The 91601-nt window shown below is 63.1% G+C and carries 83 protein-coding genes, 1 tRNA gene and 2 pseudogenes (1 of these 86 only partly in view); 21 read left to right on the top strand and 65 right to left on the bottom strand.

The features are described from left to right. Positions 1-344: 344 nt before the first annotated feature. From ACIPO9_RS11900 to tam, 7 genes are all read right to left on the bottom strand, one after another. Positions 345-1046, bottom strand: a complete 702-nt coding sequence (locus ACIPO9_RS11900) for a TerC family protein (RefSeq protein ID WP_274130794.1) — start codon at positions 1044-1046, stop codon at positions 345-347. Positions 1047-1055: 9 nt separating this feature from the next. Continuing rightward, positions 1056-2342: a CitMHS family transporter gene (locus ACIPO9_RS11895; RefSeq protein ID WP_400781055.1), complete on the bottom strand. Its 1287-nt coding sequence runs from the start codon at positions 2340-2342 to the stop codon at positions 1056-1058. 80 nt (positions 2343-2422) lie between these two features. Further along, positions 2423-3121, bottom strand: coding sequence for an RraA family protein (locus ACIPO9_RS11890; protein WP_400781052.1), 699 nt, complete (start codon positions 3119-3121; stop codon positions 2423-2425). Between the two features lie 13 nt (positions 3122-3134). After that, positions 3135-4124, bottom strand: coding sequence for a hydroxyacid dehydrogenase (locus ACIPO9_RS11885; protein WP_400781050.1), 990 nt, complete (start codon positions 4122-4124; stop codon positions 3135-3137). A gap of 123 nt (positions 4125-4247) precedes the next feature. Next, positions 4248-5150 carry a LysR family transcriptional regulator gene (locus tag ACIPO9_RS11880; protein WP_400781047.1) on the bottom strand — a complete coding sequence of 301 codons (903 nt, stop codon included), beginning with the start codon at positions 5148-5150 and terminating at the stop codon, positions 4248-4250. Next, a complete protein-coding gene (locus tag ACIPO9_RS11875; RefSeq protein WP_400781045.1) occupies positions 5147-5650 on the bottom strand; it encodes a cupin domain-containing protein in 504 nt (167 codons plus the stop codon). The genes ACIPO9_RS11880 and ACIPO9_RS11875 overlap by 4 nt, the downstream gene beginning before the upstream one ends. Before the next feature lie 13 nt (positions 5651-5663). After that, the gene (gene tam / locus ACIPO9_RS11870; RefSeq protein WP_400781044.1) at positions 5664-6428 is read right to left on the bottom strand and encodes a trans-aconitate 2-methyltransferase; all 765 of its coding nucleotides are present in this window, start codon (positions 6426-6428) and stop codon (positions 5664-5666) included. Between the two features lie 206 nt (positions 6429-6634). On the opposite strand from tam, the gene ACIPO9_RS11865 reads away from it, so the two are divergent. Genes ACIPO9_RS11865 through ACIPO9_RS11850 form a run of 4 tightly spaced genes read left to right on the top strand, consistent with a single transcriptional unit; the run spans position 6635 to position 11455 of the window. Then, positions 6635-7177, top strand: a complete 543-nt coding sequence (locus tag ACIPO9_RS11865) for a helix-turn-helix domain-containing protein (RefSeq protein ID WP_274130784.1) — start codon at positions 6635-6637, stop codon at positions 7175-7177. A 6-nt stretch (positions 7178-7183) separates the two neighbouring features. Then, a complete protein-coding gene (locus tag ACIPO9_RS11860; RefSeq protein ID WP_400781041.1) occupies positions 7184-8320 on the top strand; it encodes an HlyD family secretion protein in 1137 nt (378 codons plus the stop codon). After that, complete coding sequence (locus tag ACIPO9_RS11855) at positions 8317-9924, top strand: DHA2 family efflux MFS transporter permease subunit (protein ID WP_400781039.1); 1608 nt, start codon at positions 8317-8319, stop codon at positions 9922-9924. The genes ACIPO9_RS11860 and ACIPO9_RS11855 overlap by 4 nt, the downstream gene beginning before the upstream one ends. A gap of 7 nt (positions 9925-9931) precedes the next feature. Next, the gene (locus tag ACIPO9_RS11850) at positions 9932-11455 is read left to right on the top strand and encodes an efflux transporter outer membrane subunit (protein WP_400781037.1); all 1524 of its coding nucleotides are present in this window, start codon (positions 9932-9934) and stop codon (positions 11453-11455) included. Positions 11456-11596: 141 nt separating this feature from the next. Here ACIPO9_RS11850 and ACIPO9_RS11845 read toward each other — a convergent pair whose 3' ends face one another. The 21 genes from ACIPO9_RS11845 to ACIPO9_RS11745 form a co-directional block, all read right to left on the bottom strand. Beyond that, positions 11597-12418 (bottom strand): alpha/beta fold hydrolase, encoded by an 822-nt coding sequence (locus ACIPO9_RS11845; RefSeq protein ID WP_274130776.1) that lies wholly within the window; start codon positions 12416-12418, stop codon positions 11597-11599. A 264-nt stretch (positions 12419-12682) separates the two neighbouring features. After that, positions 12683-13432 (bottom strand): phosphonate metabolism protein PhnP, encoded by a 750-nt coding sequence (gene phnP, locus ACIPO9_RS11840; RefSeq protein ID WP_400781036.1) that lies wholly within the window; start codon positions 13430-13432, stop codon positions 12683-12685. Beyond that, the gene (gene phnN, locus ACIPO9_RS11835; RefSeq protein WP_400781033.1) at positions 13423-14001 is read right to left on the bottom strand and encodes a phosphonate metabolism protein/1,5-bisphosphokinase (PRPP-forming) PhnN; all 579 of its coding nucleotides are present in this window, start codon (positions 13999-14001) and stop codon (positions 13423-13425) included. Before phnN ends, phnP begins: the two co-directional genes overlap by 10 nt. Next, positions 14001-15185, bottom strand: a complete 1185-nt coding sequence (locus ACIPO9_RS11830; protein WP_400781030.1) for an alpha-D-ribose 1-methylphosphonate 5-triphosphate diphosphatase — start codon at positions 15183-15185, stop codon at positions 14001-14003. Before ACIPO9_RS11830 ends, phnN begins: the two co-directional genes overlap by 1 nt. Beyond that, positions 15179-15910 carry a phosphonate C-P lyase system protein PhnL gene (phnL, locus tag ACIPO9_RS11825; protein ID WP_400781028.1) on the bottom strand — a complete coding sequence of 244 codons (732 nt, stop codon included), beginning with the start codon at positions 15908-15910 and terminating at the stop codon, positions 15179-15181. Before phnL ends, ACIPO9_RS11830 begins: the two co-directional genes overlap by 7 nt. A gap of 22 nt (positions 15911-15932) precedes the next feature. Continuing rightward, complete coding sequence (gene phnK / locus ACIPO9_RS11820) at positions 15933-16748, bottom strand: phosphonate C-P lyase system protein PhnK (RefSeq protein WP_400781026.1); 816 nt, start codon at positions 16746-16748, stop codon at positions 15933-15935. Further along, positions 16745-17632, bottom strand: a complete 888-nt coding sequence (locus tag ACIPO9_RS11815; protein WP_400607233.1) for an alpha-D-ribose 1-methylphosphonate 5-phosphate C-P-lyase PhnJ — start codon at positions 17630-17632, stop codon at positions 16745-16747. The genes phnK and ACIPO9_RS11815 overlap by 4 nt, the downstream gene beginning before the upstream one ends. Next, positions 17629-18702: a carbon-phosphorus lyase complex subunit PhnI gene (locus tag ACIPO9_RS11810; protein ID WP_400781023.1), complete on the bottom strand. Its 1074-nt coding sequence runs from the start codon at positions 18700-18702 to the stop codon at positions 17629-17631. Before ACIPO9_RS11810 ends, ACIPO9_RS11815 begins: the two co-directional genes overlap by 4 nt. Further along, positions 18702-19319, bottom strand: coding sequence for a phosphonate C-P lyase system protein PhnH (gene phnH / locus ACIPO9_RS11805; protein WP_274130765.1), 618 nt, complete (start codon positions 19317-19319; stop codon positions 18702-18704). Before phnH ends, ACIPO9_RS11810 begins: the two co-directional genes overlap by 1 nt. Then, positions 19319-19786, bottom strand: a complete 468-nt coding sequence (gene phnG / locus ACIPO9_RS11800) for a phosphonate C-P lyase system protein PhnG (protein ID WP_400781021.1) — start codon at positions 19784-19786, stop codon at positions 19319-19321. Before phnG ends, phnH begins: the two co-directional genes overlap by 1 nt. A 14-nt stretch (positions 19787-19800) precedes the next feature. Further along, the gene (gene phnF / locus ACIPO9_RS11795; RefSeq protein ID WP_400781018.1) at positions 19801-20520 is read right to left on the bottom strand and encodes a phosphonate metabolism transcriptional regulator PhnF; all 720 of its coding nucleotides are present in this window, start codon (positions 20518-20520) and stop codon (positions 19801-19803) included. A 39-nt stretch (positions 20521-20559) separates the two neighbouring features. Continuing rightward, complete coding sequence (gene phnE, locus ACIPO9_RS11790; protein ID WP_400781015.1) at positions 20560-21348, bottom strand: phosphonate ABC transporter, permease protein PhnE; 789 nt, start codon at positions 21346-21348, stop codon at positions 20560-20562. 64 nt (positions 21349-21412) lie between these two features. Beyond that, complete coding sequence (phnD, locus tag ACIPO9_RS11785) at positions 21413-22417, bottom strand: phosphonate ABC transporter substrate-binding protein (protein ID WP_400607241.1); 1005 nt, start codon at positions 22415-22417, stop codon at positions 21413-21415. Positions 22418-22471: 54 nt separating this feature from the next. Beyond that, positions 22472-23299 (bottom strand): phosphonate ABC transporter ATP-binding protein, encoded by an 828-nt coding sequence (gene phnC / locus ACIPO9_RS11780; protein ID WP_274130760.1) that lies wholly within the window; start codon positions 23297-23299, stop codon positions 22472-22474. 419 nt (positions 23300-23718) lie between these two features. Continuing rightward, on the bottom strand, positions 23719-23883 hold the full coding sequence (locus ACIPO9_RS11775) for a hypothetical protein (RefSeq protein ID WP_400781012.1): 165 nt from the start codon (positions 23881-23883) through the stop codon (positions 23719-23721). A gap of 370 nt (positions 23884-24253) precedes the next feature. Continuing rightward, a complete protein-coding gene (locus ACIPO9_RS11770) occupies positions 24254-25534 on the bottom strand; it encodes an NAD(P)/FAD-dependent oxidoreductase (protein ID WP_400781081.1) in 1281 nt (426 codons plus the stop codon). Positions 25535-25546: 12 nt separating this feature from the next. Further along, a complete protein-coding gene (locus ACIPO9_RS11765) occupies positions 25547-27121 on the bottom strand; it encodes an aldehyde dehydrogenase (NADP(+)) (RefSeq protein WP_400781009.1) in 1575 nt (524 codons plus the stop codon). A gap of 106 nt (positions 27122-27227) precedes the next feature. Continuing rightward, positions 27228-28175 carry a dihydrodipicolinate synthase family protein gene (locus tag ACIPO9_RS11760; protein WP_400607245.1) on the bottom strand — a complete coding sequence of 316 codons (948 nt, stop codon included), beginning with the start codon at positions 28173-28175 and terminating at the stop codon, positions 27228-27230. An 82-nt stretch (positions 28176-28257) separates the two neighbouring features. Then, on the bottom strand, positions 28258-29184 hold the full coding sequence (locus ACIPO9_RS11755; protein ID WP_400781008.1) for a 4-hydroxyproline epimerase: 927 nt from the start codon (positions 29182-29184) through the stop codon (positions 28258-28260). A 49-nt stretch (positions 29185-29233) separates the two neighbouring features. Then, on the bottom strand, positions 29234-30247 hold the full coding sequence (locus ACIPO9_RS11750) for an Ldh family oxidoreductase (RefSeq protein WP_400781005.1): 1014 nt from the start codon (positions 30245-30247) through the stop codon (positions 29234-29236). A 25-nt stretch (positions 30248-30272) separates the two neighbouring features. Further along, a complete protein-coding gene (locus ACIPO9_RS11745) occupies positions 30273-31907 on the bottom strand; it encodes an APC family permease (RefSeq protein ID WP_400781003.1) in 1635 nt (544 codons plus the stop codon). Positions 31908-32214: 307 nt separating this feature from the next. Between ACIPO9_RS11745 and ACIPO9_RS11740 the strand changes: the two genes are divergently transcribed. From ACIPO9_RS11740 to ACIPO9_RS11725, 4 genes are all read left to right on the top strand, one after another. Further along, the gene (locus tag ACIPO9_RS11740; protein WP_400607254.1) at positions 32215-32991 is read left to right on the top strand and encodes a helix-turn-helix domain-containing protein; all 777 of its coding nucleotides are present in this window, start codon (positions 32215-32217) and stop codon (positions 32989-32991) included. 210 nt (positions 32992-33201) lie between these two features. After that, on the top strand, positions 33202-33399 hold the full coding sequence (locus ACIPO9_RS11735) for a hypothetical protein (protein WP_274130753.1): 198 nt from the start codon (positions 33202-33204) through the stop codon (positions 33397-33399). 2 nt (positions 33400-33401) lie between these two features. Then, positions 33402-34208 carry a hypothetical protein gene (locus ACIPO9_RS11730; RefSeq protein ID WP_400781001.1) on the top strand — a complete coding sequence of 269 codons (807 nt, stop codon included), beginning with the start codon at positions 33402-33404 and terminating at the stop codon, positions 34206-34208. Between the two features lie 72 nt (positions 34209-34280). Continuing rightward, a tRNA-Asn gene (locus ACIPO9_RS11725) sits at positions 34281-34356 on the top strand. A gap of 76 nt (positions 34357-34432) precedes the next feature. Here ACIPO9_RS11725 and ACIPO9_RS11720 read toward each other — a convergent pair. The 9 genes from ACIPO9_RS11720 to ACIPO9_RS11680 all read right to left on the bottom strand — a co-directional run bounded on the left by ACIPO9_RS11720 (position 34433) and on the right by ACIPO9_RS11680 (position 45554). Continuing rightward, the gene (locus tag ACIPO9_RS11720) at positions 34433-36304 is read right to left on the bottom strand and encodes a hypothetical protein (protein ID WP_400780998.1); all 1872 of its coding nucleotides are present in this window, start codon (positions 36302-36304) and stop codon (positions 34433-34435) included. Continuing rightward, the gene (locus ACIPO9_RS11715; RefSeq protein WP_400780995.1) at positions 36288-37400 is read right to left on the bottom strand and encodes a caspase family protein; all 1113 of its coding nucleotides are present in this window, start codon (positions 37398-37400) and stop codon (positions 36288-36290) included. The genes ACIPO9_RS11720 and ACIPO9_RS11715 overlap by 17 nt, the downstream gene beginning before the upstream one ends. 7 nt (positions 37401-37407) lie before the next feature. Beyond that, on the bottom strand, positions 37408-38988 hold the full coding sequence (locus ACIPO9_RS11710; protein WP_274130749.1) for an alpha/beta hydrolase: 1581 nt from the start codon (positions 38986-38988) through the stop codon (positions 37408-37410). Between the two features lie 271 nt (positions 38989-39259). Beyond that, entirely contained in the window at positions 39260-40363 is a 1104-nt protein-coding gene (locus ACIPO9_RS11705; RefSeq protein WP_400780992.1) for a hypothetical protein, read from the bottom strand. Between the two features lie 10 nt (positions 40364-40373). Continuing rightward, entirely contained in the window at positions 40374-41525 is a 1152-nt protein-coding gene (locus tag ACIPO9_RS11700; RefSeq protein WP_400780989.1) for a M24 family metallopeptidase, read from the bottom strand. A gap of 70 nt (positions 41526-41595) precedes the next feature. Further along, complete coding sequence (locus ACIPO9_RS11695; RefSeq protein ID WP_400780987.1) at positions 41596-42447, bottom strand: ABC transporter permease; 852 nt, start codon at positions 42445-42447, stop codon at positions 41596-41598. Beyond that, positions 42444-43292 carry an ABC transporter permease gene (locus tag ACIPO9_RS11690; RefSeq protein ID WP_400780985.1) on the bottom strand — a complete coding sequence of 283 codons (849 nt, stop codon included), beginning with the start codon at positions 43290-43292 and terminating at the stop codon, positions 42444-42446. The genes ACIPO9_RS11695 and ACIPO9_RS11690 overlap by 4 nt, the downstream gene beginning before the upstream one ends. Before the next feature lies 1 nt (position 43293). Next, complete coding sequence (locus ACIPO9_RS11685; protein ID WP_274130744.1) at positions 43294-44406, bottom strand: ABC transporter substrate-binding protein; 1113 nt, start codon at positions 44404-44406, stop codon at positions 43294-43296. A 44-nt stretch (positions 44407-44450) separates the two neighbouring features. Then, a complete protein-coding gene (locus ACIPO9_RS11680; protein ID WP_274130743.1) occupies positions 44451-45554 on the bottom strand; it encodes an ABC transporter ATP-binding protein in 1104 nt (367 codons plus the stop codon). 128 nt (positions 45555-45682) lie between these two features. Here ACIPO9_RS11680 and ACIPO9_RS11675 point away from each other — a divergent pair, with 128 nt between their 5' ends. Beyond that, positions 45683-46576, top strand: a complete 894-nt coding sequence (locus ACIPO9_RS11675) for a LysR substrate-binding domain-containing protein (RefSeq protein ID WP_400780982.1) — start codon at positions 45683-45685, stop codon at positions 46574-46576. Between the two features lie 597 nt (positions 46577-47173). Here ACIPO9_RS11675 and ACIPO9_RS11670 read toward each other — a convergent pair. Continuing rightward, a complete protein-coding gene (locus ACIPO9_RS11670) occupies positions 47174-48487 on the bottom strand; it encodes an LLM class flavin-dependent oxidoreductase (protein WP_400780980.1) in 1314 nt (437 codons plus the stop codon). Positions 48488-48507: 20 nt separating this feature from the next. Continuing rightward, positions 48508-49464, bottom strand: coding sequence for an ABC transporter substrate-binding protein (locus tag ACIPO9_RS11665; protein WP_400780978.1), 957 nt, complete (start codon positions 49462-49464; stop codon positions 48508-48510). A 311-nt stretch (positions 49465-49775) separates the two neighbouring features. Between ACIPO9_RS11665 and ACIPO9_RS11660 the strand changes: the two genes are divergently transcribed. Beyond that, positions 49776-51152, top strand: coding sequence for a pyridoxal-phosphate dependent enzyme (locus ACIPO9_RS11660; protein WP_400780977.1), 1377 nt, complete (start codon positions 49776-49778; stop codon positions 51150-51152). Next, the gene (locus ACIPO9_RS11655; RefSeq protein WP_400607283.1) at positions 51149-52327 is read left to right on the top strand and encodes a cystathionine gamma-synthase; all 1179 of its coding nucleotides are present in this window, start codon (positions 51149-51151) and stop codon (positions 52325-52327) included. Before ACIPO9_RS11660 ends, ACIPO9_RS11655 begins: the two co-directional genes overlap by 4 nt. 431 nt (positions 52328-52758) lie before the next feature. Here ACIPO9_RS11655 and ACIPO9_RS11650 read toward each other — a convergent pair whose 3' ends face one another. The 4 genes from ACIPO9_RS11650 to ACIPO9_RS11635 are packed head-to-tail and all read right to left on the bottom strand — an operon-like array spanning position 52759 to position 55649. Further along, positions 52759-53583 carry a transporter substrate-binding domain-containing protein gene (locus ACIPO9_RS11650; RefSeq protein ID WP_400781078.1) on the bottom strand — a complete coding sequence of 275 codons (825 nt, stop codon included), beginning with the start codon at positions 53581-53583 and terminating at the stop codon, positions 52759-52761. A gap of 2 nt (positions 53584-53585) precedes the next feature. After that, positions 53586-54347: an amino acid ABC transporter ATP-binding protein gene (locus tag ACIPO9_RS11645; RefSeq protein ID WP_274130736.1), complete on the bottom strand. Its 762-nt coding sequence runs from the start codon at positions 54345-54347 to the stop codon at positions 53586-53588. Continuing rightward, entirely contained in the window at positions 54344-55003 is a 660-nt protein-coding gene (locus ACIPO9_RS11640) for an amino acid ABC transporter permease (protein WP_400780975.1), read from the bottom strand. Before ACIPO9_RS11640 ends, ACIPO9_RS11645 begins: the two co-directional genes overlap by 4 nt. Then, the gene (locus tag ACIPO9_RS11635) at positions 54984-55649 is read right to left on the bottom strand and encodes an amino acid ABC transporter permease (RefSeq protein ID WP_400780973.1); all 666 of its coding nucleotides are present in this window, start codon (positions 55647-55649) and stop codon (positions 54984-54986) included. The genes ACIPO9_RS11640 and ACIPO9_RS11635 overlap by 20 nt, the downstream gene beginning before the upstream one ends. 390 nt (positions 55650-56039) lie before the next feature. On the opposite strand from ACIPO9_RS11635, the gene ACIPO9_RS11630 reads away from it, so the two are divergent. Further along, entirely contained in the window at positions 56040-58130 is a 2091-nt protein-coding gene (locus ACIPO9_RS11630; protein ID WP_274130733.1) for an EAL domain-containing protein, read from the top strand. A gap of 154 nt (positions 58131-58284) precedes the next feature. Here ACIPO9_RS11630 and ACIPO9_RS11625 read toward each other — a convergent pair whose 3' ends face one another. Then, complete coding sequence (locus ACIPO9_RS11625) at positions 58285-59559, bottom strand: MFS transporter (protein ID WP_274130732.1); 1275 nt, start codon at positions 59557-59559, stop codon at positions 58285-58287. 10 nt (positions 59560-59569) lie between these two features. Here ACIPO9_RS11625 and ACIPO9_RS11620 point away from each other — a divergent pair, with 10 nt between their 5' ends. Then, positions 59570-59740, top strand: coding sequence for a hypothetical protein (locus ACIPO9_RS11620; RefSeq protein WP_274130731.1), 171 nt, complete (start codon positions 59570-59572; stop codon positions 59738-59740). Positions 59741-59825: 85 nt separating this feature from the next. On the opposite strand, the gene ACIPO9_RS11615 is transcribed toward ACIPO9_RS11620, so the two are convergent. Continuing rightward, complete coding sequence (locus ACIPO9_RS11615; protein ID WP_274130730.1) at positions 59826-61217, bottom strand: aldehyde dehydrogenase family protein; 1392 nt, start codon at positions 61215-61217, stop codon at positions 59826-59828. 152 nt (positions 61218-61369) lie between these two features. Between ACIPO9_RS11615 and ACIPO9_RS11610 the strand changes: the two genes are divergently transcribed. Beyond that, positions 61370-62260 (top strand): LysR family transcriptional regulator, encoded by an 891-nt coding sequence (locus ACIPO9_RS11610; RefSeq protein WP_400780969.1) that lies wholly within the window; start codon positions 61370-61372, stop codon positions 62258-62260. Positions 62261-62297: 37 nt separating this feature from the next. On the opposite strand, the gene ACIPO9_RS11605 is transcribed toward ACIPO9_RS11610, so the two are convergent. The 4 genes and pseudogenes from ACIPO9_RS11605 to ACIPO9_RS11590 all read right to left on the bottom strand — a co-directional run bounded on the left by ACIPO9_RS11605 (position 62298) and on the right by ACIPO9_RS11590 (position 66155). Then, complete coding sequence (locus ACIPO9_RS11605; protein WP_274130728.1) at positions 62298-62846, bottom strand: hypothetical protein; 549 nt, start codon at positions 62844-62846, stop codon at positions 62298-62300. A gap of 66 nt (positions 62847-62912) precedes the next feature. Further along, entirely contained in the window at positions 62913-63266 is a 354-nt protein-coding gene (locus ACIPO9_RS11600; RefSeq protein ID WP_400780967.1) for a hypothetical protein, read from the bottom strand. Positions 63267-63732: 466 nt separating this feature from the next. Next, positions 63733-64086 (bottom strand): annotated as a pseudogene (locus tag ACIPO9_RS11595) (phage infection protein); the annotation flags it as partial. Between the two features lie 1148 nt (positions 64087-65234). Continuing rightward, entirely contained in the window at positions 65235-66155 is a 921-nt protein-coding gene (locus tag ACIPO9_RS11590; RefSeq protein WP_274130726.1) for a LysR family transcriptional regulator, read from the bottom strand. Between the two features lie 277 nt (positions 66156-66432). Here ACIPO9_RS11590 and ACIPO9_RS11585 point away from each other — a divergent pair, with 277 nt between their 5' ends. Then, positions 66433-67752, top strand: coding sequence for an OprD family porin (locus ACIPO9_RS11585; protein ID WP_400780964.1), 1320 nt, complete (start codon positions 66433-66435; stop codon positions 67750-67752). 6 nt (positions 67753-67758) lie between these two features. Here the strand turns inward: ACIPO9_RS11585 and ACIPO9_RS11580 are convergent, their stop codons facing one another. Next, a complete protein-coding gene (locus ACIPO9_RS11580) occupies positions 67759-68262 on the bottom strand; it encodes a helix-turn-helix domain-containing protein (RefSeq protein ID WP_400780962.1) in 504 nt (167 codons plus the stop codon). A gap of 156 nt (positions 68263-68418) precedes the next feature. Here ACIPO9_RS11580 and ACIPO9_RS11575 point away from each other — a divergent pair, with 156 nt between their 5' ends. Beyond that, positions 68419-69135 carry a phosphohydrolase gene (locus ACIPO9_RS11575; RefSeq protein WP_400780959.1) on the top strand — a complete coding sequence of 239 codons (717 nt, stop codon included), beginning with the start codon at positions 68419-68421 and terminating at the stop codon, positions 69133-69135. A gap of 287 nt (positions 69136-69422) precedes the next feature. Here ACIPO9_RS11575 and ACIPO9_RS11570 read toward each other — a convergent pair whose 3' ends face one another. Genes ACIPO9_RS11570 through ACIPO9_RS11560 form a run of 3 tightly spaced genes read right to left on the bottom strand, consistent with a single transcriptional unit; the run spans position 69423 to position 73640 of the window. Further along, entirely contained in the window at positions 69423-71477 is a 2055-nt protein-coding gene (locus ACIPO9_RS11570) for an ATP-binding protein (RefSeq protein WP_400780957.1), read from the bottom strand. After that, positions 71474-72088, bottom strand: a complete 615-nt coding sequence (locus tag ACIPO9_RS11565) for a response regulator transcription factor (RefSeq protein WP_400607307.1) — start codon at positions 72086-72088, stop codon at positions 71474-71476. Before ACIPO9_RS11565 ends, ACIPO9_RS11570 begins: the two co-directional genes overlap by 4 nt. A 16-nt stretch (positions 72089-72104) precedes the next feature. Continuing rightward, positions 72105-73640, bottom strand: a complete 1536-nt coding sequence (locus ACIPO9_RS11560; protein WP_274130718.1) for a winged helix-turn-helix domain-containing protein — start codon at positions 73638-73640, stop codon at positions 72105-72107. A gap of 285 nt (positions 73641-73925) precedes the next feature. Between ACIPO9_RS11560 and ACIPO9_RS11555 the strand changes: the two genes are divergently transcribed. Beyond that, on the top strand, positions 73926-75356 hold the full coding sequence (locus ACIPO9_RS11555) for a mechanosensitive ion channel family protein (RefSeq protein ID WP_274130717.1): 1431 nt from the start codon (positions 73926-73928) through the stop codon (positions 75354-75356). A 258-nt stretch (positions 75357-75614) separates the two neighbouring features. Here ACIPO9_RS11555 and ACIPO9_RS11550 read toward each other — a convergent pair whose 3' ends face one another. The 3 genes from ACIPO9_RS11550 to ACIPO9_RS11540 all read right to left on the bottom strand — a co-directional run bounded on the left by ACIPO9_RS11550 (position 75615) and on the right by ACIPO9_RS11540 (position 79104). Continuing rightward, positions 75615-76091, bottom strand: coding sequence for a Dps family protein (locus tag ACIPO9_RS11550; RefSeq protein WP_400607311.1), 477 nt, complete (start codon positions 76089-76091; stop codon positions 75615-75617). 102 nt (positions 76092-76193) lie between these two features. Next, positions 76194-77660, bottom strand: coding sequence for a sigma-54-dependent transcriptional regulator (locus ACIPO9_RS11545; protein ID WP_400780954.1), 1467 nt, complete (start codon positions 77658-77660; stop codon positions 76194-76196). Beyond that, a complete protein-coding gene (locus tag ACIPO9_RS11540) occupies positions 77635-79104 on the bottom strand; it encodes a sensor histidine kinase (RefSeq protein WP_274130890.1) in 1470 nt (489 codons plus the stop codon). Before ACIPO9_RS11540 ends, ACIPO9_RS11545 begins: the two co-directional genes overlap by 26 nt. Positions 79105-79583: 479 nt before the next feature. Here ACIPO9_RS11540 and ACIPO9_RS11535 point away from each other — a divergent pair, with 479 nt between their 5' ends. The 4 genes from ACIPO9_RS11535 (at position 79584) to ACIPO9_RS11520 (ending at position 85361) form a co-directional block, all read left to right on the top strand. Then, positions 79584-80981: a hypothetical protein gene (locus ACIPO9_RS11535; protein WP_274130711.1), complete on the top strand. Its 1398-nt coding sequence runs from the start codon at positions 79584-79586 to the stop codon at positions 80979-80981. Between the two features lie 36 nt (positions 80982-81017). Continuing rightward, positions 81018-83279, top strand: a complete 2262-nt coding sequence (locus ACIPO9_RS11530; protein ID WP_400780952.1) for an Ig-like domain-containing protein — start codon at positions 81018-81020, stop codon at positions 83277-83279. Positions 83280-83362: 83 nt separating this feature from the next. Next, a complete protein-coding gene (locus tag ACIPO9_RS11525) occupies positions 83363-83875 on the top strand; it encodes a curlin (RefSeq protein ID WP_400607319.1) in 513 nt (170 codons plus the stop codon). A gap of 43 nt (positions 83876-83918) precedes the next feature. Continuing rightward, positions 83919-85361: a curlin gene (locus ACIPO9_RS11520; RefSeq protein ID WP_400607322.1), complete on the top strand. Its 1443-nt coding sequence runs from the start codon at positions 83919-83921 to the stop codon at positions 85359-85361. Positions 85362-85951: 590 nt separating this feature from the next. Here ACIPO9_RS11520 and ACIPO9_RS11515 read toward each other — a convergent pair. The 9 genes and pseudogenes from ACIPO9_RS11515 to ACIPO9_RS11475 all read right to left on the bottom strand — a co-directional run. Next, a complete protein-coding gene (locus ACIPO9_RS11515) occupies positions 85952-86833 on the bottom strand; it encodes a CsgG/HfaB family protein (RefSeq protein WP_274130706.1) in 882 nt (293 codons plus the stop codon). 32 nt (positions 86834-86865) lie between these two features. Continuing rightward, positions 86866-87279 carry a curli assembly protein CsgF gene (locus ACIPO9_RS11510; protein WP_274130705.1) on the bottom strand — a complete coding sequence of 138 codons (414 nt, stop codon included), beginning with the start codon at positions 87277-87279 and terminating at the stop codon, positions 86866-86868. Continuing rightward, positions 87276-87647 carry a curli production assembly/transport protein CsgE gene (gene csgE / locus ACIPO9_RS11505; RefSeq protein ID WP_274130889.1) on the bottom strand — a complete coding sequence of 124 codons (372 nt, stop codon included), beginning with the start codon at positions 87645-87647 and terminating at the stop codon, positions 87276-87278. The genes ACIPO9_RS11510 and csgE overlap by 4 nt, the downstream gene beginning before the upstream one ends. 146 nt (positions 87648-87793) lie before the next feature. Continuing rightward, positions 87794-88312 (bottom strand): annotated as a pseudogene (locus ACIPO9_RS11500) (type II secretion system protein); the annotation flags it as partial. Continuing rightward, positions 88287-88661: a type II secretion system protein gene (locus ACIPO9_RS11495; RefSeq protein ID WP_274130703.1), complete on the bottom strand. Its 375-nt coding sequence runs from the start codon at positions 88659-88661 to the stop codon at positions 88287-88289. The gene ACIPO9_RS11495 and the pseudogene ACIPO9_RS11500, both read right to left, overlap by 26 nt. A gap of 4 nt (positions 88662-88665) precedes the next feature. Beyond that, positions 88666-89169, bottom strand: coding sequence for a type II secretion system protein (locus ACIPO9_RS11490; protein WP_274130702.1), 504 nt, complete (start codon positions 89167-89169; stop codon positions 88666-88668). A gap of 1 nt (position 89170) precedes the next feature. Next, positions 89171-91000, bottom strand: coding sequence for a secretin N-terminal domain-containing protein (locus ACIPO9_RS11485; RefSeq protein WP_400607759.1), 1830 nt, complete (start codon positions 90998-91000; stop codon positions 89171-89173). Between the two features lie 11 nt (positions 91001-91011). Continuing rightward, positions 91012-91536 (bottom strand): hypothetical protein, encoded by a 525-nt coding sequence (locus ACIPO9_RS11480; protein WP_274130700.1) that lies wholly within the window; start codon positions 91534-91536, stop codon positions 91012-91014. Continuing rightward, on the bottom strand, positions 91536-91601 hold the 3' end of the coding sequence (locus tag ACIPO9_RS11475) for a GspMb/PilO family protein (RefSeq protein WP_400780950.1). It continues 483 nt past the right edge of the window; only the last 66 of its 549 coding nucleotides appear in the window; its start codon lies beyond the right edge, outside the window; the stop codon is at positions 91536-91538. Before ACIPO9_RS11475 ends, ACIPO9_RS11480 begins: the two co-directional genes overlap by 1 nt.

The following is a 91601-nucleotide window of genomic DNA, read 5'->3' as shown; positions in this document are numbered from 1 at the left end:
ATTCTGGCTCGCAAGCTCGCCCGCGTCGCATTTTCCCTGATGCAGAACAAGGACGCATACCAGGCAGGAAAGAGGGCTAAAAAACTTTGCCCTCAGCCATAGAATCTCCCACAGGGATCGGGGCGGGCTTGGGATTGAGGCTCAGACAAAAACCCCGTAGCAGTCCGGCTTGCCGGCGGGGGCGGCCTCAAGATCGACCCGCGGGCAAGCCCGGCTGCTACGGAATCGGGGCGGGCTTGGGATTGAGGCTCAGACAAAAACCCCGTAGCAGCACGGCTTGCCGGCGGGGGCGGCTTCAAGATCGCCGTCGCCGGTAAGCCGGACTGCTACGGGACTGCGTGGGTTTACGGATTGATCTTCTGTGGTTCGGCCTGGGCCGCGCTGCGGTGGCGCATCCAGGCTCCGACTGCCAGCACCAGCGCGGCACCGATGGCACTTGCCAGGTAGTGCACCCAGCCGGCATCGACGAGCCAGGCATCCAGCGCACGATCACCCGGGACCATGCCACCGGCGATCCAGCCGATCAGCGCTCCACCCAGTTGCACGACAATCGGAAAACGCTCCATCGCCGCCAGCACCAGACGGCTGCCCAGCACGATCACCGGAATGCTGATAAGCACCCCCGCCGCCACCAGGTAGATATTGCCGTCCCCCGCCGCCGCCACGGCCAGCACGTTGTCCAGGGACATCACCACGTCAGCGACGATGATGGTCTTGATCGCCGTCCACAGCCGCGTGCCGCCGTCGATTTCTTCATCGCCATCGTCCTGATGGGCCACCAGCTTGATCCCGACCCACAACAGCAGCACCGCGCCCACCAGCTTCAGGTACGGCAACGCAAGCAACTGCATGGCGAAGAACAGCATCACCACCCGCAACACGATGGCCCCGAGCATGCCGCCATAAATGGCCTTGCCCTGCAGGTTGCGCGGCAGCTTGCGGCAGGCCATGGCGATGACCACGGCGTTGTCACCGCCCAGCAGCAGGTCGATGGCGATGATCTGGGCCAGTGCGGTCCAGATGGCGGGGTCGGTGAACCAGGACATGTACAAACCTTATCGAACGAACAATGGAAAAATGCCGGTGGCTAGGGACACCAACAGCAGGATCAGGCTGTTGATGACCGACCATTTGAGGGTGAAGCGCTGATTCTCGGCATAGTCGAGCTTGAGCATGCTCACCACCAGGTAGGTCGACGCCACCAACGGGCTGAGAATGTGTACCGGCTGCCCGACCAACGAAGCACGGGCCATTTCAATGGCGGTGATCCCATGATGCTGGGCAGTTTCGGCAAGGATCGGAAGGATACCGAAATAAAACACATCATTGGAGACTAACCAGGTGACCGGGATGCTCAACAGAGCGGTAATCAATGCCATGAACGGTCCGAAACTGTCAGGAATGACCCTGAGCAAGCCCGTCGCCAGGGCATTGGCCATGCCGGTTCCGCTGAGCACGCCCGTGAACACACCCGCCGCAAAGATCAGGCTCGACACGGCCAGAATCGGCGGCGCATGCAGGGCCAGTTGTTCCTGCTGCTCCTTGAGGCCCGGGAAATTCACCACCAGCGCCAGGCACGCGGCGATCATGAACAGGTAGCTGAGCGGAAACAGCTCAAGACACAAACCGAGGATCAACAGGCCAGTCAACGCCCAGTTGAAGTAGAAGCGCCAGCCGCCCCCGCGATGATCCCCCAGCTCCGAGAAGTCGCCATTGACGTCGATGGCGCCGCCCAGCCGCGCACGCTCGCGGCGGCCAAACAGCCAGGCCAGCACGAAGGTCCAGGCCACGCACGCCAGCATCGCAGGCAGCATCGGCACGAACATCTCTCCCACATCCACATGCATCGCGGTGGCGGCGCGCGCCGTCGGGCCGCCCCAGGGCACCATGTTGCCCAGCCCCGAAACCTGCAACAACAGGCAGCAGACCATGGGCAGCGACAAACCCAGGCGCTTGTAGATGGGCAGGAACGCCGACAGCACGATCATATAGATAGTCGCCCCGTCGCCATCCAGCGCGACCACGAACGCCAGCAACACGGTGCCGATGAAAATCTTCACCGGATCGCCCTTCACCGCGCCGACGATCCGCGCCACCAGCGGGTCGAACATCCCGGCCTCGGTCATGGTCAGGAAGTACAGCATGGCGAAGATCATCAGCACGCCGTTGGGCGCGACCATCTTCAGGCCATCGATCACATACTTGCCAAGCTCAGCGTGAAAGCCGCCAATGAGCGCGAATACCGTGGGAATCAGGATCAGAGCAGTCAACGCCGACAGGCGCTTGCTCATCAAGAAATAAATGAAAGACAGCAACATCAGGGAGCTGAGGATCATCAGCATGGTCGTTTCCTGTTTCTTATAGTTGTACAGGTCGATGACGCCTGACCGGCAAGGTCAGGCGCCCGCAGCGTCGGGTCGAATCAGACCGGCAAGCCTTTCTCCCGCAACAGGGAATCGAAACGCTCGGGGTTGGCAGTGCCCAGGCGATTGGTCTCGCGGATGGCCGCTTCGCGATCCAGGTGCGCAAGGGTCTTGGGCAACAGGGCGGCGGCATCCTGGGCCGGGATCGAAATCACCCCGTCCGCGTCACCCAGCACCAGGTCGCCCGGCAGCACGCACAGACCGGCGCAGGCAATCGGCACGTTGATCTCACCCGGGCCATCCTTGCTCGGGCCGCGGTGGGTGTGCCCTGCGGCGAACACAGGAATCACGCCCTCGGCAAGCTCTTCCAGATCGCGCACGGCGCCGTCGATGACGATGCCACCCAGCTTGACCCGCAGCGCCGTGGTGCGCACCAGTCCGCCAATGACCGCCTGGCTGACGTCACCGCCACCGTCGATCACCAGCACGTCGCCTGGCTGCACCATCATCAGCGCCTTGTGCACCATCAGGTTGTCGCCGGGACGAACCCGCAGCGTGAACGCCGGGCCGCAGAGTTTCAGCGACAGGTCGCCGTGATAGACGTTCAGCCCACGGGCGCCGATGCAGCGGCCCATGCAGTCACCGGCGACGGCCACCGGAATGGCGCGAAAGGCCTCGATCAGCTCGGCGCTCAGGCTCTCGACCCGAGGGTTGATGCGATAACCGGCCGGCCATTGTTGTTGAGAAGTGGAAGACATAAGGCGCTCCGGATCAGTGATTGACGGTGTTGGCATTCAACACGGCAGGATTGATGCAAGCCGAGGGTGCGACAGGCGTGCCGTTGAGGTAACAGAGGACGTTCTGCGCCGCGCCCTGCGCCATTGCGGCCAGTGCCGCCGGGGTCGAACCGCCGACATGGGGGGTGAGCACCACGTTATCCAGGGTCAGCAAGGGGCTGTCCGCAGGCAGCGGTTCGACGGCCATGGTGTCTAGGCCGGCAGCGTACAAGCGGCGTTCACTCAAGGCTGCGATCAGCGCGGGTTCGTCGATCACCTCGCCACGGGCGGTGTTGATGAGCAGCGCGTCCCTGGGCAGCAGCGCCAACTGCGGCGCGCCGATGAAACCCCGAGTTTGTGCGGTCAGCGGCACGTGCAGGCTGAGTACCTGGCTCAGGGGCAGCAGTTCCTGCAACGAGGTCACCCGCTCGGCGCCGTCGAGCTCGGCGCTGTCAGGCAGCAGCGGGTCATACACCACCACCGACATGCCGATTGCCTGGCATGCACGGGCCACCCGGCGAGCCACCTGGCCGAGCCCCACCAGGCCCAGTGTGCGGCCACTCAGTTGCAGGCCGTCCTGCGCCCGGGACCAGCGACCGTCGCGCAACTCGCGGTCCATCCAGTTGACCCGCCGTGCGGCGGCGAACATCAGCGCCAGGGTCATTTCGGTCACCGACTGCGCGTTGGCACCCGGCGTCACGTACACCGGGATGCCGCGGGCCGTCGCCGCATCGACGGCAATGTTGCTGACGCCCACGCCATGCTTGGAAATCACCTTGAGGGTCGGGCAACCGACGATGGCGCGCTCGGTGAGGTCCAGGGTGCGGGAAATCACCGCGTCCACCGGTTCGTTGAGCATCAGTTGTTCAATGTCGGCGGCGCCCTGCCCGGCAGGCACGAACAGCACGCGACAGCCGTGGGCATTGAGCAGGTCGAGGCCGGCCTGCGCCAGTTTGGGCGCAGTGACCAGAATGGTATGTGGCATAAGCGTGATATCTCCGGCTTATTGTTTTTTTCGCCCGTGTGTCGGGCATGCCGTGAGTATCACTGCCACAACCGTTGCTATCTATTGGTGAAAATTCAAGCATTGATTCCTGGGAGGAAAGATTCAGCCGTCGCTGTTTTCTTCCCGCAGGATCTCGATGAAGCGTCGCGTGGCAGGGGAAAGAAAGGCTCCGGCGCGATGCACCACGCCAAACCGGCGAGACATGGTGGTGGCAGGATTGGGCAGTTCCACCAACCCGTTATCCAACCTGCCGGCCTTCAGGCTTTGCCGGGAGATAAAGGTCAGAAGGCCGGTTTCGACGATCAGGTTGGGCACGGCGGCAATCGAACTCGTGGCAATCGCCACCTGTGGCGCAGGCAGGCCATGGGCAGCGAACACTGCGTCCAGCCATTGCCGGGTGGCCACCGAGCGCGCCGACAACACCCAGCGGTAGCCGCACAGTTGCTCGATGGACATCGGCCCGCTGGCAAGCGGATGCCGGGTGCTGGCGGCGACCACCACTTCATCGAAGCCGATGGGCAGCTCCAGCAGGTCATCGTCGCGTGTCCCCAGGGGGCCGATGACGATGTCCAGTTGGCCTTTGCGCAGCGCGTCATGGAGCACGTCGTTCATGCCGATCTGCAATTCCATGACCACTGCCGGCGCCTGTTCCTGCAACACGCGACAGGCCCGCGGCATGGTCGAGTCGGCCATGGTCGCTGCGGCGCCGACTCGAATGGTGCCCGCCAGGCCTTTGCCGAGGGACATCGTCTGGCGCTGGGTTTCATCGAGCATGCGCTCGATCTCCACCGCACGCTCGCGCAACAGCTGCCCGGCGTCGGTCAGGCGAATGCCGCGCCCTTCCCGCTCGAACAATTCTGCGCCGTAGGCCGCCTCCAGCCGGTCGACACACTTGGACAGCGCCGACTGCGAGATATGCAGCGCTTCGGAGGCGCGCCCCAGATGCCCAAGCTCCGCGACCCTGGCGAAATACGCCAGGTCACGAATCTGCAGATTGATACTCACGGCTCGCCATCCCAGTAATCCAGCGTGCCTTCCTTGCGCTGCACCACCCGGAACACCCGCTCATCATTGACCGACGCGGCGGCCAGGTATTTGCCCGAATCCGGGTACTCGCACACTTCCGGCGCTTCCCGGGTGCTGATGGACAGGTATTTGAGCGGCGCGTCGGAGGTGTTGATGATCTGGTGCGGGTACTCGGGGCCCGGCGGAATGAACATCACATCGCCGGCCTTGATCGGCAGCATCTGCCCGGCGACACGCAAGCTGCCGTGCCCCTCGATGACGATGAACATCTCCTCCTGAGCGTAGTGAAAGTGATAGGGGCAGGAGCGTTTGCCGGGGGCGACGATGTCGATCGACGCGCCGAGTTTCTGCGCAGCAGTGCCGGCGCCCAAGCGTGCAGCCAAGGTTTCGTACAACGGGTCGCGCCGCTCGGCCTCAAGCGGGACCTCGTTGAAATTGCGGATCAGCAACGCGGCCAGTGAAGTGTTGGTGTCGGTCATGGCGGCTCCGGATTCAGCGCGTGGCGACGATGAAGAGACGCGGGAATGGCAGCAGCACCGTACCGTCCGGCAACGCAGGGTACGCCTGGCTGATCGCCTTCAGGTATGCCGCAAGGAACGCCGCCTGCTCGCCCTCCTCCAGACGTTGCAAATAAGGCCGCAACGCCGAGCCCTTGAACCACTCGACCACCGCCTGATGCCCGCCCGCCAAGGGGTGGTGATAGGTGGTGCGCCACACATCGACCTCGGCGCAATGGGGCACGAGCAACTCGTAATAGTAGGCAGCCGGGTGACGATCCGGGTGTTTCACCGAACCGGTCTTGCTCGCCCAGGGACCGTTGGCGGCCACTTCCCGAGCCAGGCGATGAGCCGGCTCCTCAAGGTTGTCAGGGGTCTGCACGGCCAGCGTGCCGCCTTGGTTCAGGCGTGCGGCCAGGCGCGGATACAGCTCGGCGTGATCAGGCAGCCACTGCAGCGAGGCGTTGGCGAGGATCACGTCATAGGTCTGCGCCGGGTTCCAGGTGCCGATGTCGGCCAGCTCGAAGGAGAGATCCGGCAGGCGCTGGCGGGCGTCGGCGAGCATGTCGTCCGAGCTGTCGAGCCCGGTGATTCGCGCATCGGGGAAACGTGCGGCCAACACCTCGGTGGAGTTGCCCGGGCCGCAGCCCAGATCGATTGCGTGTTTGACGACTTGCGTGGGGATCGCAGCGACCAGATCGCGCACCGGGCGGGTGCGCTGCTGTTCGAACATCGAATACTGCCTGGCAGACCAACTCATCGGGCTTGTCCTTTTTATCGAGGAGGATTGCCGGTGAGGGTAAGGCGTGAGCGGCCCAAGTACAAATGAAGAGCCGCAGCATCGTCCTCGTTTCTCGTTCGCACCGCCCGTCACTTCATTTCAAATAGTGACTTGCATGATGAAAGTCATCATATTAGATTACACCCATCATTTCACAGCAGCCTCATGCGCTGGAGATCATGGCCATGAAAAAGAAAAGCTTCGCCGACATGCCCTGTCCCATCGCCCTGAGCCTTGAGCATGTGGGTGACTGGTGGAACATCCTGATCCTGCGCGATCTGTCCTACGGGCTGAGCCGCTTCGACGAATTCGAGAAAAGCCTGGGCATCGCCTCCAGCACCCTGACCCGGCGCCTCACTGCGCTGATCGAGTCCGGGCTGGTCGAGCGCCGCGCCTACAGTGACAAACCGCCCCGCTACGACTACCTGCTCACCGAGCGCGGCCGTGATTTCCGTCCGGTGGTGCTGACGCTGATGAAGTGGGGCAACAAGCACTTCGCGCCCAACGGCACCAAGGTCGAGCTGTTCGATGACCGCAACGGCGAGCCTGTGGACATGGTGCTGGCCGACGCCAACACCGGCAAACGCATCAGCCTGCTTGACCACAACCTGCGTTATCTGGGCCCCGCCAGCAGCCTGTCTGCCTGGCGCATCGAAACCGGTCGCGCCCGTCGCGAGGCCTACCGCCAGACCCTCAAACCCACCCAACCCCTTTCGCTCGACAGGTAATCCTCCATGAACCAGCCACACACCATCACCGAGCCGGCCACCGCCGTCCCATCGCCAAAGCCCGCTCGGGGCAAACGCCTGATCCTGCTGTCCCTGGGTGCCGCCGCCGTGATCGGCGGGGTCTGGTTCGGCAGCCACTGGTGGACGGTCGGGCGCTTCATGGAGTCCACCGACGATGCCTATGTCGGTGGCGACGTGACCGTCATCGGGCCCAAGGTTGCCGGCTACATCACCGAACTCAAGGTGCAGGACAACCAGTTCGTCCACGCCGGTGACCTGCTGGTGAAGATCGACGACCGCGATTACCGCGCAAACCTGAACAAGGCCGAAGGCGCGGTAGCGGCGCAGGAAGCCCTGCTGGCCAACCTCGACGCGACCGAGCAACTTCAACACGCGGTGGTCAGCCAGGCCAAGGCCGGGATCGACGCCGCCAACGCCGAAACCGTGCGTTCCCGTGACGATCAGGTGCGCTACCAGACGCTGTCGGCCCGCTCGGCAGTGTCGGTGGAAAGCTTCCAGCGCGCCGACGCCACCTACAAGACTGCCCAGGCAAACGGCGCCAAGGCCCAGGCCTCGATGCTCGCCTCGCAACGCCAGCTGGACGTGATCTCGACCCAGAAACTGCAAGCCCGCGCCGCCCTCGAACAGGCCCGCGCCGAACGTGACCTGGCCCGGCTCAACGTGGGCTACACCGAACTGCGGGCTCCGGTGGACGGCGTGATCGGCAACCGCCGTGCGCGGGTCGGGGCCTTTGCTGCCGCAGGTACTCAATTGATCTCCGTGGTGCCGGCCAAGGGCCTGTGGGTGGACGCCAACTTCAAGGAAGACCAGCTCGCCCACATGCACCCAGGCCAGGCTGTGACCATCGAAGCCGACGTGCTGCCAGGCCAGGTGTTCCACGGTCATCTGGACAGCCTGGCACCGGCCACCGGTTCGCAGTTCAGCGTATTGCCACCGGAAAACGCTACCGGCAATTTCACCAAGATCGTCCAGCGGGTGCCGGTGAGGGTCTACCTGGACGGCGAAGACGGCAACCTCGGCAAGCTGCGCCCCGGCCTTTCGGTGATCGCCGAAGTCAACACCAAGGCCGATGCCACCGGTACCCAGGTCGCCAGCGCCACTGACGGGAAGACCGCGCCATGAGCGCCGCCACCGTCGCCGCACCCGCGCGCAAACCGAAGGGGCCGGTGGACGCCGCCAGCATGGCGACGTCGGCCAAGGTCCTGGCGTTCGCCAGCATGTGCCTGGGAATGTTCATCGCCTTGCTGGACATCCAGATCGTTTCCGCTTCGCTGCGTGACATCGGCGGTGGACTTTCCGCCGGCTCCGATGAAACCGCCTGGGTGCAGACCAGCTACCTGATCGCCGAAATCGTGGTGATCCCGCTGTCCGGCTGGCTGGCCCGGGTGTTCTCCACCCGCTGGCTGTTCTGCGCTTCGGCGGTGGGTTTCACCATCGCCAGCCTGCTCTGCGGCCTGGCCTGGAACATCCAGAGCATGATCGCCTTTCGGGCGCTGCAGGGTTTTCTGGGCGGCTCGATGATCCCGATGGTGTTCACCTCGGCGTTCATGTTCTTTGGCGGCAAGCAGCGGGTCATCGCCGCGTCCACCATCGGCGCCATCGCCTCGCTGGCTCCGACGCTCGGCCCGGTGATCGGTGGCTGGATCACCGACGTGTCGTCCTGGCACTGGTTGTTCTACATCAACCTGGTGCCGGGGATTTTCGTCGCCATCGCCGTGCCGATGCTGGTCAACATCGACTCCATGGACCTCAAGCTGCTCAAGGGCGCCGACTACATCAGCATGGTGTTTCTGGCGCTGTTCCTGGGCTGCCTGGAATACACCCTCGAAGAAGGCCCGCGCTGGAACTGGTTCAGCGACCAGACCATCCTCACCACCGCCTGGATTTCCGGCCTGGCGGGCCTGGCGTTCATAGGCCGGACCCTGAGCGTACAGAACCCGGTGGTGGACCTGCGCGCCCTCAAGGACCGCAACTTCGCCCTGGGCTGTTTCTTCTCCTTCGTCACCGGCATCGGCCTGTTCGCCACGATTTACCTCACCCCGTTGTTTCTGGGCCGGGTGCGCGGCTACAGCGCGCTGGACATTGGCGAGGCGATTTTCTCCACCGGGGTGTTCCAGTTGCTGGCGATCCCGGTCTACGGTTTTCTGGCCAACCGCGTCGATTTGCGCTGGATCATGATGTTCGGCCTGTCGCTGTTCGCCCTGTCGATGTGGGACTTCTCGCCGATCACCCACGACTGGGGCGGCCATGAACTGCTGCTGCCCCAGGCGATTCGCGGGTTTGCCCAGCAGATGGCAGTGCCGCCCACCGTGACCCTGACCCTCGGCGGGCTGCACCCCTCGCGCCTGAAACAGGCGTCGGGGCTGTTCAACCTGATGCGCAACCTGGGCGGCGCCATCGGCATCGCGGCCTGTGCCACGATCCTCAACGACCGCACCAACCTGCACTTCACCCACCTGGCCGAGCATCTGAACTACAGCAACGAGGCCATGAACAACTGGCTGGCAACCGCCACCGGCAACTTCGCGGCCCTGGGCCAGAACGCCGCCGACGCTGGCAGCTCGGCGCTGCATCAGTTGTGGCTGCTGACCTACCGCGAAGCCCAGACCCAGACCTACTCCGATGCGTTCCTGGCGATCATGGTCTGTTTCATCGTCGCCGTGGCCATGGTCCCGCTGATGCGCAAGGTCGCGCCACCGGCTGCACCGTCTGCAGACGCCCATTGAGATTGCCATGAACACTCACTCCCCATTTCACGCTTCACGTTTCGAGGGCAGCCCCATGAACACCCTGGCGTCTCGTTTCAAACGCACCGGCCTTTTCGCCCTCAGCGCACTGGTTATCGCCCTGGCCGGCTGTACCGTCGGGCCTGACTACCAGCAGCCGGAAAACACCCTGACGGCCTCGTACCAGAACCAGCCCCTGTTGCAGCAGCGCGTCGGCGAAACTCCGGCCCCCGCGCTGGACACCTGGTGGACCGGATTCAACGACCCCGAGCTGACCCGGATCATCCAGCGCGTACTGGAGCAGAATCTGGACCTGGCCAAGTCCTTCGCCCGAGTCGAACAGGCTCGCGCCGTGGCGCAACAGGCCGGCGCCATTCGCCTGCCCCAGGGCGCGCTGGATGCCAAGGCCGTGCGCCAGCGTCAGTCCACCGAAAGCTCCCAGGGTCAGATCGGCAGCGCCTTCCCCGGCTACGACCGCAACCAGACCCTGGAAACCATTGGCGTCGGCGCCAGTTGGGAAGCCGACCTTGCCGGCGGCCTGAAGCGCGGTGAGGAAGCAGCAGTCGATGAAGCCCAGGCGGCCGAGGCCAGCCATGTCGGCGTGCGGATTTCCGTGGCCTCGGAAGCTGCCGATGCCTACTTCCGGATTCGTGGCGCGCAGCAACGTCTGGCCGTGGCCGGAGACCAGGTCAAGACCCAGAACAACCTGCTGAACCTGATAAACGACCGCATGGGCAGCGGCCTGGCGACCAACCGCGAACAGGCCCAGGCTCAGGCGCTGGTGTTGCAGGCCCGGGCGACGATTCCGCCGCTGCGCACGGAACTCGCGACGCAACTGAACCGGCTGGACGTGCTGATGGGCGCACAACCAGGCACCTGGGCCAAAGAGTTGGTGAGCAGTTCGCAGCGGTACAGCGTGCCGACCATCAGTGATTCCGAAGGCCCCGCCGACCTGCTGCGGCGGCGCCCCGATGTGATCGCTGCCGAACGCAAACTGGCGGCTTCCAACGCGCGGATCGGCGCGGCGATCTCCGAGTACTACCCGAAGGTTTCGCTGTCTGGCTTGCTTGGTTTCGATACCGCCCACAGCGGGCAGTTGTTCAGTTCAGCCGCGTTCCAGCCCCAGGCGATTCTCGGCCTGCACTGGCGTCTGTTCGATTTTGGCCGGGTCGATGCCGAGGTCGCCCAGGCCAAGGGCGCCAACGCCGAAGCCCTGGCCGAGTACCGACAGGTAATGTTGAAAGCCACCGAGGACGTCGAGAACGCGATTGTCACGCTGGTGCAGCTTGAACAGCAGCGCAGTGAAGTGGACCAGGAAGTCGCTGCTCACCAGGTTGCACGGGATGCGGCGCAGGATGCCTACAAAGGCGGTGCGGTGAGCCTGGTGGAAGTGCTGGATGAGGATCGGCAGTTGCTGGTGTCGCGAGATCAACTGGCGCAATTGCACGCCAATGATGCCCGGGCTGCGGTGTCGACCTTCCGAGCCCTCGGCGGCGGTTGGCCACAGACCCCGGCGATCAGCCGCCGCTGAGCTGTAGGAGCGCGCTTGCCCGCGAAAGCGTCGGGTCTGTCAATTAATGGGCACAGACCCACCGCGGTCGCGGGCAAGCGCGCTCCTACACAATCCCCACCGTAGCCGCCCGGCCGGGCTGCTACGGGTCGAGCGTTCGCATCAGCCCTTGATGAACCCCAACAAGATTTCGTTGATTTCATCGGCCTGCACCGTGCACATGCCATGGGATCCGCCCTTGACCAAATGCAGGGTCGAGCCCTTCACCAGCTTGTGGCTCTTCTCGCCTGAAGCCACCAACGGCACGATCTGGTCGTCGTCGCCATGCAGGATCAGGGTCGGCACGTCGATCTTTTTCAAATCTTCAGTGAAGTCGGTTTCCGAGAACGCCTTGATGCAGTCGTACTCGCCCTTGATGCTGCCCAGCATGCCGATGGACCAGAACGAGTCGATGGCGCCCTGGGAGGTTTTTGCGCCGTCGCGGTTGAAGCCGAAGAACGGCACGGCCAGGTCCTTGAAGAACTGCGAACGGTCCGCGCTGAAACCTGCTCGGATGCCGTCGAATACTTCCAGCGGCAAGCCTTCGGGGTTGGCGGCGGTTTTCAGCATCAACGGAGGAACGGCGCCGATCAGCACTGCCTTGGCCACCCGGGAGGTGCCGTGGCGACCGATGTAACGCGCCACCTCGCCACCGCCGGTGGAGTGGCCGATCATGATCGCGTCCTTGAGGTCCAACGCTTCGAACAGTTGCGCCAGGTCGTCAGCGTAGGTGTCCATGTCGTTGCCGTCCCAGGTCTGGCCTGAACGGCCATGGCCGCGGCGGTCATGGGCGATCACCCGGTAGCCTTTCTGGCCAAGAAACAGCATCTGCGCATCCCACGCATCGCCATCGAGCGGCCAGCCGTGGGAAAACACGATGGGCTGACCGCTGCCCCAGTCCTTGTAGAAGAATTCGGTGCCGTCTTTGAGGGTCAGAATAGACATGTGACGCAATCCTCGAGCGATGTGCAGGGAAGATTCAGCGTAGCTGCGGATCGCGGATGTGCATTGTCGATATGTGCTGGTTTCAAAAAAGCCCTCCACATCCCCGTAGCAGCACGGCTTGCCGGCGGGGGCGGTGTGTCGGGCGAATCATTCGTCACAGACATGACGCATTTCGTAGGAGCGCTTGCCCGCGACGGCGGCGGATCTGCACCGCATGTGGCGATTGACGCGACGCTATCGCGGGCAAGCGCGCTCCTACCGGTTTCAGAGCATCATGCCGTCCCGTGCCACGATCACATGCCCCGGCAGTTCATCGGCATGCTCGATCAGCCACGCATCCAGGGTGTGGCCCACATGGGTCAGCACCGCCTTTGCAGGTTCAAGCGCATCGATGATCTGCAACGCCAGGTTCAGGTCATTGTGGTTGCGCGGCGTCTGGGGTTGTGGCGGCATGGAGCAGTCCAGCACCAGCACGTCCAGCGCCTGCTCGCGCAGCAACGCCTCGGTGGTATCCGGCAGCCCGACGGTGTCGGTCAGATAGGCGATGCGCCTGCCCTCGCCCTCCAGCAAATACCCAAGCGTCGGCTTGGAGTGCACCAGCGGCAGCGCGGTGACCTGCAAGCCACCGAACAGGCGGGTTTCGAATGCCGCGAACGGCTGGCTGAAATCCAGGATGCCGGGGTGTTTGTAGAGGTCCGACAGGCCCTCGGGGTCCGCCGGGCCATGCACAGGAATCACCAGCCCCTGCCCCCAGCGCAGGTGCAGCAGGCCCTGGGCGTGATCGGCGTGGTAGTGGGTCTGCAGAATGCCGCTGAAACTGCGCGGCGGGAAACGCTCGCACAGGTCCGGCAGGCCGCTGTCGATCAACCAGCGCTGATCGCCCATCTCGACCAGCGCCGAACACGGCAGGCGGCGCAGGCGAGCATCCGCGTGGGCCGCCGAGCACGCCTGACACTGGCAACCGTAGACTGGCACCTGCCGCGCATCCCCCGTACCGAGCAGGGTCAGGCGCATGCGTGCTCCCGGTCGATGTGCTGCAACAGCTTGGCGACGGTCTGCTCAAGGGCGCCCGAGTTGTCGAGCAACAGGATTGGCGAACCGCCGGTCGGTGCCGCCGCCAGCAGTTCATCGGCAAACTGCGCGTTGCGCGCCAGACGTGCTTCGATCTCCCCGGAGGTTTCACGATTGCGCGCCAGCAGACGCCGACGCAGCACCGCCTGATCGACGCTCAACAGCACCACCAGAAGGTCCGGATAGCGCGCCCGAGCCTGTTCGAGATGCCCGCGAGAACCGTTGACCAGCACGTCATGCCCGTCGGCCAGCCACTGGTCGATCTCTGCCGGAATGCCGTAGTGCAGGCCGTTGGCGAACCAGTTCAGGGCAAAGGCGCCCTGCGCCTGCATCTGCCGGAATTCCTCGACGCTTACCGCCTGCGCCGCCTCGCCGCGCGCTTCGGCAGATCGGGTGATGACCCGGCGCACGATCCGGCAGCCGCGTGCGGCCATCGGTTCGCGCGCGGCGTCCAGCAGGCTGTCCTTGCCCGAACCGGACGGTCCGATGAGATAGATCAACCTGCCTGTCATCAAAAAACCCTCTTCGCTTGTCGCCAGACCTGCTGGATCACCGGCAATGTGCCCACGGCGCGGGCGTGGATCAGATCGGCGCGCAGGCCGACGCGGATCTCGCCGCGATCGTTCAGCCCCGCCGAACGTGCCGGCGCCAGACTGACCGTGGTCACCGCCTTTGCCAGGCCCGCGCCCGCTACCTGACCATTATCGCCCAGTTGTCCGCGCTTTTGTTCCAGCTGGTCGCCCAGGGTGAACGCCGCTTGCAGGAGGCTGGCCGGATAATAATCGCTGGAGAGGATATCCAGTAGCCCTTCTTGCGCCAGGGTCGCCGCCGCGATGTTGCCCGAGTGCGAGCCGCCGCGAACGATGTTCGGTGCGCCCATCAGCACGCTCATGTGCAGACGCCGGCAGGCCTGCGCCGCTTCCAGGGTGGTCGGGAACTCGGCGATGGTCATGCCGTAGCCCGCCGATTCCTCGACGTGGGCCACGGTCGCGTCGTCATGGCTGGCCACCGACAGGCCGCGCGCCAGACAGATGTCGACGATGGCCTTGCGGTAACGGTCACTGTAGATCTTCGAGTTGGCGACCTGCTCGACGATGAATTCGTCCATCTGCTCGGTGCTCAGGTGGTACTTGCCCATGTAGTACTCGCGGTACTTGGATTCCAGGGCGAACTGACGCTGGCCCGGCGAATGGTCCATCACCGACACAAGCTGCACCAGCGGCTGCTCCACCAGATCGCGGAACACGCTCAGGGTGTCGGGGTGGCAGACTTCACAGCGCAGGTGCAGGCGGTGCTCGGCGCGGGTCATGTCGGCGGCGTTGGCTCGGGCAATGGCATCGACCATGCCGGGCAATTGCTGCATGCGCTTGCCCTTGGGGTTGACATCACCGATGGACAGCGCGTCGAACACCGTGGTGATGCCGGCCGCGATGATCTGCGCGTCGTGGCTCATCACCGCCGACGCAGAGGGCCAGTCCACACCCGGGCGCGGGCTGAGGTGTTTTTCCAGGTTGTCGGTGTGCAGCTCGACCAGGCCCGGCAGCAGATAGTCGCCGTCCAGGTTCTGTGCCTGTGGCAGGTAGCTGACTCCGGTCTGCACGTCCTGGATCAGGCCATCGCGCAGCACCACGGTGCCGGTGAACACCTGATCGGCAGTGACGACCCTGGCGTTGGTCAGAATCTGTTCGTTCAGCATTGCAGCAACTCCTTGGCGGTCAGGTGCTTGTCGGGCGATTCTTGCGGGGTCATGTCCAGCAGGCGGTCGGACACCGCCTCCCGTGCCAGGCGGTCATGGAAAATGCCGATCAGCGCGGCACCGCCGGCCTTGGCTTCGTTGATCAGTTCCAGCACCACCTGGCGATTGACGTCGTCCAGCGACGCGGTCGGTTCGTCGAGCAGCATTACCGGCCACGGCACCATGAAGCCGCGGGCAATATTGACGCGCTGCTGCTCGCCGCCGGAAAAGGTACCCGGCGCCAGTTGCCACAGCCGCTTGGGAATGTTCAGGCGGCTGAGCAATTCCTCGGCGCGGGCCTTGGCTTGTTCACGGCTCCAGCCACGAGCCAGGGCGGGTTCCATCACCACATCCAGAGTCGCGACCCGGGGAATCACCCGCAGAAACTGGCTGACGTAGCCCAGGGTCTGTTGCCGAACCGCCAGGACATCGCGAGGGACCGCGCCGACCATTTCCAGCCATTGCCCCCGATGCTGCAGCCGAATGCTCCCGCCCGCCGGCAGGTAGTTGCCGTAGAGGGTGCGCAGCAGGGTGCTCTTGCCTGCGCCGGAATGGCCGTGCAGCACCAGGCATTCGCCGCCGCGTACCGAGAAATTCAGGCCGCGCAGCACATTGAGCACCACCCCGTTCTGCTGGTGCAGGGTGAAGGTTTTCGAGAGGTCCTGGACCTCGATCAGCGTGTTCATCAAAGCCACTCCAAAAGTCCGATCAAGGTTGCAGCACCGAAGACACCAGCAACTGCGAATAGGGATGCTGCGGATCGTCAAGGATCTGATCGGTCAGCCCGCTTTCCACCACCCGCGAGCGGCGCATCACCATCAGCCGGTCGGCCAGCAGCCGCGCCACGGCCAGATCGTGGGTGACGATCACCACCGCCAGATCCAGCTCGCGCACCAGGCCACGCATCAGGTCCAGCAGGCGCGCCTGCACCGAGACATCCAGGCCACCGGTGGGCTCGTCCATGAACACCAGGCGCGGGCCGGACACCAGGTTGCGGGCGATCTGCAGACGCTGCTGCATGCCGCCGGAGAAGGTGCGCGGCAAGTCGTCGATGCGCGCCCGGTCGATCTCCACCTGGCTCAGCCAGTCGAGGCCCGCTGCCCGCAGTTGCTGATAGTTGCGCACGCCCTGGGCCATCAGCCGTTCGCCGATGTTGGCCCCGGCCGACACCGCCATGCGCAGGCCGTCGCGGGGGTTCTGCTCGACGAAGCCCCACTCGGTGCGCAACAGGGTGCGGCGCTCGGCTTCGCTGGCGCTGTACAGGTCGAGCCAGTGACCATCCTTGCCGCGATAATCGATGACGCCGCTGTCCGGCGGGCAACGACCGCTGAGCAGCGACAACAGGGTCGATTTACCGGAACCGGACTCGCCGACGATGCCCAGCACTTCGCCGGGGTACAGCTCGAAACTCACGTCCTGGCAGCCCTTTTCCGCGCCGTACAGCTTGGTCAGGCCATTGACCTTGAGCAGCGGCTGGGTGCGGTCGGCAGCCACCTGATCCTGAATCCTGTGCACGGCATTCATTGCGCAGCCCTCCCCTCGTTGACCCGTTGCGCGCAGTAGTCGGTGTCCGAACAGACGAAGCTCTGGGTGCCCTGATCGTCCAGGATCAGCTCATCGAGGAACGACTCGCGGCTGCCGCAGATGGCGCAACTGTGCTCCCACTTCTGCACTTCGAAGGGGTGGTCTTCGAAGTCCAGGCTGGTGACCCGGGTGTAGGGCGGCACGGCGTACAGGCGTTTTTCGCGACCGGCGCCGAACAGCATCAGGGCCGGGCTCATGTCCAGTTTCGGGTTGTCGAATTTGGGGATTGGCGAGGGGTCCATCACGTAGCGCTCGTCAACGGTCACCGGGTACGCATAGGCCGTGGCGATATGGCCGAAAGTCGCGATGTCCTCGTACAGCTTGACGTGCATGACGCCATAATCATTGAGCGCGTGCATGGTACGGGTTTCGGTTTCCGAAGGTTCGATGAAGCGCAGCGGCTCAGGAATCGGCACCTGATAGACCATGATCTGACCTTCGTGCAGCGGCGTTTCCGGGATCCGGTGGCGGGTCTGGATGATGGTCGCCTCAGGCGTACGCTCGGTGGTCGCGACCCCGGCGGTGCGGCCGAAGAAGCGGCGGATCGACACCGCGTTGGTGGTGTCGTCGGCGCCCTGGTCGATGACCTTGAGCACGTCCTCGGCGCCGAGGATCGCAGCGGTCAGCTGCATGCCGCCGGTGCCCCAGCCATAGGGCAACGGCATCTCGCGGCCGCCAAACGGCACCTGATAACCGGGAATCGCCACGGCCTTGAGCAGGCCACGGCGGATCATGCGCTTGGTCTGTTCGTCCAGATACGCGAAGTTGTACGCCTCATCGCGCGGCGCGCGAGGCTGCTGTCGAGGTTCGGTCGCGGCATTCATTGAGCCGACTCCTTGCAAGGCTTGCGCAGTTTGCGGATCAGTTCCAGTTCGGCCTGGAAGTCGACGTAGTGCGGCAGTTTCAGGTGCGACACGAAGCCCGAGGCCTCGACGTTGTCGCAGTGGGCCAGGACGAATTCTTCCTGCTGGGCAGGCGAGATGATTTCTTCGGCGTATTCGCCGGCGCGCAGCGACCGGTCCACCAGCGCCATGCCCATGGCCTTGCGCTCGGCGTGTCCGAAGGCCAGGCCATAGCCGCGGGTGAATTGCGGCAGCTCCGTGGCAGAGCCGACAAACTGGTTGACCATCTCGCATTCGGTGACTTCGATGGCGCCGATGCTGATCGGGAAACCCAGCTCTTCGGGCTCGATCCAGACCTCGACTTCACCGACGCGGATTTCGCCTGCGAACGGGTGGTTGCGGCCATAGCCGCGTTGGGTCGAATACCCCAGCGCCAACAGGAAACCCTCATCGCCTCGGGCCAGTGCCTGCAAGCGTTCGGCGCGGCTGGCCGGGTACTCCAGCGGCTCACGGGTGATGTCGGCCACCGGTGCACCGGTGTCGATCTCCTCTTTTATCAGGCCTTCCTTGCCCAGCAGGCCAGACACCCTCGGGCAGGCCTGGACCGTCGCATCGCTGCGGGTTTGCGGCCCGGGGAATTCGCCTTCGGCCAGCAAGCTGAAGTCCAGCAGCCGGTGGGTGTAGTCGAAGGTCGGGCCCAGCAACTGGCCGCCCGGTACATCCTTGAAGGTCGCCGACAAGCGACGGTCGAGCTGCATGGTCGAGGTGTCGATGGGCAGGCTGGCATTGAAGCGCGGCAGCGTGGTGCGATACGCGCGCAGCAGGAAGATCGCCTCCACCAGATCGCCCGCCGCCTGCTTGATCGCCAGCGCCGCGAGTTGTTCGTCGTACAGCGAGCCTTCGGTCATGACCCGGGCCACGGCCAGGGGCAGTTGCTCCTGGATCTGCGCGACGCCAAGCTCGGCTATCGAAGTATCGCCCCGGCGCCTTTTCGCCAGCAGCTTGTGAGCGTTGTCGATGGCCTGTTCGCCACCTTTTACAGCAACGTACATCAAACACCTCCCTTGAACAGAACCTGGGTGCTGCGCGGCAGCCCCATCAGTTCGCTACCGGCCAGGAAGAACACATCGATGCCACGGGGAAAGTCGTTGCGCGATTCACGCTCTTCCCAGAACGCCTCTTGCAGCGGCAGGCTGACGTGGTTCTTGCTTTCGATCCCCGGCCCCTTCCACGCAAGCTGGCGCCCGCCTTGCAGGCTCGGCAGTTGAACCAGCAGCGTGCAGGACTGATCGGGGTAGCGATCGTTGCCCAGGTCGAAGCCGCTCAGGTCGTGCAACTGGCTGTCGTCGAGCAAGGCGAAACGGGCGTTCTGCCGGTCGCTGACAATCGGGCAGCCGCAATGAAAGGTCAGGTTGGCGCGGATGGCCTGGGTGTCGAACCGGGGCGCAAGCCACAGCGGTGTGTCGATGTCGAGCAGCGCCAGGCACAGGGCGTGGCTGGCCGATGCCAGGCCTTCCAGATGCGGCGGGGTCTGCGCCGACAACAGGCTCTGGGCTACGCCGGGGCCTGCCAGCGCCTTGAGAGCGGCGCGGAAGCTGCGCTGGGAATCCAGCACCGGGTCGGCGAAAGCAGGCTGCAACAGGGTTGCACTTGCGGTAACTGCGTCCATCAGTTCTCTCCTCGGACCAGGGTGAAGAAGTCCACTTTGGTCGCTGCGGTTTCGGCTTGTTGTCGGGCGCGGCGCACGGCTTGTGCCTGGGCCAGCGGTTCGATCAGTTCACGTATCCAGTGGCTCTGTTGCGGGCCTTGCAAGTGCGCGTCGGCCAGCGCTGCGAGTTCGGCGTGGGCCTTGTCGCGCCCGGCCAGGTAGCTGTAGCCGGTGCGCCCGTCAGCCAGGCGCACCACGCAGCGGGTCACGGTCATTTCACCGGAGTTGAACGGTGCGCCGCTGCCGCCCATGCGGCCTCGGACCAGGGTCATGCCGATTTCCGGGGCGCGGATCATCCTGTACTCGACGTCGCGCAGGGCGTTTTCATGGGGCGCAAGATCTGCCCGGTGGGTGCGCGATAGCACGCCGAACCAGTGCTGGCGAACGCTTTGCGCGGCGTCGGGTGTGGAAGCGGTTGTGGCAGTCATCGAAGGCATCTCCATCAGGTGACGATCTGATACTGGAAGCGGTCGGAGCGGCTGGTGGAATGGGCAATCTCCACCGGACGTCCGTCCGCATCGCGGGAAAGGGTGAGCACGGTCAGCGCCGGCAGGTGACGTGGCATCAGCAGCACGCTGGCCTCTTCACGGCTGGGCAGGCGTGCGCCGATCAGGCTGAAGGTGCGGGTCAGCGGCAAATCGCGGGAGGCGAGAAACTGGCGCACCGAACCGCTCTTGTAATCGGCCACCAGCGCAGTGCGACTGGCGCAGTAGCGATGGCGGATCAGGCTCACCGGCTGGCCGTCGAGGCGGCGCAGGGTCTGCAATTCGATCAGCGGCGCGTGTTCTTCGAGGCCCAGGTGCTCGGCCTCTTCGCGGGTGGCCACGCACTGGCGGCGCTGCAACAACACCGCCTCGACACCGTGGCCCAGCGCCGACAACGACTGGCTGTAGGCACTCTCGGCAGCCACCGGGTACACCAGCGGGCGGCCCAGCACCTGGGTGCCCTTGCCCTGGCGGCGCAACAGGCAGCCTTCGCGCACCAGTTCGTCGATGGCGCGGCGCACCGTGTGGCGGTTGACGTCGAAGCGCGTGGCCAGTTGGGTTTCGGCGGGCAGGAACTCGCCAGCGCTGTAGCCGGTCAGTTCGCGGCGCAGGGTGTCGGCCAATTCGCGGTACATGGGTTCCCGATTCAGGGACTCATCTTGTCTAGACAACTGCATGGCTAAAAAAAGGGCTCGCACCCTCTCCTGTCGAAATCGTTAGATGAACTGCTTGCGCAGGCGCTGGGAGAAGATGTCGATGATGCTCACCACCACGATGATCACCAGCAGCACCGAGCAGGTCTGGGTGAATTGAAAGGCGCGGATGTTTTCCCAGAGGATCACGCCGATGCCGCCCGCGCCGACCATGCCCACCACCGTTGCCGAGCGCACGTTGGATTCGAAGCGGTACAGGGCGTAGGAAATCCACAGCGGCATGACTTGCGGAATGACCCCGAAGATCACTTCCTGCAACGCACTGGCGCCGGTGGCACGTACACCTTCCACGGGGCCCGGATCGATGGCCTCGACGGCTTCGGCGAACAGCTTGGCGAGCACGCCGGTGGTGCTGATCCACAACGCCAGGACACCGGCGAACGGACCCAGGCCCACGGCCACCACGAACAGCATGGCGAAGACCATTTCGTTGATGGAGCGGAAGGCATCCATGACCCGGCGCAGCGGCTGGTGGACCCACCAGGGGGTGATGTTTTCAGCGCACAGAACGCCCAGCGGCACCGAACAGATGATCGCCAGCAGCGTGCCCCACAGGGCGATGTGCACGGTGACGATCATCTCCTGGAGGTAGGCGCGCCATTCGTGGAAATCAGGCGGAAAGAAATCGGCGGCGAAGGTCGCCATGTTGCCCGCGTCGCGGTACAGCGCCAGCGGGTTCATCTCCGCGCCGCGCCAGGCCCAGGCCATCACCGCGAGGAAAATCCCCCAGCCCAGGTACTGCGGCCAGGTGCGCTTGCCAACGGCGTCAGCGTATACAGCGTGAGTGCTCATGACAGGGTTCCGGTATCGATTGCGTTTGAGGCAGGCGCGACGGGCTGGCCGCCGCGCCGACCGGTCAGCCCGCGTTGGCGGTCTTCTGTTTGTCCAGCTCGGAGATACGGTCTTGCAGCTTGTTCAGGCCTGCGTCGATTTCCTTGAGCTTGGCCGCCTTCTCGTCAGCGCTCAGGGTGGTGCTGGCGGTGGTTTCGGACTTCTGCTTGAACAGCTCAAGCTGGCGGATGGTCAGCAACTGGTCGTCCGAAGACTTGAGAAACTTGCCCATCTGCATGTTCTTGAGCACGGCCTTTTCTTCGTCGGTGTCACCGTAGTTGGCGAAGAAGTCGCGGATCTTGTTCTTGGTCGCATCGTCCATGCCCTTGCGCCAGACCATCGGGTCAGCCGGGATGATCGGGGACTTCCAGATCACCTTGAGCTTGGCAGCGCTTTCCGGCTGGGTGACTTCCAGGCGATCCATGCTCTCGGTGTTGAAGGTGGCGACGTCCAGTTGGCCCTTGGCGACGCTCAGGGCGTTGACTTCGTGGCTGGAGTTGAGCGTGCGCTTGAAGGCGGTAGCGGCATCGACGTTGTTCTTGGCGAACACGTAATAGCCCGGTACCAGATAGCCCGAGGTTGAGTTCGGGTCACCGTTGCCGAAGGTCAGCTCCTTGGCGTGCTTGAACATGTCGTCGATGTTGTTGATCGGGCTGTCCTTGCGCGCAATGATCAGGCTCCAGTAACCCGGCGCACCGTTGGCGGCGGCGGTCTGGGCGAAGATTTCGCCGCCCGAGCGGTCCACCGCTTCCATGGCCGCCTTGTTGCCCAGCCAGGCCACGTCGACCTTGTTGAAGCGCATGCCCTGGATCAGCCCGGCATAGTCGGAAGCGAAGGTGGCGTTGACTTTGAGGCCGGTCTTTTTCGACATGTCGTCGAGGAACGGTTGCCACACGCTTTTCAGGTTTTGCGAGGACTCGGTGGACATGATGCCGAAGTTGATGGCGCTGTCAGCGGCCTGCGCGGTGCCCATCAGGCAACCGGCGAGCACAGCGGCAGACGCGAACACGCGACCGAAACGGTTCAACATGGAGAGCTCCTGGAACGGGGGTTGGGGTGTAATGTCTGGGAAAACCTGAAGCCGTCAGGCCAGTGCCAGCTTTGGCGGGCGGCCCTTGCTGCGGCCCTGATCAGCGAACATCAGGGTGGTGTCGGCATCGGCGCCGTAGAGATCGTTGAGGAACTGGCCGCTGAGGTCGGCGCCGTTGCCGTCGAAATGGATGCGCCCGCCTTTGAGGGCTACGGCACGGGGGCAATAACGCACGGCGTAATCCACCTGATGCAGGGTCACGACCACGGTCTTGCCGTCCTGGCGGTTGATGTCGGCGAGGATTTCCATGACCTTGCGCGCAGACTCGGGGTCCAGCGAGGCGATGGGTTCATCGGCCAGAATGACCTCGGCTTGCTGGGTCAGCGCACGGGCGATGGCTACCCGTTGCTGCTGGCCGCCAGATAGCGTGGAGGCGCGTTGATGGGCGAAGTCTGCCAGCCCCACTCGCGCCAGGTTGGACAGGGCCCGGTCCTTCTCCTCGGCATTGAACAGGCCCAGGCTGCCACGCCAGCGCGGCATGCGGCCCAGGCAACCGAGCAGGACGTTGTCCAGCACGCTCAGGCGGTTGACCAGGTTGAATTGCTGGAAGATATAGCCGATGTCGGCACGCAGGCGGCGTACCTTGCCGTTGAGTCGGCCCGAGGCCTGCACTTCGCGGCCCAGTACGCGCACGCTGCCGCCGTTGCTGCGATCGCAGCAGGCCAGCCCGGCCAGGTGTCGCAACAGGGTGGATTTGCCCGACCCGGAAGCGCCGATCAGCGCCACCATTTCCCCGGGTTGTATAGACAATGCAAGGTCAACCAGAGCGGTCTTGCGAGCAAATGTCTTGTTCAAGCGGTCGACATGGATAGCTGCGTTCATGGGGGCTTCTCTTGTCTTGGGGTGCTGGCTTCCTGCCAGGTGAATGTTCAACCGCACGACCGTCCCGGGCCGTTGGGTGCGACTGACATTAGTGGTGCTCTGTGGCGTTTCGATGAACCGGAAATGACTGGACTGTCATATTGAGATGGCGTTTTGATAGTCGCCATTTCGCCGATGTTGTCGACATCTTTGCCACAGGCGTTGATCTAGAGGACGTGCGGTATAGACAAGTGCAAGCGGCCTTGCCTGCGCGTGGGCGCCAGAGGGACATGAGAAGAAATGAATATTTTTTTGTGACAGGTGAAAGAGGTGCGATTTGATCAAAGCAACGGCAAGATCAAAACGTCTGGTTGGATCCGGTGCTGCTACGGTGACGGATGACCTCCATCTCGTAGGAGCGCGCGTGCCCGCGATTGCAGTCATTCATTGACCAATGCGCCGATTGACACGCCGCCGTCGCGGGCAAGCGCGCTCCTACAGGGGGCAAGCCTGGCGCAAACACCACGCACCCCGTAGCAGTCCGGCTTGCCGGCGATGGCGATCTTACGGACGCCGACGCCGGCAAGCCGGACTGCTACGGTCATGCGTGACCTCAATCTTGTAGGAGCGCGCTTGCCCGCGATTGCAGTCATTCATTGACCGCTGCGCCGATTGACACGCCGCCGTCGCGGGCAAGCGCGCTCCTACAGGGGGCAAGCCTGGCGCAAACACCGCGCCCCCCCCCGTAGCAGTCTGGCTTGCCGGCCATGGCGAATTTGCGGGCGCCGACGCCGGCAAGCCGGACTGCTACGGTGATGCGTGACCTCAATCTTGTAGGAGCGCGCTTGCCCGCGATTGCAGTCATTCATTGACCAATGCGCCCATTGACACGCCGCCGTCGCGGGCAAGCGCGCTCCTACCGGGGGCAAGCCTGGCGCAAACACCGCGCGCCCCGTAGCAGCGCATCGAGCGATGTCAGAAGCGCCCCAGCCGATACGCCTCCGGTGCCGGCAACCCCGGCTGCACGCTGCAACCGGGCACCCACTCGAGCACCATCTCGGCGGTGATCGCTGCCTGGGTCAGGCCCAGGTGTTGGTGGCCGAACGCGAGCAGCACCTTGCCGTCGCAGGCGCTGTCGATCACCGGCAGCGAATCGGGCAACGAGGGGCGAAAGCCCATCCACGGCGTGGCATCGCTGGCGTCCAGATCCTGCTTGAACAGCCCCTGGCTCAGGCGCTGCAACTGCCAGGCCCGTTGCATGTTCGGTGGGCTTTCAAGCCCTGCGAACTCCACCGTACCGGCCAGTCGCAAGCCTTCGGCCATGGGCGTCATGATGAACTTTCGTTCAAGGGAGGTGACGGCGAACGGCAGGCGATTGTGCTCGTGGGGCAGCATCAGGTGGTAACCACGCTCGGTGTCCAGCGGCACTTTCTGGCCCGTCAGCACCTGGGTCAACTCGGCCGAATGAGCGCCACAGGCGATCAACACCTGACGGGCATTGACCTTGCCCTGATCGGTGTCCAGCGACACACCGCTGGCCTGTACCCGCCCCCCTGAAACCTTGCGTTTGAGAAACTGCACGCCGCTTTCCCTGGCCGCTTGCACCAGCTCGGTGACCAACAGATAAGGGTCGATGAAATGTCCGGTGGCGGGAAAGAACAGCCCGCCCTGAATGCTCTCGCTCAGTTGCGGCGCGGCCTGCTGAATGGCGCTGCCACTCCAGAACTCTACCGGCACGCCCTGCTCTGCCATGCGTGCCTGAAGCTGATCCAGAGCCTGACGGGATTCGTTGCGTTCGAACACCAGCAGCGAGCCGTCCTCCTTCATCAATTGTTCCCGGCCAATGGGCCCCAGCAACCTGTGCCAGGCCGCCAGGCTGCCTTCGTTCAACGCGCGGATGCCCGCCACGGTACGGCGGAACGGCTCGGGCCGAAGGTTAAGCAACAACCGGGTGAACCACGGCACGGCGCGCGGCATGTATTTCCAGTCCAGGCGCAACGGCCCCATGGGGTCCAGCAGCATCGCCGGCAGACGCTTGAGAATCGAGGCGTCTGCGATGGGAAAGACCTGCTCGGTCGCCAGGTGTCCGGCGTTGCCGTAGGACGCACCGCGACCGGGTTCCTGATGGTCCAGAACCATCACGTGCTTGCCCTGGCGGGCCAGCAGCAGCGCACAGGCGACGCCGACGATGCCCGCTCCCACCACGGCGATATCGGCGATGTGATCGGGTTGAGCGGTGTCGCGGGTATTGGGCATCGACATGACTTCTCAGCCCTCTCTCTGGCCGTCGAGCAAACGCCGCAACTGCAGCGGGTTGGCAAACTGCAAGGCATCGGGCAGCAGGCTGTCGGGGAAATCCTGGTAGCACACCGGACGCAGGAACCGCAGGATCGCCGCCGTACCGACAGACGTCGAGCGCGCATCGGAGGTGGCCGGGAACGGCCCGCCATGAACCATGGCGTCGCACACTTCGACACCGGTCGGCCAGCCGTTGACCAGCAGGCGCCCGGCCTTGCGCTCAAGGGTCGGCAACAAGGCGCGGGCCGCCTGCACGTCCTCATCATGCAGGTGCAGCGTGGTGGTCAACTGGCCTTCCAGGTGCTCGGCCACTTCACGCACCTGCTCGTCGCTCTCGCACTGCACCACCAACGAAGCTGCGCCGAAAATCTCCGCCTGCAAGGCGTGGTTGGCGAGAAAGTCCCGAGCGTGGGTGACGAACAGATGGGTCTGGCACTGGTTCGGACCCTGCGCCGCAAGCCCGGCGGTGGCCGGATGGCTGACCTGTTCAGCCAACGCCCCGACACCGGCCTCATAGGCACTGAAGATGCCAGGGGTGAGCATGGTCTGCGCCGGGCTGTTCTGCACCTGGGCCGCCGCTGCGGCGATGAACCGCTCAAGGTCCGGCCCCTGGCGCGCAATCACCAGACCCGGATTGGTGCAGAACTGCCCTGCCCCCTGGTTCAAGGAAGCCACGAAGCCTTGCGCCAGCGCCTCGGCGCGTGCCTGCAAGGCCGCCGGAAACAGGAACACCGGATTGATCGAACTCATTTCCGCGTACACCGGAATGGGCTCGGGACGATTCTGCGCCGCCTGGCACAAGGCGATGCCACCACTGCGCGAGCCAGTGAAGCCCACCGCCTTGATGCGTGGATCGGTGACCAGCGCGGTACCCACTTCGCGCCCCGAGCCGTATAACAGGGAGAACACGCCCTCGGGCAGGTTGCAGTGTTTGACCGCCTTCGCCACCGCCCGCCCTACCAGCTCGCTGGTGCCGGGATGAGCGCTGTGGGCCTTGACCACCACCGGGCAACCGGCAGCCAGCGCAGACGCGGTGTCGCCACCGGCCACGGAAAACGCCAACGGGAAGTTGCTGGCACCGAACACGGCCACCGGCCCCAGCGGCACCTGACGCTGACGCAAATCGGCGCGTGGCAGCGGCTGACGCTCCGGCATGGCAGTGTCGACCCGCACGTCCAGCCACTCACCGGCCCGCACAGTCCGGGCGAAAGTACGCAACTGGTGGCAGGTGCGGCCGCGTTCACCCTGGATACGGGCGCGTGGCAGGCCGGTTTCCAGCGTCGCGCGATCCACCAGTTCGTCGCCCAGGGCCTCGATCTCGCTGGCGATGGTTTCCAGAAACTCGGCGCGGGATGCAAGGGATGTCTCGCGGAAAGTATCAAACGCTGCCCATGCCAGTGCACAGGCTTGCGCCACGTGTTCGGCAGTGGCGCCCGGATAAGCGGGTTCGAGGTCCTGGCCGGTGGCTGGATCGATGGCGCGGATCGCTTCGCCGGTGCCGGAAACGGCGTGCTGGCCGACCAGCATGTTGCCTGTGAGGGTCATGGGATGTCCTTGAAAAAAAGAGAAGATGCAGTGGCGCTCGATGGACGCACCACGGGAACCAGAACAAAAGGCGACGCCCGCCGGGGCGCCGCCTGCACAGCGGCTATCAGGCCAGGTTCTGCTCGGCCGACCAGTTGGCGTACCAGTTGCGGAACAAGGTGTACTGCGCTTCGGCGTAACCGCGCTGGGCTTCGCTGAGCTTGTCCGATTCGTTGAAGTGCAAGGTGTATTCCTTGTCGCCGTTGAGCACCATCAGGTGCTTGTAGAACAGCACCAGATCGCAGCCTTCGTCGAAGGACGACAGCACGCCCAGGGCGGCCTCCAGCTCGCGCGCCTGACGGCGGGCCTTGGCGTCACCCGCCGCGGCTTTCTTGCTCAGGGCAACCAGGGTCAGCACTTCGCGTGGCAGCGCGTTGCCGATACCGGTGATCGCACCGGTGGCGCCGCAGTTGACGAAGCCATGCACCACTTGGGTGTCGACGCCGACCATCAGGATCACTTCGTCATCCTGGGAGGTGATGTTTTCCGCCGCATAACGCATGTCGGCAGCACCGCCGAACTCTTTGAAGCCGATCAGGTTCTTGTGCTCGCGGCGCAGTTCGAAGAACAGGTCGGCGCGGGTGGCAAAACCGTAGTAAGGGCTGTTGTAGATCACCGCCGGCAGGTTCGGCGCAGCCTTGAGGATGTCCGAGAAGTGCGACTTCTGCGCGGTCAGCGAAGCACCACGGGACAGCACGCGCGGAATGACCATCAGGCCGGCGGCGCCGACCTTGGCGGCATGGGCTGCATGGGACACCGCCTCACGGGTGTTCACGGCACCGGTGCCGACCACGGTTGGAATGCCAGCGGCCACCAGGCGCGCCACGCCTTCCTGGCGCTCGGATTCGGTCAGCAGGGGCCAGTCACCCATGGAACCGCAATACACCACGGCGCTCATACCGATATCGATCAGTTCGCGGCCTTTCTTGACCAGCGCATCGAAGTCCGGCTTGCGGTCGGCGGTGCACGGGGTCATCAGGGCGGGCATGCAGCCGGTGAAGATGTTGTCGCTCATGGGGTTGCTCCTTGTTCGTTTAAATAGTGCGTTCAGATCAATAGGGTGTGTTGCGCCGCCCAGGCGGCATCGGGCGCAGGGCTCAGATGCCCCACGCGAAAGCGTCCTGCTCGTCGATCAGCAGCGTGCTGTCGGCGGTCATGAAGGCCTGGCCGCGAATGAAAGGCCGGATGCGCTCGCCTTCGCATTCGAAGCGGCCCTGAAACTGGCTGCCGGTGATGCTGGCCTGTACCCAGGTCTTGCCGGCTTCTAGCTTGCCGTCGGCGGCCAGGCACGCGAGTTTGGCGCTGGTACCGGTGCCGCATGGCGAGCGGTCATAGGCCTTGCCGGGACACATCACGAAGTTGCGGCTGTCGGCCTGGGCGTCGTCGGCGAACAGTTCGATGTGGTCGATCAGCGCACCGCCTTCGCCGGTGATGCCCTGCTCTTCCAGGGCCTTGAGCATGGTCCAGGTGTATTCGGTCAGGTGCTCGACGTTGCTCATGTCCAGGGTCTTGCCGTGGTCCGAGACCAGGAAGAACCAGTTGCCGCCGTAGGCGATGTCGCCCAGCACGCGACCGTGGCCCGGCACTTCCACTGCCACCTGCTGGCGATAGCGCCAGGACGGCACGTTGCCGATGGTCACGGCGCCGTCATCGTGCAGCGTGGCGCTGACCTGGCCCACCGGGGTGTCGATCTTGTGCACGCCCGGACCGATCAGCCCCAGATAGGCCAGGGAATTGACCAGGCCGATGGTGCCGTGCCCGCACATGCCCAGGTAGCCGGTGTTGTTGAAGAAGATCACCCCGCAGGTGGCGTCCGGCGAGTCCGGCTCGCAGTACAGCGCGCCGACCAGTACGTCATTGCCCCGCGGTTCGAGCAGGCACGCGCGGCGCCACTGATCATATTCGCTGCGCAGCGAGTCGCGCTTCTCGGCCATGGTGCTCCCGGACAGTTGCGGGAAGCCCTTCATCACCAGCCGCGTCGGTTCACCGCCGGTGTGGGAATCGATCACCTGTACTTTTTTCATGAACCCGTCCTTTCTGAGGCTGAGCCTTAATGGAATGTGTGGCGGTCGGTCAGACCAACAATTGTTCGATGTCGTGTATCAACTGGCTGTCGACGAAAACCCCGTCGCGCTCCGAGCGCTGGCGCGCCGCAAAACGTCGCTGCGAAGGCAGGCGCGCGCCCTGTTGGGTAATCGCGCCGAACAATTGCTCGGCGCTTTGCAGGCCCTGCTCCAGGTCGTCGCCGAGGAAGCGTTTGGGGTCGAACGCCAGCAACAATTCGCCGTGGCACGGCGTGGCGCCCGCACCGCCGTCGAAGGTCAGGGATTGAGCGCTGGTCATGTCGCCGATCAGCGCCCCGGCCATCAATTCGATCATTGCCGCCAGCGCCGAACCCTTGTGGCCGCCAAACGTCTGCATCGCGCCCCCGAGTGCCGCCTGGGCATCGGTGGTGGGCGTGCCCTCGGCATCCAATCCCCAGCCCAGCGGGATCGGCTTGTCCTGCCGGGCATGCAGCTCGATGTCGCCACGGGCAATCGCACTGGTGGCGAAGTCGAACACGAACGGCTCCTGCCCCGGACGCGGCCAGGCAAAGGCCAGAGGGTTAGTGCCGAACACACCCTTGCTGCCGCCGTGGGGCGCAACCCAGGCGTGGCTCGGGGTCATCGCCATGCCCACCAGCCCGTGGGCGGCGATGGCTTCGACTTCCGGCCACAGCGCCGAGAAGTGAAAACAGTTGCGAATCACCAGCGCGGCCACACCCAGGGCACGGGCCTGCTCGACCAGCAGCGGCAAGCCGGTTTCCAGGGCGAGCAGCGAATAGGCCCGGTGCGCATCGATGTTGATGATCGACGGTGCCGGATGGCTCACAGTGGGTTGTGCCACCGGCGATACCTTGCCCGAACGCAGCGAGCGCACGCACACCAGCACCCGGTACAAGCCATGGGAATGGCATTCGTCACGCTGGCCCTGGGTGATGACCTGGGCAATCGCCCGGGCGTGGTCTTCGCCCATGCCGTTATGGATCAGTGCGCGCATCGCCAGGTCGTGGACCTGTTCGAGACTCAGATGGACGGTATCGCTCAAGCTCTGCTCTCCACTAGTCCGGGTTTCAGGACGCATGCTGCGCGCGCCCGCCCACAGGCCGCAGCCCGGCACGGGGTTCGGCAACCGCTTCGCTTTCTTCGTCATCGTCCAGGTTGACCAGGTGCGCCGGCACGCCGGTCGCCGCTCCCCAGTAATAGATGCCCAGCGCACAGGCCGCCACCACCAGGGTGTCGAACGGATGGCTGATGGCACCGATGCCGCCAAAACTGCCCAGCTTGGAGAGCACGATGGTCACTGCGTAGAAGCCGATCAGCCACAACGATGAGCGGACTTGCTGGCCCAGGCTAAGGTGCTGGGTCGGGACGAAACGGCCGCACAGCAGGTAGATCACGAACATCACGATTTGCAGGCCCAGCAGCCAGGAGACCGTGCTCCAGCCCGACCAGTAGACGATCAGCGCGGCGATGATGAACGACAGCGGCCCCATGACGCCCATGCACTTGACCCGGAACGGCCGCGGCATGTCGGGAGCATTGCGACGCAATGCAGCGACCGACACCGGCGCCACGGCGTAGCTGAGAATCAGCGCAGCGGACACCACGTTGATCAGCGCTTCCCACGACGGGAATGGCAGGGTCCAGAACACCGACAGCCCGAAGGTCAGCCACAGCGCCGGGCGCGGAATGCCGGACTCTTCGTCGATGCGGGTGAAGACCTTGAAAAAGGTGCCGGTTTGCGCCCAGCCATAGATCACGCGCGGGGTGGCGTTCATGTAGATGTTGCCGCAACCGCTGGGGGAGATCATGGCATCGGCCACCACCAAGTACGCCAGCCAGCCTACACCCAAGGCCAGGGCGATATCGCGATAAGGCAGCGCCAGTTCCTTGCTGACCGCGGCCCAACCGTTGGCGAGCATCTCGGTTGGCACGCTGCCGACGAAGGCCAGTTGCAACAGCACGTAGATCGCGGTGGACAGCAGCACCGACAGGATCAGCGCAAAAGGAATGGTGCGCTGCGGGTTCTTCACCTCGCTGGCCACCGAAATGATCGGCGTCAGCCCCAGGTAGGCAAAGATGATCCCGCCCGCCGAGACCGCCATCTCAATGCCCGACATGCCGAACGGCGCAAAGCCCTGGCTGGTCAGGTTCTGCGGTTTGAAGAACGCGAACAGCACGCCGATCACCAGCAGCGGCACGATGAACTTGAACACGCTGATGAGGTTGTTGGCCTTGGCGAAGGTTTTCACGCTGCGATAGTTCAGCCAGAAAAACAGGCACAGCAGGCCGAACTGCACCAGCCAGCCGATGGCGGTCGGATCGCTTGAACCTGCCTTGGTCAGCTCGGGAAACCAGGCCGCCGCGTATTGACGCGAGGCCACCACTTCAATCGCCACCAGGCTTGTAAAGGCGATCAGGGTGATGAACCCCATCAGGTAGCCCAGCAACGGGCCGTGGGAATAGACCGGGTAGCGAATCACGCCACCTGCACGGGGCAATGCCGCGCCCAGTTCGCAATAAACGATACCCAGCAACAGCACGGCAAAACCGCCCAGCACCCAGGAAAAAATACCTGCAGGCCCTGCAATCGCAGAGACATGACTGGCTGCAAACAACCAGCCCGAGCCAAAAATGGCGCCCAGTCCGATAAACGTGAGGTCTATCAGTGAAAGTTGTTTTTTGAACTTACCGTTACCTGACATCGTTTTGCCTTTTTGTGTGTTATTGAATCGGCAGTTTCATGAGGCTTGATTCGCTGTTGCGGATCGTCAATGCGTGGAGTAACCGCCGCTGTCTTATTGAATTTTCGGCTGCATTCGATGGGCATAGAGTGAACCCAAACCCCACCCCCGCGCTTGATGCTTTCGCCTGCGCGCCATGACGAAATCGGCACAATTCGAAAAATCCCCGCGCGCCGCCAGAACGCTCTGGCACGCCACTCGACAGTCTGCAAAGCATGATGCAAGCTGACCTCCCGACCGCTCATGGACGGCATCACGGAGTCGCAAAATGGCGCACAACGCCCTGGACATCTTGCTGCACGGCAACGACCTGCACCGCCCGGAAAACATCGAGCAACTGCTTGCCGGGGTCGCCTTGCTATTGCCGATGCTGGACGTGATCCCCAACGCCGCGATCTTCATCAAGGACGATCAGGCGCGTTATGTACTGGCCAACCGCACCCTGGTGGAACGCTGCGGGCTCAAACAGTTGAAACCCTTGTTGGGCAAGACCAGCGCCGATGTATTCCCGGCACAGTTCGGGCCCGGCTATACCGAACAGGATCAGCGCGTACTTGAACGGGGCGAGATACTCGAAGACCAACTTGAACTGCACTTGTACGGCAGCCGGGAACCGGGCTGGTGCATGACCCACAAACGCCCCTTATATAACCGCGCCGGGGAAATCATCGGCCTGATGGGCATCTCGGTAGACCTGCAAACGGCCAGCGACATGCACCCGGCCTACCAGCGCCTGGCCGCCGTGGACGACTTTATCCGCACCCATTTCTACCGGCCCATCAGCCTCTCGGAGCTGACCCGCATCGCCGGAATCTCCGTGGCGCAACTGGAACGCTACTGCAAGCGCGTGTTCCACCTGACGCCACGCCAAATGATCCAGAAGGTGCGCCTGGAAAACGCCCACCGCCTGCTGCTGACCGACCTGCCTATCACCGATGTCGCCATCCAGTGCGGCTACACCGACCACAGCGCCTTCAGCCGGCAGTTCAAGGCGCTGACCGGGTTTACGCCAAGGCAGTACCGCCAGGCGACCGGGCGGGAGTGAGCGCGCGATACAACATCGCGAAACACATCCGCTTGCCTGGATGCTGTCCTACACCAGCCGCGATGATCGGGCTGTAGACACCGTAAAACCTGGGGCTCGCCGTTTGCGGGGCGGACCACTGCCAGCGTTCTCCCCTTCATGAGGACAGCCGGCGGTTTGACAGTGCAGAGGGCCGATGCGAAGCTTCGAACATCGAAAAGGAGAACGCGTATGTCACTTGCAGCCGTCATGAGATTCCTCGGAATTCTGGACGAGAAGGACATGTACATGAAGGCCAGGGGTGGCGTGAAGAACCTTCATATCGTAGGTCGCGGCATGCTCAAGCAGGACCTTCAGGAAATCTACAACTCTGACAGCTACAAAGACGCTCAGAAAATCGCTGAGCAGATCGTCGCCAAGCAAGCCTGAGCATGGGGTTGCTTCTCATACTCCCGATTCTGGTGAGTGGCTACCTCGTCTGCATGAACCACCCTTACTACTTCTGCCGCCTACATCGCTATGACGGCCAGCTGCTTTACCTGCTGGTCGCCAAACTTGGCTTGTATTGCGTGCTGTTTGCCCTCGTTGCCTGCAGCACGGCCACCGCCCTCGACCGGTTTCTCGAATGGTGTGACCTGCAGGGCCGGATCGGGCTGATACTTGTCGATCTGGGTTATTCCAGCGCTGCCTCTGCGGCTCATCACGCGTTTGTGCTGCAAGTAGCAGTCCTCACGATTTTCACCCCGGTCCTCTGGACTCTCGCTGCACGATTCCTGGGTTTTCTCAGAGGCAGGTACACAGGTTTCGGATCAGCCTCTGCCTATCACCGCACTCGTTTGCTGCTGGACACGCCACTGGGGGAACTGCTCTTCGACTCTGTGTCGAAAACGCGCCAGATCCTGATGCTGACCATGAACGATCGCAAGGTTTACGTCGGGCTTGTGGACTCGCTCGGCGAAGCCAGCGAAAAGGAGTCCCCGCAAAGTACCTTCAGTTTCGTGCCTATGCTCAGCGGCTATAGGGACAAGGACACGCTGGAGTTGAAACTGACCACGACATACCCTGACCGCGATACGATCCGCATAGTCTTGCGAGCAGAAAATGTGCTGACTGCCACGCCCTGGAAGCCCGAGCACTGGAAGGACTTCTCCGCTGTGCGGGCCGCGCATGTCAGGACGGTCAACAGGAAATGCCTGCGGCAGCGTTTGTTGTCAGCCGGCAGCACGATTTCCGGCTAACACGATGATGTTTATGATTTTTTTCATCCGCGTGCTTGACTTCCCTTTTTTAATCAGTAAGATAGCGCTCATTCCGCGATAGCTCAGTTGGTAGAGCAAGTGACTGTTAATCACTGGGTCCCTGGTTCGAGTCCAGGTCGTGGAGCCAAACGTAATACTGAAAAGGCCAGCGCATAGCTGGCCTTTTTTGTTTGTGCACGGAAAAGCTCCGGTCGAACGCGATACTACCCCTTCCCTGCCTTCAGCCAGATCTGCACGGAGCCGGCCGCCTGCTGCAGCGCGGCCAGGATGACCTGGCGATCGGAATCCGGCACCTTCCCCACGATCCACCTGATCAGTTCCTTGACCAGTTCGATCACGCGACGCTGGGGAAGACGCAAGGTCGTCAACACCTGCCTCGCAACGGCCCGGGCACCCAGCATGCTGACGAGGTTGGGGTCGCAGAGCGTGCGCAGGTTGTGAAACAACCGGTTCATCGACTCGTCGGCAAACACCTTGTCATCTGCCTGAACATCCAGTTGCACCTGATTGAGCCAGGTGATGAACGCCTTGTTGGCGATCAACGCTGCCAGAATGGCCTCGACGCTGTCGATGCTCATTGGACTTTCATGCTCTTGGGCGTCTTCAACCGGCCGGTTGCGCATAAGGTTCAAGTCGATGACGCGGCGCCCCAGATGCAGCGCCGATACCAGGATGTCCTTGAACGCGGACATGAGCGTGACTTGAGGTATGCGGCTGGCGATGCCGATTTCATCGTTCGTCGCTGCACTCGGCTTGGGCGGTTCCACCAACGCCGCAGTCCTCACCCCAGGCACCTCACTCCACAGAAACCAGGTACTGCTCGGCTCTGTCTGGAACGCGAAGTCCATCAACTCGCAGAGCAACTCGTTGCCACCGGGTGTCGCCAGCAACTGATCCCAACTGCGCCTGAGCAACGGCGGCGCGGTCAGGGTGGGGCCGCGCGTCTGGGCATCTGTCAGTTTCAGCGCGTATCCCAGGGCGCTGACATCGGCATTGCCCTGCCCCACCTGCGCGCCAAGCTGCTGTACTCGAGCCTTCAAACCGCCGGGATCGACCTCTGGTGCCGGCTGCGCATGTCCGGGGGCCAGCTCGCCGGGTTCGTTGACCGGCGCCGTCAGTGACCGCAGCCCCAACTGCAGGTCCATCAAGGTCAGCAGGATGTTTTCGACATCATCCGGGCCGCTCCAGCCATAGACCCGTCGCCCAGCGCCCAGTCCCTTTCTCGCAGCTTCCAGCCGGAACAGGCTCGCCTCGTAGTGCAGCTCCAGCGCATTGGCTGACAGCATGGCGATGGCCGCATGGTCGAGTTCGACCGCCACGGATAATCGCTCCTCACCCCGCACCGTTTCATCCTTGAGTGCCAGGCTGAACACGGCGGTCACCTGGTCCGGCAGCATCAATACCGGCAGACACAGCTGACGCCGCTCTTCGCGCTGCTGGACGATCACGTACCCGCCGGCAGGCAGCGTGGTATCGAACACCAGCACGCCGGGCGCTTCGGGCAGCGTTCGGGCGTCGCTCATCGGCCAGGACTTGGCGCCATCGAAACGCTCGATCCGCAGGCAGCGCATTTCTTCGCGCATGTGCTCGGCGGTGGCCGTATCGAGCTGCGACCCTGCGTCGATGGGTGCCCTGAGCACGAAGCGGAAATTACCCTCCCCCAGCGAAAACGGTCGTGGCAAGCCGGCATCGGCCAGTGAGGTTCCAGGCAGCGGAATCGGCGAAGGGAATGCCAAGGCTGGCAGCTCCACGTCCATCCAGTCCGAATGATCCGATACGTCCACGTCCTGGACGCTCTCGCAGTAGCCGATGCGCTGCCGCATCTTGTATTGACCGGGCTCCAGTTGCAGATCGAGCACACCGACGCCCTTGGCAATCAGCGCGTAGCCTCGGTTGACCAGATAGAGTTCCGATGCATCGGCACTGGAAGTGAATCGTACCCTGACATGTTCACCGCCCGGGACCTGCCATGCCACCGGGGCTGGCGCCTCGATCTCTTCATCGTCTCGTTCGCGGACTCGCCCTTCGGCATCCGGCTCGAGAGGTTGGTTTTCCGGCTCAAAGGGCGATGGCATTGTTCACCCCCGGATCAAAACTGTAGGTCCCCGTGCCGACGACTAGCGTGTGATCGCCGGTCGGAAGGATCAGGGTAAATTGCTGCCCGCCGTCCGCCGATGGGCTGAGCGCAATCTCCTGCTGCCAGCTGTAGGCGGTGTCGCGCCAGATGAGGGACGACGCTCCGACTGTGGCGATGGCGTTCCACAGGTCTGAACGCAGGTACAGCGAGCTGCCTGGCACCAGCGCCGTGGTGCTCGTGAAGGTAACGGCATTGAGCGCGCGCCGGGACTTGAAGTAGATGTCACCCTGATCGGGAGGCACGCTGCGCGGTGCCGGGGGCAGTGGGTTGACCGGATACCAGTTGGCCCAGTTATAGGTCATCACCCGAGTCAGCACCTGCCCTGCCACGCAGCCCGCCACATCGCTGGGCGCATCTTCCAGCGCCCGTAGAAAGGCATCGGTCATCAAGCCGACCACCTTGCCGTTGGAGCCTGGCAGCTCGCGTTCCTGGGACTTGCCTCGCCTGGGTGCTGCATACAGCGCATAGACCTTGGTGTTCTCGGCAGCGCTGTTTTCCACACGATTGAAACTGGGCGGGTTGTAGGTGAAGTTGCCGAACACGTCGCGACAACAGTCCATGATCAGCACCACTTCGCTGAACAGCCCGGCGCGCTTGATGGCGGCAGCGTATACGGACCCCGCAAGATTGGAATGGATGCTCCCGTAGTTGTCGGCGCTGAACAATGCGGCACTGGGGTAGCCGTCCTCACTGAGCGAGAAGCCATGCCCCGAGAAGTACAGGTAGAGACGGCTCTTGCGGCGCAACGGCTCGCCTTTGTCGTCAAAAGCGATCCTGTTGAACTCCTGGGAGAACGACCAGGCGTTGGGCGACCAGACGGTGTTCTCCGGCCAGCCGGTTCCGGGTAGCGCCAGCAATTCCTGGGGCGTGGTCAAGGTCACCACATTGCCGCCGGGCACAGCGGCACCCTGCGGGTCGGTCAGCCAGTCCCGGACCCGCTCGATGTCGTTCAACGGACCGTCGAGGGTGGGGAACGAGTCGCTGTCGCGATAGCGGGCGATGCCCACCAGGATTGCGCGATCGTCGGTAGCCATGGGCCGCTCACCCCCGGATGATGTTCATCAAGGAAATCAGGGTGGATTCGTCATTGTCGAAATCGCCATGGTGCTGCGAATCGCTATTCAGACCGACCCCCGCGTCCGCCGCCCTGGACCAGACCAGACGATTGGCCTTGGCATTGAAGAACTGCCAGACCTTCTGCACCTGCGCATCGTTGCTGAAAGCGGCTTGCGTGAAGAAGCGCTCCATTCCCACCAGCGGCATGTCCTCCTCCGAGGTCCACTTGCCGTCCACGTCATTGCCCTCCAGCAACCCCGAGACGAAATACAGCAGGCTGCGCGTGTAAAGCGGCTTGAGCATCGCGTCCTGTTGCTCGCGGGCATCACGCATGGCGAACATGCGAAAGTCGCGAAGATAAGTGCCTTCATGGTCATTGATGGCCCGGGCGAATCGCTGGCACGTCACGGCAGGTGCGAGGAACACCACCTGGATCGGCGTCTCCAGCCCCGCGGACCTGGCAGCATCGAGAAAATTGCAGATGTAGATCGCCCCGGTGCTGTGGCCGACCAGGGTGATCTTCTTGAACTGTTTGCCGGCCTTTTCCATCTCCCTGATCTTCTGCACCACCAACCGGCCGCAGGTGTCGGTGCCGTCGGCGAAGCTGTCCAGGGTGTCCTTCTTCATGGCGTTCCAGACGGTGGCGCCGATCAGGTCACCGTAGGCGGACTGCAGCACCTCCTCGACGATGGTGCAATACACGCCGTGATCGCGATGGCTGCGAAAGCGCTTGAGGACCGCTATCACGATCCCGGCGGCATAGCGCGCCACGTTGAGCCAGGTGAAGACGCCCCGGGTCTTGACCCGGGCATCGGTTGAAGCCGGTCCAGTGGCAGGGAACATCTCATCCAGTGCATCCGGACTGATGAGCAGCACCGTGGCGCGCTCCGTCGTTCCGGCTCCCTTGGTGGTGACCACGACGCCGGGCGGGTTGGCGGCATTGAAGGCTCGCCCGAGCACCCTCTTGAATTCAGGATCATCGTCCAGTTGCCGCTCGATATCGCTCGCCAGGTCATCCAGATCGGGAATGCCGGCGTTCGACCGCGTCGTAGCCTGAGCGTCGCCGGCAATATCGCTGTCTTCTACGGGCGGCGCCTGGCGCAGGTTATCGAACCAGCGGTCATATTCTTGCCGGAACCGGTCGACATCGGTAATAGGGACGCCTCCCGCCCCCTTGAAGTTGACGCCCCCGACCGGGGAAATCTTTGCCACCACCCACTCGGACACTTTCTTTACCAACTCCCGAAAGGCCGGGTCGTTGAGAATGTCGCTCTTGTTGTTGAGCAGCGCTTCCTTGAACCCGGACTCCCAGACAAAAAACAACGGGTAGGCGCCGGCTTCCTGATAACGCGGGGTCAGCCTCGCGGTTATGTCATTCAAGGCGGAGTCGCGGCTGACCAGTCCCCCGTGCATGTGGATCACCAGACCCTTGGCCGGCCCTTGCTGCATGGCATGGTCGAGTATCCGCGAGACCTCGGTAATGGCACTTTGCGGCGGGTTGCCGAGCCGGCCGTTGGCAGAGACCAGATAGTTATCTTTATTGGGTGCGAGCAAAGGCGTGGCCATACGAATCCCTCCGACAAACCGGTGCGTTGTGTATAAACGAAATACTGAACTTACTAATAGAACACGCACCGGGTTTTGCGGCAAAAATGGCGACGGAAGTTGAAACTTTATCAACTTTCAAATAACGACAGGGAGCCGACATGGCTCCCAGTTTTTTAATTGCTTATGGCGATATGTAAATCCAATGAAACATATTGGGTAGTTCAGGTTCACTATTTTGAGTATTGCGTTAAGTTAGAGTTACGCGACCAGATTCTTGGATCATCTGGCCTCAAAACCTCCACCCTACTTCCTCAAGCGCCACCCCCAGCGCATCGACATCGGCACGGCTGCGGCCCTCGAACATCGGCATATACGCCAACGGATCGGCGAGCGTCGATGAACTGCCTATGAAGCCCTCAACCGTGGCATGCAGGCAGAACGCGCTGTACGCCGGGTTGTAGCCGCCCTCCTGAACGATCAGCAACCGCCCTTCGCAGAGTTCGTCCGCCAGCGCTCTGGCCTGCCGCGCCAGGTGGTTGAAGCCGTGCATGGTCAGCAACTGCCGCCCGTTGGGATCGAACTGCGAGGCGTCCAGGCCGTTGGCGATGATCAGCAACTGCGGTGCGAAGGTCCTGACGGTGGGCTTGACGAAGCGTTCGAACGCCAGCTCATAGGTCAGGTCGCCCGAGCCCATGGGCAGCGGGAGGTTCAGGTTGCCGCCCAACGCCTTGCCTTCGCCGCGCTCGTCCACAGCTCCAGTCTGCCGATGGCTGGGACCCCAGGCGCCGTGATCCATGTGCAGGGACACGGTCAGCACCGAGGAATCGGCGTAAAAGCCGGCCTGGGTGCCGTTGCCGTGGTGCACGTCCCAATCGATGATCGCCACCCGTTCGATACCGGCCACCCGCGCGGCCTGGGCGGCGACGGCGACGTTATTGAAAAAGCAGTAGCCGTCGCACATGTCCGGTGCCGCGTGGTGGCCTGGCGGACGCACCAGGGCCATGGTCGGGCGGCGGCTGGCCAGGGTCTTTTCCACGGCGGCGATGCTGGTGCCCGCCGCTGCCAGCAGGCCCTGCAGGCTGCCGGGATTCATCAGTGTGGTGCTGCTGAAGCGTTGGCCGTTCGGCTCGGCATCGCGAATCCGGCTCAGGTACTCGCGCGTATGAAAGCGCAGCAGTTCGGCATCGGTCGCGTGCCGCCCGCTGTGCCAGGCCAGATGCCCGGCCACCGGCCCGTTGTGCAGGATGGCCCGCATATTGACCAGCCGCGGGCCGCTTTCCGGGTGCTGGATCTGGAATTCCAGCAAATCGCTGGGTGGCGCTTCGAACACTCCGTAGCCGGTGTCGTGACGCAGCACGTCGTCATGCCAGAACACGTCCATCGATGGCGTCATGGCGGCGTCCTCAGTCAATCACGTGCAGTTCAGGTGGAATGTCCGACAGGCTCCTGGAGCCGTCCTTGCCGCACAACACCGTGTCGCCCAGTTTCAGGCCAAAACCCTCACTGTAGAGCGACAGGTTCGGTTCGATGGAGAACGACATGTTGGGCTGGAACACATGATCGTCGGCCTCATCGACCATCATCGCCTCAAGCCAGGTCGGCGGATAGGCAAGACCCAGGCTGTAGCCGATGCGGTGTACGCGAGTGCGCGACAGGTCGATGCGGTCCAGGATCGCGTTGCACACGCGGTTGGCCTCACCCACCGGCGTGCCTGGCTTGGCGATGTCGATAGCGGCGTTGAAGGCTTCGGTGAGCAGCGTCGAGACTTCCCGCACCCGGGCTGTCGGTTTGCCGATCACCGCGCTGCGCATCAGGATCGCGTGGTAGCGGTTGCACACCCCGGCGTGTTCGAGGATCACCACATCGCCGGGGCTGATGGTCAGCCGGTGCGGCATGGCGTGGGTCATGGTGCTGCGCCGGCCGGTGGCGCACATCGGGCTGATCGCTGCGTACTCGCTGCCCGCATCGCCCAGCGCCTTGGCGACGATCCCGGAGATTTGCACCTCGGACATTCCCGGCCGCAGGGCCTCGAACGCGGCGAGCATGCCCTGGTCGGCCATTCGCGCGGCGCTGCGCTGGTACTCGATCTCTTCGGCGGTCTTGATCAGGCGCTCTTCGGCGACCACCACCGAGGCGTCCTCGAAATGCGCGTGGGGCATGTGCTTGAGCAGCGTGGTGTATTGCAGTGCGCTGAAGGTCGAGGCCTGCATCTCAAGACCGATACGGCCTTGGCTCAAGCCGAGCCCTTCGAGCGAATCGGCGACGATGCGCAGCGGGTCCTGTTTGGCGATGTCGTAGAAGATCCCCTCTTCCAGGCACGACAGCTCATAGGTGCAAGGCTCTTCGCTGGTGCGCGTGAGGAAGATCGGATCGGCCAGTTTCGGCGAGATGATCAGCGCCTGATACCAGAGAAAACCCAGGCTGTCGAAGCCCGTCAGGTAGTTGATGTTGTCCGGGTAATTGATCACCAGGGCATCCAGCCCGCGCGCAGTCATGCGTCGCTTCACGGCCTCGATACGTTGACGGTAGGTGCGCAGCGGAAAAGCAGTCATCATGACGATTCCCTCCTTAGGGAAAAGGTGAGCGTTTTTCAGGTAGATGCAGCCAGAGGTCGATCCGGGCGGGTCAGCCGCCCGGTGAAGCGTTGCGGTCATGCCGGTACATGCGCACCAGCAGCACCACCAGAGTGATGAAGACCATCAGCGTGGAGACGGCGGCAATCGCCGGGTCGAGGTTGTAGCGCAGGCCGTCCCAGATTCTCTTGGGCAAGGTGATGACGTTCAGGCCGCTGGTGAACAGGGTCACCACCACCTCCTCCCAGGACATGATGAACGCCATGAAGAAACTGCCCGCCAGGCCGCCGCGCACGTTGGGCATCAAGACCTGAACGATGGTCAAACCCAGGCCTGCGCCCAGTGAACGGGACGCCTTGTACAGGCTGCTGTCCAGCCGGCTGTAGGCCACCAGCATGGCGATCAGCGAATATGGCAAGGCCATCATCAGGTGCCCGAAACCCACACCGATCAGCGAGTCCAGCTGCTTGACCGAAGCACCCAGGTAGTAGATCGACATCGCCGACACCACCTGCGGCACGATCATCGGCAGCAACACGATCAGGGTCAGCGCCACGCGATAGCGCGGCTCCAGCCAGATGCCGGTGGCGAACAGAAACGACAGAACCGTGCTCACCACCCCCACCACCACGGCCAGCCCCAGGCTTTGCAGGATCGAGCTGAGCCAGGCGCCGTCCAGCAGGGTCAGGTAGTGGCGCAGCGACCAGGCACCGTCGGGAAACGACAGGTAACGCTGGTCGCCGAACGACAACGGCACGATCACCAGGATCGGCAGCAGCAGAAACAGCGCCGCCAGCAACATGGCAGCCATCGACAGCCAGCGGGCGATGTTCACCTTCGGCCGGCGCGACTGCGGTTCGTGTGCGACGGTGGCAGGATTGCTCAAGGTGCGTCCCATGTTCATGCCTGCCTCCCGGTAAACCGCCCGACGCCCACCAGCTTGACGAACACCACGGCACAGACCGCGACCATCGCCATCAGCACGATGCTCAACGCCGCGCCCAGGCCCCAGTTCGACAGCTGGAACATCTGGATGTAGATACTCTCGGCCAGCATCGCCGCCTTGCCGCCGCCCAGCAGCGCCGGCGTGACGAAGCACCCCAGGCTGAACACGAACACCGTGGCCATCGCCGCTGCGACACCCGGCAGGGTCAGCGGGAAGAATACGTTGCGCAGGGTTTCCCAGCGTCCGGCGCCCAGGCTCGAGGAGGCGCGCAGCAGACTGTCGTCCACCTGGCCCATGGAGGACAGCAACGGCAGGACGGCGTAAGGCACCATGAAATGCACCATGCCGATCAGCGCGCCCAGTTCGTTGCGCACCAGCGCCAGGGGCTCATCCGCCAGCCCCAAGGTCAGCAGGCCCTGGTTGACCAGGCCATCGTTGCGCAGCAATACCAGCCAGGCGAAGGCGCGGATCAGCATCGACAGCCAGAACGGCAGCAGCACGAACAGCTCGATCAACATCCGCCCACGGGCCGAGGCAAAGCGCCAGCGAAAGGCGATCAGGTAGGCAATCGCCACGCTGATCGCCGTGGTCAGCAGGCAGATCCGCAGCGTGCGCCAGATCACCGTGTGGATCGAGGGCGTGCCCAGAATCGTCGCGTAGTTCTGCAAGCCCGGTTGCGGCAGGCTCAGGCTCCAGCCCAGCACGCCCGCGGTGGGCAGCAGGTAGCCGACCACGATCAACAACGGCAGGGGCAGGATCAGCAGCGCATAGATGCGCAACGTGCCGTGGAAACTGATGCGCATGTCAGCCACCGATCAGGGCCAGGTAACGGTTGAGGGTGTCGCTGTAGTGGTCGGCGTACCACAGGTTGTTCATCTGCACCTGTTTGCGCAGGTTGTCCGGCGCGGTGGGGTTGATCTTCTGCAGATCGGCCGACAGCAGGCTGTTCACCTTGCTGTCCACCGGCCCCATGTTGTAGACCTCCATCAACTTGGCCTGGGTTTCGGGACGCAAGGCAAATGCGATGAATTTCATGGCATTGGCGGCGCCTGCGGGATTGTTCTTGGGCACCATCCACACCGACGGCGCGACGATGGCGTTGTCGAAGCCCCAGTCGATGGCGCCGCCAGTGTCCTGCTTTACCAGTTGCGCGCGGGTGTGCCACATCTGCGCCATGCTCACCTCACCGTCACGCAGCAACTGCTGGCATTCGGCGCCGGTGGACCAGTGGGTGACGATGTGCGGCATCAGTTCTTCGATCTTGCGCAGGGCGCGGTCGACATCCAGCGGGTAGAGCTTGTCCGGAGTCACGCCGTCGGCCAGCAGCGCGCATTCCAGGTTTGCGCTCATCCATTTGTACAGCGTGCGTTTGCCGGGGTACTTCTTCACGTCCCAGAAGTCGGCCCAGCTCTTGGGCGGGTTCTTGCCGAATTTCTTCGCGTCATAGCCCATCACATAGCTGTAGCTGTAATTGGCCAGGCCGAACTCGTGGACGTCGCCATAGCCGATCAGGGACTTGTCGACCACGCTGTAGTCGATCGGCGTCAGTACCCCCTCCTTGCCCAGGCGATACGAGGAGTACATCTCACCGTCGCACACGTCCCAACGCACCGCGCCACTGTTGACCTGGGTTTTCACCGCGCCCTCGGTCGGCCCGCTGCCGTCCACCTGCAGCTTCATGCCGGCGGCGTTGAAGGCCTGAAAGCTTTTCTCGAACGCCGGGACCGCATCGCCGCCCCAGTTCGCCACCACCACCGAGCCGCTGTCGGCAAAGGCCTTGCGCAAAGGCCCCATGCCAGCGGCGGCGGCCATCACCATCAGCAACTGGTTGAAGCTGCGACGGCTGAGGGTGCCCGCCTCCACTCGCTGCTGGGCGATCTGGGCAACGTCCTCGATAAAGTGCTGTTTGTCTTTCATTCTCGGTTCCCTTTGCAAAGTGGCGGCAGGTGATCGAAATGTTGTTATTGGTTTGAAATCAGGTGACCGTGCTGCTGGGACCAGGAGCACCAGTACGGCTGCCCCCGTTCAAGACTGTTCAACAAGGGATGGCTGACGGGGATGCGCAGGGCAATCGGCTGGGCATCCTGGGTGCGCAGATCGACGCTGACGTGGGTGCCCAGGTAGGTAATGGCTTCCATCCGCGCTACCACGCCATTGCCGTTGCCGGTCTGGTCCACAGGTTTGAGGTCCAGATGCTCGGGACGAATCGCCAGCCAGTGCTCGGTGCTGGCGAACGACAGCGGCCGCTCCACGCCTTGAGTGATGCGCAGGGACCGACCCTGGTAATTGCACACCAGCGCGCCGTCCTGGCGGCTGATGTCGTTCACGCCCAAGAGGTTGGTGTCACCCAGGAAATTGGCCACAAAGCGGCTGGCGGGACGCTCGTAGACTTCCTGGGGCGTGCCCAGTTGCTCCAGCCGCCCCCGGTTGAACACGGCGATGCGGTCCGAGAGCGCCAGCGCTTCTTCCTGATCGTGGGTGACGAAAACGAAGGTGGTGCCGAACTCCTTGTGCATGCGTGCCAGCTCACCCTGCATCTCCTGACGCAGGCGGCGGTCCAGCGCCGACAGCGGCTCATCGAGCAGCAACAGCGGTGGCTCGAACACCAGCGCCCGGGCCAGCGCCACGCGTTGTTGCTGGCCGCCGGACAGTTGCTTGATGCCACGGGTGCCCATGCCATCGAGCCCGACCCGCTCGATCATGCGGCCGACCCGCTGTTTGATCTGCTCCGGGGCCATCTTGCGAACCTTCAGCGGATAGCCGATGTTCTGCTCCACGGTCATGTGCGGAAACAGCGCGTAGCCCTGGAACACCACGCCGAAATTGCGCTGGTCGGCGGGCAAGCCGGTGATGTCCCGGCCATTGCACAGGATCCGGCCTTCACTGGGTTGTTCGAAGCCTGCGAGCATCATCAGCGTGGTGCTTTTGCCGGAACCGGACGGCCCGAGCAGGGTGAGAAATTCGCCACGTTTGATATGGAGGGTGATGTCGCTCAGCGCACGGGTGGCGCCATAGCACTTGCCCAGTTGCTGCAGATCGACGAAATGTTCCGGGGAAATCGACATGGGATCTTCCTCCTGCGTAGGCGTGCCAGACGCCGTCCTGTGCAGCTATCGTCATGGCAAATTAAATTGACTTCAACTGATTTGTTTTCTAGGTTTCATGTGAATTCAATTCACTGAAAACCTCGAAAATGCCCCTGAAAGCGACACGCCGCCTCCCCTCCCTGATTGCCTTGCGCGCTTTTGATGCACTGGTTCGCCAGGGCAGTACCGGTGCTGCGGCGCTGGAGCTGCACGTCACCCACAGCGCGATCAGCCATCAGATCAAAAAGCTCGAGGAGGAACTGGAAGTCGCGCTGGTGGAGCGCAATGGCAAGGGCGTTCACCTGACCTCAGCGGGGCGTAAGCTTAGCCAGTTGGTCAATGGTGCATTCGAGCAGTTGCGCGATATCCAGAATGCCCTGCCGACGGTCACCCCTTCCGGCAGCCTGCGCATCGCCTGCGCCCCGGCGTTGCTGGCACGGATCTCGGGGATGCTGGAGCGTTTTCTGCGCGACTACCCTGAAGTTTCGTTGCACCTGCTGCCCATCGAGCACGCCACGCAGAACGTGGACATGGTGATTTCTTTTGGCGACAGCGAGGTGCAAGGCCAGCGTATCGCGGCACTGGGCGACATCCTGTATTTCCCGGTGTGCAGCCCGCGCCTGCTCAACGGCAGCGAACCCCTGCGCAAGCCGCGGGATCTGGCGCGGCAGGTATTGCTCCACGAGGACGACGGCTATGACTGGAGCCGCTATTTTCTGGCGGCGGGAATTCCCAGCCTGCAAGGCCGGCAGAACATCTTCCTGCCCGACGCCTCGCTTACCATCGGCGCGGCGATTGCCGGGGTGGGCATCACCATCAGCGACCACATCCTGGCCAGCGAGCAACTGGCCCAGGGCACGCTGATTCGCCTGTTCGACGTCGAATTCCCCGCCCCTCACCCCTATTTCATCATCATGCCGCCTCGGGGCGACAACGACCTGGCCAAGGCCTTCGCCGACTGGCTGATGCGCGAGCTTGAGTTGATCGAACGGGTGGGTTGAGCCCGGGTGCGCTCTTGATTCTGCCCGCAGGGCGTAGGAGCGCGCTTGCCCGCGACTTGGTGCGGGAGCGGCAGTAAAGCCAGACACCGCGTCCTGTCAGGCACACCGCATTCACCGAATTTGCTGCCACTGCGCGCCAGGTCGCGGGCAAGCGCGCTCCTACAGCCTTCGGCACAAGCGGATTGGGGATCTGGCGGGGCGGCCGCGATGCGCTCTTGATTCTGCCCGCAGGGCGTAGGAGCGCGCTAGCCCGCGATCTGGCGCGAAGCGGCAGTAAAACCAGACACCGCGTCCTGTCAGGCACACCGCATGCGCCGAATTTGCTGCCGCTGCGCGCCAGATCGCGGGCAAGCGCGCTCCTACAGCCTTCGGCACAAGCGGGTTGGGGATCTGGCGGGGCGGCCGCGATGCGCTCTTGATTCTGCCCGCAGGGCGTAGGAGCGCGCTAGCCCGCGACTTGGTGCGGCAGCGGCAGTAAAACCAGGCACCGCGTCCTGTCAGGCACACCGCGTTCACCGAATTTGCTGGCGCTGCGCGCCAGATCGCGGGCAAGCGCGCTCCTACGATGGGAGGCATGTAAACCCGCGATCGGGGTATTCAGAACCTCGGGATCTCGAGCCCCAGGCTTTCGCGCAAGGTCGTGCCTTCATACGCCGTGCGATACACTCCGCGTTCCTGCAACAACGGTATGACTTCCCCGGTGAAACGCTTGAACTGACCCGGATGGCCGATGTAGATATTGAACCCGTCCAGCGCCCGCGCTTCGAACCACTCGGTCATCTTGCGGGCCACGGTTTCGGCCGATCCCACGAAAGCGCCCGGGCGCAACTGGCGGCCGAATTCCACCGCCTGGCGCAGGGTGAATTCCTTCTCCCGCGCCTGGTCGGCAATGCGCTTGGCATTGGTGAAAAAGCTGCTGCGTGCAGCCTCCAGGCTCTCCTGCGGGAACGGAGCATCAAGGTCATATTGAGTGAAATTGTGCCAGCCGAAATTGCGCCCGAACTCTTTGAGCGCCAACTCGAAGCTGTGGTCGGCCTGATGGTAGTGCCGCTCGATTTCCCGGGCATGCTCATCGGTGTCCCCGACATAGATCTCGGCCCCCGGCAGCACCAGCAGTTGTTCAGGATCGCGTCCCAGTCGCTGCGCCCTGCCCTTGACGTCGCGGTAGAAGGCCTGGCCCTGCTCGATGCTGGCCGCATGGGTGAACACCACATCCGCCGTGGCCGCGCCCAGCTCACGCCCTTGCTCCGAATCCCCGGCCTGGAAGATCACCGGCTGGCCCTGAGGCGAGCGCTGGATATTCAGCGGGCCGACCACGCTGAAGTGCTCGCCCTTGTGATTGAGCGCATGCAACTTGTCGGTGTCGAGGAACTGCCCGCTGGCGCGATCCCGCACAAAGGCGTCATCTTCATAGGACTGCCACAACCCCTGCACCACCTTTACATGCTCTGCAGCGCGGCCATAACGGGTGTCGTAGTCGTAGTGCTCGTCGCGGCTGTAGTTGCCCGCAGTGCCAGCATCGCCGCTGGTGACCACGTTCCAACCGGCGCGGCCCTTGCTGATCAGGTCCAGCGACGCCAGCCGCCGGGCCACGTTGTACGGCGAGTTGTAGGAGGTGGTCAGCGTGCCGACCAGGCCCAGATGTCGCGTGCTCACCGCCAGCGCCGAGAGCAGCGTCAGCGGCTCCAGGCGATTGAGGTAATGGGACGGCGAGCCCGGTGTAATGAACTGGCTGTCGACAATGAACATCAGGTCGAACAGCGCCGCCTCCGCCTGCCGCGCGATGTCGATGTACCAGTCGATATTGACGCTGGCATCGGCCGGCAGCTCCGGGTCGAGCCACAGGTTATGCCGACCCGGTCCGCCACAGCCCATGGTCAGGGCGCCCAGCTTGATCTGTCGTTTGCTCATGGTTCAAGGCTCCCCAGGCGTTATGGCTGGACGGTCGCAGTGGCGGTTTGCAGGGGTGCGCTGAACGATTGATCGAACAGGCTCGCGGCCGGGTACGACTTGATAAGGCCCAGACCTGCGAAGAAATCCACGGTCTTCTGCGCATCGGCAATCACTTGCGGGCTCAGCGGCTCGACGTTGGTCCGGGCACGGGCGAACCACACGCGGGCAATCTCGGCGTCGGCGCGGGTGCGCTTGGCCCAGGCATCGGCGTAGGCATCGGTATTGGCCGAATCCTTCAGGGTCCATTCACGGGCCTTTTTCAGCCGTTTGAGGAAGTCATCGATGGCGGCGCGCTTGGTGCCGATGATATGAGCGTTGGCGACCACGTAGCTCTGGGCCGGGATCAGCCCTTCAGCGGTGGCCAGAATCCGCGCCCCTTGGCGCTCCTGTTGGGTAACGTAAGGTTCCCAGGTAGCGATGACGTCCACCGAGCCGCCGTCCAGTGCATGGGAAGCGTCCAGGGCGCTGAGGTAACGCAGGTCGAGGGAGTCGCGTGGCACACCGGCCTTGTCGAGCGCTGTGAACAGCAATTGCTGGCTCCACGAGCCTTTCCAGATCGCCGCCCGCTTGCCGCGAAGGTCGGCGATGCTGTGGATGTCCGAGTCCTTGCGCGCAAGAATGGCAACGCCGCCCAGGTTCTGCCGGGTAATGGCAATCACCTTGATCGGCGCCCCCAGCGCGCCTAAGAACAGCGGCGGCGCATCGCCCAGCAGGCCCAGGTCCAGGCTGCCGACATTGAGCGCTTCGGCCACCGGGGATCCTGCGGTGAATTGCTTGAACTCAAGGGTATAGGGCAAATCGTTGAGCACCCCCGCCGCTTCCATCACCGCTTGGGCGTTGTAGCTCTGATCGCCCACCACCAGGGTTTGCGCTTGCGCGGACAGGCTCAGCAAGGCGGCCGCAGCACCGGCGGCCAGATTCTTCAGATAATGCACGTTCGTCTCCAGATGCCTTCTCAAGGCAGGTCAGAACGATCCGCGCGCACGGTCTCGCCAGCTTTGACAGCTAATTTATAGCGTTTGCGTATAACTACGCTCCTGCTTATAAGCTAATGCGTTCACACGACGTTGTGAAATTCGATTTGGGTATAACCTAATGTCATCAACATGCGTCAGACACATGTCTTGTGATTTCCCCAGTGAACTACCCTTTCAAGCCATGGGCAGTCTGTTCTTTTCATGATCGGTGCGCACATTGGCGACAGACCGCTGTCCATCCCATAGGCATCACGCAGAGAGGATTAGACATGTCTTCAGATTCTCGTCCCGCGGTACTCGAACTGATCGGCAACACCCCGCTGGTGAAAGTCACCCGGATCGACACCGGCCCCTGCACCCTCTTCCTGAAACTCGAGTCCCAGAACCCCGGCGGCTCGATCAAAGACCGCATCGGCCTTGCCATGATCGACGCCGCCGAACGCGACGGCAGCCTGCGCCCCGGCGGTACCATCGTCGAAGCAACGGCGGGCAACACCGGCCTGGGCCTGGCGCTGGTGGGGCGCGCCAAGGGCTATCGGGTGGTTTTGGTGGTGCCCGACAAGATGTCCACCGAGAAGGTCCTGCACCTCAAGGCCATGGGCGCCGAGGTGCACATCACCCGCTCGGATGTCGGCAAGGGCCATCCGGAGTATTACCAGGACCTCGCCGCCCGGCTGGCCAGGGAAATTCCCGACGCGTTCTTTGCCGACCAGTTCAACAACCCTGCCAATCCGCTGGCCCATGAGTGCAGCACCGCACCGGAAATCTGGGCGCAGACCCAACATGATCTGGACGCTATCGTGGTGGGTGTCGGCTCGGCCGGGACCCTCACCGGCCTGACCCGGTTCTTCAAGCGCGTGCAGCCGGATCTTGAGATGGTGCTGGCCGACCCGGTGGGCTCGGTGGTCGCCGAATACAGCCGCACTCGCACCCTGCCCACGCCCGGTTCCTGGGCGGTGGAAGGCATCGGCGAGGACTTCATTCCGTCGTTTACCGACATCTCCACCGTGCGCCACGCCTACTCGATCAGCGACGAAGACAGCTTCGAACATGCGCGCAAGCTGCTGCGTGCCGAAGGCATCCTCGGCGGGTCCTCGACCGGCACCCTGCTGGCCGCCGCGCTGCGCTATTGCCGCGAGCAGACCGAGCCCAAGCGCGTGGTCAGCTTCGTCTGCGACACCGGCACCCGCTATCTGTCCAAGGTCTACAATGACCAGTGGATGACGGATCAGGGCCTGTTGCAACGCACCCACTACGGTGACTTGCGTGACCTGGTGGCCCGCCGCTTCGAAGACGGCCGGGTCATCAGCGTGGGGCCCGACGACACCCTGCTCACCGCCTTCCAGCGCATGCGCCTGGCCGATGTTTCCCAGCTACCGGTGCTGGTCAACGGCAAGCAACTGGTCGGCGTGATCGATGAATCCGACATCCTGCTCAACGTACACAAGGATGCCTCGCGGTTTCGCGCCGTGGTCGCTGACGTCATGACCGAAAAGCTGGAAACCCTGGCGCCGGATGCGAGCCTGGCGCAGCTTCAGGAAGAACTGGACCGCGGGTTGGTCGCCATCATCGCCGACGCGTCCGGCTTTCATGGCCTGATAACCCGTTTTGACCTGCTCAATCACTTGCGGAGATCCCTTGCATGACTCAGCACGACGACAGCCACCCGTCCCACGCCTTCGCCACCCGCGTGATCCACGCAGGCCAGGCGCCCGACCCCAGTACCGGCGCGCTGATGCCGCCGATCTACGCCAACTCCACCTATCTGCAGGAAAGCCCCGGGGTGCACAAGGGCCTGGATTATGGCCGCTCGCACAACCCCACCCGCTGGGCGCTGGAGCGTTGCGTGGCGGATCTGGAAGGCGGCACCCAGGCCTTTGCCTTCGCGTCGGGCCTCGCCGCCATCGGCTCGGTGCTCGAATTGCTGGATGCCGGTTCGCACATTCTCTCGGGCGATGACCTGTACGGCGGCACTTTCCGTCTGTTCGACAAGGTGCGCAAACGCAGCGCCGGGCACCGCTTCAGCTTCGTCGACATGACGGACCTCTCGGCCTTCGAAGCGGGCCTGCAAGACGACACCAGGATGATCTGGGTGGAAACTCCGAGCAACCCGCTGCTGCGCCTGACGGACCTGGCCGCCATTGCGCGCATCTGTCGGGATCGCGGGATCATCTGCGTGGCGGACAACACCTTCGCCAGCCCCTGGATCCAGCACCCGCTGGCGTTGGGGTTCGACATCGTGGTGCACTCGACCACCAAGTACCTCAATGGCCACTCGGATGTGATCGGCGGGATTGCCGTGGTCGGGGACAATGCTGATCTGGCCGAGCGCCTGGGCTTTTTGCAGAACTCGGTGGGGTCTATCGCAGGTCCCTTCGATGCGTTCCTGACCCTGCGCGGGGTGAAGACCCTGGCACTGCGCATGGAACGGCACTGCGCCAATGCGCTGGAGCTGGCCCAATGGCTGGAGCGCCAGCCGCAAGTGGCGCGGGTCTATTACCCCGGCTTGCCGTCCCACCCGCAGCATGCGCTGGCGTGTCGGCAGATGCGCGGTTTTGGCGGGATGATTTCCCTGGACCTCAATACCGACCTGGCCGGTGCGCGACGGTTTCTGGAGAAGGTCGAGATCTTCGCCCTCGCTGAAAGCCTGGGCGGTGTCGAAAGCCTGATCGAACACCCGGCGATCATGACCCATGCCAGCATCCCGGCGGCCAACCGCGCAAGGTTGGGCATTGGTGACGCCTTGGTGCGGTTGTCGGTGGGCATCGAGGACGTCGAAGACCTGCGCGCCGACCTGGCGCAGGCGCTGGCGAGTATCTGAGACGCAAGGCCGGCGGCGGTCGTGACGACGCCACCGCCGGCAAGCCGTGCTGCTACAGGACCGGTGCTGACCACAATTTCATGACCTGTAAATGATTAAAGACATCCCACAAACCCGTAGCAGTCCGGCTTGCCGGCGATGGCGATCTAAAGGACGCCCCCGCCGGCAAGCCGCGCTGCTACGGGACCGTGCTGATCACAATTGTGAGGTCTGCACCGAAAGCCTGTGGGAGCGGGCTTGCCCGCGAAGGCGTTGGGCCTGACGCCTTGATGGTGCCTGATCCACCGCTTTCGCGGGCAAGCCCGCTCCCACAGATCATGACCATTCAATAATTGAAGACATCCCGCAAACCCGTAGCAGCCGGGCTTGCCCGCGGGTCGATCTCAAGGACGCCCCGCCGGCAAGCCGTGCTGCTACGGGTGATCGGGGGGTTACTTCCAGGCTCCACCCTCGACGATCACTGCCGCAGGATCGGTATCGGCTGCCAATTGCTGGCGCACGTACTGGTCGTACAGTTTCAGCAGGTATTTCTCCTTGCCAAGGCTGGCCAGCTCACCGTTGACCCACTGCTGCAACTCGGCATTGCCCTTCTTCACCGCCGGCGCAATCGGCGCTTCGGCGCCCAGTTTCTGCGGCAACACGCGATACCCCGGGTTCTGCTTGGCCCAACTGAACAGCACCAGGTTATCTTGCGCATAGGCATCGCCCCGGCCATTGGCCAACGCCTGCAAAGACTCGGAGTTTTTCTCGAACTTGAGCAGCTTCCAGTCAGGATGATTCCTGGTCAGCCAGATGTCGGCAGTGGTCCCGGTGGTGACGATGATGGTTTTGCTCGCCAGATCATCCAGGCTCTTGACCGCACTCTTCTCCGGCACCAGTGCCTGTACCGCGACCCGCAGGTTCGGGTTGGTGAAATCGACCACCTGCGCACGCTCGGGCGTGACGGTCATGTTGGCCAGGATCAGGTCGACCTTGTCACTTTGCAGAAACGGAATACGGCTGGCGGGCTCCACCACCACGAATTCGATTTTCTTCTCGTCCCCCAGCAGGTCCTTGGCGAAACGGCGCCCCAGGTCGGTGTCGAACCCGACATAGTCGCCCTTTTCGTTGACGAACCCGAACGGCGGTTTGTCGCTGAACACGCCAACCACCAGCTTGTCGCGGGCCTTGATCTTGTCCAGGTACCCTTCGGCGTGGGCAGCGACGCTGCTCAGCAATCCGATGGCCAGCAGAGGGAAAACGAGGGCAGTTTTAATGTTCACGATGCATTCCTTTTAGGCAAATTTTCTACATAGGAAAACTTCTCCAGAAACTGCTGCGCGCGTGCGGTCTGCGGGGAGCTGAAGAATGTTTCAGGGGCGCTCTGTTCGGCGATCCGGCCGCCGTCCATGAACAGGATCCGGTCCGCCACCGCACGGGCAAAGGCCATTTCGTGGGTGACGATCAGCAGCGTCATGCCGCTGCGGGCGAGGTCCAGGATCACCTCCAGCACTTCCTTGACCATCTCCGGGTCAAGGGCTGCGGTAACCTCGTCGAACAGCATGACTTTTGGGTTCATGCACAGGGCACGAACGATGGCGATGCGTTGCTGCTGGCCGCCGGACAACTCGCGGGGGTAGGCATCGCGCTTGTCCAGCAGACCGACGCGTGCCAGCAGCGTTTCAGCCTGGGCCCTGGCCTGTTGCAGCGGGCGCTTCTGCACGCTCAAGGGGCCGAGCAGGATGTTGTCCAGCACGCTCATGTGCGGGAACAGGTGATAACTCTGGAACACCATGCCGATCTGCTGACGCACCAGTCGCCAGTCAGTGTTGGCCGGCAACTCGCGCCCGGCGAAGCGATAGGTGCCCGCGTGCCCCAGCTCCAGGCCGTTGAGGCATCGCAGCAAGGTGCTCTTGCCACAGCCGCTGGGGCCGAGGATCACCACCACCTCGCCTTCGCGCACCTTGAGGTCGATGTCCTGCAAAACCGGGCTGCTGCCGAAGTTCTTGGAGAACCCCGCCAGTTCTATCAATACACTCATGAATGATTCCACCGCCGCTCGAGCACGCGGGATGCGGCTGACAGCGGATAACAGGCCAGAAAGAAAAACACGAAGAGAACGCCGTAGATCAGCACCGATTCGTAGGTGCGTTCGATGATCTGCTGGCCAATCTTGATCACGTCCACCACGCCGATCAGCACCGCCAGCGAGCTGGTCTTTATCAGCCGCGTGAAGACGTTGATCATCGGCGCTGTCATGCGTCGCAGGGCCTGGGGCAGCAGCACCTTGCCGTACAGGCGCGGCAGGTCCAGGCCTATCGCCAGCCCCGCTTCGCGCTGGCCACGGGGCAACGAGCGCAAGGCGCCCCGTACCACTTCGCCAGCTTCCGAGGCACCCCACAGCGACAGCACCAGCACCGCGCACCAGAAACCCTGGATGCTCCAGCCGAAGAAGATCGGCAGGCCGAAGAAAAACAGGTACAGCCAGACCAGTACCGGAATCGCCCGAAACAGCTCCAGATACACCAGCAGGATCAGGTCCAGCCAGCGAATGCCCAGGTTGCGCAGCACGCCGTAGATCAGCCCGCCGACACTGCTGAACATGATGGCCAGCGCCGAGATACCCAGGGTGCGGCCGATGCCGGTCGCCAGTTGCGGCGCCGACACCCACAGCAATTCAAGACCCGAACTGGCCATGGGAAAGCCTCCTTTCCAGCGCCCGCAGCAACAGCGACAGCGGCACGAACAGCACCACGCACAGCCCGGTCATGACCGCGAGCATCTCGTAGGTCTTGTAATACAGCGCGATGTAATTCTTGGTGGTGTAGAGAATTTCCGGCACCGCCAACGCCGACACCACGGTGGTTTCTTTCAGCAGGAAAACGAAGTTGGCGAACAGTGCGGGCAGGCTGAGGATTCCGGCCTGGGGCAGGATCACGTGGCGCAGCAACTGCCAGCGCGACAGGCCGATGGACAGCCCTGATTCGATCTGCGAACGGGGAACGGCTTCGATCCCGGCGCGCAGGATTTCGGTCAGGTAGGCGCCACCGAGAAAGGTCATGGCAATGATCGCCGACGCAAAGCCGGAGATACGAATGCCGATACTGGGCAAGGCGAAATAGATGAAAAACAGCTGGATCAGCAGCGGCGTGTTACGAGCCAGCTCCACGTAGACTCGCACCAGCGGCTGCAACAGCGGCACGCGAAACATCAGGATCGTCGCATTGACGAGCGCCACACACAGCGAGGTGGCGATGGCAATAAGGCCCACCTGCAAGGTGACGCCCACCGCAGCGATGAACGCGGGCAAGGTGGACAGGGCGAAGGCAACATCGAAATTCATTTCAGGGCATCGACAGGAACGGACCTGGACGATTGCAGGCTTTGTGCCATATCCCACACAAGCGAAAACAGGCCATCGCGCATCCGGGAAGCCTGCTAACTGATTGTTTTCAAACGAAAGTGTTGAACCGGTGTTGCCATGACAACATCCACCGGACCGGAGTAGTCGGCTTGCTGGCGACAGCGACTTCAGGGCCGCCCCCGCAGGCAAGCCCGGCTGCTACAGGATATGAGGTGTTCGTTAAAGCGGCATACGCTCGATGCTGAAACGTTTTTGAACACAATACTTGTACAGACGTTGCATAATGTATAACCATGCGCCCTCCTTAAGGCACAATGCCATCACATTGAAGGGCCTCGCCCAGCACAACCCGTTTCCCCTGAGGTTCTCATGCAGTTGATCGACGACCCGGATGCCATGTACCGCCTGCTCATCCAGGGTGTCGTGGACTACGCCATTTACATGCTCAGCCCCGAGGGCATTGTCGCCAACTGGAACCCGGGCGCAGAACGGGCCAAGGGCTATACCAGCGCTGAAATCGTCGGCAAGCATTTCTCGGTGTTCTACAGCCAGGAAGAGCGCGACCGCGACCAGCCGGGGCAGAACCTGGAAACCGCACGCCAGACCGGCCGCTTCGAAGCCCAGGGTTGGCGCATGAAAAAGGATGGCGGATCGTTCTGGGCCCACGTCGTCATCGATGCGGTCCGTGATCCGGCGGGCAACCTGATTGGCTTTGCCAAGATCACCCGGGACATCAGCGAACGGCGCGAGAATGAACTTCAAGTGCTGGAAGCCAAGGTGCTGGCCGAGCAATACAGCGCGGAGATGGCATCGCTGTCGCGCTTTCTCGATTCGGTGATCTCCAACATCCCGGCCAGCGTCATCGTAAAGGACGCCCAGACCCACCGCGTGCTGCTGGCCAACCAGCAGGCCGAGGCGCTGCTGTCGGTGGGCGGCGTCACCATGGTCGGCAAGATGCTCAGTGAGTGCCTCCCACACGAGGTGGCGGTCTATATGGACCAGCAAATGGGTGACGACCTGCGCGCAGGCGACATCAGGACCGCTGAAACCCTGGTCAGCACCAACAAGGGCCCCAAGACGCTCAGAAGCCGCACCGTGCTCAACCGCGACCCCGGCAACACCACCGATTACGTGCTGTACGTGGCCGAGGACGTGACCGTGGAGTTGGCCGCGACCGCCAGAATCCATCACATGGCGCACCACGACGCCCTGACCGGCCTGCCAAACCGGGTGCTGTTCCATGACCGCCTCAAGACCACCCTCGCCCAGGGTCAAGGTTCGGAAAAACTGACCGCCGCGCTGTGCCTGGATCTGGACGACTTCAAGAACATCAACGATGCCCTGGGCCACGGCTTTGGCGACAAACTGCTGCGCGCCCTGAGCAACAGGCTGCGCTCCGAGCTGCGCGATCGCGACACCCTGGCCCGCCTGGGCGGTGACGAGTTCGCGGTGGTGTTGCCCGAACTGGACACCGCCGAGGCTGCCGAACTCACGGCGCAACGGCTGATCCAGGCCGTGCGGCCGCCCTTCCTGATCGAAGGCCATAGCTGCTCGGTGGGCGTGAGCATCGGCATCGCCCTCTCGCCGGACGACCACGACACACCCGAGCAGTTGATGGGCTACGCCGACATGGCCCTGTACGAAGCCAAGCGCAACGGCCGCAACCGCTTCGAGCGGTTCCGCGCGCAACTGGACGAAGCGGCGCGTTACCGTCGTTCGATGGAAACCGACCTGCGCACCGCGCTGCATTTTGGCCACCTGCAACTTCACTACCAGCCCATCGTCAGCCAGAACGGCGGGCAGATTTCAGGCTACGAGGCGCTGCTGCGCTGGATGCACCCCACCAAGGGCGCGATCATGCCGATGGACTTCATCCCCATGGCCGAAGAAACCGGGCTCATTCACGAGGTGGGCAACCGCGCGCTGAACCTGGCCTGCCAGGAAGCGGCCAACTGGGGCACCGAGCAGACCGTGGCGGTGAACCTGTCGCCGGTGCAGTTCAGCAACCCCGGGCTGGTCGACGCCGTTGCCCTGGCGCTGGCGGATTCGGGCCTGGCCCCAGCTCGGCTTGAGCTGGAAATCACCGAATCGGTGTTGCTGGAAAACAGCGACGAGAACGTCAACACCCTGAGGGCGCTCAAGGCCCTGGGCGTGGCGATTTCCCTGGATGACTTCGGCACTGGCTACTCGTCCCTGGGCTACCTGCGCTCGTTCCCGTTCGACCGGATCAAGATCGACATGTCGTTCGTGCGGGAAATGGCCAACAGCAAGGAAGCGCTGGCCATCGTGCGGGCGATCACCGGCATGAGCAACAGCCTGATGATCAAGACCACGGCCGAAGGGGTCGAAACTGTCGAACAGATGCAGCAGTTGATCAGCGAGGGCTGCTCGCATTTCCAGGGGTATTATTTTGGCCGGCCTATGCCCGCCGCAGAGCGCCTGGAGACGGTGAGCGACTAGTCTCGATTGACCGTAGCAGTCCAGCTTGCCGCGGCGGTATCGAGATCGCCGTCGCGGGCAAGCGCGCTCCTACAGAACGATTCGCCGCACCACAGTCCGTAGCAGCACGGCTTGCCGGCGGGGGCGACGTCAGGATCGATACAGACCTGAAGCCTTACCCCGCCTTCGCCATCTCTTCATCGGCCTCATGGGCCTGCACCGCATGGGCCAGGTCCTCGGTCATGCGCAACTCGACGCCGGTCGCGGAATACTGCGCGGCGGCGGCAAACGGCGCGGACGCCACCGGCACCGGGTGCGCGCGACGACGCCAGACGAAGAACGCCACCATCCCCAGGTTGATGACCGCAAACGCCCAGAACAGCCCTGACGGCCCTGCCCAGGTCATGACCGGGGAAATCGCCATCGGGCTTACCGCCGAACCCAGCGAGTTGATCAGCAGCAGGCCCTGGATCATCCGCACCAGGGCGCCATCCGGCGCGCTGTCGGCAGCATGACTGACCGCCACTGGATACACCGCGAACACCCCGCCACCGAGCAGGAACATCACCAGCACCATCGGCCAGCCCGAAGGCGGCAACAGCACAGCGGCAACCGACAGCACCGCGCACGCTGCGCCCAGGATGATGAGCACGGTCTGGCGGTCCTTGCGGTCCGACCAGCGCCCGACCGGATATTGCAGCACCATGGCGCCGAAAATCACTGCAGCCATCATGTGCCCGACTTCCGTCACGTTCAGCCCCACCTTCTGCAGGTACAGCGGCAGCAAGGTGTAAACCGCCGCAATGGCCACGCCCGAACCAAAGCAGCCCATGACCCCGGTCGGCGTGATGCGCAGCAATTTGCCCGGATGCAACGGCTCGGCGCGCTCCACCAGCGGCGTGACCTTGGGAATCATCACGATCGGCACCAGCGACAGCGAAGCCAGCATGGCCGCAATGGTAAACGGCACATCCTGCCCCGCCCCCATCACCGTGCCCAGGCTCAGTTGCCCCAGCAGGCCCGCGCTGTAGAGCGCGATCATGTACAGCGCCAGCAGGCGCCCGCGAATCTTGGGTTCAGCCACCAGCAGCAGCCAGCTTTCCACCACCAGGTACACACCGACGATGGCCCAGCCGTTGATCAGGCGCAGGGCCGACCAGATCCACGGATCGCTGCACAGGCCTTGCAGCGAAATGGTCACCGCGATCAAAGCGGCGAAGCAGCTGTAGGCACGAATATGGCCAATGCGGGAAATCAGGCGCTCGTTGAAGATCGAGCCTAGGGTCAGGCCGATGAAATAAGCCGACGACACCACCCCTACCATCGTCGCGGAGAAACCCATGGCATCCAGGCGCAATGTCGTCAGCGACGACATCAGCGCGCTGCTGATGCTCATGATAAACAGACCCAATAGCGGAGCCAGCGCCATGGACAGCAATTGCACAGACATAACGACCTCAGTGGACAAACAGAAAGGTATCGTTGCTGGCGGGGGCTTTATTGGAATTGTGCAGCGGGCAACGCAGGGCGCGCATCTTAGCGGGCAAGATGGCGCTGTTGAAGACGCCGGCAGGAAGAATTTCGACACATCGGTCGGCAAGCCGATAGTCGGCGTGGGCAAGGGGTATTGATGTGGCCACAAGGCTTGCCGGCGGTGGTGATTTTTAGATCGCCCCGCCGGCAAGCCGTGCTGCTACGAGTCTGAATCAGACAGGATTAGCGGCGATCCAGCCACACGGTTTGCGCGTTGCAGAACTCGCGGATGCCGAAGTGCGACAGCTCTCGACCGAAACCGCTCTTCTTCACGCCACCAATCGGCACGCGGGCATCGGAGGCGGTGTAGCCATTGATGAACACGCCGCCGGTCTCCAGACGCGCAGCGATGTCGCGGGCCAGTTCCACATCGGCAGTCCAGACACTGCCGGCCAGGCCGAACTCGCTGTCGTTGGCCAGTTCCACCGCGTGGTCGGCATCACGGGCAACGATCAGGGACGCCACCGGGCCAAACAGCTCTTCCTTGAAGGAGGTCATGCCCGGGCGGACGTTGGCCAGAATGGTTGGCGGGTAGTAGTTACCCTCGCCCGCCAGCTTGTCGCCGCCCAACAGCAGGGTGGCGCCTTCGCCGAGGGTCTTCTGCACCTGATCGTGCAGCTCGTCCCGCAGGTCATAACGGGCCATCGGGCCGATGTAATTCTCGTCCACAGTCGGATCGCCCATTTTCAGCGCCTTGACCGCCGCCACGAACTTCTCGGTGAAGGCCGGGAGCACGCTTTCTTCGACGATGATCCGCTTGGCGGCCACGCAGATCTGCCCGCTGTTCTGGTAACGGCCGACCGCAGCGGCCTTCACCGCCTCGTCGAGGTCAGCATCGGCCAGCACGATGAACGGATCCGAGCCACCCAGTTCCAGCACGCACTTCTTCAACGCCGCACCGGCCTGCGCAGCAATCGCCGAGCCTGCACGCACGCTGCCGGTGACCGCGACCGCTGCGATGCGCGGATCGGCGATGGCACTGGAAACGCCTTCGTTGGTGACGTTGATGACCTCGAACACGCCCTCCGGCAAGCCGGCCTCAGCCCAGGCATCACGCAGCAGATAAGCACTGCCCATGACGTTCGGCGCGTGCTTGAGCACGTAGGTGTTGCCCGCCAGGATCATCGGAATCGCGCCGCGCATCACCTGCCAGATCGGGAAGTTCCACGGCATGACGGTCAGGATCGGACCCAGCGGCAGGTAATCGATGTAGGCCTTGTCGTTTTCCACCGGAGTCTTTTCCGGCGCCAGCATGGCCGGGCCGTGTTCGGCGTACCAGTCGCAGGTGGCTGCGGTTTTTTCGACTTCGCCACGGGCCTGGACAATCGGCTTGCCCATTTCAGCGGTCATCATCTGCGCCAGCGCTTCGGCATTCTGGCGCAGCGCCTTGGCGACCTTGCGCAGTTGCTCGGCGCGCACGCTCACAGGCTCCTTGCGCCAGGCCTTGAAGGCGGCGGCGGAGCGGCTGAGGGTTTGCTCAAGATCGGCTGCGCTTTCGAACGGATACTCGGCAAACACCTCGCCGGTGGCTGGGTTCAAGGAGATGGCGTGGGTGGGGGATGCGTGTTTCGACATAATCAAAAGCCTCCTGATGACGGTTGACCTTCGCCGCCGGGCAGACGCCCGTTGCTGAAGTCTTGGGGCCACGATAATCTCTCGCTGAAATTTGTGATAATGAATAATTATCAAAAATACATTCTCTAATCGAGAAAGAACACGAGACGCCCATGGACCTGACCCAACTCGAACTGTTCAAGGCCATCGCCGAAGAAGGCAGCATCACCGCCGCCGCCCAGCGCCTGCACCGCGTACCCTCCAACCTGACCACGCGCATCAAGCAACTGGAACAGGAACTGGGGGTGGATCTGTTCATCCGCGAGAAACTGCGTCTGCGCCTCTCGGCCACCGGATGGACCTTTCTGGACTACACCAAGCGCATCCTGGAGCTGGTGGAAGAAGCCCGCCAGGCCACTTCCGGCACTGAGCCCCAGGGCGTGTTCTCCCTGGGGTCGATGGAAAGCACGGCGGCGGTGCGCATCCCTTCCCTGCTCGCCGACTTCCACCAGCACTACCCCAAGGTCGAGCTGGATCTGTCCACGGGCCCTTCGGGCGACATGATCGATGGCGTGCTGTCGGGTAGGTTGAGCGCGGCGTTCGTCGACGGCCCGCTGCGCCACCCGGAACTGGAAGGCATCGAGCTGTTCGAGGAAGAAATGCTGCTGATTACTGCGGCCACCCACGAGCCGGTGAGCCGCGCCCGGGACGTCAGCAGCAAGACGGTCTACGCCTTTCGCCAGAACTGCTCCTATCGGCGGCACTTCGAGGAGTGGTTCAAGGCCGACATGGCGACCCCCGGCAAGATCTTCGAGATGGAGTCCTACCACGGCATGCTCGCTTGCGTCACCGCAGGTGCCGGGGTGGCGATGGTGCCGCGCAGCATGCTCGAAAGCATGCCCGGTTGCCGCAACGTCAACGCCTATCCGCTCAGCGAGGCGTTTCGCTACCTCAATATCTGGCTGACCTGGCGCCGGGGCGTGCGCACACCGGCGCTCAACGCGTTCATCGAGCTGGTACAGAAAACGGTGGGACAGCCCCGGTCCGCTGACGAGGCTGTGTGAAGGCCATCGCTGCCCGCCGACAGGCCCAGGCCTGGACCTAGCGTGGAATGATGATGGGGACGAAGGTCGTCGGGGCCTGAGGCCCCTTCATCAGGCCATCGGCCTCGACGATGTGGATGCCCTTGCCCTTGGCGTAATCGAACAGCTTCTGGGTCGAATCGCGGTCGACATAGCCACCATCGTCGATGATCGCGCTGAGCCCGGTCTGGCGCTGCGCCTCGACGAACTGCACCTGCCGGGTCAGGCCGAAGTTTTCCAGGCTGACGGCCTTCAGGTCCGTCCATTTGAGCTGGACGATCTCGGTGTAATGCAGGGTCTTGGCATCCCAGCCCAACACCGACAAGCCATCGTCGGTAAGCGCATAGGTGCAGAAACTCATCCCGCCGACATTCGAGCCCGGTGTTGCGACCACCACGTTGCAGCGACCATGCTGGAGAACCGGTTTGACAATTTCAGGATTCTGGCTGGCCACCTGGGCCGCATAGCCTGCGCGATCGTAATATACGGTTGCCTTGTCCAGTGGCGTTGTGCACCCGGCCAGCAAAACCGCCCCGAGCAGCGTCAGACTTCCTATCGCTTTGTACATGACTTCCTCATTTGGAAACACGGCAGACGACCCTGCCGACCACTTCGATACGGTGTTGCCTGAGCGCTACAGGCAATCGGCGCGGGTGACCTGGAAGTGAGAAACCACCTCGCCGGTCGAATCCCGGTAGGAGTAACCGATCCGGGCGCCGCCTTTGAGCAAATCGAGATACAACGCCGTGCTGCAGGCATTGCCCAACACCGACTTGCGCATCACCTGCTCGAACTGCCCGCGATAGTCCGCTGGAACCACGTCGTCCGGCAGGGCGAAGCGCATCTCGATCTGCTGCCCTTCGACGAGGTCAGCGCCGTCCAGGCGGGTGACTTCATCGAGCATCATGGGCGCGTTCTTGTTCAGAACCTGCACCGCCCGTTCGAGTTTTTCCCGGGTGCTCGGGTCCAGGCGCCAGGAAAAAAGCACCTTTCCTGCTGGCACTGTCATGAGTACCAGAAACGTAACGAGCAGAATCTGTTTCAACCGGAAAGCCTTGGCTGGATGCCCGCTCATACCGGCGGACAAGGTCGAAGCAGATGTTGAGCTGGAGGGATTCACGAAGCATCCTTGCAGTGGCGCAGTGACATCATTCAATGGCGGCGATAGTAAACAGCCAGCACTTTGACGTCAATCATCCGCCAGCCCTTCTACCGGGCAAAAAAAACGGTCACCCCGACAGAATCCGGGATGACCGCTGGTTTGCTTGAGGTGATTACTTGGTGAGTCTGTCGTAATCCATCTCACCGGCCACTTCACGGAAGTTCATGTGGTCCAGTTGGTTGGCGGTGCGATTGGCGCCTGTCTTGTCGGAGCCATCGGAGGCCAGGCCGCGCTCGGGTTGGCCATTGGCAGCGACCGAATTGGCACCTACGTGATCGGCACCGTCGGCCGCTACGCGATTGGCACCGACCTTGTCTGCGCCATCAGCCGCCACACGATTGGCACCGACCTTGTCTGCGCCATCGGCAGCCACACGATTGGCACCGACCTTGTCTGCGCCATCGGCCGCCACACGATTGGCACCGACCTTGTCTGCGCCATCGGCTGCAACGCGATTGGCACCGACCTTGTCTGCGCCATCAGCAGCCACACGATTGGCACCGACCTTGTCTGCGCCATCGGCAGCCACACGATTGGCACCGACCTTATCTGCGCCATCAGCCGCTACACGATTGGCACCGACCTTGTCTGCGCCATCGGCAGCCACACGATTGGCACCGACCTTGTCTGCGCCATCAGAAGCCACACGATTGGCACCGACCTTGTCTGCGCCATCAGAAGCCACACGATTGGCACCGACCTTGTCTGCGCCATCGGCCGCCACACGATTGGCACCGACTTTATCCGCGCCGTCAGAAGCCATGCGGTTGGCACCAACATTATCCGCGCCGTCCGAGGCCATGCGGTTGGCACCAACATTATCCGCGCCATCGGAGGCCGTTGCGTTGGCGCCGACATGGTCCGCACCGTCGGATGCCGTCCGGTTCGGTCCGACTTTCTCCGAACCGTACTCGGCGACAGTCTTGCTGTCCTTCACTTCGTCGGCCGCGCATGCAGCGGACACACCCAGAGCCAGCACGGAAACCGTCAGGCCCATAATCAATTGTCTCTTCATAACCGATTGCTCCAGATGTCATGTCGGTTGATGCGAGCGAAATGCCCGGGGTTGCTTTCCTGAACCAATGAAAGACCGTTATTTGACAACGAACGACGATAACTTCCCTGAGTCGCGCACTCGGCCAACCCGCTAACACACCACGCTAAATGGCACGCGGTGATAACGCTGTTTGGATGCACGGGTTCAGCGTAGTCCCAAAGAGCGGTTCGTGCCCGTGATTGCGGGACAATCCGCCGGGTGGTGGAGGGTTTTCACCACAAGATTTTCGAGCCGCTAGTTCGCCATTAGTTCGACGAGCGCCATGGAAAAGCACGATTGTGCAAGTTGGCGCTAATTGATGTTCGGGCGATTGGTTTAGTTTCGGTAACAATAGTTGATGTCACACGGACCGTAGCAGCACGGCTTGCCGGCGGGAGCGGTGTGCCAGGCGAGTTGTTTCTCAAAGACATACCGCCCCGCCGGCAAGCGGAGCGCCGCCCGGCCGGGCTGCTACGGGACGGCGTTCCAGAGCCGCTGCGCCCTTCCATCATTACCGTTAATGACGACCATAAAGACGATTGTCTTCAGCTTTCCAGGGGGTCGCGTAACATCGCGCCATCACTTGCTCATCCCCCATTCAGCTCAAAGGACCATCGCCATGACCATCCACCTGATTAACGCTGCCGTCCTCTCCGTCGTGACCGTGTTCCTGGTCAACCGTGCATTTGCCCTGTACGACCTGGTCAACGCAGCGACTGTTTCCGAACATATCTAAGCCCCAGCGAATGCCGGGAGGCTCACGGCATTGGCCGAGTTTCCTGGGACATGAATTCGGTGATTCGCGAACGCAACCAGCGTTCGGCCGGATCGTTGTCATGGACGCCGCTCCAGACCATCGACAGCTCAGCAGGCTCGATGGCGAACGGCGGATCTTCAGCGCGTAGCGCACAGCCTTCCACCAAGGCACAGGCGGCATAATCCGGGACCGTGGCAATCAGCTCCGTGCCCGCCAGCAACGCCCGCAAGCCACTGAACTGCGGCACCGCCACCACAACCTTGCGCGCCCGCCCGACCTTGGCCAGGTCCAGGTCGATGTTGCCCGACAGGTCCCCCGAGAACGACACCATGGTGTGCGGCCTTGCGCAGTAATCATCCAGCGTCAGCGTGCCCGGACGCTTGTCGCCGCGCAGCACCTTGACGCCGATATCCCGCAGTTTCTTGCGCTTGGCGTTGGCCGGCAATTCGGTGGTGTAGCTGATGCCGACCGAAATCTCTCCCGAGGCCAGCAGTGCCGGCATCAACAGGAAGTTGGCCCGACGCACCACCACGATGATCCCCGGCGCCTCTTCCCGCAGCCGGGTCAGCAGCGGCGGAAACAGCCCGAACTCGGCGTCGTCCGAGAGCCCGATGCGGAAGATGTCGCAACTGGTTGAGGGATCGAACTCCTTGGCGCGGCTCACCGCACCGGAAATGGTATCCAGCGCAGGCTTGAGTTCCTTGAGAATGTCCAGCGCCCGCGCGGTGGGCTCCATGGCCCGGCCGTTGCGCAGCAGCAACGGGTCGTCGAACAGGTCGCGCAACCGCGCCAGAGCCGCGCTGATCGCCGGCTGGCCCATGAACAGTTTCTCGGCCACCCGCGTCAGGTTGCGTTCGAACATCAGGGCTTCGAAGATCACCAGCAGGTTCATGTCGACGCGGCGCAGGTCGTTGCGATTCATTGAGTCATTCCGTGGTCAGCGTGGAGGATGCCGAAGCGGCGAGCGGGCATGAGCATATCCTTTGCAACGGCGTCGTTGAACCGGGATTTTCGCGAACCAGCCTGCGCAGGTATACACGCCTAGCCGCGTGAGGAATTGAACGAATGTGCGCTTTGAAAACGCCCCCGGATCGCTGCACAGCACTGACTGACTAAAATCAGCACAGCGCATCAATTCAAGCATCGCCGATGCCTGACAGAGTGGCACCCTGCTTTCGCTCTCTGAATAAGGCCGATCCATGGCAAGCCGCTTATCCGTTCTGACCCTGGCGCTGGTCGCCATCTCCCCTGACCTTATGGCCGCCACCGACGATGAACATGGCTTTCTGGCCGACACCTCGCTTGACGTCCTGTCGCGTAATTTCTTCCTGCAAAACGACTACCGAACCGGGCAACGGGACCAGAGTTATCGCCAGGAATGGGCCCAGGGCTTTATCGCCAACCTGCACTCGGGCTTCACCCAAGGCACCCTGGGCGTGGGTGTCGACGCCCATGGCTTCTATGGCCTGAAGCTTGATGGCGGGCGCGGCCATGCAGGTGCCGGGCTGCTGCCGCTGGACAGCGACGGCCGTGCCGAGAGCGACTATTCCGATGCCGGCGCCGCGCTGAAACTGCGGCTGTCGAAGACCACCCTGAAAGTGGGCGAAATGGAAGTCGAGACGCCAGTTTTCGACACTGGCGACAAACGCCTGCAACCCGAGTATGCGACGGGCCTGCTGCTCGACAGCCGAGACATCGACGGTCTGAAGCTGGTGGCCGGGCACTTCAACGCGTTCAGGAATCAGAATGCCTCGACGTCCAGAGGCGACTTCGACGGATACGGCGCCAGCACACGGGGTCGCTCCATCAGCCTGGCGGGTGTCGAAACCACCGGCAAGGAACCGCTGGGCGGTTCGGTCTACGCCTCGCAACTGACCGACACCTGGCGCCAGTACTACGGCAACCTGCACTACCTGAACGTGCTTTCGGACAACAGTGCCCTGCTGCTGGACAGCAATCTGTACCGCACCCTGGATCAGGGCAGCGCCCGCGGTGGCGCAATCGACAACACCGCCTACAGCCTCTCGGCGCGGTACAGCGTGGGCGTCCAGGCGTTCACCCTGGGCTGGCAGAAGATAGATGGCGACACGCCGTTCGATTTCGTCGGTGGCGACTCGATCTACCTCGCCAACTCGATCAAGTACGCCGACTTCAACGGCGCCCACGAACAGTCCTGGCAGCTGCGTTATGACCTGGACGCCAGTGCATTCGGCGTGCCGGGGCTCAAGTTCATGACCCGCTACGTGCGCGGCAGCCAGATCGACGGCACCCACGCGCCACAGGGTGCGGTCTATCAACCGTTCGATGAGGTGACGGGGCGGTATCAGCCGATCCAGGGCCAGGGCGGGCGCCACTGGGAGCGGGATATCGATGTGAAATACGTGGTGCAGTCGGGTCCGGCCAAGGACCTGTCGCTGAACCTTTCCCACGTCGCTCACCGGGGTAACGCAGCTCAGGGCGGCGACGATATCGACCGGTTGTATATCGTGGTGGAGTACCCGCTGGACCTGCTCAAGTAAGCCCGATCACTGCGCGCAGCAAGCTGGCGCCCCAGCCATGGAGCGGCGCCAGTTGAACGGGGTGATACCCACCTCGCGGGTGAACACCCGGGTGAAATGGGATTGATCGGCAAAGCCGCAATCCAGGCTGATCTGCGAGATGGTCAGCGCCGAATCGCCGAGCAGGCCCTTGGCCTTGTCCAGGCGCAGTTGCAGGTACCAGTCACGGGGGGACAGGCCGGTGTTTTTCTTGAAGGCGCGGGAAAAATGGCTACGCGACAGGGAGCACTCATTGGCAACCTGGGCAATCGACAGGCCCTTGTCCATCTGGCTGGTCATCAACTCCTTGGCGCGGCGTTCCTGCCAGGGCGACAGCGCCACGCGGTCGGCCGAGGCGTCAGGTTCGGGCTGTTCGTCGACCGGATTCAGATACACCGACAGCTCGTGAACGACCTGGTCCAGCAACTCCTGCTCACTGCCCAGCAGTGAACGCATGGAGGCCAGCAGCGAGCGAAACTGTGAAGGGTTCATGGCGTTCAATTTTCGGGCTCTCCAGCTTACCAGGGCGGTTCATGGAGTCTGGGCGGGCACCACCTTAAAGTCCTTCCTGAGGCATTAAATGTTCTGAATGGTTAATAACGCCACCCGTCTCAAGGGCCCGTTGCAGACGCTTTCAGAACTTTTCAGGTGCGCAACAAAGACGTTCATGGCGCTCAGCGCTATGGTCAGTTTTCCGAGGCAGGTTCGCTGCGAGGGATGCAAGTGACCACCCGATACATAGCTGGCGTCTCGATCCCCAACAGCGCGATGGCACGCGCGGCGACCGAGCTGATGCGCGACACCCAGTCCGGGCTGCTGTTCGATTCGGCCCTGCGTACCTTTGTGTTCGCGAGCCTGCTGGGTCAGGGACGAGAATTGCGTTACAGCCCGGAATTGCTGTACGTCGGCGCGCTGTTTCTGCGCATTGGCGTGACGGCGCTCTACCGACACTCGCAACGGCGCTTCGAGGTGGACAGCGCGGATGCGGCGGCGGAATTCCTGCGCGGGTTCGGGCGCTCCCACGAGGACATCGACGGGGTCTGGGATGCGATCGCCCTGCACACCACGCCCGGAATCGCCCGGCACAAACCGGCACTGACCGCGCTGCTGGCTACTGCGGTGGAGGCCGATCTGCTGGGCCGTCATTGCCAGACGCTGTGCCCCGATACGCTGGCGCGAATCCTCAGTGCCCTGCCCCATGAGCCTGGCTTCAAGGTCAAGTTGCTACACACCCTGGCGCTGGGCCAGATGCATCGCCCGCAAAGTACCTCGGGGACGGTGAACGCCGATGTGCTGACGTTTCATGACCGGCAGATGAAAGTGGACGGATTCTGCAAACAGCTACTGGATGCGCGCTGGCCGTGATTCCGAGCCCGTAGCAGTCCGACTTGCCGGCGTAGCGTCCTCAAGATCGCTCCCGCGGGCAAGCCCGGCTGCTACGGGGATTGGGGTGTTCGCACAGTATGTGTTTGGCTCCGGTCCGTAGCAGCACGGCTTGCCGGCGGGGGCGTCCTCAAGATCGCCGACGCCGGCAAGCCGGACTGCTACGGGATTGGGTTGGATGAACGATATCGGCCGGACACCTCAACCTGTAGGAGCGCGCTTGCCCGCGATGGCGGACTTGAAATCACCGACGCCGGCAAGCCGGGCTGCTACGCCGCCGCTGGCAAGGTAAACACGAAGGTCGTCCCGCCAAACCGCGCGGGCATCACGTACAACTGCCCGCCGTGGGCGTGGATGATGGTGCGGCAGATCGCAAGGCCCATGCCCATGCCTTTGTCCTTGGTGGTGAAGAATGCGTTGAACACCTTGCCCAGGTGCTCGGCCTCGACGCCGGGGCCGGTGTCTTCCACGCTGACCACCAGGTACTCCTCCGCCACGGCATGGCTGGCAATCGACAACCGGCGCAATACATGATCGCCAGGACTCATCGCCTCAAGCGCATTGACGATCAGGTTCAACACCACCTGCTGCAACTGCACGCTGGAGCCCATCACCTGCAGCGGCGAGCGGGTCAGGTCGGTGGTCATCAGCACCCGTTGCTGCTCGCCTTCCGCCTGGGTCAGCGCAACCACATGGCGGATCACGTCGTTGATCTGCAGCGCGCGACGGTGCTGCGCATCCTGGCGCGCCAGTGACTGCAAGGCCCTGACGATGTCTCCGGCGCGCTTGCCGTCCTGGACGATGTCGTGCAGGCCCGATAGCGCCTCGCCGATCCGCGGCGTCTCGCGATTGAGCCAGCGCAGGCTGGCCGCGGCGTTGGACACCATGGATGCCAGCGGCTGGTTGATCTCGTGAGCGATGGAGGCCGCCAGTTCGCCCATCATCGTCGCCTGGGACACCTGGGCAAGCCTTGCCCGGGCAGTGCGCAGCGCGGTTTCAATGTCCTGACGGCGGGCGTTTTCCCGCAGCAACTGGTCATGCAGGCGGGCGGTTTCCAGCGAAGTCGCCGCCTGCCCTGCCAACAGCTCCAGCACCCCTGCCCGGCTGGCCGTGAACACCCCAGGCGTCAGGTTGTTTTCCAGATACAGCACGCCGATCAGCCGGCGCTGCTTGAGCAACGGCAGGCAGACCGCCGAACGCACCTCCTGGTCCTTGAGGTACTCATCGGCGCCGAAATAGGCATCCGCCCGCACATCATCGATCAACAGACGCTGATGGGTGCGCATCACCCGATACAGGATCGACAGCGGCAAGTGCAGCTTGGTGGGGACCATCTGCGTGAGCTCGATCTGCAGCCCGGTGTCATCGCCCTGGCCCAGTGCGCAGATCTGCGGCGCATCGTTCTTGACCAGCATCAGCAGCGCTCGCTGCGCCCCGGCGTGGATCATGGTGGTGCTCATGAGCATTTCGATCAGCCGGTCCTGATCGGTTTCCTCGCTCAGGGCCTGGGCGGCCTTCATCACCGAAGACAAATCCAGGGTGTCCTGCCCGCCGGGAATGCTGATGGAGGTGCGCGAGACAACCGCCACTTCCTCATCGGACAGCCGTGCGCACAGCGCGGGTCGGTGCGCAACCGGATCCCCCGCCGACTCGCCCAGGGTCAGTTCGGGAATGTCCTGGAACTGCCGCCACTGGCAGCGGCAGGTGCGCAGGTCGGCCAGCAGGCTGGCGGCGCTCTGGTAGCGCTCATCGGGGTTCTTGGCGATCAGCTTGAACACCAGTTGCGAGAGCACTGGCGGGATGTCCCCCCGATAAAGGTTCAAGGCTGTGGGCTGGCGTGCGATGTGGCAGTACACCCACTCCACGGCATCGCGGGCCTCGAACGGCAGGCGCCCGGTCAGCCACTCGTAGAATGTCATGCCCAGCGAGTAGAGATCGCTGCGCTGGTCGGCACGCCGCTCGACCTTGCGCGACTGCTCCGGCGACATGTACGCCAGGGTGCCGCAGATCGAATCGGACACCGGCATGTGCCCGGACGGATGGGCCTGCACACTCAACCCGAAGCCGGTCAGGCGCACCACTCCATCGGCGCCTTCGAGCAGATTGCCAGGCTTGATATCCCTATGCAGCAGGCCGCTGACATGGGCCTGGGACAACGCCGCTGCTGCACCGATGGCGATATCCAGAAAGCGCTCCACGGAGAACGGTTCGTCGGCCCGCACATACAAGGGCTGAGCGGACGGATCGCTGAGCACCAGCATCGGGCTCTCGACGCCCGACAACAGCGTCAGCGGCTGGGCCGCCCCGCGGGAACGGTTCGTCACGCGACAACTTCCAGACGCTCGTGCATCTTCAGCAACTCGATGACATTGCGCGCGCACATCTTGGTCATGACGTGCTTCTTGTGGACCTTGGCCGTGACTTCGCTGGTGCCCAGCTCCACGGCGATCTGCTTGTTCATCCGGCCGGTGACCAGCAGTGCCATGACCTCTTTCTCCCGCGGAGTGAGGGTATTGAAGCGCTCGCGTACGGTGCTGGTCAGGCATCGCTCGGACAGATTGGCGGCGTCATTGGCCAGCGCCTCGCGCACCAGGTCCAGCAGTTGTTCGGGCTCGAAGGGCTTGGTGAGGAATTCGTGGGCACCGGCCTTGATGGCCTTTACCGACATGGCGATGGTGCCGTAGCCGGTCATGAAGATGATCGGGAAATGCAGGCCCCGGGCGAGCAGTTCATCCTGCAGGTCGAACCCCGTGCCCTGGGCCAGGTTGACGTCCAGCAACAGGCAGGTGGGTGCGTCCTCCACCGGCTGCGCAAGAAATGCCTCGGCGCTGTCGAAGGCGCTGCAGGCGATGTCTTCGGAGCTCAGCAGGCGCATCAGCGCAGTGCGAATGGCCGCGTCGTCGTCGACCACATACACCCTGGGTGTCGCTCTCATAAATGCTTCCGTCGGTTCAGCGGGCAGCCGCCAATGCTTTCTGATGCCGGGCATGATACCCGTCGGGGCCGCTTGGCACAGCGCGAACCGACTGCAGGCTTGCCAGGGTCGCGGGCGGATCAAAGGTGTATGGGTCGGGCCGCAGCGTCTGGCCTTCCAGCTCGTGCAAATGACCGGTGCGCAGGCAGGCGCGGGTTGCGCTGAGCATCCGGTAGAAGCGGAACGGCCCTTGCGCCGTGACCATCAGCATCGATTTGGTCGCCAGGCGCACCATGCAATCCATGATGCAGGCACGGCCCAGGGTTGCGCATTCGAGCGCCGTGCAGGCCTGATCGAGGGTGAAACGCCCGTCCAGATCGGCCAGCAGCCGCAGCACCGTGCGTTCCTCCTGATTGAGCAGACGATAGCTCCAGGCCAGTGATGATTGCAGGGTTTGCTGACGCGGCGGCGCGGTGCGCAGGCTGGCTGACAGCAAATGGACGCTGTCGTCCAGGCTTTGAATCAACTGGAACAGGCCCAGGGCGCACGCCCGTGCGGCCGCCATCTCGAGCGCCAGCGGAATACCGTCCAGACGACGGCAGACTTCGCCCACCAGCTCGACGCTGTAATCATCCAGCTCGGCATCCGGGGTGGCGGCGATCTGGCAATCCAGCGAGCGCCAGTGACGCATGAACAGTTGCGCCGAACCGCTGCCCAGAATCGCCTCGCGGCCGGCTTCAGGTCCGGGGGATGTCAGCGGTGGCACCCGCAGGCTGCGCTCGCCGGCGATGCGCAACGGCTCGCGGCTGGTGGCCAGGATGCGCACCGACGGCACGGCCAGCAGCAGGGTTTGCGCAAGCTCGGCCACCTGATCGATGAGGTGCTCGCAGTTATCGAAGATGATCAGCCCAGGGTTGCGTTCCAGATGTTCGATCAGCGCCTGCTGCAGCAGTTCGGGTTGCAGGCGCTCGACCACCAGCGCAGTGCCCAGCGCCCGGGCCACTGATTCGCGGCATTGCAACTGCGCCAAGGGCACGAAGCAGACAGGCATGGAGCCCGTCTCCAACCGTTGCCTGCCCAAGGCCACGGCAAGGCTGGTCTTGCCCACACCGCCGGGGCCGATCAGTGTGACCAACGCTGCAGAATCGCTCAGCGCGGTGTCGATCTCAGCGAGCAGCGCCTGGCGCCCCACCAGTTCGACGGCGGCCGGCAGCCGGATGTTGCTGAAAGAAGGCGGTTGCACGGGGTTGGCCGGGGACGGCGGCGTCCCGTCGCCACCGCTGCACTCGCCCGCCAGCAACAGATAGCCGCGCCCCGGCACCGTGCGGATCAGGTCGCGATCACTGCCCAGCGCCTTGCGCAAGGCCGAGATGTGCACCTGCAGATTGTTTTCCTCGACCACCGTGTCCGGCCAGACCTGCTCCAGGATCTGCTCCTTGGTCACCAGATGCCCCTGATGGCGTACCAGCAGCTCAAGGATATCGAACGCGCGAGTGCCAATGCGCAGGGCAACGCCGTCTTTGAAAACGTCTCGCGACTCCAGGGAGACGGTAGCCTGACCGACACTGATCATGTTGTTCACACAGTCCTTTAAGTGGATAAGCACGCCCCTGAACCGCTGAACACAGCCACGGGCAGACGCCCGCGAGCCGGTTGCAACGCAGCTGATCCATTCTCATTCAGTGCCTATCTAACCAGCAAAACATGAACATGGATATTACCTGTAGGGGTAGTTACCGGCAGGTAATGGAGCCGCGAGCCTGGGCCATGCACCATCGGTTATAGACAGCCCGCCCCCGCTGTCCCTACCATCCCCGCGTGCCACAGCGGCCAGAATACCTCTAGCGGATATCACCCAATGTCGACAGTCGTTCCCCATTACTCGCTGGCCTGGAGCCTGCTTCTGTTGCTCGCTGACGTGGTGGCCTGGCACCTGCTCGCCGAGCGCGGCCGGATTGCCCAGGTGGGCGCCCGCCTGGGCCTGTTCGTCGCCTACAGCCTAGTCATCATCAATGCCGGGGTCAGCCCGCTGGAGGCGCCCAACTGGCCTGACGACAGCGCGCTGCAATTCGGCGCCACGGCGCTGGCGATCGTCTGGTGGGTCTACGCCGCCCGCTCGCTGACCGTGGTGCTGGGGCTGTTGCTGACCGGGCGTGTCGGCCACAGTGGCCGCCTGTTGCAGGAGGTGATCGGTGCGGTGATCTTCCTGATCGCCATCGTCGCAGCCGCAGGTTACGTCTTGCAGTTGCCGGTCAAGGGCCTGCTGGCGACATCGGGGGCGATGGCGATCATTGTCGGCCTGGCCTTGCAGAGCACCCTGAGCGACGTGTTTTCCGGGATCATCCTGAACACCACCAAGCCGTATCAGGTCGATGATTCGATCTCCATCGACGGCATGGAGGGCAAGGTCATGGACATCGACTGGCGTGCCACGCACCTGCTGACCGGGGTCGGGACCATGGTGGTGATTCCCAACTCGGTGGCGGCCAAGGCGAAGATCGTCAACCTGAGCCGGCCGGTCAACATTCATGGGGTGTCGATCAACATCATGATGTCGCCGCACATCCGCCCGCGCCGGGTGCTCGATGCGCTGGAGCGGGCGTTGCAGGGTTGCAGCGCACTGTTGCAGACGCCCCGCCCTCGCGCCGTGGTCAAGGACACCAGCCCCACCACCATCGAATATGCCGTGACGGGGTTTATCAGCGATCTGTCGACCAAGAGCGATGTGCGCAACCTGCTGTTCGACCTGGCCTACCGGCATCTGGAAGCGGCGGGTATCGCCTGGCAATCAGAGACCACCGCTGAAGCCGTGTCTCGGCCGCGCGCACTGCTCGATGAGGTGAAGGTGTTCCGCACCAGCACGGCCGAGGAGAAGAATCAGTTGGCGCAAACCATGGTCGCCCGCGAATACGCTGCCGGGCAGACCATCATTGAGTTGGGTGAGGTGACTGACGGGTTGTATGTGATCGCCACGGGCGTGGTGTCGGCCAGTGTGCCGGACGGCAGCACCATGGTCGAAGCCGGGCGCATGGGACCTGGCGAGGTGATGGGTGAGCAGAGCGTGCTGGCGGATACACCGTCGGAGGGGCGGTTCAACGCGATCACCTCGTGCGTGATCTACCGCATCGACAAGGCCGCAACCCGCAGCGCCATGGAGCAACGGGCCGAGATCACCACCGCGCTGAACAAGCTTCAGGCGATTCGTCAGCAGAGTAGCCAGCACGTGTTGCTGCGCAAGCCGGTGGCGATCAAGAAGAGCAATTTTCTGGGGTGGTTGCAGAAGCGCTGATCGCGGTCCTTTCTCTTGTCGCGGGCGACCTCAAGGCCGCCCCCGCCGGCAAGCCGTGCTGCTACGGGAACGTGGCCAGCCCCCGAGAACACCGCAGATCCCCGTAGCAGCCGGGCTTGCCCGCGGGAGCGATTTCGAGGCCGCCACGCCGGCAAGCCGCGCTGCTACGGGACCGGGGCCAGACCCACCCCCGAGAACACCGCAGATCCCCGTAGCAGCCCGGCTTGCCGGCGTCGGCGGTCTTGAAGGCAACCGCTGTCAGGCATCCGCCTCGAGCAGCGAGCGCAGCATCCACGCGGCCTTTTCGTGTACCTGCATGCGCTGGGTCAGCAAGTCCGCCGTTGGCTCGTCACTGACTTTTTCCAGCAACGGGAACAGCCCACGGGCCGTACGCACCACCGCTTCCTGGCCCTTGACCAACTGGCGAATCATGTCGGCAGCCGCCGGAACCCCCGGCTCTTCCTCGATGGAAGACAACCGCGCATAAGTCGAGTAGGTCCCAGGTGCCGGAAAGCCCAGTGCGCGAATACGCTCGGCGATGGAGTCAACCGCTGTCGCCAGCTCTGTGTACTGCTCTTCGAACAGCAAATGCAGCGTGCGGAACATCGGCCCGGTCACGTTCCAGTGGAAGTTGTGGGTCTTGAGGTACAGCACGTACGTATCAGAGATCAGCCGCGACAAACCCTCGACGATTTCTGCGCGATCCTGTTGGTTGATACCGATTTCGATAGCCATGTCTTGCTCCCTGTGGTCTGTGTCGCGTTTCGTTGTGACCATTCTAGGGAGCATGACTCAATAGCTGAAATCACTCATGCCAATCGCAACCATCGACAATCACTATGACTGCGTACGGTCCGGCCGGGTCAGCCCCAGCTTGTCGATCCGATAGCGCAACATGTCACGGGTCAGCCCCAGCAGCCGCGCAGACTTGGTGACATTCCAGTCAGTCTTGTCCAGCACCTTGCGCACCATCTCGTTCTCGACTTCCGGCAGGTTCATGTTGCCCAGCCCCTCATCGACCGAATGCGACTGCGGATGCGCAGGTGTGTGAGAATGCGTGTTGGGCACCAGGTGCGGCACGAACGGCATCGGGCTCATGGGTTCGTCCATCAGGCTCATGCACAGGCCCAGTTGATGGGGCGCGATGCAGTTGGTCTGGGTCAGCAGCACCGTCTGCTCGAGCATGTTGCGCAACTCGCGCACGTTGCCCGGCCAGCTGTAGCTGCGCAACAGGTGCTCGGCTTCGTTGCTGAAATACAGATCGCTCTTGCCGTACCGCTTGCCGTGCATCTGCAGGAAGTGTCGCGCCAGGCGGATCACGTCATCGCCACGGGCCTGCAGACGCGGCACCTTGATCGAGATGATCCGCAGGCGGAAGAACAGGTCACGGCGGAACTTGCCCTGCTGCACCATCTGTTCGAGGTTGCAGTTGGTGGCGCTGATGATCCGCAGATCGACCTTGCGCTCTTTAACCGAGCCGATGCGACGCACGGTGCGGTCTTCCAGCAGCTTGAGCAGCTTAGCCTGCAGCAACAGGTCCATTTCACCCACTTCATCCAGGAACAGCGTGCCGCCATCGGCGGCTTCCACCAACCCCGTGCGACGATCCTTGGCGTCGGTGAACGCGCCCTTCTCATGGCCGAACAATTCAGCCTCGATCAGGTGCGCCGGAATCGACGCACAGTTGAATTCCACGAACGGTCCCTTGCTGCGCGGCCCGTCGAAATGCAGGGCGCGGGCGATCAATTCCTTGCCGGTGCCGGTATCGCCTTCGACCAGTACCGGCGGCAGATCGCTGCTGGTCATGCGTCGCTCGGCGTCAAGCAACTGAGTGACGACGCCCTTGACCGTCATCATGGCAGGTGAGTCGCCAATCAGCGCCTGCAACCCGGAATGCTTGGCTTCGCGGTCCTGATAGAACGACAGCGTGCGTTCAAGGCGTTCGGCGGCCAGTGCCTTGTCCAGCAACAGCTTCAACTCCGGCAACGCCACAGGCTTGGTCAGATAATGGAAGGCGCCCTCCTTCATCGCCGTGACCGCGTCTTCGATGTTGCCGTAGCCGGTCATCATGATGAGCTTCAGGTCCGGCGCGCTTTCCTTCAAGGCGTTGATCAGCTCATGGCCACTCATGCCCGGCAACGAGTTGTCGGTGAGCACCACGTCTGGCCGCCAGGTCTGGAGGGTCTTGAGCGCGTCTTCTGCCGAATGACAGACCCGCGCCTCGAAATCCCGACGCTCCAGATAGGTCTGGATGTTACTGGCCAGGAGCTCGTCATCTTCAACCACGAGTATGCTGTGTTCCATCGACTCCCCCTCCTGCCGCAATTTTGAAAGTCAGCTTCACGCGAGTGCCTTCCTGCTCCCGGCTGGTCAACGAGACCTTGCCGGCGAAGCGCTCCATGATCCGCTTGACCAATACCAGCCCCACGCCAAGCCCACCCTGTTTGGTGGTAAAGAACGGCTTGAACACCATCGCCTCCTGCTGCCGGGACATGCCCTTGCCGTTGTCGGCGACGGTCAGGTAGACCCGCCCGCGAGCAGGCTCTGCCTGGATGTCGATCACAAGCTTGCCGTCCTTGGTCATCGCCTCCAGGGCGTTGGCCATCAGACTGTTGAGAATCTGCGCCAGCAGAATGCGCTGGCTGATCACCATCGGAACCGGCTGCGGCGCGAACTCGACCTGGATGTTGGCGCGACGTATCTGCTGTTCATAGGACTGCAACACATCCTGCATGCACGCCACCACATCCACCGCCTCGGACTCGCCACTGATCGGTCGCAACGAGAGAAGCAATTCGCGTACCCACTTCGACATACGGTCAACCTGGTTGATGATGTCGTTGATGTTCTTCTGCGCCGCAGGGTCGACCACTTCCAGGGCAAGTTCAGCGCTGGAACGGATGGTCGCCAGGGGGTTGCGCAGGCTGTGGGCGACCGCCGAAGACATCTCGCCCAAGGCTGCGAACTTCTCGCTGTTGATCAACTGGCGCTGCTGGAATTCAAGCAGGCGCGAGGCCCTGCGCACGATCCAGAACAGCCCCAGGTAAATGATCATGCCGCCAAGCCCGGTGGACACCCAGATCACCACGTAGCCACGCTCGATGCTGGCGATCAGGTCCTTGGGTTCCTTGTAGATTTCGACGATGGCCAGCACGTCCTTTTCTTCGGCGTCGAACAGCGGAATGTAGTTCTCTATAAAGAGGTAATCCGGCGGGTTGAGGAACTTCTGTTCGTTCTGCCGGCGCTGGGTTTCGTGGTGTGCGGTGCCCGTGCGCTGGCGCGAATGGAACGCGGCTTCGAGGTCGTCGTTGCCCAGGATCGCCTTGCCGATCAGGGCCGGGTTGGTGGACCAGATAATCACCCGATCCGGTGCGTAGACGTTGACCAGCAAGGCATCCGGCAAGGAAGAAATGTGGTCGAGAAACTCGTCCCGGGACTTGCGCCGGGTCTCTGGATCGACGTCGGCCACGGGCAGGTCGCGGCGGGTGTCGAGCAGTTCAGCCATGGTGCGGCTGGTGGGAATTTCTGCGTGGCGGATCTCGGCCGAAGCGATGGCGTGGACGAACTGGGAGGTCAGCAGCGAGTCGCGCTGCACCGCTTCACTGACCACGAAACGGGTGGAAATCAGGCCCAGGCCGATGGCCACCGAGGCGATCACCAGGAGGCTGACGATGGAGAACCAACGCAACAGATTGAAGGGAGGGCGAGGCTTCTTTTCGATTTCTTTGATGCTGGCCTGGGTCAGCATTTCGTTGCGTCCTACAGATCCCATGACAACCGTCCCGGACACGTTTTTTAAAGTCGGTATAGCGTAAGCACAGTCATTAAGATAGCTGCATTTCATCGACCTACGCGGCGATTGATATCAGTAAGCCACCACTGAACATGACCGTTCGGCGCTTAGTCCCTGATCGGCAAAGCAGTTTTCAGAAAAGCGTTGAACTTTGTTGAACGCAAACCGTCCGTCCGACTTTTTGCGCCCCGCGGGCTGCCCCCTTCCCCAGCCTTTCCCCAACAGTGGGGAGAGCGCCCCACTCTGCTTGTGCTTCACCTGTGAAACGCCCCGCCCGACTACCCCATGAAAACGCCAGAGGCCTTTTGAATCAAGGCTTTCGGGGTGTGTTTGAGATTCTGGTACAGAAGTTGCGCTAGGGCTTTCAGCCTCCTGGAACCGACGCTCCGTCCGACCCACGCCAGAGGCACGGTTCATTGCGAGAGGGAAGACAAATGCCCAGCAAACTGACCCACGCCGTAACGTTGCTGTCATTGATCGCAGCGATTCACGGTTCCGCCCAGGCCGCCTTGTTTGCGGTTGATCCTGGCCCCTACAGTCCGCAGATCGGTAACTTCGCCCAGTGGTACCAGGACACCCACGGTCGTACCCTGGACCTGTGCCTTGGCAAGGCACTGAGTTCAAGGGTGCCTTCCACCCCCGGCGTTCCATCGTACATGTGCACCCTGGCCGTGGCGCCCGGTGTGTTCGATGACAACCAGCCGATGGTATTCCCCACCAACTTCCCCGACGAGGCCTTCTGGTTTCTCGCGGACGCGGCGATTCCAACGGCCGGGGCGACCACGCTCAACCTCAAGTACACCGCGGCGCTGGAGGCGGCGTTCGGCGGCGGCGATCCTGCGCCCAACGATCAGATCAGCTTCGCGCGGATCCGCATCCGCATGAACGCCGCGCCCGGCGTGTACACCATTACCCACCCCTATGGTGTGGAAGTGTTCACCGTCGATCCTCCCGTGCCCAATGGCAACGGTAACGGCAACGGCGGCGCCAACGGGATCAAGGCCATCAACATGACCCGGGACATCGGCATCACCTCGCCCGGCGTGTTCACCGGCGCCCTGGGTGGCGATGTCGGCCCCTTCCTGCGCAGCGTCAACGGCCCGTACACCGAAACCGACCCGACCACCGGGATCGCCTCGCAGTACATCGGCGACCCGAACCTGACCGAGCAAGTGACCGGCAGCCCGTTCGGTACCAACTTCGTCCGCGTACAGGGCCCCAACGGCCTGGACGTGCGCACCGACGTGTTCGGCATCACCGGCAAGCTGTCCACGGTCGTGCGGCCAACCCCGGTCGTGGTGCCTCGCGCCGACTACACCCGCAAGAATGGCGGCCCCGGCACAACCGGCGTCCAGGCCCAGGAAGACGTGTTCGCCCTGGCACCGCCACCTCCGGGCACTGCTCAGTACGCAGACACCTCGGCGGCCACTGTCCCGATGACCGAAGGCACGGCCACCGGCGCCTGGTACGGCCAGTCCACGGCCAATCCGAGCCCGCCTGCCAACGTGCAGGTCACCGCCGACAACCACCTGGCCATTGCCACCAGCACGCCGACCACTGTGCCCCACGCCCTGACGGACCTGGTGAAGATCAGCACCGCTACCTACAGCCTGAGCAACGGACAGATCACCGTGGCCGCCAGCAGCAGTGACGAAACCGGCAACGTCACCCTGACCGCAAGCGGCAGTTCGGGCGGCGCCATTGGCGCGCTGAGCAGCACCGGCACGGTCCGCACCCTGACCACCAACATCTCGCCCATTCCACCGGCGAAGGTCACGGTGACTTCATCCAATGGCGGCAGCGATACCGAAGAAGTGGTGATCGTTCCCTGATCGCAACCACTCCTTGCACTCGAATCTGGAGGCAACATGAACAGTTGGCCAAGTCTGATTTTCGGCGCCATGAGTCTGATCGCAGTGAGCGACGCGGCAGTTGCCGCCCTCGATGCGGTAGACCCTGGGCCTTATACCGTCGCCACAGGACGTTTTCCGCAGTGGTATCGCGACCTGCCCGCCGCAACACCGGGCTCCCAGGAGCTTGAGCTGTGCCAGTCCCGCGCAGTGAGCTCGCGGGTCGCGGCCACCGTTCCACCGGCCTACATGTGTACGCTCGGTGCGGTGCCCGGTCTGTACGACGATGCGTTCCCCATGGTCTACCCGGATAACTTCCCGGACGAGATGTTCTGGTACCTGCTACAGGCGCAGCTCAAAACCAACGTCAGCCCGATTGCCGGCTACGGACTTGAAATCTACACCGCAGGCGTGGAAGCGGCCTTCGCCACCGATCCGCCCACCGACGGCTCGCAACAGAGCTTTGCGCGGATTCGCATGCGCATCGACATCCCGGCCGGACGGCCCGGGACCTACACCGTGACCCATCCCTACGGCGTAGATACTTTCAACGTCACCACCACCGGGCGGCGCGCGATCAACCTCACCCGTGACATCGGCATCGGTGCGCCTGGCGATTTCAGCGGCGCGCTGACCGGCAACCTCGGTCCGTGGGTCAAGGGCGTCGGCGGCCCCTACACCGAAATCGACCCGGAAACCGGCGCGCAGAACACCTACCTGGGCGATCCCAACGTGCCAGAAGCAGTGACCGGCAGCCCGTTCGGCACCAACTTCGTAAAAATCGAAGGCCCTGCCGGCACGCTGATCCAGAACCTTTTCACAGTCAGCGGCAAGGTGCGCGACCCACGGGTGCAAACCCCGGTCGAAGTCCGTCGCGGCACTTACAGCCGCAACGGTTCCGGCACTCGCGTGGAGCTGTTCGCCTCATCCCCGAACAGCTCAGCCCTGTGCTACCGGGAGACGCTTGCGCTGATCCCCGGCACACCGGCTTCACCTTGCCAATTCAACATGCTGGGCGACAACAACGGCAATTTCTTCGTGGCCCATTCGGCCCAGACGCTGCCGCCGTTCGTGATCCTGACCGCGACCAACCCGCTTGGCACGACCAAGCCAACGGCAGTTTCGGCCAAGCTGGTTGACGTGGTGAAAATCACCAACGCGCAGTACGCCTGGAGCAACCACACCCTGACCGTGCAAGCCACGTCCAGCGACGAGACTTCGGTGCCAGACATGATTGCCCAAGGCTTCGGTCCGATGACCAAGTCCGGCACGACCCAGCAGTTGACTGTGCCCAACATGACGCAGCCACCGGCCTTCATCACCGTCAAGTCGGCGCGTGGTGGCGAGGACACCGAAGCGGTGGTCGTGGTCGGCACGGCGCCCAATACCGGGCCCAACCAGCCGCCTGTGGCCGTCAACGACAGCGGCAGTACCGGCTTTGGTGTCCCTGTGACGCTGAACGTGCTCGCCAATGACAGCGACCCTGACAACGATGTACCGCTGAGCGTCAGCGACCTGACCCAACCGGCCACAGGCCAAGGCACCGTCGCGCTGAACGGCAGCGCATCGATCGTCTACACACCGCCTGCCGTGGTCAACGCGCCGCTCACTGCCACCTTCACCTACAAGGCCGTGGACAGCAAAGGGCTCAAATCCCTGGCCCCGGCGACCGTGAGCGTGACCGTGACGCCTAACCGTCCACCGGTTGCCGGTGCCGATACCGGCGCCACCCTGGCGGGCAGCCCGCTGGTGGTTAACGTACTGGCCAACGACACCGACCCTGAAGGCAACGTACCGCTGACCGTCAACAACCTGACCCAGCCTGCTGTCGGACGCGGCACCGTGACCACCAACGGCACCACCGTGACCTACACGCCGCCAGCCACCATTACCGCGCCGTTCACCGCGACGTTCACCTACCAGGCCGCTGACTCCTTCGGAGCCCTGTCGACACCTGCCACGGTCAACATCTCGGTCACTGCGCCACCGGCTGGCAACGAGACCCTGACCATCACCTCGGCCGCAGTCCAGGTGCGTGGTGGTGGCGCCCTGTTCAGTTGGGATATCTCGGGCACCAGTTCCGTGACCACGGGCAACACCATCGTGATCACGGTCACCACCCCGACCGGCGTGCAGGAGCTGGATCGCGTGACGGTCCCCGTGACCGGGCGCTGGAGAAGTTCGGTGGTCAACACCATCGCACCACGGGCCACCAACCCGACCGCGACCGCCACCTCGTCCAAGGGCACGGTCCGGACACTGCCGATCACCGTTCGTTGATGAAGTACGGCCCGTCTGCGTGAAGACGCAGGCGGGCCAGGCGTCCCGGGTCGCCAGCCGGTGACCGGGGACAGGAGAACAGCATGTCACTGATATGTGCGGGTTCGCGGTTCGCTCGTCCGGCCGTCCTGTGCCAGGCGCTGATGGCGCTGGTGCTGCTAGCGCCGTGGCTGTCGGTGCAGGCCGACGAGCTGAGCGGTGACGAGCTGGGCGGCGGTTCGGAACTCGGTGCGCCGGTCAGCTTTCCGGGCGGCACCTTCGTCGGTGGCCAGCAGGCCAGCATCCTGCAACAGGGCAACGCCAATGTCGCCAACCTGTCGCAGAACGGTACTTCGCTGGTGGGCAACATCGTGCAGGTCGGCAGTGCCCAGGAGGCGTTCATCCTGCAACAGGGCAGCGACCTGACGGCGTACATCAGCCAGCAGGGTTCGGGCAACCAGGCGCGGATCACCCAGACCGGCTCGGACAATCAGGCAGCAATTTCGCAACGGGGCGCCAACAACAGCGCCAGCATCGAACAGGCAGGCAGCGGGCTGCAGAGCAGCATCAGTCAGTCTGGAAATGGCCAGAGCGTAGAAGTTCGTCAAGTTCGTTGACGCGCTCGACACCTCGGCAACTTACCATCAGGAGGTCTACATCATGTTCAAACTCACCCCTGTCGCTGCTGCGGTTCTGGTCATGGTCGCAGGCCATGCGATGGCTGCCAACAGCCTCTCGAGTCAGTACCAGCAAGGAAGCGGCAACACTGCCGATGTGCAACAGGTCAACGCAGCCTACGCCTCTGTACAGCAAGTACAGATCGGTGATGGCAACGACACTGCGGCCTATCAGACGCAAACCAACTCGCAGATCGACCAGCGCCAGGAAGGCAACCAGAACGGCGCCTACGGCGAACAGCTGTACGAGACCGACAGCAAGATCACCCAGCGCCAGAACGACCAGCGCAACTCCACACAGGCCAGCCAGTCGCTGGGTACCGGCAACCAGACCACCACCCGGCAGTCGGGCAACGGCAACTTTGCCTTCGCCTACCAGGAGAACCAGCTGGGCAGCATCATCAACATCGAGCAGAGCGGCAGCAACAACCAGGCCTGGTCCGAGCAGCTGTCCGGCGGCGCCGGCAACAATGCGCAAGTCTTCCAGAACGGCGATCGCAACCAGGCGTCCACCGAACAGGTCGAGCACTTCAACGGGCAGATCCAGCTCAACCAGAACGGCAACGACAACTACATCTACTCCGATCAGCGTTATGGCAATGGCGGTTCGATCACCGCCGAGCAGAACGGCAATTTCAACACCGGCCAGCTGTTCCAGGACACCCAGACCGACAGCCACGTCAGCCTGACCCAGACCGGCACCTTCAACGAAGGTGTGCTCGATCAGATCCAGGGCACGCTGAACAACATCAACATGGTTCAGTGGGGTGACCGCAACGCCGCCAGCGTGACGCAGTACAACGTCACCAACAGCACCAGCAACGTGTACCAGAACGGCCAGGACAACCTGCACTTCAGCTCGCAGGCGGGCACCGGTCACAACCTCACCTCCTCGGCCACCGGCTCCGGCAACAAGGTTCAGGCCAGCGAACGCGAGGGGGCACGCCTGGGTGGGCAATTCGGTATCGGCCAGACCGCCTTCCTCAACCAGAATGGCAACGACAACGTCATCAACATGACCCAGAAAGGCGTTGGCAACCTGACCAACCTGAAGCAGGACGGCAATCGCAACGATGCCAAGACCACGCAGGATGACAACTACAACGAGCTGTATTTCGAACAGAACGGCAGCGACAACATCCTGATCGCAGATCAGCGTGGCGAAGGCAACTACGCCCAGGGCTCGAGCTTCGGCAATGGCAACAGCACCGACCTGACGCAATCGGGCAGCGACAACCAGTCGTTCACCTCGCAGAACGGCAATGGCAACGAGATTGTCGTCAAGCAGGCTGACAGCTACAACGTCGCCTACGTGAGCCAGTCCGGCAACCTCAACCAGGCCAACGTGAACCAGAGCGCGACCAACCAGGCAGCGAGCATTACCCAGGTGGGTAACTCGAACCAGGCGACTGTGCATCAGCAGTAGGTTGCAGTGCAGTACCAAGAGCCGCCGAAAGGCGGCTTTTTTGTGGTCGCCGCAGCCATGCCCTGTTGCTGGTGGAGGATAACCTTCCCCTGCGGGAGCGGGCTTGCCAGCGAAAGCGCAGGCCCCTGTCACCCTTGAGGTGCATCACACAACCATTCGCGGGCAAGCGCGCTCCCACAGGGCATGGGGTGGGCGCGAGTGATGGGTACACCCACTCATATCCGTAGCAGTCCGGCTTGCCGGCGACAGCGATCTTGAGTACGCCGACGCCGGCAAGCCGGACTGCTACGGGTTGCTCAAATCACCACAAACTGTAGGAGCGCGCTTGCCCGCGACGGCGGCGGTACATCCAACACGGCACTGTCGCCTGTCATGGCCTGTCGCGGGCAAGCGCGCTCCTACAGCACCCGAGACCGCTCCCGCCGGCAAGCCGTGCTGCTACGGAACGTGGGGTGGGCGCGAGTGATGGGTGCACACGCCCCCGTAGCAGCCGGGCTTGCCCGCGGGGCGGTTTTGGATGGGGCGCAGGGCCTGAGGATTCATGGGACAAAAAAAGGGGCCATCAAGGCCCCATTGACACATCAGGATACCTACTGCCCTTCATCCGCCGGTTTGTTCTGGCTCAGGTACCGGTCCAGCGTCTCGTTCGGCGCGCTGTTGTCGCCCGCTGCCTGCCACATGTGCCGTTCGATCCCCTGGGCGACCAGGTGCCCCACGGCAGCCTCGATGGCCGACAACACACACAGCTGCGCCGGCTCGTTGGTGGTGTAGCCCGCCTCCAGTTCAAGCAGTTTCTTGAACTCCACGAACTTGAACACACCTGCGTTGTAACTCGTCGAATAGATCGTCTTGCTGGTCATCACGTTCGCCAGCACCTGCCCGGAGCGCACATCCACCGCCCGCAGGTTGATGGTCACCTGATCCACGCGATATTCCTGCGAGCCGCCAATCCCCAGATACCGCGCACCTTCCCCACCGCTCCTGACGTTGGTGTCATAGGCGACGATGCCGCCTTCGAGCATCAGGTTGGCCGACTGCAACGGTGGCAGCTCATTGGGTGTCGGTGGCGTCACCGGAGCACCGTTGGGGCCCATCACTGCTGGCGGTTTCTTCTGCCCGGCGCGGATGATCTTGCGCTCGGTCAGCAGATTCTGCAGCCCTTCACGTTCCAGCACCACGAACCAGCCGCTGGCCTGCATCGCGTCCATCAGCATGCTCGCCGCGCCCTGGGTCACGCTGGTCGAGAAGGAGCTGGCCGGGGTTGGCTTGTACTGCCCGGTCTGATCGCGGAAACCATAGACCACCGCCACCAGTCGCCCCTTGGGCCGCGGCATGTTGAGCAAGTCGTAATACGTCGATGCTCGCGGCGTCAGGGTCGGGACGTCCTTGGGTTGTTCGGCCGGCATCGGCGCACGAACACCACAGCCTTGCAGTGCAGCCACCAGCATCAACAACGAGATGCATTTTTTCATGGTCCTTCGCTCCTCTGGAACTTCAGTAACCGTCAGTTGGAGGTGAGTCCGTTGACGTTCACTTCCGATACTTCGCCGGTGGCACGGTCGGTGATCTGGATACTCAGGGCACCCGAATCGTCGACGACGTTGATGATGAACGCGTCAGTGGTGAGACTGCCGGTATTGCCGTTGCGGATGTTGGTGAGCACCTGGGACAGCAGGCTGGACTGCAGTTGCTGACTGAACCGCTCCAGCGCCGTGGTGGCGGTGGTGGTCGAGCGTTTCAGGTCCGGGTCCTTGAAATCGTTCTGGGCCTGGGCTTCGTTAAGGAGGGTCGGGCCATTGAGCGGGTTGCCGCCGAAGTTCGGGTTGACCGGCGTATAGACCAGCTCCGTGGCCTGGCTCAGAAGGCTGAAACTGCTCAGACACAGGCAGGTCGAAACGGCGATTATTGTTCTGTTCATAATTCGTCCTTCCCCAGATCAGTGTTGTCCTGCAATTGAACTTGCAATTTGCGTTGAACGACTGCCGCGCGAACCTGGTCGGCGGCTTCTTCAGCCAGCGCGCGGGTTTCGGTGGCGTTGGGTGCCAGAAAACGGCGGTACACGATGCGTTGGTCATACTCGACCCAGATCAGGCTGCCCCACCGTGGGTCGGGCCGTTCACGCACCACCAGGTTGAAATCCAGACGGCTGGTGGCGCGCAGGCGGTCGGTAAAGGCGTTGTAGAAGTTGTGGCCGACCAGCGAGATGCAGTCGTCGACGATGAAACCCATCATTTCGTCTTCGTCGTCGGCCAGGCACGCGCCGGCGTGCAGCCCGGCCAGCAGCATGGCGGCGCCCAGGCACACGGCCTTGAGGTTGGCGTTCAGGCTTTTCATTGGCTGGCACCTCCTATCGGCGTGCCCAGCGAGGTGCCCAGGGTCGCCCCGGGACCTGTGGCCGGCGGCGCGGTCAGGGTGGCGGGCGTGCCCGGTGCACCGGGACGGTTATTGGTGGATTCCTGGAACGCGTTCTCGGCCACGAAGCGCCAGTCGGCGTAACTGGTCATGTTCTCGAACTCCTGCCACTGCGTCGGAAAGTTCGCGACCTTCAACGGTGTCAGGGTCGAGCGGCTGTAGACGCCGGTGATGCGCCCGTCGATGGATTTGGTCAGGCCCCAGTTGTCGCTCCCGGTCATGGGATCGGGGTACAGGCGACGGATGTGGCGCTGGATCGACGGGAAGCGATGATCTTCCAGCAGTTCGTCCAGGGACTCGGGGTACTGGGCCACGCCCGTGCCGCTTCTGTAGTAGCTGCGCAGGGCCTGGGCGTACTGGGTGCCGACCCAGATCAGTTGCAGCTCGCGCTCACGCTTGCCGATGGTCGACCAGACCTGCCCTACCGCCGCCAGCGCGGTGCCCATCATCAGGATCAGCAGCAAGGCGCTCATGTAGGTGAAGCCTTGCTCGCGGGGCATGGCGCCGCCGAAGCTACCATTGACCGAAAAGACTGCCATCACGCGCCCTCCCGGTAGAACCGCTCTTGATATCCGCTACCGAGCCCTGCACGCCTTCAGGCGGCGCGACGATGACCCACATGTCGTTGCGGCCGGTGACCGGGTCCTCCGGCAGGCTGCGCAAGTAGCGCTGGGTGACCATGTCTTCCAGGGATTCGGGGTAGTGGCCGGTGTCGCCGTAGTAGTGGTCCAGCGCCTCGCGCATCACCGACAGGCTCTGGCGCAGCGCGGTTTCCCGCGAGTTCTCAAGGCTTGAGAAATAACGCGGCACGGCAATGGTCATCAGGGTGGCGATGATCGCCATGACCACCAGCAATTCGATGAGTGTGAAGCCGTTCTGTCTGCGCATGATGTCACCACTGCGAATAGGCGATGCCGTTGAGGCCAACGCCCTTGGCTTTGGAATACACGTCGAACACGTCTTCGCCGTCCCGCGGGTTCTGCGCCGGGCTGTCGTATGAACGCAGGCCCCAGTCGTCCGCCGCATCGTGCTTGTTCTTGCTGTTGCCCAGGCTCTTGCTGGCCGCCATCGGGTCATTGGGAATGCGCCGCAGGAAGAAGATCTTCGCGCCCTTGGGGCTCTTCAGGTCGCGGGCGCCGTCCACCAGCACCTTGAGGCTGGCTGGGTAGCCGTTGCTGGTCACCGACTTCTCGATGCGCCCCGAGTCGGCGGCGCGCTTGTAGGCGTCCAGCGCATCGCGAATCTGATACAGCGCGGTGCGCAGCTCCTGCTCCTTGCCACGGCGGATGATCGTTTCGGTCAAAGGCGCGGCGATGCTCGCCAGCAGACCGACGATGGCCAGGGTCACGACCATCTCGATCAGGGTGAAGCCGCGCGTGGCGTGCCGGGCGTTCATGTCAAGGCTTCTCGACAGCAGGCACGACGGCCAGCGGCTGCGACTTGCCGCCCACTTCCACTGTCACGGGCATGTCCGGATTGACCGAGTCGATGTGCATGCTGGTCTCGGTGCCGGTGCCGAATTCCATGTCGCTCGGCGCCTGGTACGGCAGGTTGCGCACGATGCGCGGGGTGATCGAGAGCACCAGCTCCGATTTGCCCACGGTGTCCTTGTTGCTGCCGAACAGCCGGCCCAGACCCGGCAGGTCGCCGAGGCCGGGGATCTTGTTGCCGGTGGACTGGGTGTCGTTGCGCACCAGGCCCGCCAGGATCTGGGTTTCGCCGTCGTGCAGACGCAGGGTGGTCTGGGCGTTGCGGGTGTCGACCTGAACCGGGATGGTCCCGTTGCGGGTGGCTTCCAGCGGTGTGGCGTTACTCACTTCCAGGGCAATCTTGATCGCCACTTCATTATCCAGGTGAACGATCGGGGTCACCTCCAGTTTCAGACCGACGTCCAGGTAGGTGATGCTTTCGGTGATGACCGGGCCCTGGGTCGAGGGCACGGAGGTGGCGCTGATGATCGGCACCCGCTGACCGATGTGGATGCGCGCCTGTTCACGGTTGCTCACGCGAATGGTCGGGCTTGCCAGGGTGTTGACGTCGTTGTCCTGGGCGTTGATTTTCAGCTGTGGCGAAGGCGAGATCGAAATCCGGCTGGAGTTGATGCCGCGCAGCTGGTTCAGCACGTTCACCGCCGTGCCGTCGCTGTTGATGATGCCGAAGGTGCTCGGCCATTGCAGGCCCAGATCGAGGATGCGCTGACGGGCCACTTCCATCACTTCCACCTCCAGCACCACTTCAGGGTTGGACTGGTCCTGGGAGAAGAACAGCTTCTCGGCCATGCGAATGGCGTCCGGGGTGTCGCGCATGGTCAGGGTGTTCAGGCGCTCGTCGATGAACACATCGCGGGTCTTGAGCATGGTCTTGACCATGTTCAGGGCGGTGTTGGCGTCGGTATTGGTCAGGTAGAAGGTGCGCATCACCAGCTCCTGGTAATCCTTGAGCTTCTGCGGCGAATCCGGGTAGATCAGCAAGGTGTTGTCGTTCACCACCTTCTGGTGCAACTGGTTCTGTTGCAGCAGCAACTGGATGGCGTCCTCGATGCGTACTTCGCGCACGAAGATGGTGGCCTTGAGGTCAGCGCGCATGTCCTTGTCGAAGATGAAGTTCAAGCCCGCCACCTGGGACAGCACCTCGAAGATCACCTTGAGGTTGGCGTCGCGAAACTCCAGGGTCACCGGCCGGTCCAGGCGGGTCTTGAGCTGTGGATAGGGAACGGCATTGCGCGAGCGCAGCAGGTCGACGTCTTTCTGCAACTGCTGGGCGCCCTCGTGGCGCGGGTCCAGGGCGAGCACGGCACGGGCCTGTTTCTCGGCACCGGTCACGTCGCCGCGGCGCAGGCTGGTCTGGCCCTGCACCAGCATGTTGTTGATGTTGCGCATCTGCTCCAGCAGGTACAGCGCGTCACGGGCCCGGCCATTGTTGGGCTCGATGGCGACCACTCGCGAGTAGTCGATGGCGGCGCTGTTGAAGTCCCGTTGCGAGCGCTCTGAATCAGCCTTGGTCAGCAGGGTCTTGACCGCACGGGCCTTGGCCGAGGTCAGCTGAATGCGCAGGGTGGCATCGCGAGGTTTGGCATTGACCGCTTCCTGGAGCTTGGCGATGCCTTCCTCGTATTTGCCCTCCTCGATCAGGTCCTGGCCAATCGCCCGGTTAATGTCCGACGCACAGGAAGACAACAGCACTCCCAGCACAATGATGAAGCCCAGCAACAACGCGTTCGACGACAACCGCAGCGGACTCATGGCGCACTCCCTACAGACAAGGTCTGAGCAAACTTCAAGGGCAGATAGACGAGGCTCATTTCAGTGGCCGAGATGCGATCGATCTTGTAGGTTTCGTCGATCACATCACCGGCCCTGACCACATAGAGCCGTTCTCCGTTTTGCAGAAACACCTGCAACTGCTGGCTGTCTTCCAGCTTGCCAATGAACTGGAACGGAAGCGGTGGTGCTGTGGGCACCGATGGGGCTACAACGGCGTTGTCCAGAGCGGCCTGCTGTTCGGCGCTGATCACCGGGGCGACGTACCAGCTCTGGGTGGCGAACAGGTCGACCTGGGGCACCACCACTTTTTCCGATTTCTCTGCATCGCTGGCAACGATGGCCCGGGCCCTGGCGATGGCTGCCTGCTGCCTGGCGGCGACCGGTTGCACGCTGCTGGCAGCGTCCTGGGTCGACTCGCCGAAGAATTGCTCGGGCATCCAGGCGATCAGCCCGCAGATGCCGAAAAACGCGATCCAGCCTGTTACGCGACGATTGTTCATCACGACCTCGACAGGTAAAGGGTCATGCGGATGCGCCCGGACAGCTCGGTATCAGCGATCCGTTT

Source organism: Pseudomonas sp. NPDC090203, from assembly GCF_044746765.1.
Classification (GTDB): domain Bacteria; phylum Pseudomonadota; class Gammaproteobacteria; order Pseudomonadales; family Pseudomonadaceae; genus Aquipseudomonas; species Aquipseudomonas putida_AD.
This window is presented reverse-complemented; position numbering and strand designations above follow the sequence as displayed.

Bases quoted from the DNA above. Each gene is read 5' to 3' on its own strand.
- phnE (WP_400781015.1), bottom strand. From the start codon at position 21,348: ATGAGCACTCACGCTGTATACGCTGACGCCGTTGGCAAGCGCACCTGG.
- ACIPO9_RS11555 (WP_274130717.1), top strand. From the start codon at position 73,926: ATGTCGACAGTCGTTCCCCATTACTCGCTGGCCTGGAGCCTGCTTCTG.
- ACIPO9_RS11770 (WP_400781081.1), bottom strand. From the start codon at position 25,534: ATGCCCAATACCCGCGACACCGCTCAACCCGATCACATCGCCGATATC.
- ACIPO9_RS11515 (WP_274130706.1), bottom strand. From the start codon at position 86,833: ATGAAAAAATGCATCTCGTTGTTGATGCTGGTGGCTGCACTGCAAGGC.
- ACIPO9_RS11865 (WP_274130784.1), top strand. From the start codon at position 6,635: ATGAAAAAGAAAAGCTTCGCCGACATGCCCTGTCCCATCGCCCTGAGC.
- ACIPO9_RS11715 (WP_400780995.1), bottom strand. From the start codon at position 37,400: ATGGCTACCGACGATCGCGCAATCCTGGTGGGCATCGCCCGCTATCGC.
- ACIPO9_RS11860 (WP_400781041.1), top strand. From the start codon at position 7,184: ATGAACCAGCCACACACCATCACCGAGCCGGCCACCGCCGTCCCATCG.
- csgE (WP_274130889.1), bottom strand. From the start codon at position 87,647: ATGCTGCTGGCCGGGCTGCACGCCGGCGCGTGCCTGGCCGACGACGAA.
- ACIPO9_RS11605 (WP_274130728.1), bottom strand. From the start codon at position 62,846: ATGTACAAAGCGATAGGAAGTCTGACGCTGCTCGGGGCGGTTTTGCTG.
- ACIPO9_RS11610 (WP_400780969.1), top strand. From the start codon at position 61,370: ATGGACCTGACCCAACTCGAACTGTTCAAGGCCATCGCCGAAGAAGGC.
- ACIPO9_RS11510 (WP_274130705.1), bottom strand. From the start codon at position 87,279: ATGAACAGAACAATAATCGCCGTTTCGACCTGCCTGTGTCTGAGCAGT.
- ACIPO9_RS11895 (WP_400781055.1), bottom strand. From the start codon at position 2,342: ATGCTGATGATCCTCAGCTCCCTGATGTTGCTGTCTTTCATTTATTTC.
- ACIPO9_RS11705 (WP_400780992.1), bottom strand. From the start codon at position 40,363: ATGACGCCATCGATGGACGTGTTCTGGCATGACGACGTGCTGCGTCAC.
- ACIPO9_RS11900 (WP_274130794.1), bottom strand. From the start codon at position 1,046: ATGTCCTGGTTCACCGACCCCGCCATCTGGACCGCACTGGCCCAGATC.
- ACIPO9_RS11850 (WP_400781037.1), top strand. From the start codon at position 9,932: ATGAACACTCACTCCCCATTTCACGCTTCACGTTTCGAGGGCAGCCCC.
- phnK (WP_400781026.1), bottom strand. From the start codon at position 16,748: ATGAATGCCGTGCACAGGATTCAGGATCAGGTGGCTGCCGACCGCACC.
- phnC (WP_274130760.1), bottom strand. From the start codon at position 23,299: ATGAACGCAGCTATCCATGTCGACCGCTTGAACAAGACATTTGCTCGC.
- ACIPO9_RS11670 (WP_400780980.1), bottom strand. From the start codon at position 48,487: ATGAGCAAACGACAGATCAAGCTGGGCGCCCTGACCATGGGCTGTGGC.
- ACIPO9_RS11730 (WP_400781001.1), top strand. From the start codon at position 33,402: ATGGGGTTGCTTCTCATACTCCCGATTCTGGTGAGTGGCTACCTCGTC.
- ACIPO9_RS11735 (WP_274130753.1), top strand. From the start codon at position 33,202: ATGTCACTTGCAGCCGTCATGAGATTCCTCGGAATTCTGGACGAGAAG.
- ACIPO9_RS11760 (WP_400607245.1), bottom strand. From the start codon at position 28,175: ATGAGCGACAACATCTTCACCGGCTGCATGCCCGCCCTGATGACCCCG.
- ACIPO9_RS11855 (WP_400781039.1), top strand. From the start codon at position 8,317: ATGAGCGCCGCCACCGTCGCCGCACCCGCGCGCAAACCGAAGGGGCCG.
- ACIPO9_RS11815 (WP_400607233.1), bottom strand. From the start codon at position 17,632: ATGAATGCCGCGACCGAACCTCGACAGCAGCCTCGCGCGCCGCGCGAT.
- ACIPO9_RS11625 (WP_274130732.1), bottom strand. From the start codon at position 59,559: ATGTCTGTGCAATTGCTGTCCATGGCGCTGGCTCCGCTATTGGGTCTG.
- ACIPO9_RS11685 (WP_274130744.1), bottom strand. From the start codon at position 44,406: ATGAAAGACAAACAGCACTTTATCGAGGACGTTGCCCAGATCGCCCAG.
- ACIPO9_RS11645 (WP_274130736.1), bottom strand. From the start codon at position 54,347: ATGAGTGTATTGATAGAACTGGCGGGGTTCTCCAAGAACTTCGGCAGC.
- ACIPO9_RS11885 (WP_400781050.1), bottom strand. From the start codon at position 4,124: ATGCCACATACCATTCTGGTCACTGCGCCCAAACTGGCGCAGGCCGGC.
- ACIPO9_RS11765 (WP_400781009.1), bottom strand. From the start codon at position 27,121: ATGACCCTCACAGGCAACATGCTGGTCGGCCAGCACGCCGTTTCCGGC.
- phnL (WP_400781028.1), bottom strand. From the start codon at position 15,910: ATGAACACGCTGATCGAGGTCCAGGACCTCTCGAAAACCTTCACCCTG.
- ACIPO9_RS11810 (WP_400781023.1), bottom strand. From the start codon at position 18,702: ATGTACGTTGCTGTAAAAGGTGGCGAACAGGCCATCGACAACGCTCAC.
- ACIPO9_RS11565 (WP_400607307.1), bottom strand. From the start codon at position 72,088: ATGAGAGCGACACCCAGGGTGTATGTGGTCGACGACGACGCGGCCATT.
- ACIPO9_RS11525 (WP_400607319.1), top strand. From the start codon at position 83,363: ATGTCACTGATATGTGCGGGTTCGCGGTTCGCTCGTCCGGCCGTCCTG.
- phnF (WP_400781018.1), bottom strand. From the start codon at position 20,520: ATGCAGTTGTCTAGACAAGATGAGTCCCTGAATCGGGAACCCATGTAC.
- ACIPO9_RS11740 (WP_400607254.1), top strand. From the start codon at position 32,215: ATGGCGCACAACGCCCTGGACATCTTGCTGCACGGCAACGACCTGCAC.
- ACIPO9_RS11495 (WP_274130703.1), bottom strand. From the start codon at position 88,661: ATGCGCAGACAGAACGGCTTCACACTCATCGAATTGCTGGTGGTCATG.
- phnP (WP_400781036.1), bottom strand. From the start codon at position 13,432: ATGCGCCTGACCCTGCTCGGTACGGGGGATGCGCGGCAGGTGCCAGTC.
- ACIPO9_RS11755 (WP_400781008.1), bottom strand. From the start codon at position 29,184: ATGAAAAAAGTACAGGTGATCGATTCCCACACCGGCGGTGAACCGACG.
- ACIPO9_RS11710 (WP_274130749.1), bottom strand. From the start codon at position 38,988: ATGGCCACGCCTTTGCTCGCACCCAATAAAGATAACTATCTGGTCTCT.
- ACIPO9_RS11690 (WP_400780985.1), bottom strand. From the start codon at position 43,292: ATGCGCATCAGTTTCCACGGCACGTTGCGCATCTATGCGCTGCTGATC.
- ACIPO9_RS11875 (WP_400781045.1), bottom strand. From the start codon at position 5,650: ATGACCGACACCAACACTTCACTGGCCGCGTTGCTGATCCGCAATTTC.
- phnN (WP_400781033.1), bottom strand. From the start codon at position 14,001: ATGACAGGCAGGTTGATCTATCTCATCGGACCGTCCGGTTCGGGCAAG.
- ACIPO9_RS11830 (WP_400781030.1), bottom strand. From the start codon at position 15,185: ATGCTGAACGAACAGATTCTGACCAACGCCAGGGTCGTCACTGCCGAT.
- ACIPO9_RS11520 (WP_400607322.1), top strand. From the start codon at position 83,919: ATGTTCAAACTCACCCCTGTCGCTGCTGCGGTTCTGGTCATGGTCGCA.
- ACIPO9_RS11775 (WP_400781012.1), bottom strand. From the start codon at position 23,883: ATGACCGTAGCAGTCCGGCTTGCCGGCGTCGGCGTCCGTAAGATCGCC.
- phnH (WP_274130765.1), bottom strand. From the start codon at position 19,319: ATGGACGCAGTTACCGCAAGTGCAACCCTGTTGCAGCCTGCTTTCGCC.
- ACIPO9_RS11590 (WP_274130726.1), bottom strand. From the start codon at position 66,155: ATGAATCGCAACGACCTGCGCCGCGTCGACATGAACCTGCTGGTGATC.
- ACIPO9_RS11545 (WP_400780954.1), bottom strand. From the start codon at position 77,660: ATGGAACACAGCATACTCGTGGTTGAAGATGACGAGCTCCTGGCCAGT.
- ACIPO9_RS11630 (WP_274130733.1), top strand. From the start codon at position 56,040: ATGCAGTTGATCGACGACCCGGATGCCATGTACCGCCTGCTCATCCAG.
- phnG (WP_400781021.1), bottom strand. From the start codon at position 19,786: ATGACTGCCACAACCGCTTCCACACCCGACGCCGCGCAAAGCGTTCGC.
- ACIPO9_RS11660 (WP_400780977.1), top strand. From the start codon at position 49,776: ATGTCTTCAGATTCTCGTCCCGCGGTACTCGAACTGATCGGCAACACC.
- ACIPO9_RS11530 (WP_400780952.1), top strand. From the start codon at position 81,018: ATGAACAGTTGGCCAAGTCTGATTTTCGGCGCCATGAGTCTGATCGCA.
- ACIPO9_RS11640 (WP_400780975.1), bottom strand. From the start codon at position 55,003: ATGGCCAGTTCGGGTCTTGAATTGCTGTGGGTGTCGGCGCCGCAACTG.
- ACIPO9_RS11700 (WP_400780989.1), bottom strand. From the start codon at position 41,525: ATGATGACTGCTTTTCCGCTGCGCACCTACCGTCAACGTATCGAGGCC.
- ACIPO9_RS11845 (WP_274130776.1), bottom strand. From the start codon at position 12,418: ATGTCTATTCTGACCCTCAAAGACGGCACCGAATTCTTCTACAAGGAC.
- ACIPO9_RS11635 (WP_400780973.1), bottom strand. From the start codon at position 55,649: ATGAATTTCGATGTTGCCTTCGCCCTGTCCACCTTGCCCGCGTTCATC.
- ACIPO9_RS11580 (WP_400780962.1), bottom strand. From the start codon at position 68,262: ATGAACCCTTCACAGTTTCGCTCGCTGCTGGCCTCCATGCGTTCACTG.
- ACIPO9_RS11540 (WP_274130890.1), bottom strand. From the start codon at position 79,104: ATGCTGACCCAGGCCAGCATCAAAGAAATCGAAAAGAAGCCTCGCCCT.
- ACIPO9_RS11585 (WP_400780964.1), top strand. From the start codon at position 66,433: ATGGCAAGCCGCTTATCCGTTCTGACCCTGGCGCTGGTCGCCATCTCC.
- ACIPO9_RS11655 (WP_400607283.1), top strand. From the start codon at position 51,149: ATGACTCAGCACGACGACAGCCACCCGTCCCACGCCTTCGCCACCCGC.
- ACIPO9_RS11490 (WP_274130702.1), bottom strand. From the start codon at position 89,169: ATGAACGCCCGGCACGCCACGCGCGGCTTCACCCTGATCGAGATGGTC.
- phnD (WP_400607241.1), bottom strand. From the start codon at position 22,417: ATGTTGAACCGTTTCGGTCGCGTGTTCGCGTCTGCCGCTGTGCTCGCC.
- ACIPO9_RS11675 (WP_400780982.1), top strand. From the start codon at position 45,683: ATGCCCCTGAAAGCGACACGCCGCCTCCCCTCCCTGATTGCCTTGCGC.
- ACIPO9_RS11680 (WP_274130743.1), bottom strand. From the start codon at position 45,554: ATGTCGATTTCCCCGGAACATTTCGTCGATCTGCAGCAACTGGGCAAG.
- ACIPO9_RS11615 (WP_274130730.1), bottom strand. From the start codon at position 61,217: ATGTCGAAACACGCATCCCCCACCCACGCCATCTCCTTGAACCCAGCC.
- ACIPO9_RS11720 (WP_400780998.1), bottom strand. From the start codon at position 36,304: ATGCCATCGCCCTTTGAGCCGGAAAACCAACCTCTCGAGCCGGATGCC.
- ACIPO9_RS11480 (WP_274130700.1), bottom strand. From the start codon at position 91,536: ATGAACAATCGTCGCGTAACAGGCTGGATCGCGTTTTTCGGCATCTGC.
- ACIPO9_RS11535 (WP_274130711.1), top strand. From the start codon at position 79,584: ATGCCCAGCAAACTGACCCACGCCGTAACGTTGCTGTCATTGATCGCA.
- ACIPO9_RS11695 (WP_400780987.1), bottom strand. From the start codon at position 42,447: ATGAACATGGGACGCACCTTGAGCAATCCTGCCACCGTCGCACACGAA.
- ACIPO9_RS11550 (WP_400607311.1), bottom strand. From the start codon at position 76,091: ATGGCTATCGAAATCGGTATCAACCAACAGGATCGCGCAGAAATCGTC.
- ACIPO9_RS11560 (WP_274130718.1), bottom strand. From the start codon at position 73,640: ATGATCAGTGTCGGTCAGGCTACCGTCTCCCTGGAGTCGCGAGACGTT.
- ACIPO9_RS11745 (WP_400781003.1), bottom strand. From the start codon at position 31,907: ATGTCAGGTAACGGTAAGTTCAAAAAACAACTTTCACTGATAGACCTC.
- ACIPO9_RS11890 (WP_400781052.1), bottom strand. From the start codon at position 3,121: ATGTCTTCCACTTCTCAACAACAATGGCCGGCCGGTTATCGCATCAAC.
- tam (WP_400781044.1), bottom strand. From the start codon at position 6,428: ATGAGTTGGTCTGCCAGGCAGTATTCGATGTTCGAACAGCAGCGCACC.